The following is a 115,343-nucleotide window of genomic DNA, read 5'->3' as shown; positions in this document are numbered from 1 at the left end:
ATTCAGCAGCAGCGCAAACACGATCGGCACGATCAGCCCCAGTATGATTTTTCCGACCGCGATAACCAGCGTATTGACGAAAATTTGTTTCGCGTCCGGCAGCTGAAACATATACGTAAAATTGGTCAGCCCGGCCCATTTGGAGCCGAAAATGCCTTTGGCCGGGATGAATTTCTGAAAGGCCATCACGATGCCGAACATCGGGACGATGGAGAAAATGAACAGCAGCACCATGCCCGGCAGCAGCATGAAATGATACGTCATTTCATGAAAGGCTTTTCGTTTCTTCCGTATTCGTCCCGAAACCTGCCGCTCCGTCTTGAGACTTGCTTCCAGCGAAGACATGCTTATCACTTCCATTTATCCAGGATGTATTGACTTGGGCCGGTAAACGGCCCCTATGAACAACGCAGGGAGCCAAACCGAAGCCGGGCCCCCTGACGTTTGCGTACAAGCCTCGAAACCGCCTTACCTGCTGCTCATCTCTTCCACTTCCTGCGTGATCTCATCGCCGCCGGTCTTCTTCCAGGTCGACACAAATTGATCAAAAGCGTCGATGCCGGCCTGTCCCATGATGATCTTCAGCATCATTTCCTGCTCCATCTTCTGCAGGTTGGCCCATTTCAGCTTCATCGTTTCCGTCGTGCCGTAGAAGCCGGCCGGAATCACTTCGAGGTTCGGGTTGTTCGCCTCCCGCTGCCCCTCGATCCGGGACAGATATTCGCCGTACGTATTGGCGTCGATCGCAGTCCCCTTTTGCTTGAACTCCTGATACGCTTCGTAGGACACGACGCGGTCCTCCTGAATTCCGTCGGCGCTGCCTGCTTTGTCGGCCTTCATGATGTCGTCGTAATACCGCTTGAGCACGTCGTCATAGTCCACCTGCATCGGAATTTGTGTCGGCTCGTTGTTCCAGCGGCTGTGGTCGGTCAGCCCTTCGCTGGCATGCTCCTTCTTGTACTGGACGGCGTCGTCCGTCAGCGAGTACAGGAAGTCCGTCGTCAGGTTGATCGATTTCATAATCGCTTCAGGATGCGGGTAGCCTTTGCGCACAACGACAATGCCTCCGCCGACCGGGTCCTGCCGGATCGTTTTAAATTTACCGTTCTCATCTACAGGTGCGGATACCGCCACCCATTCGGCTTTCGGATCCTGCTTGATGGAGTCCTTGTAATTCGTGTATCCGATCCACCATGGGTTAAAGAGCATGCCAGCCTGGCCGTTGATGACCAGCGCTTCCTTCTCTTCGTCCGAGCGGACCGCAAACTGCTTGTCGATCAGCCCTTCCTTGTAATGCTGAGCCAAATCAGCGAGCGCCTCTTTCATTTCGGGCTGCACGGAGCCGTACACGACCTTGCCGTCTTTTTTGATCCACTGCCCCGGAAATGCATTATAAGCTGCAAAAATCGGCGAGAAATTCATCGCATCCTGATTCATCCCGAACCCGATCGTCTTGCCGGTTCCGGAGACGTCCTTCTCCACGAAGGCTTTGGCCAGGTTCCATACATCGTCCACCGATTGCGGCAGCTTGCCGCCGACCTTGTCCATCCAATCCTTACGGATCCACAGCAGCTGATGCTGGTTGCCGATATTCGTCATCGGCAGACCCATGATCTTGCCATCCACCTTCACTTGATCGAGCAGCAGATCCCCGTAAGAAGAGTAAATGTTTTTGACGCCCTCGGAGGCGGTTTTTTCATATACCTCAGTCATATCTTCAATGAGGTCATTGTCCACGAGCTGGTTGAAAATTGTGCGGCTGACCAGCATCACGTCCGGCAGCTCACCGGTCGTCATCGACAGGGACAGCTTCTGGTCCATATCGTCGGTCTCCCAGGCTACCTTGGCCTTCACGTTCACTTTGCTCTCGACGTAGCGGGTCGCCATGTTGTTTTCAATCGAATCGCCCTTCGGCAGATTGTTCGTATGGCTCGTATTGCGTCCGATGGTAAACTCCACCGGGGATTCATACTTGCTGTACGGCTCGTAGTCCTTTTCGCTGACAACCTTGTCCTCCGCTTTGCCGCTTCCGCCGCCGCATCCGCTGACGATAAGCGCCGTTATGCACGTGACGGCCAGCAGCGACGATATTTTTCGCTTGTTCATCCCTTTGAACCCCTCTCTTGTCGATTCCTTGTACAAGTAAAATTGTATGCGGTTGCAAAAAAATCGTATATATCACATTTTTCCGTTCTGTGTCACTTTTTTCATGAATGCCCCGCAGGCGGATTCGACACACAAAAAGAGCGCCCCGAAGGAACGCTCTTTGGCTCTGGCGGCAGCTGCCAGACGTTGAGCAATAATAGGAATACCCCGGTATATGCCAGCAGGCAGCACGACTGCCGGCTTCACACAGCCTCGACTATTATTGATGCTCAGCCTTGAACGGGATAGTCCACCACCACGACCTGCTCGATCAAGCCATCGAGCCTGCGGACAAATGTCTGATGCGCCGGATGCGGCCCATAGGCCTGCAGCGATTCGCGGTCCTTGAAAGTCACGCGAAGCCCGATGCTGAACCCGTGGATGTTTTCTGTCTCCTCCGTTTCATTGACGCCGGCCGTGAGGTCAACGATGCCGGGGATCTGATCTTTCAGCCCCCGCAGCAGTCCAAGCAGCTCCTGCTCCAGCTCCGGTTCAAGAATGCGGTTAAATTTAAATGAGACCAAATGTTCAAACATATGGTTTCTTCCTCCTCATGCGTTCTTTCCTTCTTTACCTTCTTTCCATACGGAAGCCGGCTCTTCCTTCTGCGCGCTAAAAAACAGGATCGCCTGCCGGCCAATGGCGCTTCGAAGCGGATACACGCCCCATTCGCTACCGCTGATCTCCGCCCTCTATGGACCGGCAGCCGCGCTCTCGACTAGCCCCTTCGGCGCCGTGTCCGCCGGCTCCGCAGGAAACGTCAGGGTGACCGTCGTGCCCATCCCGGGGGCGCTGTCGATGGCTAGGCCGTACGGCAGCCCGTAATACAGCCTCATCCGGTCGTTGACGTTCTTCACGCCGGTTCCCCCGTTCTCTGCCGACAGCAGCTTGGCGGCCTGGACAGGGGTCATACCGACGCCGTTATCCGTTACGCTCAGCGTCAGGATGCCCTCCTGCCGGCGCGACGCAATTACGATCCGCGGAGTTTCCTCAGCCTCCGGATAGGTGAATCCGTGCTTGATCGCGTTCTCCACGATCGGCTGCAGCACGAAGTGAATGATTTTCAAATCCGCCGTATCTTCATCCACTTGAAACTCCACGTCAAAATCCCCGTCATTCATGACGAGCTGCAGGTTCAGGTACGCCCGGATATGCTCGATTTCGTTCGCGACCGTCGCCATATCCCTGCCCCCGTTCAGGGTCGTCCTGTAGAACCTGGCCAGCGTCGATACCATGTACCCGGTTTCCAGGTCACGCTTCTTTTTGGCCCGCCAGTGTATAAAAGACAGCGTGTTGTACAGAAAGTGGGGATTGATCTGATTGATCAATCGCTGGTACTCGCTCTGCTGCCTGGCGATTTCCGCCTGGTACACCTGGTGAATCAGACTGTTGATGCGCCCCAGCATCCTGCCGATGCCGTTCGTCAGTTCCCCAAACTCATCCCGGGAAGAGCTCTGGATGACCACGTCCAGGTTGTTCTGCTCCACCTTGTCCACCTTGTTTTTGAGATGGATGATCCGCCTCGTGAAGTTGTTCGACACGATATAGATCAGGAAAAAGGCGACGAGCAGGCTTAAGGCGATAACGAGCAGGGTGATTTTGAAAAACGTCAGCGCGTTGACATACGCATTCGCATTGGACAGGTAATAATGGATCGTCCATCCGTTGCTCTTCAGCGGCCGGTCGAGCCGGGTCGCCCCTTGCGCGGGCGGGTCCGCCTTCTGTTCACGGAAGATCGGCTGGTGCTGCGGACCCTCGATCTGCACGGTAATATGATCCGACAGCTTGTCCATATCCGAGAAAATGCTGTCGTAATTGACCGAGATCACCATGTAGTTGCTGTCCTTCAAATTGCTGATCAGCTCCTGCACCAGGTAGACGTGACTGCCGTCCACCACCCAATGCCTGCCCCGGTACCCGTCGAACCACGGCTTTTGCTTCAAATCGCTGAGCGGCAAAATGTTGTCGCGGATGCCGAGCAAATCCCCGGACGTATAGAACGTAATGCCCTCGATATTGTCGTCCATCGTTTTCGTATTGGAGATGAGCGGATCCATAATATCCCGAAAATCGAGGAACATCTCGAAGTAGTTGCCCGCATAGTTCCGGGTGAACAATTTCGAAAAATCGCGGTTCAGCACGATAAATTCGCTCAGCGTGTTGTAGCGGTTGATTTTATAATCGAGAATGTTCGCCACTTGGTCCAGACTGGCCGCGGCTTCGCTCTTCAGCTCCTTCATTTGGATGCGATAGGATTGGATAAAAGCGAGTACGCCGAGCAGCAGAATGGGAATCAGCGCGATAAAAAGGTGGGACAGCAGCAGCTTGTTGCGGAACCGGATATCATTGAACCTGCTCTTGATCCAGTGAAGCATGGACATTCCCGCTCTCTCTATACTGTAATGGGCTCACACCGTAGTTGGTTTTGAACAGCCGGCAAAAATAAGAGGTGTTGTCGATGCCGACAAACGCCGCGATGTCGTTAATTTTCATATTGGAGTTCAGCAGCAGATGGCCTGCCTTGCGGAGGCGGAGGTCGGTCAAATATTTGGAAAAGTTCATCCCGGTTTCTTTCTTGAACAAAATGCTCAAGTATCCAGGGGACAGATACACCTCATTGGCCACCTCCGTCAATGACAGGTCGCGCTGAAAGTGATTCTTCACGAACTCCTTCACCTGGCGGATCACCTTCGATTCCTCCGATTCCACCTCCGGCTCGCCGGCATGGGGGCGAATATGCGTAATCTCCTCCATCACCTCCAAAAATTCCTCGGTCACAAGCGGCTTGAGCAGATAGTTGACGACGCCCAGCTTAATGGCAGTTTTCGCGTATTCGAATTCGTCGTACCCGCTGCAGATGACGATTTTGAGGTTGTCCTGCGTTTTTTTCGCCAGTCGGCCGAGCTCGAGGCCGCTCATCAGGGGCATTTTGACATCGGTAATCAGAATATCGATCGGGTGGCGGTTCAAAATGTTTTCGGCCGCGCGGCCATTCTCGGCTTCAAGTACGTGGAACGGAAACCGGTATTCCGATATCAAATCCTTGATGCCTTCTCGTTGAACATGCTCATCGTCTACTACAAGAACATTAAACATCGTACGGACTCGTCTCCTTATGAACTAATGATATGCAGGGATAGGACCTTAGGGGCAAGCGGCTGCTGCGCTTTAACGATGCAAACGGTGGAAGTGATTGATATATTAGGTATGTCTGCTTTTATTGCATTATATCATATGAAGTGAAAGTGCTTTCAATAAATTGTTGGCTGTTGGGAAGGGAGGCCCATCCGTAGGACGAAAAAAAGAACGCCGGCTTAATCGCCAGCGCCCGTAACCTGTGCATTCGGGACAATTTTTCCGAAATAGCTGCAGGTCACTTTTTCGAGAAATATCGCTTAAAATATCGCTTTATCGTTTAACGGCTCATCCACTTTCCGTTCGTGAAATCCGGAATCGCCACCGGATGACCGCCGAGCGCAATCGACTCCTCGGACAGAGCCGAGATGCTCATCCAGGCGGCCATATCGTACACATCAAGCGGCGTATCCGTGCCGTTCTTCACGCATTCGATAAACTCGGAGTAGACCAGCCAGTCCATGCCGCCGTGGCCACCCTTCACGCCTTCGCTGATGAATTTCTTCCAGATAGGATGCTCATACTGCTCACGGAAGGAGTCGGCGTTGCCCCATTGGTTTTTCCAGTCAAAGTGGTGCTCGTCATGCTGTCCATCGATGTAAATGGAATGGTTCTCCTCCACATACATCCCCTTCGTGCCCCGGACCGTAAACCCTCTGGAGTAGTAGCGGGGAAGCGTCGTGTCGAGCGTGATCGTGATCGTTTCGCCATGGGCGCACTTGATAACGGTGGTGACGATATCGCCCTGCATGAATTCGGTCTGGGCAAGCGCCGAATCGGCGCCTCTCTCCCGGACAACGTATTCATGCAAGCCTTTAGCCTTGGAGGACATGGAGACAAGGGATACCATCCGGTTGCCGTGGTTGATGCCCAGGATCTGAGCAATGGGTCCGAGCTCATGCGTCGGGTAGTTTTCACAGTTGCGGTGAATATAGTTGTTCAGGCGGTAATGCCGGTTTTCGATGCCGTAGGCAATTTCTTCGCGCAGATCGTGATGGTAGCCGCCGGCGCAGTGAACGATGTCGCCGAATACGCCCTGCTTGACCATGTTCAGCACCATCAGTTCTTCGCGTCCGTAGCAGCAGTTTTCCATAATCATGCAGGGTACGCCAGTGCGCTCGTACGTCTCGACCAGCTTCCAGCACTCCTGCACCGAATAGGCACCGCCCACTTCGCTGGCCACGTAGATTCCCGCTTCCATGCATGCCGTAGCAATATGAATATGGTCCGCCCAGGATGCGCCGATGACAACGGCGTCCAGCCCCGGCAGGGCCACAACTTCCTGATATTTGGTCGTTACCAGCGGTCTGGCGGTTCCTGTCTCTTGGACATATCCAGCCGCCTCCTCGCAGCGGTCTTCATACAGGTCGCAAACCGCGACAACCTCGACATCTTCCATATGCAGGATGATTCCTCTCAGCAGCCCCATGCCGCGTGCGCCGAGACCGATCATTCCAACACGCACCTTCTCCTTCACCCTCGATCACTCCTCCAAATATTTGGTTGTTTTGGCTGTGAATAATGCAGTCCATCTTTGGCTGTTTTATGGACTATACAAGCATAGTTCTCTATAAAAAGGGTTATTCCTTCTCCAAATTTTTCGTGTTTTTTGGATAACGAGCGTAAGGGAACCGGAAGACCTATTCCTCCCCCGGATCCGGCTTGGCCAGCCGCCCCATTATGTCTAAGAAGACTATATTGGGCCAAGTCCATAAAAAAAGACCAAAGCCATCGGTTCGGCTGTGGCCTTGGTCTCACAAGTTCATTTGTGGTTACTTCACTGCTGACGGTTCGGTCTTCTTCAGATAGGCGCGCCAGGTAATGCACCACTGCCGCGGATCGTCCAGGGACGATTCATCGTTGCGGTGAACTGTGCTGGCATGAGGAGCCGTCCGGACCATCTCGGGATTCGTGTACGCTTCATTTGAAACATGCTCCAGCACCTGGATGTACTCGTCAAGATCTTCCTTGGAGTACGATTCGGTCGGCTCGAGCGTAAACGGCTGCGGCACGATGTACGGATGATGGGACGTCCAGTAATGCAGGCCGAAGTCGCACATCCGCCGCGTAATATCTTCGGTCGTGACGCCGGTCTCGTCGGTCAGCTGCTTCCAGCTGTAGCGGACCTGCTCCAGGCGTCGGCCCTTGATGTACGGCGCGCTTGCCCCGCGGATCTGCAGGATTTTGTGGTACAGATAGTTATTGTTCAGCACAGCGGTCTGCGCCACATCCTTCAGTCCTTCCGCACCGAGGCTGAGAATCCACGCGTAGGCGCGGAGCACCGTCTGGGCGACGCCGTGGAAGCTGCGGACCTTGCCGATGCTGCTGCCGCCCTGCTCCCGCAGGACATAGCTCCCGTCCGCCGCCTGATCCACCAGCGGTCCCGGCAGAAACGGCTTCAGCGCATCGGTCACGCCGAGCGCGCCGGTGGCCGGTCCGCCGCACATATGCGGCGCGGCAAACGTCTTGTGCAGGTTGAAGAAGCACATGTCAAAGCCCGCTTCCTTCGCGCGGGTAATGCCGAGCAAGCCGTTGGCATTGGCCTGGTCGTAGTAGCAGACCCCGCCGGCGGCATGCACCACGTCCGTAAACTCGCGGATCCGGTGGTTATAAATGCCGGTGTCTTCCGGGTTCGCCACGACGAAGCCGGCGGTCCGTTCGGAGACCGCAGCTTTCAGTTTCTCCAGGTCCGGGAATCCGTCCTCGTCCGGATGAAGGGTGATGATTTTGTAGCCTTTGACGGCAGCGGTCGCCGCCTGGGACGGGTGGGAGAAGATCGTCGTGATGATCTCTTCGCGCTTCTCTCCCTCCCCGCGCGAGTCATGGTAAGCCCGCACGATGGAAGCCATGGCCAGCAGCGCCTGGGTGCCGCTGCTCGGCTGGAAGCTAAAGGCGTCCATGCCGGAAATCTCCCGCATCGCAAGGTCCAGGCTGTGGTAGATTTCCAGCATGCCCTGTACCGAGCTCACATCCTGGAGCGGATGGAGCTCGGTCATACGGGGGCTGCGGATCAGCATTTCGTTGATCCGCGGGATGTATTTCATCGTGCAGGTGCCCTGCCCGATTTCGACGTTCAAATCCGAGCCCAGCGTCTCCTGGGAGAGGCGCAGGTAATGGCGCAGCACCTTGGCCTGGCCGATCTCCGGCAGGGCAGGCGCCTGGCCGCGGCGCATGTTCGCCGGAATGGCGTCCTGCACGCCGCCGGCTTCCGCTGCAACGGCCGGTTCGGCCTGCGGCGGGATGACACCCCGCTCTCCCGCGCGGTGCAGTTCAAAGATGACCGGCTCATCCCATTTGGCTTGGTGGAACTGGCGGACCTTCCGGTCCCTGACAATCCGTTTCATGGCGTCTGCTCCTCTCCTGATGCTCCGGCCGCTGAAGCACCTGCGCCTACGATGGCGCGGACGGCTCCGGCCAGGCGGTCCAGGTCGGCCTGGGTATGAATTTCCGTGACGCAGTACAGGGCGCACTGCCCCCAATCGGGATAGCTTGCCGACAAATCCTTGCCGCCGAAAATCCCTTCGTCAAGCAGCCGGCGGTTGATGTCGGCCACAGTGCATCCCGTTCCGTTGAAGTCGACGACGAACTCCTTGAAGAACGGCGTTCCGCTGAAGCGCAGGGATACACCTGGAATGCCGGACAGCTGGAGGGCCGCATACTTCGCCTTCTGGACGATCGTACCGCCCACTTCCTGCATGCCGTTTGGTCCCATCAGAGCCAAGTAGACGCCGGCCGTAATGCCCCATAGGGCGGTCTGCGTGCCGACGGATTCTTTGCCCTTCTCCCGCAGCGCAAACGAAGTGCGCTCGTATGCAACGTCGCCGAAGCCGTACTCGCCCTCCACTTCCGTCGGAACGATGCCGAACAGCCGGGAAGGGTATTCCATGACGAATTTCTCTTCGTCGCGGGTTGCGATAAATCCGGCCTGTCCCCCGCCGTAGTTCATATGCATGCCGAGCGGCTGCAGGTCCCCGCAGACGATATCCGCGCCGTAACGGGCCGGCGGCTCCAGCACGCCGAGGGAGATCGGGTCCACGCCGACGATCGACAATGCCTGAGCGGCATGGGCGAGGCGGGAAATGTCCGCTCCCTGGTCTTCGATGATGCCGAGATACCCCGGATTCTCGAAATAGACGGCGGCGGTGTCCCCGTCCAGCTTGGATTCCAGATCGGCCAGGTCCATTTTTCCGGTGGCCGGGTCGATCTCCACCATGCGGATGTCCATGACCGGCGTGCAGTAATTACGGATGATGGCGACCTTATCCGGATCGACCGAGCGCGGAATAAGGGCCGTGCGTCGCCCGGTGATGCGGCCAGCCATGCGGATCGCCGTGGACGCGGCCTGCGCCCAGTCAAAGGTCGGAACGTTAACGACGTCCATATCCACCAGCTCGGCCAGCAGGCTCTGATACTCGAACAGCGCCTGGAAGCGGCCGTGATCCTCATAAGGCTCGCCGGCATAGGCCGTCACGAACTCGGAGCGCTGGTTAATTTCGTCACAGACCGCGGGGATAAAATGCTGCCAGCAGCCCGCCCCCAGAAAATTCAGGTAATCCGCACCGTGCTTGTTCTTGGCGAGTATGCCTTCGATATGCCGGCGCAGCTCATATTCGTTCATGGCCGGCGGGAGGTCCATCTCCCGCTTCAGCTTCAGGTGATCGGGAATGGCGTCATGCAGCTGGTCCATGGACATCAGTCCGATTTCCCGCAGCATGGCGTCCCGGACTTCCGGGACGGTATTCGGTATATAAGGATGGGCATACGTTCTGTGGTCTGCCACAGTTAACGCCTCCGTTCTGTATAGAATGAACTAAACAAATGAATGGGTTCTATATCGCTGAAAGAAAATCGATATGTGCTTCGTGTCAGGCGATCCCGCCGCCGTCGACGACGAGCACGCTGCCCGTGACCCAGGCGGACAGGTCGCTCGCGAGAAACAGCACCGCGTTCGCGATATCGCGCGGCGTGCCGAGCCTCTCGAGCGGGCGTCCCCCGGCAGAGGCGACGAGGAACGTCGCCTCGTCCTGCTGCAGCTGCTTGGCTTCGTCCCGAAGCAGCGGCGTATCCGTATCGCCGGGCGATACGCAGTTAACGCGGATGCCCGCCGGCCCGTGGTCGATCGCCATCGCCCGCGTCAGGTTTACGACGCCGGCCTTGGCGGCGCAGTAGGCAGCAGCGCGGTCCCCACCCTTAAGACCCCAGCCGGAGCCCGTATTGATAATGCTGCCTCCGCCGCACCGCTCCATCACCGGAATGACGTACTTCGAGAGGAGGTAGACGCCTTTGAGGGACACGTTGAGTACCAGGTCCCAATCCCGCTCCTCCAGCTCGGTCACGCTTTGGCGGCGGATGACGCCCGCATTGTTGAACAGAATGTGGATGCCTCCCAAATCGGCAGCAATTTCAGCCGCGGTCCGTTCGCAGTCCGCGGCCGAGGTGACGTCGCAGCGGCGGAAGGTGGCCAAGCCTCCTTCCGCCCGGATGCCTGCGGCCGCTGCCTCACCGGCCGCCTCATTGATATCGATCAGCACGGCGTGAGCGCCAAAGCCCGCCAGAAGCTCGGCGGTAGCCAGGCCGATGCCGGAAGCTCCCCCGGTCACGACCGCCACTTTCCCCGACAAGTTCAAAACGTCCTGTGTATTAAGCATCCTCGTTCTCCTCCTTAAGTGGGTATCGTGCGGCCTCCCCGGCCATCTGCCGGCTCAGCCGCTCCGGTGTTTGGTCCTCCGCCATATACGGCTGCAGCAGCATCCGGAACCGGAACGGTTCGGCCTTCACCGCATGCTCCGGCGCCTGCGCCGGACCGCAGCTGTTGCTGCCGAGCCCGTTCTGCCGGTAGTCCAGGTTCAGCGTAATAAAGTCGCGCGGCTTGAGCTCTGTCATGTGCTGCGCCTGCTCCAGATCCTGATCCGTGTACCGTCTTGCGCTGAACTCCAGTACGGGTGAGCCCGCCGCAAGCAGTCCCAGCCCCGTGCCGTCCGCCATCGAGACCCAGCGCACATCGGTGCGGTTGCCGTTCTCCTGCGGATATACGTACGGCGTAAACAGGCCGTCCACCGTGCTCCGGTACACGCCGATGCGGCCGGCTTCCTTGCTGTCCGAGTAGCTCTCCCCGGGACCGCGGCCGTACCAGGCCACCCGTTCACAATCCCCCGAGAGCTGCAGCTGCAGCCCGATCTTCGGCAGCATGGACGGCGGCGTGCCGATCGGCGATCCGGCAACGTCCATGATGATAAGCCCGTCCGCCGTCACCGTGTACGACGTCTCGCAGCGGAAGCCCCAGTCGTATACCGGCGGCGCGATCCGCGAGGACCAGGCCAGCCGGACCGTGTCCGCGCCAAGCCGCTCCCAGCGGAAATCGTCCACCCGCTCGGTCAGCCGGTCCAGGTGCGCCTTCCGCCAGTCCGCCAGCACATACATATCGTTGTCGATCGGAGCGCGCCAGAAGTTCAGCCGCGGTCCGCGCCGGATCAGCTCTTTGCCGTTCATCCGAAGCGAAGTGATGCCGGGTTCAAGGCTGCTCGCTTCCAAGTGGAGCCGGTCGCTTGCCAGAATCAGCGCATGCCCTCGTTCCTGAACGGATAGGTCCCGGCGCAGACTCGCATTCTCGGCGGACCGGGCTGCTTGGTGCCGTGACGCCTCTGCCGGAGCCACAGCCGGCAGTGCCAGCTGCGCCCAGGCGACTTCATGCCCCTGCTCCGCCCAGCTGCAGTCGGCCGCCAGCGTGAAGCCGACGTTCAGCCACCGCTCCGTCCCGGCTTCCAGACCGCTTTCAGGACGGTCCCAAGCAAAGGGGAGCGCAAGCTCCGCCGATTCCCCCGGCCCCACGGCCGGAAGGGTCAGCACACCGCTGCGCAGGGTACGGCCATCGGCTGTCACGCTGTAATCCGCCTGAAGATGTTCAAGCGTCATAAAGTCATACTTGTTCGTGATGCGGATGCGGCCTGCTTCCGCCCATTCCACACGAACCGGCTCAATGATTTTCTTGTATTCGATCAATCCAGGCGACGGCGTGCGGTCGGGGAAGACCAGGCCGTCGAGACAAAAATTTCCGTTGTTCGGCACGTCGCCGTAGTCGCCGCCGTAGGCGTAATCGTCACGCCCGTCGGCCGTGCGTCTGCGCAGGCCGTGATCGATCCATTCCCAGACGAAGCCCCCCTGCAGGCGGGGGAACTTCTCGAAGGTATCGAAATACGCCCGCAGCCCGCCGGGTCCATTGCCCATCGCATGGGCGAACTCGCACAGAATATGCGGCTTCGGATGGTCCGTCAGCTTCCCGAAGCCCTCCATCTTCTCCACGGAGGAATACATCGTGCTGACGATGTCGCATACCTCCGCTTCCCGGTCCTCTTCGTAATGTACGAGGCGCGTCGGATCGTTCGCCTTGCACCACTCGGACATGGCGCGGAAGTTGCAGCCGAAGCCCGACTCGTTGCCGAGCGACCAGAAGATGACGGAAGGATGGTTGTGGTCGCGCTCCACCATGCGCCGGACGCGGTCGACATAAGCTTCCGTCCAGGCGGGATCGTCGCTGAGGCGCGAAATATTCCCGAGCGGCTCAAACCCGTGCGTCTCCAGATCCGTCTCCTCCATCACGTACAGCCCGTATTCGTCACAAAGTTCATAGAACCGCGGATCGTTCGGATAATGGGCCGTTCTGACGGCGTTGATATTGTGGCGCTTCATCATCAGGATGTCTTCCCGCATCGTGGACAAGGTCACGGTTCGGCCGGTATCCGGGTGATGGTCGTGCCGATTGACTCCTTTGAGCAGGATCGCCCTGCCATTTACGAGGAATCTGCCGTCCTTCACTTCCACCTGCCGGAATCCCACCCGCTGCGCGATGATCTCGGTCTGATTGCCGCGCGCGTCCGTTACCATGATCAGTAAATGGTACAGTGCAGGATGTTCTGCGCTCCACAAAGCCGGATGAGCGACGGGCAGGCGGACATCCAAGGTACTGGAGCCGTTTGGCACCGATTCATTAGCAGAGGCAGCTTCCTGCCCCTTAGGGTCAAGCAGCCGCAGCGCGACGCCTCCGTCCGGTTCAACCCCTTCCAGGTTGAGCCGAACGTTCAGCACCCCCTGCTCAAACTTTGCGTCCAGCTCGGTAACCACCTTATAATCGGCGACGCGGATCGAGGCAGGCTCGGCGATCAGGTAGACGTCCCTGAAGATGCCGCTCAGCCACCACATGTCCTGGTCCTCCAGGTAACTGCCGTCCGACCATTGATACACGCGGACGGCCAGACGGTTGACCCCCGGCTGTAAATAAGGCGTAAGGTCAAACTCCGAAGTCAGCCGGCTTCCCTGGCTGTAGCCGACGAACGATCCGTTCAGCCACACATGAAAGGCGCTGTCCACGCCGTCAAATTTGACGGTGATCCGCCGCCCCTGCCAATAGGGCGGCAGCTCGAATTCCCGGATGTAACTGCCCGTTGGATTATCATTGGGTACCCGGGGCGGATCCACCGGAAACGGGTAGTCCAGGTCCGTATAATGCGGACTGCCGTACCCTTGCAGCTGCCAGTGTCCCGGCACCCGAATGTCCTTCCAGTCCCAGCCGGTCAGCGCTTCTTCCCGAAAATCGTCCGGCGCCAGTTCCGGCCTGGATGCATAATGAAATTTCCAAATGCCGTTCAGCGATTGAAACCAAGGCGAGCTTCCGCGGTCGCCGCTTAATGCCCTTTCGGCGTCCGCATATGGGATGAAATAGGCTCTGCCTTTCATCCGGTTTTTTTCCAGTACGGCGAAGTCGTCCCAATCCCGGGGTATGTTCGTGTTGTGCATGCTTTCCCTTCCTTTCTCTCTGGATGCGTCTCCTCACTTGATCGAGTGAAGCATCAACCTTTGATGCCGGTGCTCGCAATGCCTCCGACGATATAGCGCTGCGCGAAGAAAAAGATGGCGAGCGGCGGAATGGAAATCAGGCAGGTGATCGCCATAATGGACTGCATATCGACGCCGTACATGCCCTTGAACTGCGACAAGCCCAGCGTCAGCGTATATTTGGTCTGGTCGTTCAGAAAAATGAGCGGTCCGAGGTAATCGTTCCAGCAGTTCATCATCTGGAACACCGCCACCAGGATGAGCGACGGCCCCATCAAAGGCACGATCACCCGCATCAGCACGGTAAGCTTGCCGGCCCCGTCAATCGTTGCAGCTTCATCTAATTCCCGCGGTAATGTCATGATGAATTGGCGCAGCAAAAAGATAAAGTATGCAGAGCCGAACCAGGACGGAACGATCAGCGGCTTGAGCGTGTTGATCCACCCCAAATAATTGAACTCCATATACTGCGGGATCATCGTCACTTCCCACGGAATCATCATCGTGGCCAGCACGATCAGAAACAGCAGGTTCCGTCCCTTGAATTCGAACCGGGCGAAGCCGTAGGCCACAAGCGTACAGGATACCAGCTGGCCGAGGGTGGATAGTAACGTGACGATCAGCGTGTTTTTCAAAAACAGGTTAAAGGGCTGTATACTCCAGGCATCCGCAAAGTTGCTGAATCGGAAGACGGATGGAATCCATTTGGGCGGAAACAGGTACAGCTCCTGCGGAGACTTGAGCGCTGTCGTAATGGCCCAAAACAATGGCGCGATAAAGAGCAGGGACAAGAGGATCAGCGCAAGATAGCTCAGCGTCTTTTTCATCCTACCCTCCCTCCTTTCGCCGGCTTCGGCTTCTTCTGCGGTCCGCGCTTCATTTCGCCTTCGTAGAACACCCACGCTTCCGACGACTTGAACACCAGGAACGTCAGCGTCAGCACGATCAGGAACATGAACCAGGCGTTGGCGGCGGAGTAGCCCATTTTGAAATATTTGAATGCGTTCTCATACATGTACATCGCGTAAAAATACGTCGCCTTCATCGGTCCCCCGCCCGTCAGGAGCAGCGCCAGCGTCAACTGCTGGAACGCCGCGATAATCGACGTGATCAGGTTGAACAGAATCGTCGGGGTGATCATCGGAACCGTGACGCTGACAAACTGCCGAAGCTTGCCTGCGCCGTCGATGGAGGCCGATTCGTAGAGATCCTTCGGGATGCCTTTGAGCCCCGCCAGAAAAATGAGCATCATCGAGCCCTGTCCCCATAAACTCGCGACGACCATGGCGACCAGCGACCATTTGGTGTCGTTCAGCCAATCCGGCCCCTGAATCCCGAAGATCGACAGGAAGTAGTTCAGGATGCCGTAATCGCCGCTGTACACCCAGGACCAGATCATGGCCAGCGCCACACCCGAAATAACGGACGGGATGTAGAACGCCGTGCGGAAAATCGCGCTGCCCCGAACCTTCTGGTTGAGCAGCATCGCAAGCCCGAGGGCGACAATGATGTTCAGCGGCACGAACAGCACGGCGAATTTCAGCGTCACCATCAGCGATTTCCAGAACAGCGGATCGTCGGTAAACATTTCCACGTAGTTGCCAAGCCCGATAAACGTCACTTTGCCGACGATCGGCCAGTCAAAGAACGAAATGACGAGCGAAAACAGCAGCGGTCCCAGCGTGAAAACCAGAAAGCCGAATATCCACGGAAAAATGAAGAGGTAGGGGGCAGCCCCACCCCGTCTGCGTTTCTTCAAGGCCTTGAGGGCGGCTGACTGTTCCCGTGCCGGGTGGAGGTAGGTTTGAGCCATCTCAAAAACCTTCTTTCTTCAGGTATTATTTCATGTAGCGCTCGCTGTCCTTTACGGCCTGGTTCAGCACATCCTGGGCATTGCTGCCGTGCATGACCGATTCCACTGCGGCGGAGAGCTGCCGGTTTACCTCATTCCACTTCGGATTCAGCAGGAACGCCGGGGTGTTGTCCGAACGCTCCAGCATCGTATAGTACGGCTTGTAAAGCGGATCCTGGTCCTTTTTCAGCTCGGTCACAACGCTTTGACGCACCGGAAGGTCGGCAACCCGCATTTTGATTGACGCATCGGATACGTAGAACTTGATGAACTCCCAGGCCAGATCCTTCTGCTTGGAATCCTTCGCGATCGACAGCGCCGATTCAGCCAGTACGCCTTTGACCGGTTTGCCCGGGAAGGCCGGCATTTCAACTGTGCCTACATCGACCCCTGCCTGACGGAACGATTCCAGCGGCCAGATGCCACTTTCCCACATGGCGATTTTGCCTGCCTTGAAAATGTCGTCGCCGCTCTGCTGCCCCTTTCCGCCGGTCAGCACGGCCGAGCCATTTTTCACCATGTCACCGAACATCTGGATCGCCTCTGCGGTTTCCTTGCTGTTCATGTAGCCGTCGATCGTCTTGCCGTCAGGAGAAATGAACGAGCTCCCGTTGCTCCATACGAACCCCTGCAGGTCGTAAGTGTCGTTCTCCGCGCGGACGCCGAAGCCGTACTGCTTCTTGGATTTGTCCGTCAGCTTTCCGGCCATCTCCTGGAATTCGGGCCAAGTCCAGCCGTCCTTCGGATGCGGCACGCCCGCCTCATCAAACAGCTTCTTGTTGTAATACACCACCCGCGTCGTAAAGCCCGCCGGAATGCCGTACAGGGTACCGTCGATTTTGCCGTAATTGAACAGGCCCTTGTAGAAGTCATCAATATTTAAATCCTTGTCTTTGTCCGCATAGCTGTCCAGCGGCTCCAGCGACTGGTGGTAAGTCGGAAAATCCCACATATACATGACGTCGGGCGGATTGGCGGCGCCGAAGCCCGCGGCGAGCTTCTGATCAAAGCCGTCCGCGTATGCCTCCACCTGCACCTTCGTGCCCGGATGGCTCTCTTCGAACTTCTTGGCGATGTCCTGCTCAATTTTGAGCGCATCCCCCGTATCCCAGGTGGCAAAACGCAGCGTCTTCTCCGATCCGGAACCGCCGCCCTGGCCGGCCGTTTCGGCCTTGCCCCCGCTGCCGCCGCAGGCCGACAGTGACATCATCAACGCCGCTGCAAGAACGATAAGTGAAACCTGTTTTTTCATATTGTCAGCTCCTCTCGCGAATGAGGCATCTCATTTTTGAACCGCTTTCATCGTAACGCTTTTGAAAGCGGTTCAAAACGTGCGTTCATCGGCAATTTGGCGTCTTTTTGTTTGAACTTTCGGGCGGGGTGTCAAACTGTCCGGTCCGATTCGCCTTTTTGCACGGTCCGGAATTGGCTTGGAGTCTGACCCGTGCTGCGCTTGAACCATTTGCTGAAGTATTTGCTGTCGCCAAGCCCCGTCCGCTCGGCGATATCCTGCATCGTCAGGTCCGTATCCCGCAGCAGTCCCTGGGCCAGCCGGAGCTTCCGCTTGTATTGGAACGCGATAAAGCTGTCGCCGACCGTCTTTTTGAACAGGATGGAAAAATGGCTGCGGCTGAGCCCGACCTCTTCCGCCAGCTCGCTCGCCGACCAGTCGGAACCGGGCTGCTCATGAAGCAGCCGCACCGCCTTTTGGATCGGCTCGGGCCAATCTCCGCCGGATACGCCGTACGCCCGTTCCAGCTCGGCCTCTTTATGCAGGGAGCGGAACGCTTCCGCGATGCCGCCGCTGGTGCCCAAGGGGCCCTTGGCGGACCATTTCAGCAAGCTATGGCTGCCCTTGGCTTCGATCAGCAGGCTGTTGGCCGCCTCCTGCATCCCTTCCGGCACGATCCAATAGCAGGCGTCACCGCCGTAGGGGATGACCGCTTCATTTCCCGAGCTGTGTACGAGCTGCTTCGCTTTCAGCCATTCGGCCCACGGCATGCCGCAGCCCTCCGTCCGGACAAGGTACACATGCACGTCCTGGCCGCCAAAACGCCATGCCTCCGCGCGAAGCCGCTCCAGCTCGGCGGGAAATCTTCCGCTGCTGCCGCTGAGCCAGCCGAACAGGAGCGCCTCCAGCTTCTCCCCGTCCAGCGGTGCCGGGGACGGACGCCGCTGAAGCTCCCGCCGCAGCTTCTCCAGCAGCCCTTCCAGCTCTTCGTCCTCAAACGCGGTCTTCAGAAGGTAGCCCGAAGCCCCCAACTGGATTCCCTGCTGCGCGTATTCAAAATCCCGGTGGCAGCTGAGCAGGATAATTTTCGTCCGTTCCTCGGCCTCCTTGACCCTGCGCAGCAGCTCGATGCCGTCCATCTCCGGCATCACGATATCAGTAATGACGATGTCCGGGCGGTGCTCCTTGAAGGCTTCCCACGCCTTCGCCCCGTTGGGCGCGTCGGCCACGACCTCCATACCGAACCGCTCCCAGGGCACCGTCGATCTCAGACCTTTGCGAACGATGCTCTCGTCATCGGCAATCAGCACTTTCAGGTTGTTTGCGTTCTCCATCCGGATGCTCCTCCTTTTTGGGCCAGCGAATCAGTATCGATGTTCCCTCTCCTTTGATTGAACGTACCGTAAGTCCGTACCGCGGGCCGAAATGCAGCTTGAATTTCTGGTCCGCGTTTCTTACGCCGAGACCGCCGCGGCCGCGGGGCTCGGGATTCGGAGCCAGCAGCTGCGCAAGTTTCTCCTCGCTGATGCCGGCCCCGTTGTCTTTGAGTTCCAGCAGCAGTTCCTCCCCCTGCTCCCGGACGCGCAGCTCGATGACCCCGGCCCCGTCGGTAAAACCGTGGAAAAAGATGTTCTCAAACAGCGGCTGCAGCGTCATCCGCGGGATGACAAACCTTTTCAGATCTTCCTCGCAGTCCAGCTTATACTGGAATACGACTCCATAGCGGATCTCCTGGATTTTCAAAAAATGCCCGATCATCCGCAGCTCCCGCTCCAGCATGACGAGCTCCTGCGATATATCGAGGTTTCCTTCGAGCACCATCGTCAGGTGATACAGCATTCGGCGGATTTCCTCCGCCCCTTCCAGCCTGGCCTTCCACTGGATCGAGTTCAGCGTATTGAAGAGCAGATGCGGATTGATCTGATAATGAAACGCCTTCAGCTCCGCCTCCTTCTTGAGGCGCTCGCTTCGCTCCACTTCCTGGACGAGCGACTGCACGCCGCTGACCATCCGGTTGAAGCTGATATCCAGGCTCCCGAGTTCGTCCCGTCCTTCGACCGGAACCCGTGTGTCCAGTTTGCCGAAGCTGACCTTTTGCATCGATTCCTTCAGGGAACGGATGCGCCCCGTAAACCGGGACGTAAACAGATAGGCCAGCCCGAAAGCGAGCAGGCAGGACCAAACCGCCACGATGACCGTGTTCGACCGGATGACTCCCGATGACTGATAAAACGCCTTGGCAGGCAGCCTTGCCTCGATCTTCCAATGATTGACGGACAGCGTCTTGTCCCAGATGATATCGTTGTCCCTCGGCGTAAAGGATTCCGCACTTTCGTAGACGGTCCGGCCGTCCGGCGCCTGAATCGAAAGATGCGCCTTCGTGTCCTCCTCGAACTGACGGAACATACGCAGCAGCTCCCGGGCGTCCTCCTCAATCAGGATCGTGCTGCCGTCCTGGGCGCCGCCCGGGTTCCGGATCGGCACGGCCAGTCCGAGGACCGCCGGGCCGGCTTGCTCCGAGGCGGATATCGCATGGTTCTGCATGTAGAAGCCCAGCCAATAAGGGCCGCTATTCGAGACGGGCATGCTCTTCCAGGCCGGAATACCGGCGAGCTTGCCGACGTCGAGGTTATTTTCGCCGTAGTAATAACCGGATGGCGTAATAATATAAATCCCGGCCGTCTTGTCGTTAGCCAGCGACCTCAGGACGGATTCGAAGTCGTTCTTCTCCATAATTTCGCCGTAGGTGACCGGCGGATCGCTCCCGAGGTCCGCATGGGCGGGATCCAGCAAATACGAGTAGATCGTCTGGCTCGTCTGCTTCATGCGGACCAGCATGGAGTCCGACTGCTGCTGCAGCTGGGCCACCGCGTTCTCGCCGTAACGGCCGAACTGGGAATTGACCGTCCTGGCGGACTGGTAGTAAGAAAGCGCCCCAAGCGAGAGCAGCGGGATCAGCGTCACAATCAGAAAGCATACGAGCAGTTTGGTCCGGATGCTGCGGTAAGCTCCTGCCGGAAGCCAGCGCCGCAGCGGTCCGTGCCGGCGGATATTCATGGCGGATCCCCTCCTCTTCACGGTAGTCGTCTATCTGCATTCTAGCATGGACGGACAGGGGACGGAGCCCTTTCGCCGCGCAATTGTTACCGCTTACAAGAAATCCGTGGTCAAGCGCCTTGTTTGCGGAAGCCGGCACCTTTCAGAAACGGGAAAAGCACTTCCCCGGAGGACTTTTCCAAAAAGTCCCTTCCGAAGAAGTGCATGATCCCGCTATAGTTCCCCGTATTCATGTCCAAGGATCAAAAATACGCTCGATGTCCAGGTAAAAGCCCTGTCCCGCAGCCCTTCCCCCGTCAGCGCGTCGAAGTTCTCAGCCATGCCGCTCTTGTTCAGCATGCGGCAGAACCGCTGCGCCACCTCTCTGGCGAGCTCCGTGTCCCCTGCCGCGGCGGCGCCTTCCACGAGCAGCATGGTCGACGGCGCCCAGATCGGCCCGCGCCAGTATCCGTCAGGCTGGTAATACGGGCTGCGGACGCTTTCGGTCGCCCAGCCGTTGCCGGTGAGGAAACGGCCCTCCTCCCGCAGCCCCTGCAGCAGCGCGGTCCGTATCTCTTCCGGCAGCCGGTTACCGAGCAGGATCGGCACGAACAGCAGCAGGCTGTCGCCTTGCGAACGCTCATGCGTCCCTGACCGGCATGCCGTGAAGCGGCCGTCCTTCCAGAAATGGCTTAGCATGGCGTCCAGCGTATCCCCGGCAAGCCGGCTCCACCGCGCCGCTTCCTCCGTCTCCCCCAACAGCCCGGCAATCTCGGCCAGAAGCTCCGCCTGCAAAATCAGAAACGCCGACAGATCCGGGCTTTCCACCGGAATGCCGTTATTGAAAGCCGTGCTGTTGTCCCAGCCGGAATCGTTGCCGTGATTGTACTGGGGAATGCCGTCGCCGTCGCCGTCCCGGTACCGGAACCACCAATCCGTCCATTTGGACAGCGGCCCGTATACTTCCCGAAGCTGCGCTTCGCCGATCCAATCGGTCCGGCGCATCATCCAGCCGAGCGTCCAGCCGTGGATCGGCGGCTTGTTGCAGTTCCACAGCTCGTACTTGTCGTTGATAAAATCGGGAAGCAGCCCGCTCTCATCCTGCCGGTCGAAAAAGATCATGAACTGGTCCCACGCCAGCTTCGGATCGTGGCGCACTAGCGCCATGGCGTTAAAGCAGTGATCCCAGCTCCATATATTCGTCATCCAGTTCTTCGACATGTACATCGCTGGGCGCGTCAGGCAGCCTTCGGCCGGAACGTGGCACGACCACGTAATGTATGCCGCCAGTTCCCGCCCTTCCTGCCAGCGCGCCGGCACCGTAAGGCTGTGATCCAGCCAGGCCGCAAATTCGGCCTCGGCTTCCTTCACCGCCGCCTCAAAAGGCTCCCAGGCCGGCCGCGGCTTCCACACGGTGCGGAACTCTTCAATAGCGAATTCGGCCGTACCCGCGGCACCGTCGGGCCTGAACTCAGCCACGATGCGCGAGCTCTTGATCTTGTCCCATATCACTTCCATCTTCATGCAGCCAGCGAGACGGGTCAGCATAAACCGGCATTCGTGCGTAAAGCTGTTCACTTCCCAGCTGCCGGGCACCGCCTCGTAGGCATAATCGTAAGCCGCCGGCTGAAACGTCAGCCGGATGCCGCAGCCTCTGGTCTGGAAGCGCGCGGTGCGGCTGTCCGAAATGCACAGCTCTGCATAACTACCGCTGTCGAGGGCTGCTAGCTTCACGTAGGCGGGATTGGCTTCGGCCTTGAACGGCAAAAGCTCACCGGCGTCATCCAGCAGCTCGATGCGAAACGCTTCCCCGAACTTGTCGTCCCCGCCCCGGACGGTGCGCAGGTACAGCCCGGCCGGTCTATTTTTACCCTCAGGCAGCAGCGATACCGCCAAAAACGTCTCTCTGCGGCTGAAGGGTACTACGTTCAGGTCAAAATTCATGGCTGTTCTCCTTTTATCCAGGAATATAACGCTTTCATTGTAAACTGCGGCGCCTGGAAGGGAAACGGCCAGGTGTTTCCATGTACCTGCACATTTGTTGGGGACGGCTTTATTTTCCGGGCAATCGTGTCTTTTTGTCAGGTGGGAGGGGGTGCGATTGTTAGATTCGGCAATTTGCCTCCCTTATACGCCCCATTCCTTGCGGGCATCGGCGACTGGCTTGGGCGTCGTTTTGCCCCATGCATAATGCCCCTTCGGCTTGCGGCCCATCCATCTCTCATCGACCGGCTCCGATGCGAGCTGATAACGGGTATCTGAGCTGATCCGGTAGCGGTCCGTCATGTTGTTAAGCGAAGTATGCATCATGTACATGCCGAAAATAATGGCATCGCCCGCTTCGAAAGATGTCGTGGCCCATTGTCCCCCAAACGTATCGACGATCTCAACCGGGTCTTCGGAAAACCAGCCTGTCGCGACATTGTCCCGGTCCACATCCATTTCGCCGTACGTTTGCTTAATCTTGCTGAAATGCTGGGAACCCAGGCACATGGCCAACGTTCCGAGCTCAAGCGGCGTATCTCCGAAAGGGGTCCACATCGTATATACGTTTTTGGTGCCCCTCCCCATATACACGACGTCGTAATGCGCGCCGGTATTCCCGCCATGGGCTACGGCCCGCGGCCATTTATAGTCGTATGTCATCGATTTGCCGTCAAGCAGACGGTCAAAAAAATCCAGGACCGAAGGATGGTTCACCACATCCAAAAATCGGGGAAAGTCCGCCTGCAGTTCTTCCGCGCCGCCGCCCCACATCATGCTGCGGTTGTCTTGGGAAATGCGCCCTTCGTTCAGTGGAGCCCCCGGCTCCAATCTGCCCATGGTCTGGAGTTTACGTAAAAACTCCTCCCTTGCGGACAACACCCGCTCGCGGTCGTGAAATCCGCGGATCAGCAGGTATCCCTCCTCCGCCAGACGCATTCTCAGCGCTTCCGTGTCCTCCAATATATCGTTGCTGCTGCGCAGCTCTGTCAAATACCGGCTTCCCATCACAAGCTCCCTCGTTCCGATCATCACGTTCATGCCGCTCTCTCCTTTCAAGGTATCACCGCATTCCTGCCGGAAGCGGAAGATTCCCCCTCATCATAGCCCCTGCTTCAGGAGAAAGTCGTTAATCGAAACCCGCCACAATTTACGCAAAACCGGACCGGATGCCTCAATGATGGTCGCGGCGCTGCCTCGTTCTCCACTCCGACGGTGGACAACCTTCGGTCTTTTTGAACCACAGCGAAAACGAGTGCAGCTGGGCAAAGCCGATCTGCTCGGCTATGGCCTGCATATCCTTGTCCGTCGAGCTGAGCAGCCACTTGGCTTCTTCCAGGCGGCACATCTGCTGATACTGCTTGGGCGTCATGCCGTAGGCTTTGAAGAACCGTTTGCGGAAGCCTTCCTCCGACAGGCCGGCCATCTCCGCGAGGCTGCCAATGACGATAGGTTCTTGAAGATGCCGGCGAATATAATCGCCTGTATGCGATACCGTGAACGACTGCTGGTCCGGGTGGGAATGCTCGTTTAAAAACAGCAGCAGAATTTCGATCCAGGCCATATCATTTCGGACCGGCTCTTTCAGCGTATACGAACGGCTCCTCAGCCATTCCCGGAACAGCCGCTCGTAGCGGTCCTGGTCGAGGCGGGATAAGGCAATGAGGCGCGGTTTGCCAAGGACAACCAGCCGCTCGAACAGCTCACGTACATGCATCGGGAGTCCGTCAACGAGCACAACCCCGAACCGGATCGGGGTCATCGCATGGAAAGAATGAGCGGATAAGGACGGGATCAGCGCGACATGCCCTGCTTCGACCCGCCTTTCTTCCTGTTCATGAACAAAGCGCCCGCTTCCTTCCAACACGACGGTGATTTCCAAATCAGGATGGCTCCACTGCCGCTCGTCCTCCCAGTCCTTGTCGTGGGTTCCGATAAAACCTCTAATTTCAGGCAAAATCGCCTCATCCTCCTTGTCCGCAAGCTTGGGCCAAGCCAAGCGCTTGATGCTGTTATGTTCACTATACATCAATCGCGGAGAGGAGCTACAGTCCCAAGCCTTATTGCTTGTCCATTCTTTTTACGTATCTTAGATGCGGGACATGGTATAATCAGGAAAACCTATGTTTTAATGGTATATTGACGATGACGATAAAGGAGGACTGGAACATGGGATGGTCGGAACTGCGGGCGGTGCCCAATGATTACGATGAGGAAATCCATGCGGTCGATACGCAGCTGATTGAGCTGCTCAACCACCGGAAAGCCCTGACGAAAGGATGCCGGTGTTTTCCGCCTAAGGAAGTGATGAAGGAGTTTGAAGAGATTTTCGGCTTGAAGCCTCCCTATTTGAACTGGCTGTTTCATTCGATTAACGGAGGGTTTCATCGCCCACGCTCCGACGGTCCCGGCGAGCTGCAGGGCATCCTGCAGATTATGAAAACGACCGTGCAGGAAGGGTACCAATACAGGATCACCCATGCGATGCAGCATGAGCATGGCAGTATTGTACATATCGAAATCAAACAGCTGGAGAATGTGGATGAATTCACTGATTTCCGCCCTCTTCTTCAGCTCGATGTTACTAGCCAAGATAAGGAATACAGTGTAGGGCGCAACGGATCCCGCGGTGGTGGAGGGATCAGCTCTATGTCCTTTCTCGTCGAACCGCGCCTGCCGGAGCAGCTGGACACTGTGGACTTTGCGCTGATCCCGTTCGAAGAGCCTATGGATTTTAGCCGGAAGGAGATCTTTCTGGATCAGGAGGTTCAATTCGAGTAAGTCCCCGTGGATGAGTAAAAACAGAAAGAGTCAGATCCTTATGTACACCAAAGCAAAGAAGCAGGTAAGATGCCTGCTTCTTTGTCATGATCTGAACCTATGGCCGGTAGTACGGCGTCTGCTCATCCTGCGAAGATTCCACATCAACAAGGAAATGATGCAAGGTGCTCGATGATGGACCCAAACGCCTCCACTTCGGTGAAAAAGCGCTCCGTGTCCTCCCCACAAAATATCGCGGTTACCGACAGGCGGAAGATGACCGCCCGTAACAGCATTTCCCGGTAATGCCCTTCATTCGGCAGCAAGCCAAGATCTGAGAGCGGACATCCCTGCCAGGCGATGCCGTCGCAGATGAGAATCGCTTCAGCATACGCCTGCGGGGCAACTGTCGGGGAAAAGTCGATGATCAGCGGACCGAGGGTCTCATCGAACAGGATGTTCCCGGCCAGATCGCCGTGGATCAGCTGAACGGGATATTCCCCGCTTCTCTTGACCTTTCCGAGCAGGCCCGCCAGGAAATCCCTCACGGGGACAGGAAATCCTGCCGGGGGCCCTTCAATCTGCCACGCGATCCGGTGGCCCCGGGACCAAGGATGGTCCGGCTCCGAAAACCCCTCATAAGGAATGCTGGCCAGATCCCGGTGGAACAACCGGGCGACCTTAAGCTTTTGTTCCAAACATCCTTGTACTTCCGTGCCCGGCTCGAACCGGCTGCACGTCCATCCATCGCTGACAAAAGACCCGTTCCGTGCCGGAACCGGTCTGGATACCCGGTATCCGCGCGGCTGAAGACCGTGCATGATGCCAAGCACCCACTCGTCATGCTGTATATTTTCCGACGGTTTGAGAACCGCGTCTTGTGCCTTCACCGATGTATTTTGCCCGCCTTCGAGAGGAACCGCCTCCCCTTGAAGCCCGAACGAATCCAGAATTTCCCTAGACAAAAGCATGGCCTCTCACACCCCCCTTCACCCTTCTATCTTACTGTATGGCAGCGATGATTTTGACCGGATTTCGCCTCCGATGGCCGTTCCTACTCACCGCATTTCACCAGCCTTCTCCGATCCTGATCCCAACGCCACACAGGACGGTCACCGCTCAAATGAACGCCTCCGTACCACCGGTCTATGCTGCACCGTTCCAGGTAATCCTCCCCGCGTAAAACCCGGGTCCCCCATTCCGTGATCTGGACCTTGCTGTCCCGAAAAGACGGAGAAGGTCCCGCATAGCCGGGAAAGGCTTCCGCCCCCTCCAGCGTCAGCAGCGGACTTGGGCCCGGACACAGGCTGCGCAAAACATCCCAGTACTGCAGGTCACCCATGCCCAACCCGTGCAGCCGGTCACCGATCTGCCTGAACAGGTCCAGCGGCGAATGAATCCCTTCGTTCACCTTTTCCAAAGTCATCTGCTCCACGATCCCCAGTCCGTTATAAACGGAAGGATAACGGGACAGGTGCAGCTCAAACGCCTCCCGCACGAACGGAAGCGCCGAGGTATCCTCCTCCAATAGCTGCTGAAGCTTCATCGGATCAGGTGAGGTGTATGCCTCCCAGACCCTGCTCCCCAGCTTCAGCTCTTCCGCTCCGATATGATGCCACGTTCCGGACAACGTCTTCAGCTGGCTGGCCGTTAGCTGACCGAGTCCGCGGAACAAGCCGACTCCCGGATAATCTCCGATACAGAGCAGATTTAGCTTCGTCCCGCCAAGAGACTGCCGTCCAAACCAGTGCAGCAAATAAGACAGCATCGTTTGGTCAAACAGGTCATGCTCGAACCACAGGACGACTTCGTCATACTGCCGGAATCCGGCCAGTTTTTGCTCCTGCTCCTCGCAGTTCCGGATAAACTCCTCAGCCGGAATGCCCATGTCTTTCTCGAGGTATCGCGCGCGGACCGCGCGGCTCTCCGATTCCGCCGGCTCCAGAAACACCGGGCCTTCCGAATATACCTCGCGCCATACGAGGATATCCCCCTGAACGACTCCCTGCTTGAGCGTCTCGGCGACCGTATCGCCGTTAACAATATGCAGCATGCGTTTTCCTCCTTCGTGTAAATGCTTGAATACATGCGCGAAATCAGCGACCGGCAGCGTGCCCCTCAGCTTGCGGCGTGCGTCGAACAGCCGCTTTTTGAGCGTCGTCACCGGCGTTGCCGCATACTCCGAAATTTCCTGCAGACTATAGCCGTGAAAATAAAACAGCTGGACCGCCTCCCGCATGCCGGGCGATAAGGCCTGGACCGAATCGTGAAGCATCCGGTACAGCTCCTGCCGCACCACGACCTCTCCGATATCCGGCTGGTCGGGTGCAGTCACTTCCCCTTCCTCCAGCGCGGAAGTCTGCGGCTTTCTGCGAATCAAGCGATAGCACTGGCGATGCACAATCGTCCGCAGCCACCCCGGAAAGGCGTCCGCTTGCTGCAGCCGGCTAAGGTGGACGAATGCTTCCGCAAACGCCTCCTGCACCGCTTCCTCCGCCAAATCGTGATCCTGCAGCTTTCCGTATGCGGCCGTATGCGCCATCGCATAATACTGCCGGAAGAGACGGTTTAGCGCATCCCCGTCTCCCTGCCGGGCTTGTTCAATGATCTGCCGCACACCCACTCTCCTCCCTTTGATCTTGGTTTCAACCCTATAGTGCAATATCAGATCCGTAAGGTTACATGAGCCTCGGAATATTTTTTAAATATGCTGAGCCTGTTCAGACAAATCGGCTTAACGCGGCGTGACCACTGTTCTCGTATTTACATTATATCGATTAGATCGGCTGACCTCAGGTGGAAGTGAGCTCCCGCGCTCCATTCGCGTCACCGAATGCCCAGGCCAGGAATAGGCTGGTGTATACCATTCAACGATTGGAGCGAACCGCATGCCTCAATACGTACCGCCGGTCACCATCCATACCGTCACCTTTACGGCCCCCGGCACGGTGATCCACTATCCGCAGGTAACCGGGCTCGCCGACAAAACGGCCGAAAACAAAATCAACCATACGATCATCCGTACGATCCAGGACATGCAGCGCGCCCAGCAGGCGGTCCAGACGGGAAGCCAGCCGGAAACGACCGGAAATTTCGAGATCAAAACGAACGAGCGCAGCATTCTCAGTCTGGTGCTGAGCAACTACACCTATTCCACGCCGATGGCGCATGGATACACGATCGCCAAGGGATTGACCTTTTCCATGCAAACGGGGAATACCTACACCTTGTCCAGCCTGTTCAAACCGGGCTCCCCTTACCAAGCGGTCCTGACCGCTGCCGTCAAGAAGCAGGTCCAGGAGCGGAATCTTCCGGTACTGGATGCGGGGAGCATCACAGTCGCGCCTAACCAGGATTTCTACCTCGCCGACAAGGCGTTGGTGCTCTTTTACCCATTGTACGCGATCACACCCTATTATGTCGGTATTCCGATGTTCCCGATTTCGGTCTATGATCTGCAGGACATCGCCGCTGAAAACGGCCCGCTTACGATACTTGCCGCAGATGTCGTGTGAAGCAGCGCCCCAGGTGACAGGAGCTGAGCGGCCGGCCGTGATCCATTTTCGCAGCCTAAAGTCACCCGATATCTAAAGGTTGGATACACCGAAAATACAAAGAGCCGCTTCCGTATCGTCCGATAGACGAAGGAGCAGCTCTTTTACACGTAAGCCTGCGTTCATGGTCACTGTGATACATGTGGCACACAGCATACCTCTTACTTGACGCCGTTGTACACAAACGCTTTAATGATATGCTTTTGCGCCAGGAAAAAGGCGGCCAGAATCGGCGCGACCAAAATGACGTTGCCGGCCATCAGGATGTTCCAGGTGCCGCCGCCCTCGACCTCGCGGATTTTGGCGATGCCGATCGGCAGCGTTCGCGCCGTTTCGTTCGTCGTCATGACGAGCGGCCAGAAATAATCGTTCCAGTGCGCGATGAAGCTGAACAGGGCAAACGTCACAAGCACCGGTTTCACCATAGGCACCATGATGCGGACGATGATTTTCCATTCCTTGGCCTGATCCAGTCGGGAAGCCTCCACCAGCTCCTCAGGGATCTGCCGGAACGCCTGCCGGAGCAGGAAGATGCCGAACGCGCTGGACGCGAACGGGAGGATCAGCCCGAGATGGGTGTTCAGCAGCTTGAAGGCGCTCAGCTCCAAATATACCGGCAGAAAGATGAGCTGGGTCGGGATCATGAGCGTCACCATGACCAGGCTGAACAGAAAGCCGGAGCCGACAAACCGGTATCTGGCAAATGCGTACGCAGCCGGAATGATCGTCAGCATCTGCAGCAGCAAAATGCTGACCGAAATGACGGCGCTGTTCGTAATGTAATGCAGGAACGGCCCGGTTTGCCACGCGGAGGCGTAATTGCTCCATACCGGATTCCGGGGAATCCACTCCGGCGGGAAGATCATCGTCTCCGGCAGCGTTTTGAGGGAGGTCGAGAGCATCCAGACAAACGGCATGGCAAAGATGAGGACCAGCAGCAGCAGCGCCGCCACGTTCAGCGCCTTCAGCAGCAGGACGGCCGCGGAGCGCAGAAGGGCAGGTCTGCCCGGCGCTTCCAGCATGCGTCCTCCGGGAACGGCGACGGTATGCCCGTCAAAGGCACGGTTTGCGGGTTCCACGCGGTTTTCCCCCTTTTCTAAGATCATAGAAGCAGAAGTCGTTACCGGTTAACGGTAATGAACACGGCTGGACAGCAGCCGGAAATAGACGATAGTCAGGATGCCGACGATGAACAGCAGGATGACCCCGGCTGCCGAGGCATACCCGATTTTGAAGAAGCGGAAGCCGGCCTCGTAGATGTAATACACCAGCGTATTGGTCGAGTTGACCGGGCCGCCCTGCGTCATGATCGCGATCGTTTCGAACACCTGGAACGACCCGATCAAATTGATGATGACGAGGAAAAAGATCGTCGGCGACAGCATCGGCAGAATCAGCCGCGTGAACGTCGTCCACGGTCTGGATCGGTCCAGGGAAGCCGCCTCGTATATATCCTGCGGAATGCTCTGCAGCCCCGCGATAAACACGAGCGTGTTATAGCCGAGCCCTTTCCACACGGCCACGATCACCAGGGAGATCAGCGAGGTGCTCGGATGGGACAGCCATTCCAGCTTCCCGAAGCCGAACAGGCCGATCACCCAGTTCAAGAGCCCGTATTCGGGGTCCATCAGCCAGCTCCACAAGAGCGAAATCGATACGAGCGAGATGATATGGGGGCTGAAGATCGCCCCCTGTACCAGGCCGTAGAAGAAGCCGCTGCGGTTCAGCCAGATCGCCATGAACAGGGAGAGTCCGGTCGTCAGCGTAACCGTCAGCACCGTATAAAGGGTCGTGTTCGACAGCACCTGGCGGAAATCCGGCTCCGACAGCAGATCCACGAAGTTCTGGATGCCGACGAACGTTTTTGTCGGGCTGACGAAGTTCCAGTCGAACAGGCTTAAATACATCATGTAAAAAATCGGGTAGATAAAAAACATGGCAAAGACGATAATTGCCGGCGCGACCATGCTGTACGGGCGCAGCCGTTCCCAGACGGTCATGCTACACCCCTCCTGCTATCAGCTGCCGCGAGGAGGTCTCCTCGTTCGCCGCGCCCGCCGTCTGCACCCGGCTGCCGTTCAGGCTGAAATAATAGAGATGCCCGTGCGGTACGGCGATGCGCACGCGCTCCGCTGTCACCAGCGGCTTCAGAAACGTTTTGACAAAGAACGCTCCCGCCTTGGAACGGATCTGATAGATGTGCTCCGCCCCCAGGCTCTCCCGCGTCAAGATGTCTCCTTCGAGAACAAGCCCTTCCACCGGTCCGTCCGGATTGATCTGTGCATGCTCCGGCCGGAAGCCCACATGGTAGGCTCCGGACTCGGGCTGGACGCGCAGCCCCTTGATGTCGCCGACCTTCATGATGTTCATCGCCGGCGTGCCGATAAACTGGGCGGTGAACAGGTTGGCGGGCTGCTCATACAGCTTCATCGGCGAGTCCGCCTGCTGGACCGCCCCTTCGTTCATAACGACGATCTCGTCGCCCATGGACATGGCTTCGACCTGATCGTGCGTCACGTAGACGAAGGTCGTGCCAAGGCGTTCATGCAGCTGGATCAGCTCGGTCCGCATCTGGTTCCGCAGCTTCGCGTCCAGGTTGGACAGCGGTTCGTCAAGGATAAACACCTTCGGCTGCTTCACCATCGCCCGGGCGAGCGCCACGCGCTGGCGCTGGCCGCCGGAGAGATTCTGCGGCTTCTTGTCGAGGTAAGGCCCAAGTCCGACGATTTCCGAAATGTCGGCGATCAGGCGCCCCCGCTCCTTGCGGGAGACGCCGCGGTTCTTAAGGCCGAACTCGATATTGCCCCGGACCGTCATGGTCGGGTACAGCGCATAGTTTTGGAACACCATCGCCACGTCCCGCAGTCCGGGCGGCGTGTCGTTCACGCGCTGGCCGTCGATGAGAATATCTCCTGCGGTCTGTCTTTCCAGCCCGGCCACCATGCGCAGCGTCGTCGATTTGCCGCAGCCGGACGGACCGACCAGGACGGTAAACGAACCGTCCCGGATCGTCAGGTTAAGGTCCTGAATCACGGTTTCTTCCTTGTATTTCTTGCAAATGCCGATCAGCTCGATTTGGGCCATGCCGAATGCCTCCTTGTTTGGCGGGTCTGTTTCATTGCCTGACAGGCTCTAAGCTTACTTGCCAAGCAGCTTATCCGACTTGGCCGCGGCTTCGTCCAGCGCCTGCTGCGGCGTCGTCTTCGGATCGATAATCGCCTTCTGGATCGCATCGCGGACGATCTTGGCGACTTCCGGATATCCGTTCTCCATCGGGCGCGGTCTCGCGTATTTCAGCTGGTCGACGGCGACTTTATACTGCGGATACTGGGTAAAATGCTCCTTGAGCTCCTCGCTTTCCACCGCCGACGTGCGGGTCGGCAGGTATCCGACATGCTTATGCTGGTAAATCGTGTTTTCCTGGGAGGTCATCCATTTCATGAATTCCCATGCCGCCGCCTTCTCCTCGGCGCTGCTCTTCGACGTCATGACGAGCTGGCATCCGCCTGTCGGCACACCGTAATCCTTGTTGGCCGGCATGAAGGCCGTCTCCAGCTCAAAGCCGTTGCCCTTGGCGATTTCCAAGCTTTGCGATACGCCAGCGGTCGAGGCGAACTTAAACGCGGAAATTTGGTTCGCCCAATCCTTGTCCGCCGTATCCCCGGCTTCGTCGCCGACCGGCATTTTGATCAGGCCTTCGTTCACCAGCCGTTTCCAGAAGTCCACCGGCGCCACGCCGGCCGCGTTGTTGAAGGTTGCCTTTTTGCCGTCCTCGCTCAGCATCGTGCCGCCGCTTTGGGCCACCAGCGCCTCGTAGAACCAAATATCGACCGGCACCGTCATGCCGAGCTTGCCTTTCTCCTTGAGCACTTTGGAGTACTGCTCAAACTCATCCCACGTTTTGGGCCCGGATGGATCGAGACCGGCATCCTTCAGCATCGTCACGTTCTTGTACATAATCGGAGTACTGCGCATAAAAGGCAGCCCGTACAGCTTGTCGTCCACGTAGGCGTTCCCCATCAGTCCGGGGATAAAATCGTCCAGCTTCAGCTGGTCCTTGTCCTTCTCGGCGTATGAGGTCAGGTCTTCAAGCATGCCGGAATGGGCGAACACGCCCGTGGAGGCAATTTCCAGATCCGTGACCGCCGGGGCGTCCCCAGCCGCAAAAGCCGCCTGGACCTTCGCATGAAGATCATCGTAATTCCCCTGATGCTCGGCGACCACCTCGATCTTGTCTTGGGACTCATTGAACGTTTGGACCATATGCTGCTTGGCTTCCTCGATCTTGTCGCCGAAGGCGTACCAGTACTTGATGACGATTTTTTTATCCGGCTTGGCCGCTGCCGCTTCTGCTGTTTCGTTGCCGGCCGCCTTCTCGGCTCCGCCGCCGCATCCGGCCAGCATGCCCGTCATTACCGCGGACAGTGTAAGCAGTGCGATCTTTTTCTTGAACATCGATTGATTCCTCCACCCTTGAATTTGGTTTATGTTTGCTGTGGAACGACGGCTGCAGCCCAAAAATAAAGAAACCCGAATACCGCCGAGTGGGAACGCTGGCATAGCGCTCTCTCGACAGATCAGGTTTCTCCATAACTCCAACCGTTCTATTTACTTGTCGATTTCATCATAAGGGACAACTATTAACGCGGTTTATGCGGAATATTAACGGGACATCAAATGATCTTTCTTCTCCACAGCTCGGGACGGGATGCGGAAATGGCCGTCGCTCCCTGGTCCAGGCACTCCTGTGCGTGGCTGTGCTCATACAGCAGGCCGCCGGTAATGATCGGGACTTCCGTAAAGCTCTTCACCCTGCGGATCATGTCCGGAATGCGGGCAGGCATCAGCTCGATGATGTCCGGCTCGGCCTGGGACAGGCTCTTCGCGATGTTCTCCAGCCCTTCGCTGTCGACGAGAAAGAAACGCTGCACCGTGAGCAGCCCCATTTTTTTGGCGGTTTTGATGACGCTGGTTTTGGTCGAAATGATGCCGACCGGGCGGATGCTCTTGGCCAAATAGTCCAGGCCGTAATGGTCCGTGCTGAGCCCGCCGATTTTTTCCAAATGCATGAACACCGGCAGAGCGTGCTCCCGGAATACGTTCACATAGCCTTTGGCGACACCGATATGGCCCATCAGCAGGAAGACGCCGCTCAGCTCATCCCGATGCTTTAAGGCGATTTCAATGTGGCGGGGGTCTTTGATGGAGGCAATCCGTTTATGCTTGGCGAGACCTTTGAAAAAATGCTCCCGGGTCATAACGTCATTCATGCGTGTACAGCCTCCCTTTCACGAAGGTCGTGATTACTCTATATTCAGATTTGCGGCGCAATCGGCAGCGGAACGAGCAGAGCCCGGTCGTCCTCCATCCCTCTGGCATCCGGATTCGGGCTGAAATGCTTCATATGCTGGTGAAGGAGCGCCATGTGATCCGGCAGCGTCGGGTCCATCACTTCGACCGGTGTGATGCGGATCGCGTCCTCCGCGATATCGACGATCCGGAAGCCCGGCTGATCCAGGCAGGCCGACAACTGCACGAACGACCAGTCCTGCCGGTGCGCGATCGAGTCCATATGCGTATGGCCGTTGAAATAGATGCCGATGCCCTGCTTTTGGTTCAATATGCTCCACATGTCGATGATGGGATGAATCGAGCCCTTGTCCTTCTCTGAACCCGCCGTCGTATTGTATACGGGGTGATGGCCGAAGACGAGCAGCGGCTTGTCGCCCGACAGTCCGACCTGCTCCTCAAGCCAGCCGAGCTGCTCGGGATCGAGCCAGCCGCCCCAATCCTTAAAATCCATTTCCTTGGCCGTGTCGAGAAACACGAGCATCGCTTGATCTGTGTCGATGGCGTGGTACCTCTCCTGGCCCGTAATCTCCAGCACCTCGGCTCTGCGCTGCGCATACAAGTCATGATTGCCCAGCACGTGAATGAACGTCTTGTCCTGGCGGCGAAGCAGGTCGTACACTTCGCGAAGCTCGGAGGCCGTGCCGAAGTTGGTGAGATCCCCCAGCGAAATATACAGGTCCGCTTCCTGCTCCAAAAACTGCTCCAGCACCGTTTGATAGAATGCACGCCGTGCTTCCTTCAGCCCCGGTACCGACTCGTCGATTTCGTGGTAATGCAAATCACCCAACAGCGCCAATCTCATCATTTCTCTCCTCCCGGCTTGTTCGAATTGGATTTTTCCTCCTTCATCTTATCGATGGATTGTTTCCGATCCGTTAATTGGGAAGGCTGATTATGTAAAATTACGGTTAATTGATTGTGGTCACGCTTCCGTTGGAGGGGAGGGATTCATCCTGAGTGACCTGATGGATGATGTTTCCGCTGCGGTCATAGCCCGTAATTTCAAACTTCGTGCCCTGCGAAGCGTCCATAAACACGTAGAACAATTTGAAATTTTGCTCGACGGGAACGATCTGTGCCTGCTTTTCGTAGCCGGTGGGATCCTTGACCACAATGCGGCTGATGTCGGGATGCAGGGCGATGCCGTAATACATTGGAAAGGGAGAGCTGCCGAATTCCGTGCCCTCTGTCTCAGGCATGTACATGGCAAAAAAGCTCTCCTTCCGAGCCTCGGCGTCGGAAAGCCCGGGGTGATAGTTGGAGGCTCCGAAGCTTCCCCCATAGCCCCACCTCCAGCCTTTTTCGATTTTCTTTACATATTCTGCAACGATGGTATATCCTCCGCTGGGTGTCTTCCGCAGGAAAAAAGCCACCTCCCCGTCAGCAACAGGACGCTCATCGATCATATAGGACACGTATCCCTCGCCCCGGATCTTCTCAATCGCCTCCACCACCGTCGGGCTCCCTTCCGCTTTCCTGTCTTGAAGGCCGAACAACTTTCCCTCGAAAGCGTAAATAACGACCAGGATGATCGCAGCCAGCACCAGCAGCATAATCAGCCTGTTAGCCCACTGTCTGACCATGAATTCCCTCCTTTCAAACGTCCGTCCGCATACACGGCGGCGCCCAGCATCCCGGCCCTGTCCCCAAGCTCGGCCTGCACGATGCGGCAGACACCGGCGGACAGCTGCAGCGCATGGCGGGCTACCGTCTCGCGCACCGGGCGCAAGAGACGCTCCCCGGCCGCGGCCATGCCGCCGCCTACAATGATCATTTCGGGATTCAGCAAATTGATGGCGTTCGCTAATCCATACCCGAGAAGCTCTCCCGTCTCGTGCATCACTTCAATAGCGAGCGCATCCTGCCGGTCATAGGCATCTGAAATGAGCTGCGCCGTCATTTGCGAGTTATCGTTGCCCGTCCATTCCTGAATGACGCTCTTCCGTCCTTCCGCCAGCTTTTCCGCAAACGTTCGGACCATGCCCACCGCGGACACGTAGCGGCCTAGGCAGCCCGAGCTGCCGCAGCGGCACGGCCGCCCTTCCCTGTACATGTTCATGTGGCCGATCTCGCCTGCGCTCGAAGACGTGCCGTAGACAACTTTCCCTTGATAAATTATTCCCGAGCCCAGTCCGGTTCCCAAAGTAATGAGCATCAGGTTCCTGCAGCCCCTTCCGGCGCCAAACCGCCACTCCCCGTACATGTTGACGCGAACATCATTATCGATGAAAACCGGAAAAGCGAACTCCTCCCGCATCCGGTTTACGACGTGGATATTTTCCCATTCCGGAAAGTTGGGAGACAGAATCGACAGCCCTTCCCGCGGATCCAGGAGCCCCGGAATGCCCATCCCCATGCAGCTCACGTCCATCGGCCCGATCCCCGCTTCCTTCATCAGTTCATGAACGATCCGCTTCATCCGGTTCAGCACATGCTCCGGTCCCTTGTCCGCTTCGGTGGCGTCCATTCTTTCCGCGGCGATCCTCCAACCGGCATCCGCGTCAAATACCGCCGATTTGATCCGGGTTCCGCCGAGGTCCATGCCAATGACAAATTTGCTCATGCCTTCCTTTTCCTCCTCCGGAAATCCTTGGTCGCTGACATAAACCTATCATAAACGACTTCGGTCCGGATATGAATGGATCTATAGCATTCTTTTCCAGATTTCTCCTCAGCAGGTTGCTCTGTAATGGCATCAATCGCCGCGGTTCTGAATCTATCAGCACCTTCCGGACCGCCATATTCATAGGCATTAAATCGTAATCTTTACGTATAGATAAAATGGGAGAAAAATTCACGCTTGGTACAGGCCGTATCCCTGGGCCTGCTCTATATTCGACAACGAGGATAAAGGAGATGAATCGCACATGGTAACGCCCGTCATCATATTAAGTGGATTTTTGGGAAGCGGCAAAACGACGCTGCTGCTGTCCGTGCTCAAGGAGTGCTCGGCCCGGGGGCTGACCCCCGGCATCCTGATGAACGAGCTGGGCAAACGGGATGTGGATGGAACGATTCTGGAGGAACAAGCGGGGGTTCAGGTGCAGAAGCTGCTGGACGGATGCGTCTGCTGCAGCCGGAAAAGCGAGCTGCCGCAGGGTCTATCCACCCTGCTGGAGCGGTCGCCCGACGTCATCGTCATCGAGCTCACCGGCGTAGCAGATCCCGAAGAAATCCGCTGCACCCTTCTGGAGCCGGGGCTTGCCGGCCGGGTACGGCACCATTATACGGTGACGATGCTCGACGCGGAGAACGTGCTGGAGTTCAACAGCCGCTTCTCCGCCGACAAAGAGCTGGTCCGCACGCTGCGCAAGCAGATCGAAAGCGCCGATCTGGTCGCGGTCAACAAGCAGGACCTGGCCGCCCCGGGTACGATCGGCAAGATCGAAAGCATGATCCGTAAGCATAATCCCGAGGCTGCGATCGTATACACAGAATATAGCCGGATTGACCTGTCCAGCCTGCTGGAAGGGATTGACCGCCGCCAAGGGTCCAAGGCATCTGCTGTCTGGGCTGGTGCACAGACCACAGCGCAGGAGGCGCTGAGCAGCCAGGCGCAGCACAGGTTCCGTGAAGCTGTTGACCCCGCCGCTTCGCATGCTCACCACCTTGCCCATAACGGTCACGGTACGGGATCTACGGCCACTGCCCACGCGCATGAAGTGCATGGCGGCCACGGCGGGCATGAACATCATGACGAGGCGGTCTCTTTTTCCAAAGTCAGCACCGTCACGCTGACCTTTCCCCCGGCGGAGCAAAGTCCGGCTTCCCTGTCCAGGGAGCGGCTGGAGGCGTTCTTCCGTGAGTGCGGAGACGCGCTTCTTCGCGCCAAAGGGCATGTGGCGCTCGCCCGCCATGAACCGGTCCAGCTCGTCCAGTATGCCGGGACGCGCACGTTCTGGGAAACCTCCCGTTACCCAGGCGCACCGTATCTCGTCATGATCGGCCTGAATTTGAACGAGGCGCGGCTGAAGGAACGCTGGTCCGAACTGTTTCGTTAAGCTTCATTATTCCTGTGGAAGGAGCTGATCCCGCCATGACCACCCTCTCCCCTTTTAAAATCGTCCCGCTGCTTCTTCCCGCCGCCTTTCTGATCATCCTGCTCGTCCTGTGGCTGCCGGAGCGCATCGAGCTGCTGGATAACGTCTATATGGACACGTTCAAAACCAGCTTCGTCGGCATTCTGCTGGAGGCGCTGCCGTTCGTGCTGGCTGGGGCGCTGCTCTCATCGCTGCTGCAGGTGTTTGTGCCGGACGAGGTTCTGTCGCGCTGGATTCCGAAGAAGCCGGTTCCGGCCATCCTGTTCGCCTGTCTCCTCGGCGTGATCTTCCCGGTGTGCGAGTGCGGCATGATCCCGCTCGTCCGCCGGCTCATTCATAAGGGCATGCCCGTATATGTCGCAATCGTGTTCATTTTATCCGGACCGATCATCAATCCGGTCGTCTACGGAGCCACCTTCATGGCGTTCCGCAGCCATCCGGATCTCGCATACGCCCGGATGGGACTGGCCTTCGCCGTCGCTTTCCTGATCGGGCTCATCGTCTACGTTACGGTAAAAAAATCGCCGGTGAGATGGTCGATGGAGCGGGAAACCGGCGGGAATGCTCATCTCCATGCCGCACGTGGCGGCCGGCTGGCGTCGGTATTCGTCCATACGTCGGACGAGTTTTTCGACATGGGCAAATATTTGATCATCGGCTGCCTGCTGACGTCGGCCATTCAGACGTTTATGGTCCGGGAAAGCCTCTCCGCCATCGGCGGCCATCCGCTGGGCTCGTATCTGTTCATGATGGGGCTCGCCTTTGCGCTCTCCCTGTGCTCCACGTCGGACGCTTTTGTCGCTTCCACCTTCCTGCACACCTTTCCCGCCGGTTCGCTGATCGCGTTCATGGTGCTGGGCCCGATGCTGGATTTCAAAAACGCCATGATGCTGATGGCGCTGTTCAAAACCAAGTTCGCCCTCTATCTGTTCTTTCTGATCGCCGCCTGCGTCTTTGTCGGTTCGGTTCTGATTTCAGCCTGGTTGTAAACTTTTTGGCGGATGTATCATTCGATCTGGTGTGGACGCCCATGCCAGGAACACGCCCGCGCAAGATGCGAGAACCCAATACCTAATCCGACTGGAGGTAGAGCCAAGTGAACGACTCCCGCAGCATCCGGCTGCATTACCTGTTCCGGGCGGCCGTGCTGGCGGCTTTCGCCCTCTATATTCTGCACCTGATGCAGCAGGACGCGCTGCATTATTACGTCGCCCCCGCCCTGGCGAGATGGATCCGGCTGTGCCCGGTTCCGCTGGGCCTGATGGCGCTCAGCCTGGTGATCCAGGCACTGCTCGGACGCAGCCAGGTGCTGTGTAACTGCGATCACCGCCTGCCCGCCGGCTTCTTGAAAAGCACCGGCCTGTACGGCCTGTTCGTACTCCCGCTGCTGCTCGGGTTTCTGCTGCCGGATAAGGCCCTCGGCAGCATCGCCGCCGCCAAGAAGGGCATCTCCCTCTCCTATTCCGCGATGGAGCCAGAGAAGGCTATTCCCAGCGCATCCACGGTGCCGAACAAGTCAATTACCAGCGCCCCCACAAATCGGGATACGGCCGTCACCTTCGAGACCACCGATCCGTATGCCAAGGAATTCGCCGAGCTCGCCAAACTGCTGTACGCCCAGCCCGTCATCCCGGTCTACCCGGCGATTTACTCCGAGACGTTCGGGGCGATCGAGATGTTCAAGGAGCAGTTTGAAGGCAAGGAAATCGCCGTATCCGGCTTCGTTTACCGCGACCAGACAAGCGGAGCAAGCGGCCCCTTCGCGGTCAGCCGCTTTCTGGTGCAGTGCTGCACGGCGGACGCCACCCCTTTCGGCATTATGGTCGATCCCAAGCAGAAGCTGACCTTACCGGCCGATTCCTGGGTCAAGGTACAGGGCAAACTGAAGATCGTGTCCCAAGGGGGCAAGGATTTGATCGAGATCGAGGCTTCGCAAATCACGCCAATTGTCCAGCCCCAGACCCCTTACATCTATACGAGCGCTGACTCGGTCGCCGCCTGGAAAGAGCTGCAGAAGGACGCCGCCAAGGCAAAATAGCAGGAAATGACCGACAAAAAAACCAAGAAGACTCCGGAACGAGGCCGAGTCTTCTTGGTTTGGAGTTTGCGTAAGAGTATCTATTTCTGTCATCCATGCTTTCTGCAGGCGCTTGCGGCCTGCGTTCAGCGAAGCTTCGCAACCTCGTCGCGCCAGCGGTGCTGCGGCTGCCAGCCGAGCAGGCGCTTCGCCTTCTCGTTGCTGAGCAGGGTCTCATGCCCCGCCAGCGGCGCGCGGATGTCCGTCACGCCGGGATACCTGGCGGCCAGCAGTTCGCGGCTCGGAACCGCCATGCTGGAGTCGTCGGCGGCCACGTTAAGGGCCACCGCACCGAGCCCGTCCGCCTCGACGGCCAGCCGGATGGCCGAAGCAGCGTCGCGGGTGTCGATGTAGCTCCACAGAATGCGGTCCCGTTCTTCGGGCTTGTCGATGAATGAGGGAAAACGTTCATACCATTCCGGAGGGATGACATTCCCGAGGCGAATGGAGACGACCTGCATGCCGGTGCGCCGGTGGAACATGTCGGCGGTCAATTCATTGACCACCTTGGACAGTCCGTAGCTGTCCTCGGGCAGCTGCGGATGCGCCTCGTCCACGGGCACGTACTGCGGGCTTAAGGGACTGACTGCAAATACGATGCCGTAGGACGATTCGCTGGACGCGATCACTGTTTTGCGGATTCCGAGGCCTGCGGCGGCCTCCAGCACGTTGTACGTCGACATGACGTTGTTCCGGAATGTAACTTCCGGCGTGCGGATATGCGCCGCCGGGATCGCCGCCAAATGAACGACGGCATCAGCCCCGGCCAGCGCGCCATAGGTCTCTCCCAAATCTTCAAGATTCGCAATCAGCGTAGGGCAAAGGTTCTCGTCGGGACGCCGGAAGTCCACGTTCAGCACCTCATACCCCTGCTCGATAAAATGACGCACGACCCACTGTCCAAGCATGCCGCTTCCGCCTGTAATGACGACTTTGGCCACAAGTAACGCCTCCTCTTCGCTTCGGTTCAAACCTGGCCGAACCCTTGGCCGGTCCGATTATTTCAGAATGTCTTCGATCCGTTCCTGCACGTCTTCGCTCAGGACGATGCCCGAAGCCTTGGCATTCTCCGTCACCTGCTCCGGACGGCTTGCGCCGACCAGCGCGCTGGCCACGTTGTCTTTGCGCAGAATCCACGCAAGGGCCAGGTTGCCGACGGAAATGCCGAGCTCTTTGGCCACGCCTTCAAGCTGCTGCACTTTGGCAATCTTTTCTTCGGTGATGCCTTTGCGCATCCAATCGAGCTTCGCCGCGCGGCTGTCCTGCGGAATGTCGGAAGCCGACGTGTATTTGCCTGTCAGCAGGCCTTGGGCCAGCGGGGAGAACACCACTTGTCCGATCCCTACGCGTTCGCTGAGCGGCATGACTTCCTTCTCGATGTAGCGCTCGAACATGTTGTAAATCGGCTGGTTGACCACAATGCGGTCCAGCAGATAACGGTCGGCCACGCCGATCGCTTCGGCGATCTGCGATGCCTGCCATTCGCTCACGCCGACGTACAGCACTTTGCCCTGGCGAACCAGGTCGTCGATCGCGCGCAGCGTTTCTTCCAAAGGCGTCTCCGGATCATGGCGGTGGCAGTAGAAAATGTCCACATAGTCATGTCCAAGCCGCTTCAGGCTGGCATTCGCCTGCTCCGTAATATGCTTGCGCGACAAGCCGCGGTCATTCGGGCCTTCGCCCATCGGCCAGAACGCCTTGGTAGCCAGCACGTAGGATTCACGCGGATACGCTTTCAGCGCTTTGCCGACAAGCTCTTCCGCCGCGCCTTTTTCATAAACATTGGCCGTATCGAAAAAGTTGATGCCCAAATCGTAAGCCGTTTTGATCGAATTCACCGCATTTTCGCGTTCCACGTAACCGCCATATGTAAGCCAGCTGCCCAAGCTGATTTCGCTGACTTTAAGCCCGCTTCTTCCCAGTCTCCGGTATTTCATTCCATCTACCTCCTTGTTGTCCTGTTACCCTTTTCATTCTATAAAAGTTCATATATGATTTAAAGAAGTGAAATGTTTTTCACTTAATTATATCAAGGGTAGATACTATATAGAGTATAGTTATATACATATAAGGAGGAGAGTCTATGGAAACAGTCAAAAAAGCGAGCAGTTACGTTCCGAAAAACCCGACGCATATCGAATGCAACATTGAAAAAACACTGGATGTGCTGGGCGGAAAATGGGCCTTTCTCGTCATCCGCGAGCTGTTTTGCGGCACTCTTCGCTTTGGTGAACTGCAGCGCCGTATCCCCAGTGTAAGCCCCCGCGCCCTGACCAGTACGCTGCGCCATTTGGAGGAGCAGGGCGTGCTGGAGCGGGAAGTATTCCCTACCGTACCGGTGACGGTGGAATACTCGCTCACGCCTAAGGGACAGGACCTGCATGTCATCTGCCATGAAATGAAGCTGTGGGCGGCCCGCTGGACTTAAGCAGCTCACGATTCGGAAATGTCATCAAGAAAAAAGCTCAGGCACTAGGCCTGGGCTTTTTGGTGTTCCCGTAATATCGTAACCATGCAGAAGGCCTTGCGGACGAAGCCGATCACGCCAAACGCCGACAGCAGCGCCAGCCAAATCACGACGCTCGGCATCAGCAGGAAAATTTGCTCCCATTTCAGCACTCTCCCGCCGCCAACGAAGGTCAGGATCTGCGGCAGGCTGATGAAAATCGCAAGCGGGATCAAGGTGGCGAGCATCCGCAGCGAAGTCAGCCAAACGCGGCGCTGACGGGCCTTGTGTTCCCACCGCTTCCAGCGGAAAAAGAATCCCCGCACCCACAGCAGAACGGTCAGCAGCGTCAGCAGCGCGATCCCCGCTTCGATCATGCCTACGGAAATCGCTGACTTTGGCGGCTCCTCCCCACTCAAAATGTCGGCAATGCCTGAAGCAAAGGTGCCATAGTTAACCAGCGCATTCAAACCGCTGCCAAACAGGATGACGATCCCATAGCCGCTCTCCGGCATCAGCAGTTGATCCGCCTGATACGTCCACAAAATGCCGTTATGGCTTAACCTTGCACCGTCCACCGTCCATCCCATACCGTAACGGCTCTCCACACCGGCGGGAACCTCGCGCATTGCAGCGATTCCCTCCGGGCTGAGCAGACGTGTTCCCCCATAAGTCCCCCCGCCGAGCTGCAGCATCAGCCACCGTGCCATATCGTTTGCGGTCGAGATATTCCCTGCGGCTCCCTCCACGAACCAATCCGGTTCCTTCAAGGCGACCGGCTGGCCATAGAGCAGCATGTTGCCCGGTTCTTTAAAGGAACTGGTCAACGCGGCGTCCGTCGTACGGCCCATGTGCAGCGGAGCAAAGATGTGCTTTTGCAAATAGTCCGGAAAAGGCTCCTTGCTCACCGTCTCCACGATCAGCGCGAGCAGCTGATAATTGGTGTTATGGTAATGAAACGCCGTTCCCGGGTCGCTGGCGAGCTTGACCCCTTTCAACCGGGCGATCGATTCGCCGAGCGAAGCGGGCTGCGCCGAAAATGCCATTTCCGGAAACACGGTATCGGCCAGACCGCTCGTCTGGTTCAGCAGCTGCCGCACCGTGATCTCCTTCCCCCTCGGATCGTCCATCCGGAAGGACGGAAGAAGGTCCGCCGCCTTGTCTTCCAGGCGGATCTTCCCCGCTTCAACCAGCTGCATGACGGCCAGCGCCGTGATCGACTTGCTCAGGGAAGCGACCGGAAGCGGCGTGTCGGGCGTGACGGCTGCACCGCTTCCGGTTTGCCCGTACCCTTTTGAGTATACGACTTCGCCGTCGTGGACAATCGCGGCAGACAATCCGGGAATCCGGTTCTGATGCATGCGGGTCTCGATGAACCGGTCGATCTGATCCTCCCGGCCTGTCTCAAGCTTGGGAGCTGCTGACGCCAAGCTGGTATAGGCTCCTGAGAAGACGGCTGCCAGGAGCAGCACGAGTATCATTTTTCGGGATATGGAGGCTATGGACCTCCGCTTTTCTTTACTCTTCATCATGAATTGAATTCCTCCTCTTGTATCGTAAGCCCAGTATAGGAGCCAAAACGAAAGAGAAGTTAAAGACAATCCTTAAGAAAGAGTTAAGTTGAACACTACGAAGTTGCATGCTGGAATGCCACAAAAAAGAGGAGCAAGCGCAAAGCTTGATCCTCTCTTGATCTATCCACGCGAACGCAGGATAGGCTACCCGTTATTCGCAGCATAATCCGCATTCGCTTGTTCCAGCATGGTTTTCCAATCCTTAAAGTCGGTCTGCCGGGACACATGCCGATCCAGCAGCTCATCCGGTATTTTATTCAACTCTTCTTGGGTTTCCGCGTGAAAATTGCCATTTTCCAAAAATTCCTGAAAGCTGGCAAACGACGAATGCTTGCGCATAAACGAGCCGTTTAAAAGCTTGTCGAGGGCAATGCGGCCGGATTCTTCCTGCGCCGATTTTTGGCCTTTCAATTCCATCAGCAGATCGTCAAAGGACATGGATTTATTCTTTCTCAGAAGATCACTCCTAAATTGAATTTATGCTCAGTATAACATATCAGGTTTCATTCTATCTCATACCTTTAAAAATCGGGCGTTTCCCCACCCATCGATGCGGGTCCAGTTGACTAAATATTCCCAGCATGTTATGTTGTTTTTGAACTGACCAGTCAGATTAATCCCGTCCAACCGACGAATGAGATGGAAAGGACCAATACACCACCGTGAGCAAAGAAAAGATTCTGCACGCAGCCACCCGCGTCTTCTCCGAATACGGCTATCACCGGGCCAGCATGGATGAGATCGCCCAGCAGGCGCAGGTCGCCAAAGGCACCTTGTACTACAACTTTCCGGGAAAGTCCCAGCTCTTCAAAGCCGTGGTAAAAGCCGGATTCGAGGACATTATGGAGCGGACGAAAACCGACCTTAGCTCCGCGCTTCCGATCAAAGAGCAGATCCTTCGGGTTCTCCGCCACCATCTGGACTTGTTCCTCGACTCCCGCCATTTTGCCCATATCGTGTTCAACGAAATTTCCAACGGCATTGAGCCCGATGTGCTGGATGAACTGAAGCAGCTCCGTCGCGAGCATTTAAGCTTTTTGGCCGGCATTCTTAAAGAAGCCCAATGCGAGGGCGGCGTTATGCGCGACGTCGACGCGGACCTGGCTGCAGCCAGTACGATCGGCATGCTGGAAAGCACATGCAATTATTATTTGAGCCACCAGGAAGAGTACAGCCGCGAAGACCTGGAAAGCTTCGTATTCACGGTCGTCGCCGAAGGTCTGTTTAAGTCGCTTGATTAAGCAGGACCTTTTTTTGCCCACATCAAACTGACCAGTCAGTTCAAAAGATCGTAGCGTGTTAAACAGAAGACCTTTTTAGGAAGCAGAGAGACCGAGACACAGAACTTATTTAGGAAATCAACTCATCCAGAAAAAGATCAGCTCCAGCAGACAAACCTCGTTTACTTGTAGACAGACCTCATGGATCGGAAGTTCTCCAGCGCAATGATCGATAAGCCAGCTTTGCCCAAAATTTAGGTTGTTCTCATCTAAAAAAGAAAGCGACGGTGTTGCTTCATGGAATGGAATGCAAATGGACTGCTCCCTTTGGAATGGTATAAAAAGATGCGCCGGGATTCCCCCGTTGTCCAGTCCAACGACGGGCAAGTTTGGAACGTGTACGGATATGACGATGTAAAGACGGTATTTACGAATCACGATATTTTTTCCTCGTCGGCCTTCCCTGACTCCGAGGACCCGCTGGAGCACAGCATTCTGCGGCAGGATCCGCCCAAGCACCGGCAGCTGCGCCGGCTGGTGACCCAGGCGTTCACGCCGCGCGTCATCGAATCGCTGGCTCCCAAAATCCAGTCGATCACCACCTCGCTGTTGGACGAAGCGGAGAAAAAGGGGCGGATGGACGCCATCGCTGACTTTGCCAGCCCACTGCCGATCGTCGTCATCGCCGAGATGCTCGGCGTGTCGCTGGACCACCGCGAACAATTCAAAGCCTGGTCCGACGCCCTGGTCGGAGACAGCGGCGAAGATTTCTATCAGTGCCAGCGCGAGATGAGCGAATACTTCTCCGAAATTGCCGAGGACCGCAGACGCCATCCGCAGGACGATCTGGTCACCAAGCTGGTCGAGGCTCGAATCGACAATGAGCATCTGACGGACCTCGAGATCATCGGCTTCTGCATCCTGCTCCTCGTGGCTGGCAACGAAACGACGACCAACCTGATCTCCTCGGCGATGCTCGGCATCGACACCCTGCCGGATGTCCGTGCGCAGCTGCTTGCCGACCGCAGCCTCATTCCCGGCGCGCTGGAGGAAGTGTTCCGCTATTTCTCGCCGGTGCAGGTCATGTTCCGCCGCGTGAAGCAGGATACCGTCCTTGGCGGCCAGGAGATGAAAGTAGGTCAATTCGTCCATATCTGGATGGCGTCGGCAAACCATGACGAGAAGGTGTTCGAACGTCCGGAGGAATTTAATATCCACCGCAATCCGAACCCGCACCTGGGACTGGGCAGCGGCATCCATTACTGCCTCGGCTCCCAGCTTGCCCGCCTCGAGTCCAAAATCGCGATCGAAACGCTGCTTGCCCGTTTTCCCGAATACCGCCGCGACCGTTCCGCTGAGCTGGCGCGAATGGACAGCATGATGATGTTCGCGCTGAAGGAACTGCCGATTATTTTGACATAGATACATTGAGCTATAAAAAAAACAGAAAATCCTGCATCCCTGGAGAGGGTGCAGGATTTTTGTCGGCTGACGCAAAGGAAATCCACGGATCGGGAATCCGCAGCTATCGACTGAACTCCTGCTGCCCTTCGGCGCCGGGCTTCCGTTAATCGAATCCCCTGCCGCAATGGTCCGGATTACGATCGGTTTGTCGTTCAGCCACCCGGTTTCGTTTCTTCTCACCGCTTGGCTTCCATCCAGCTCACTTCCAAATGCCACGCATACTTGCCGCCGCCCTCCACGACAGCTGCTGCGGCATCCCGCTTCATGGCATGCGCCAAGTCGTCCAAGAAGCCCGTGGCCGGCTCCAATGCCAGATGATACTGCCCCTGGTAGCCGCCGTAATTCGCCCACACCGACAGGTAAGGCACCTTCTCCTTCGGAAAGGTAAAGGTGATTCCTTCCTGCTTGAGCGGATCATAAACGGAAGTCTTTCCTTCCGGCAGCTCACCCGTAAAATAAAATTTCTCGGCCGTCCGCTCTTCACGGCGTCCCGTGCGGTCCAGGCGGCATCCCGGTTGGTTCGAAAAGGGCTGCGGCCACGCCAGCAGATCCCCCCTTTTCCCAAGCCTGTCACGTTCCGAATAGGAGATTGCAATCCCGCTCAACCCTTCGGGCACGATGATCTGCATCCCTTCCTCGATCCGCAGCAGCGGATGGGCTGCCCACAGGAACGCAAACGGGAACGGGCTGAGATTGGTCACCTGATAGTCGATCCGGAGCCGGTCCTCTGCGGCAAAATAATACGTCTTCTCGAGCCGGTACGGCATCCTCACGCCGTGCACGCAGCATGATAGGTGATCTCCATGTCCCTCGGCCTTCCAGGGAATGGACCAGACCTCACCGTGATCCGGAAGCTCCGTCCCCTTCCAGGGATGCTCCGGATACCGGCATACGTTGATCGTCGGGAACATTTCATCCCATCCGCTTCCGTCGCTGTCCGCGAAGGAGCTGGCGTAGCCCCGGTTCCCCAGCGCTCCGCCTGCCGGTGCGAGCCATTCCCGGCCGGTCAGGCGGTTGCGGAGGGAGACCATTTTGCTGCCGAGCTCCGGCAGCAGGGTGACCTCCATGGCGGAGGTCCTTCCCGTCCAGGCGTTAAAGCCGTTGATTTGATGCGGTGTCCAGCTCATCTTTCGCCCCCTTTCCCCTCGGTCTGAGACGTCATATTCCTGTGCGGCATAATTCAAGATGCTGCGCAGCCCCCTGATGATGCGGCTCCAGCGCCAGCGCCTGCCGGAAATGCTCCTCGGCTTCCCGAAATCGGCCCAGACCCAGCTGCCCAAGTCCCATCATGTAATGGCAGTGGATTTCGTTGCGCTTGTGCAGATCGTCCTCAAACACGAGGAAGTCGGGAAGCGACACGGCGAAATAATCGATTTGCGGCCGGTCGAACAGATGCTTTTCCCCGTAGTCGACCAACTTGTTGAAGCGGCTCCGCGCTTCCGCTTCCCGCCCCAGCCTGCGCAGGGCCGCGCCCTGGTAGAAAATCATGTGCGGCGGCTGATCGTTGTAATACATGGCGCTGGACGGCTCCTTCAGCCCTTGCGACGCCTGCAGCAGCGCATTTTGCGCTTCCTCCTGCCGGCCGAGCAGGCCGTACGCCACGCCGAGGTAATAGTCGATGTTGTTCTCCTGAGCGCCTTCCAGCTTGCCCTCGCCGATGTTCAGCGGGTACTGCTTCGCGAGCAGCAGCTGCTCGGCGGCCTCCTCCACCCGGCCTTCGTTCAGCAGCCCTTTGGCGATTTCCACGCGGGCGGTCACGTATTGGGCCGGCACTTTGCCTTCCCCGCCTTCCCATGGATGGAAGCAGCGGGCGAGAATGAGGCTGAGCGCCTCCTCATGGCGGTTCAGCGTATTGTGCAGCGTTAAGTATTCGAGGTACAGGTCATCCCGAAGCTCTACCAGTTCGCGGTGTGCTTCCAGCGCCTGCAGCCGTTGTTCCGGCGAGCGGCCGATCTTTTTATACAGCTGGTCCAGCTCGTAGAAGACGCGCGCGTCCGCCGGGTTCAGCCGAAACGCCGTCTCCAGCGCTGCTTGCGCATCGTCCGGGCGGTTCAGCTTGTTGTAATAGGCGAGCGCCAAATTGCGGTAAGGCGTCGAAAAGCTGCCATCCAGCGCCACCGAAGCTTCCCAGCACGCGGCCGCCTCGGCATGGCGCTTTTTGTCATAGAGCAGGTTGCCCAAGTAATACCTTGCTTTGGCATCTCCCGGATGCAGAGCCGCCGCTTCTTGAAGCACGGCGTAATCGTGCAGCGTGTTCGGGAAGCAGTACGCCGGATCCGCCGCAGCAGCCTGCTCATCATAAGCGGCTGCCTGCTCATCCTGTCCGTTTTTCCGGCTCCAGCTCGCCTGGTAATAACGGACCATCGGGTAGACCCCCGGCTGTTCAGGCGCTGCGATGCGGCCCAGAACCTCAAGCGCGTCCGCGTATTGGCCGGCATCGGCGTAATCCTGAGCCAAAGCGATGTAATTGTGCGCATCGCCGCGCATGAGGCTAGCCAGGCCGTCCAGCGCTTCCTGCGCTTCAGCCGTCCGGCCGGTTTCGCGGTATACGGCGATCAGCTCGTTACGGGCCGCGAATTCCACCGGATCGATGCGGATCGTCTCCCGCACGAGCGTCTCGGCCTCTACGGCGCGGCCCAACCTCCGCAGGATGACGCTTTTCAGATGGCGGGCCTTGTAATGGCGGTACTGGACGTTCAGGGAACGGTCCACCAGCTCGAGCGCCTCGTCGTACTGCCCCTGCCCGCAGGCGATCTGCGCGAGGGCAAAGTATCCCGCCGCCTGCCATGCTCCCGTCCACACGCTCTTGTAGAAGGCGGCGTATGCCTCTTCAAGACGGCCCTGCCATTTGAGCGTCTGGCCGAGATGATAGAACGGCTCGCTGTCATACGGCCTGGCGTTGTGGCGCGTCAGCGTCTCGATCGCTTTTCGGAAATACACCTCGCTGTCCTCCAAGCATCCCCTCCGCAGCAGCAGCAGACCGTAAGCATTGTTCAGCCGGATGTCGCCGGGGTCCCGCTTCAAGCCCTCCAAATAATAAGCTTCCGGCTCACGGGTTGCGTGCCGGTACTGCTCCAGATGCAGTCCCGCCAAATACAGCGCTTCGGTGCTAGGCAGCTGCTCCGGCGCCTCGATGGCTTTGGCCGGATCGGGAACCTGCTCGATCATCTTCGGCATCGGCCGGTAGGAGACCAGCTCCCTTCCATCCACGTCCAGTACGATGACCCGCAGCTCCTCTTCCCGGACTTCGGCGCCAATGTTCACCTCCGCCTGGAACACATCGCTCGGCGACAGCTTCACGATTTTGTCCAGAACGATCTGTCCGGCGCTCTTCAGCAGCACGCGCGCTTGTTCAAACACCGAGGTGGCGTAGACCTGAACTAATGCCTGCCCGTCCGCCGTCTCCAGGTTTACGGCCGCGTCGATGGAGGCGTTTTTGACCAGACCGATCTTTTTATACGGCATAAAATACTGCTTGAAGCTCTTCTCCTCGTACGGCGCGAGCCAGCTGAAGTCCGGCTGGTTGTCGGTGTAGACGCCGGTCATGAGCTCGATGTAAGGACCGTCCTCGTCCGTCAGATTGCGGTCCCATGCCTGGCCGAACTCCCCGTGTCCCCAGGTCCACTGCTTTTTCCCTGGCGACACATACCTGTTCGCAACATGCAGCAGCCCTGCGCCGACGCCGTGGTCGTAACCGCCGACAAAATTATAGTCCGAGTGATAGGCCATGTAGGAGGTGGGAACGGGAATGTTGCTGTATTTGGAAATGTCCACGCCGGCGGAGTAGTCCATTTTATAATACGTGCCCGTGGCGATCGGAAACTTGGACACGTCGCGCTTGCCGTGGTCGAACACCGCATGCACGTCCGGCGGAAACACGGACTGCGTGTGGTCGTTGACCGCAACCGCCGGGTTGGCCCACCACAGAAATGTCTGCGGCGCCGCTGTCCGGTTGTACAGCTGGGCCTGAATTTCGAGGTAGGCCTTGCCTGGATGCAGGGTGAAGCCGGTCGTCACCTTGGTGCCGTACATGCGGTCGATTTCCCCGACCCATACCGTTGCGCTTCCATCCGGATTGCGTTCGATCGTATGCTCCACCTCGCCGAACGTGTTCGGGCGGTGATGCTGCGGCCAGTTGAACTCGATCCCGCCGGATATCCACGGTCCGGCCAGGCCCACCAGCGCCGGCTTGATCACCTGGTTATGATAGACAAAGTCGTACCCGTTCGTCTTGTCGACCGCCCGGTAAATCCGTCCACCGATCTCCGGCATGACCTGGATTTGCACGTACTCGTTTTCCAGGAAGACGATGCGGTACGATTTCTGAACTTTTTCGTCGTAAATTTTATCGATGACCGGCAGCGGGTAGACCCGTCCCGAGCTTCCCTGATACACACGCTTCTCCAAAAACATCGGGTTCGGATCGGGCTTACCTGCCTCGTAAGTCGGAATTTCCACCCGCTCTTCCCATACCTTTACTTCTTCAGGCGCTTTGGCCATGCTGACTCATCCTTTCTTTCGCTGGGACGCTTTTATAATTGCAATGGTGATGTCTGCATATCGGGAACCTTTCAAAACTCTATCCTCATCTTAAAAGGAAGCGGCCCCGCCCTCCATTCACGATCTCATGGGAATGATGGATTATATTATGATTTTTCAGTGTTGATAGAGCGTGTTGAGACGGAGGTTTCCATTGACAAAGTACACGGCCCAAACCATAGTAAATACTATGGAAAAAATACGAAAACCCGACGGATTCAAATCCGAGAAACTCATCGTCCTACCGGATCATATTCTGATTGAGGCGTCATCGCATCCGCTGGTCCGTTCCCTCTACGTGACCGATACCGGATACTTCCCGCGCGCGCTGCATCATTACCGGGAGCGGCCCGAAGGCAGCGAAGCGGTCATCGTCATATTTTGCATGGAAGGAGAAGGCTGGTACCGCTTGGGAAGCGGCCGGGCGCAGCCGGTCGGCCAGGGCCAGGCCATCGTGATTCCCGCGCGGACTCCCCACACCTATGGCTCGTCAGAGGAGCATCCGTGGAGCATTTACTGGTGGCATTTCAAGGGGGAGCAGACAGAGGCGTTTTTTGAGGGATTTGGTCTGGGACCCGGTCCAGGGCACGAGCCAGGTCACGGGCCAGGGCATGAGCCAGGACACGAATCAGGGCACGGGCCAGAGGCCGAGGAAGCCAGTACGCATGTTAGCGAGTCCGATGAATGGAATAATATCGGTGTGGGTGCACCGGGAGCCTCGGACAGCGGGGACATCACAGAGCCGCCTTCCCGTCCGGCTAAAACCGCCGCCGCATCCCTTCCCGTCACCCTGCCTCCGGACAAAGCGCGCCAGCTGACGGAGCTGTTCCAGGAAGGGTATGCGCTGCTGGAGCAGGGCTATACGCTGAACCATATCATTTATGTATCGCAGCTGGCGCATCACCTGGCGGCGATTTTGAGGCTGTGCCGGCTGCAGCCGCAGGATGGGATTTTCCGCCACAGCCAGCACGATATCACGCAAACGGTGCGGTATATGATGGACCGCCTGGAGGGCACCGTCACACTGAAGCAGCTTGCGGCTCAGGCGCGCGTGTCTGTTCCGCATTTTACCCAGCGCTTCAAGGAGGCGACCGGCTATTCGCCGATCGACTACTACCTGCGGCTGAAAATCCAGCTGGCCTGCAGGCACCTGGACCTCACCCAGCAAAGTGTGAAGGAAATCAGCCACCGGCTCGGATTTCAGGACCCCTACTACTTCTCGCGCCTGTTCAAAAAAATAATGGGCAAGTCTCCCTCGGAGTACCGGGGGACACGAAAGGGGTAAAGTGGGGGGCCAGGTGTCTTGTTGTCTCAAGTAACTCGGTTCAGCACTACGTCCTGCCCTATAAAAAAAACGCCCCCAGCAATTTCCCTGGGGGCGTCCTTACGTCCACTCGCTTCATTTTGTACGGCTGAATGGTCATCGCCTTTTAGCCCGGGACTGGCTCGCAAACTACCGCCGGTGAGTCCCATCTGCTGGGGCGGCCTACAACCTGCCGGCCAGCTACCGGCCACCAGCCACCACCCGCCTACTCCACCGCCGTCACCCGGTACAGCAGGCTGTCAAAATCACCCCGCAGCGGCAGCTCAATCCCGATGTTCATCAGCGCGCGTCCGCTCCAGCTGCCGGGCAGCCCCTCGATGGCGTACGTCCGGTCCGCCTGCAGCCCCTGCAGGCGCAGCCGCGGCAGCGGTTCGCCGAGGCGCTGCGAATGCAGGAAGGCGAACACGGCGCTGTCCGCACCGGCTTCATCGACGTACTGCACGGCGGTGACGCCCTTGTGCTGGAGATCGGCCAGCCGGTACTGGCGGCCGAACTGCACAAGCGGGCGGATCGCCTTGTACTGGCGGATGAATTCACCGGACTGCTCGATCAGCTCGTCGCTCCACTCGTTCAGGTTGGAGCCGATGCCGAGCGTGCCCATCATCGCGCTGTGGAACCGGTACTTCAGCGACACGTTCCGCTTGTTCATGCCTGTCGGCGACTCCGTCACCCAGCAGGTCATCATCCGGGGCGCATACGTGTACGAGAAGCCCTCCTGGATGCTTAAGCGGTCGAACGCGTCGGTGTTGTCGCTCGGCCAGGACTGGTCGGCATACCGGAAGATGCCGAGGTCGATCCGCGCGCCGCCGCCCGCGCACGTCTCGAATTCCACATGCGGGAACCGGCGCCGCAGCTCGGCCCAAATCTCGTACAGGCTGCGGACATGGCGGATCCACAGCTCCTTCTGCCGGTGCAGCGGATGATCCTTCATTCCCGGCTCGGTGACCGTGCGGTTCATATCCCACTTGATGAACTTGATGCGGTGATTCTGCAGCAGCTCGGTCATAAACTGAAGGATGTACGCCTTGACCTCCGGCTTCGAAATGTTCAGCAGCAGCTGGTTGCGCAGCTCCGTCCGCGGCCGCGTCTCAAAATGGTACACCCAGTCCGGGTGCGCCCGGTACAGGTCGCTGTCCGGATTGACCGCCTCCGGCTCGACCCAGATGCCGAACTCCATGCCAAGCTCGTGAACCTTGCCGATCAGCTCGCCCAAACCGTTCGGAAACTTCTCCTTATTCACGTACCAGTCGCCCAGTCCGGCCCGGTCGTGATTCCGCTGTCCGAACCAGCCGTCGTCGACGACAAACAGCTCGACGCCCATCCGCGCCGCCCGCTCGGCCAGAGCCATCTGGTCCGCGGCGTTCACATTGAAATACGTCGCCTCCCAGGAGTTATACAGCACCTTGCGCGGCTCAGAGCTTGGCAGCACGTACGCGTGCTGGTACTGATGCAGATTCCGGCTCATGCCGCCGAAGCCGCCGGCCGTGTACCCGCCGACAAACCACGGCGCATCGAACGACTCGCCGGCACCCAGCACCCACTCGCTGTCGAAATCGTTGATTCCCCCGGTCACACGGACATGGTTAAACACCGTTTTCTCCGCGGTAATTTTCCAGTTGCCGCTCCAGGCGAGCGCCCCGAACCAGACGCAGCCGTCCGTTTCCGTCGCCTGACCTTCATCGACGGCAAACCACGGGTTAGTGTGGCTGTCGGTAAAGCCTCTGCGCGACTCCAGCACCTTTTTCCCCTCGCTCAGCACGTTGCGGCGAAGCTGGAATTCGCCCGACCATTTCCCGGTGACATGCGTCAGCCGGTAATCCCGCAGGTCTGGCATGCTCCACGCAGCCGACTGGACGCTCTCAAGGACGATGTCCTCCCCGCCGGTATTGACGATGCGCGCGGAACGCTCAATCAGGTCATATTCCGGAATGACCCGGTACAGCAGATGGGCTTCCAGCGGGTAGACCCGGTCCTTCAACACAATGACCAGCGTCTGCCGGCCGTCCTCCTCGCGGATTTCATGACGCGCATAGCCGGCCGAAAGATCCCGGACGCCGTCCGGCATGCGCACCTTCAGGGAAGGCTCGTCATAGTTGACCCCGCCCCAAAAGCTGAACTCCTCGGCCTCCATATCCACTTCGGCGTCAAAGGAGCTGTGCGACCGCCCTCGCAGCAACGGCGCGCAGTCGTCGATCGTGACAGGCTCGCCCCAATACAGATGCTGCAGCCGGTCCCGTTCATTGATCCCGAACACGTAGGAGCTGCGCTTCGTATGAATCGCAAAGATCCGGCTTTTTTCCTCAAACTCAAACTGCATGTCTACATTTCCCATCGTCCCTCATCCTTTACCGTTTGAAAATGGATCGTTTCCCGCTAACTTCGGGCGTGCAAGCCATCACGGTCTGCGCCCCGGCAAAAAAAGGGAGGCCAAAGACAAAGGCCGTCTTCTCCTCCCCCGCTTGCGTTATTTAGACTCCGTCCACAGCTGCTGGCGCTTCTTATAGTTCTCGGTGTAGATTTTCTCCAGTTTGGAGAGGCCAGCCGCCTCGACTTCCTTCATCATTTGGTTGTACTGCTCGGTCACCTGCTCTTCGGTCGGAGCCAGGGCCATCTTCAGGAAATATTTGTTGATCGTATCGTTGACCTTCGTATCCATGATCGCTTCCGGCGTGCCACCCGCAGGTCCCAGGTTGTCGTACGGCGCGGTGTCAAAAGAGGTATCGGCCAGGTTTTTAATCGCCAGATCGGTCACCGGATCAGACTGGAAGCGGCCGATCAGGTCGTAAGGCGTGCCGTCGGATCCCGGTCCGTTCTTGATCATCCACGTCCATTTGCGGATGCCCGTTGTCCGGGATGCCTCATCCCAGTTTTTCTTGAACGCATCGAGCACTTCCGGACGCGGCACATGCTTGCCGTCCTTCATATCCCAGTCCTTGCCTTCCACGCCCCACATCAGGAGGTACTGTCCCTCCTCGCTGGCCAGGAAGTCCAGCAGCTTCATCGTGCGTTCCGGATCCTTGTTCGAGCGGGTGATCGCTACGCCGTCCCAGCCCAGGGAACTTTTCGGACCGTACGTCGTCTGGTCCGCGCTCACGCCCGGAGCCAGCACTTTATATTGATAGAACTGGCGCTCGTCGGCTTTGGCCGGATCAGACGCTTCCGATTTCAGCAGCGAGTTGGGGTTGCCCACGTTCCACAGCGCTTCGGCCGTGGCGAACACGTTGCCGCCCGCCAGCTTCTGCTCGAACTGCTTCGTTTTCATCGTCGCCCATTCCTTGTCGAGCAGTCCTTTGCGGTACAAGGAGTTCAGGAATTTCACCATCTCCAGGTAACGCGGATCGCGGATGTCCTTCTTCAGCTCTCCATTCGTTTCATAATACGGCATCATGCCGAACATGCCTTTGAAGGTGCCGGATACGCTGCCGATATTTTCACCGTTCAGCGTCATCGGGATCGATTCCTTGCCGTCGATCGTCGGATATTTCTCCTTGAACTTCACCAGGAGGTTCTCGAACTCTTCCGCCGTAAACGGCTCGCCGTTGTTCACTTTGTCCCCGACGCCGAGCTCCTTCATCATATCCATGCGCATCATAAAGCCGAAGACCGGATATTTCTCCAGACCGTACCAATTGGCAAAATAATAGTTTTTCCCGTCGTCGTTTTTCGTTTTGGCCAGGGTGTCGCCGTACATTTCTTTAATATGCGGACCGTACTTGTCGATCAGATCGTTCAGCGGGATAATCGCGCCCGATGAAATATATTTGTTCATGATGTCGCTGCCGCGGTCCAGCATGACGACGTCCGGCAGGTCGCCGCTCGCCAGCATCAGGTTCAGCTTCTCCACCGGGTTGCCGGTCGGCTGCTGAATTTCGACCGTGACGCCGGTCTTTTCCGTAATCGCTTTGGCCACCGGGTTGTTGAACGCATCCCCCGTATTTTTATCGAACCACGTTAGCGTGATCGGCGCATTGCTGTCCGCGGCCGCGCCTTTGTCATCGCCGGATGCCGCTTTCCCGCCGCCTCCGCCGCCGCAACCGGTAAGCGCTGTCATAACGAGGGCTGCCGCGAGAATCCCTTTGATCGTTTTCATTGCCTGAACCCCTTTCTGAAGTCGTCATATTCTTGTTCCCGAATACATGTCTAATTGTAAAAACGGGGAGTTCAATTAGCTATAACGCAATATTACAATTCATAATGGAAAACGTCTTTCATCGTTTCAAGGCGGCTTCTCATCCCGGTGCTTTTGCGGCAGACGGAGGCGGATCGAGCGGTATCCGGATCGTGACGGCGGTGCCGATGCCCGGTTTGCTGAACATGGACACCCCGTATTCCCCGCCATAAGTGAGCTTGATGCGGTCATCCACGTTTTTGATTCCGTATCCGGAAACTCCGGAAGGACTGTCGCTCTTCTGCATCGCCTGGTCCAGCTGCTCCGCCGTCATCCCGGCGCCGTCGTCAATAACCCGGAGCAGCATGTCATGCCCGTCCCGCTTCAGCTTGACGTTAATGTTAACACCCGACTCGTCCCACATCGCGTGGTTGATGCAGTTCTCGATAAAAGGCTGCAAAATCAGCTTGATCGTCGTCCGCTGGAACAGCTCTTCATCGAGGTCGTAGTGCATATGCAGCTTGTCCCGGAAGCGGATGTCCTGAATCGCCACGTAATTTTTGACGAGATTGATTTCCTGCTCCACCAGGATGATCCGTTTTCCCTTGTTCAGCGACACCCGGTAGTACTTGGCCAAATAGTTGACCATGCGGTAGACCTGCCCCGCCCCCTCTTTCAAGGCCAGCGAAGAGATCGACGACAGCGTGTTATACAGAAAATGCGGATTGATCTGCGCCTGCAGCGTATTCAGCTCCGATTCCTTCATGGCGATTTCCTTCACGTACACATCCTGAATCAGATTCTGGATCGTTGAGGCCATTTTATTGAAGGCAAAAGACAGCTGGCCGATCTCGTCATGCCCCATCGGTTTGATGGAGAGGCGGAAGTCGCCCCGTTCTACTTTGCGGATCTGCTGCAGCAGCACCTCGATCCGTTTGGTCAGCACCTTGGTGGTGAAATACAGCAGCAGAATGGCGATGCTTATCGTGATCGCGGAGAACCAGATGATTTTTCCCGTAGCCTTGTTCGTGTTGGACAGCAGCTCGTCATACGGCACGGTAATGACCGTACTCCAGCCGTTGCTCAGCTTGTTATAGGTGAAAAAGCGCTCCTGACCGTTCATTTTCAAGTCAAAATGACCCGATGTCCCGCTCAGCTCCTTCTGAATGGGATAGAGGTCGTACAGCAGGCTGGAAGCCAGGTTCTGATCCCCCGTGCTGATGATCCTTCCATTTTCGTCGATAATGTAGACGCTTTTGTTGTTGTTTTCCATCTTAATGAGGGAATACAGCTCGTTGTCGCTGATGTCCAGCGTTAAAATGCCGTAGGGATGCTGCAGGCTGAAATAACTCAGCGAACGGGCCAGCGTAAAATGCGCATCCGGCGCCGTGTAGTCATCCGTATGGGTATAAACGGTACTTCCGGCGGCCTTCAGCGCCTTTTCCTTGATTTCGGCGGGCAGCTCCTCCATATATTTCACGTACTGGCCGTCGGAGTACAGCGTTTTGTTGCCGGTAAAGATCGTGATGTTCTGAATGTTGGAATTCAGCGTCATCAGCGAGGGCAGCGTGCGGTTGATGTATTGAAAAGCGTCCAAATAATAAAACGCCTGCTCGTAATCCGTCGATAAATAATTGCGCAGCTGGGCATCCATGTACAAAATGTTCGACAGCTGGTTGTAATATTCCAGCCGTTTCTCCACGTTTGTGTTGATCTGGGCCAACGTCACATTGAGCGCGGTATAGGTCTGCTCCGTAATCGTGCTGCGAGTCGACGTATACGAATAATAGATCAGAATGGAGAACGGCAGAATAATGACGATCAGAAAGATGAGGAAAAATTTGTGCCGCAGGCGCGGGCGGGCAAGTCTGCCTGTCCGAGTGAACGGAATGCGTGCGGCGATTTTATCCCAGAAGGAGATGTTTTCGGTATTCATTCGGCGTGACTCCTTGGTTTTTCACGAATAAGGAAATAAAGTAGGACGTGCTCTCATAACCCACCATCTGGGCGATGTCCTGCACCTTCAGCGATTCGTCGGCAAGGTAGCTTTTGGCCTTGTCGAGGCGAATTTGGGTCAGGTAGTCATGAATCGTCATCCCCGTTTTCTCTTTAAAAATGGACCGAAGGTAGTTCGGCGACAGGTACACCTGGTCCGACAGGCTGTTAATCGTAATCGGCTGATGGAAGTTCTGGTCGATCATCGTCCGCACCTGGTGCACCAGCTTGGCGTTCTTGTCCGCAAACCGCTGCCGGACCGAATCCGCCGCCTGCTTGGCGTAGTCCATCACCAGCGCTTCAATCTCGTAAATGGTCTGACAGCCGTACACAGTATGATACAGCTCCGCACGCTTATGGCTTTCCGCAATCGGCTCGTGAATGTGCTCCAGCAGGTGCTCGATCCAGCCGATGGCCGCGCCGCACACCTCGTTTTTTACAACCCTCAGCGCCACCAGCTTGGCGATTTGCTCACTTAAAATCTCACCCGCCCGTTTCAGATCATGCCCGTCCAGCGCTTCGATCCATTCCTTCTCCGCAAGCGCGGGCACCTCCCCGCCCTTGGACTGCTGAACGTCCTCCGGCCCGATGACTTTTCCCTTTCCCGTGTAAAACAGCTCCGCTAATATGACCCGTGTTTGCCGGTACAGCACCTGAATTCCCGTCAACGTTTCCTCCTGCGGTGCCGTGGCGATCGTTACCGTAAAATGCAGCGATTGCCGGATACGCTCCAGTAGGTCGTTCCAACCATACTCACCCGGCTTGGCCGCAGCGTTCATAAATAGGCCCATCTCGCCTTCCTTGAACAGGACGATGTCGGCGTCTATTCGTTTCTCGGCAAGCCATTCCCCGATCAGCTCGGACACCTGGTCGCGTCCGTCTTCCACGGATACGCTTTGTGCCTCGGCGCTGATGCCGTCCAGCTGCAGCATGGCCAATGCGTACTTCTGACCCTCCGGGTGGCGCGATAGCCGGCGAAAGCTGGCGGCCAGATTTCCGGTGCGCTCCGCATCGGATTCATGGACCAGCTCCTTCAAAATATGAGAGCGGGTCACGCGGATCGAACGGTTCTTCATCCGCACTTCCTCGCATTGATGCTTTACTTTTTCGATAACGCTTACAATTTCACTGAGATCGAGCGGTTTTAGCAAATACCCGACGGCTCCCACGTTCAAGGCCGATTTGACGTAATCAAATTCGTCGTGCCCCGTCAGGAACACGAGCTGCATCCAGTCATAACGCTCCCGGATATGCCTCGCCAGGTCGAGGCCGTTCATCAGCGGCATCTGCACGTCGGTCAGCACGATGTCGGGCTGGATCGCCTCGATCTTCTCCACGGCATCCCGTCCATTGACGGCCGTGCCTGCGACATAGAGCCCCATTTCCTCCCAGCGAATATAGTCCCTCATCATCTCAAGCTCCAGCTCTTCGTCGTCTACCAGAAAAATGCTGTACATGGTCTACCCCTCCAGTCCCCTTTTGCTAACGTTTATATAGAAATGAACTAAAGAAAGTCCTTTTCTGACACGGAAATGCCCCGTGAATCAAGCGATAACGATAGAAAACTTTAGTTCATTCTATATTATAGTGGTTTCCCGTTACTTAACTAAGGGTCCTCACAAATGTAAGTCATTTTCAAGCATCTTTCGTTACAATGGCGTATCGACACTCATTTTTTGCGGGTTTTATAATTTGAGTTAACTTAAGATGCGAGGTGCCCCCTATGAAAACCGAACTGGCTTTACAGAAAAGATCGGAGCTACCGATCCCCCGGCGCAAGCTGTGGGTGACCGTCAAACAACAGAAGTATCTGTTCCTCATGATGCTGCCCGCGATCGTCTGGGCGCTCATCTTCGCTTATACGCCCATGGTGGGGCTGTACATGTCCTTTGTCAATTACCAGCCGACGCTGGGCGGCTTCTGGCATACGCTGTTTCACAGCGAATTTGTCGGATTCAAGTGGTTCCAGTACTTTTTCAACAACGGCGACTTTCTCATCGTCATGCGCAACACGCTGGCGTCGACTTTAATTACACTGCTGTTCTCATTTCCGATGCCGATCCTCATTGCCATCGCCATCAACGAAATCCGCAGTGTTCGCTTTAAAAAGACGGTGCAGACCGCATCGTATCTGCCATACTTTATTTCCTGGGTTATCGCGGCCAATATTATCGTGACGCTGCTGTCCTCGGACGGCGCAATCAACGGCATATTGAAGTTTCTGCATATTACGCGTGAGAGCGTTTTATTCCTGCAGCACGGCTCCTACTTCTGGTGGATCGTTGCGATCGGCAACACGTGGAAGGACATGGGCTACAACTCGATCATGTATCTGGCCGCCATCTCCTCCATTAACCAGGAGCTGTACGAAGCCGCCAAGGTTGATGGTGCAAGCCGCTTTAAACAGATCCGCTACATCACGCTGCCGCACCTGAAGCCAACGATCGTCATTTTGCTGATCCTTGCCCTCGGCGGCATTCTAAATGCCGGCTTTGACCAGCACTTCCTGCTCGGCAACGATTTGACGCGCGACTACTCCGATGTGCTGTCTACCTATTCGTTCCGCTACGGTATTCAGAACGGCATGTTCTCTTATGCCTCCGCCGTCGGTATGTTCAGCTCCGTCGTCGCTTTTATCATCGTCATCATCGTCAACGGCATCGCCAAGCGGCTCAACGGCCAGTCTTTATTCTAATCGACCCGGGAGGTTTACGATATGAAAAACAGCAAAACGGTCCCCGAACATCTGTTCGATGCCTCACTGTACGTCTTTTTGGCCATCATCTTCCTGGCGACGTTCTATCCGTTCTGGAACATCTTCGTCATTTCCCTGAACGACGCGACGGACACGTTAAAAGGAGGGCTGTATTTCTGGCCGCGCGTGCCGACCTTTGAAAGCTACATGACCATCTTCCGCAACCCGGAAATTTGGAGCGCCATCAAAATCACCGTGCTGCGGACGGTCGTCGGCACCGCCGTGTCCATCTTCTGCATCTCCATGCTGGCCTACGCACTCAGCAAACGGAACCTGATCGGCTGGAAGTATTTCTCCTTCTTCTTCGTGTTCACAATGTATTTCGGCGGCGGCCTGATTCCGACCTATATGGTCATCAAATCCGTCGGACTGATCGATTCGTTCTGGGTCTATATTTTCCCCGGCCTGATCGGCGTGTTTCTGATGATTCTCGTCCGGACCTTTATCGAGCAAATCCCCGGCGAGATCGAGGAATCGTCCAAAATCGACGGTGCGAACGACCTGCAAATCTTTTTTCGCATCATCATGCCGCTCTGCGTTCCCGTGCTGGCTACCATCGGCCTGTTTCTGGCCATCGGCCACTGGAACTCGTGGTACGATTCCTACGTGTACACCTACAAGCCTGAGCTGAAGACGCTGCAGGCCGTGCTGGTCAAGATCCTGAACCAGTTCCAGACGGCCAGCATGATGTCCGACGCCCAGCAGCTGGCCCAAAGCTCCAAGCGCATCCCGGTATCGAGCGAGAGCATCCGGATGGCGGTGACCATGGTCGCCACACTGCCGATCATTCTGGTATATCCGTTCGTGCAGCGGTATTTTGTGAAGGGAATCATGATGGGGGCGATCAAGAGCTGAGGAAGGACTGGGTGTGTGCGGGGATGGTAAAACCGAGTGTGGCATGTCAACGAAGCGTGTATTTGTGAGTGGCTTGGCAATGGCCAAGCTGCCTAGATGACTGGCGAAACCCAGACGTTTGGCGCGTGGAGTGAGTGGAGGAAACCCAGATGTTTGTGCGTGGGAGGGGCGGGATTGGGGTTTCAGCCGCTGTTGAGACCGGGTTCCTTCGAATTGATAAGGTGGTTGGAACCCGGTCTCAAAGGCGGCACGTAGACTTTCCACCCCAATTCCCGCCTCCTCTTGGAGCCACTTTTCCGTTGACTTCCACGTTTGTGAGGCCCTTCCCCATCTCTTGATGGGGAAGGAATAGGCTCGTTCCGGACGGCTTTGGCCGGGAACTCGCTTGAGAATGATCAGACATCAGCGCCTGGCCTTGGCCAGGCTGCTTTGTGTTTGGTACGGCGAACTTGGCTGGACTCGGAAACCACAGGTCCGGGGGATGATTGGCGAAACCCAGACGTTTGGCGCGTGGGAGGGGCCTCTTGAGTCTCCCTTACCTGTGACTTCCACGTTTGTGAGGCCCTTCTCCATCTCTTGATGGGGAAGGAATATGCTCGTTCCGGGCGGCTTTGGCCGTGAACTCGCTTGAGAATGATCAGACATCAGCGCCTGGCCTTTGGCCAGGCTGCTTTGATTTGCTTAAAGCCATTGTTTTATTGCATCCATGTATAGAGCAAAGTTGAAAGATATCATGTCATCTTGGATTCGCTCCCTTTAGTTTAATCACCAGCCGTTAGGCTTGCCACCTGGAACATGCGTATCATATCGATCACCTTCTCGATCATGCTTCCCCTGTTCATTCAACTACTCCGTCAGGCGCACCGCGCCACCGGAGTAGTTGAACTATCCGAACAAAGAGGAACGCACAGCGGCAAATCCTTGTTCGGATATCAGGGTATGATAGGCTGTGTAGGGGGCATGTTCAACCCCAGGGCCGGGATTTCGGAGTAGCCGAAATCAACCATTCTCTAAAAATAAGCCGACGACTGCAGGCTTCTCATATGGAGTGTTTCCCTGAAATAGATCTGACTCGATTGGTCGTTTCTTAGGTTGCCTTAGGCAACCTAATTTAAACCTAATTTAATAGAAACAAATTATCGCTTGATTTATGCCTCTCATTATTAATAGAATTGGGAGTAAAAGTAAATTTTTAAATCCGCAGCATACTTTACGCTATTGGTCAGAACGAAGGGGGATGAAGTATGAAACGACTCGTATACCTTGCGGCCGCCGTCCTCATCGTGGTCGGCTTGGGGATTTTCTACTTTTCACCAAAAAACTTTACGTTCAAAGAAGCTGTACTGGATAAGCTCGATACCAACCGTGTTGCGTCCATTGAAATCATCAAACGCGATCAGCAGGGTGAGCACACCAAAAATGTAACGAATTCGGAAGAAATCAATGAAATATTGAACTCACTTTCTGCGGCGAAATTAAAAAAGTCCGGATCATCAGACATTCAATTTACCGAATCCTACTGGATAACCCTGAAAACAAAGGACAAGGGAAGTGCTTACGGGCTGACTCTCTATGACAACGACTATATAAATACTTTCGAATACAACGCCGCCGTGCCTAAAAAAGCATCTAGGTCATACAAAATTACGAACGACTTCGATACTGCAGCTATTCGAAATGTATTTAAATAACTGTTGCTTGCAAGCCCGGTCCCATTGCGAAATGAAAAGCGTTTGCATCTTGGCCACCTTAATGAGGATCAAATCCGTCCTCCCTCAATGGACAATTTCATACTTTGTCTTACAAAAGAAGGACACGATACACTATACTCCCCTGCTGACGGATTGACTCGAAAAACTCAGTATCTAGTATCAAAACTAAATATTTTTACTATATATAGAATTCAACAGTTGGGAAAAGATATGCTCTTCTGTCCACCATTTAAAAGACAAAGTCTCAATTTGTTCACCATATGTAGACGGTCTAAAATAACTGTGAACTCACTTTATGACAGACCATTATGCCATCGCCTGTATAATCCAGATTTTTGGACTATCCGTTGACCACCCGACGGTCCGGTTATCAAACGGAATGTTACCGATATTTGCTTCAGGAAAATTCACCCAAGTTGAACAGCACGTTTTCCCGCCCTCCCCCAAATTGTGGTAAGATGTCAGTAATTATGGTATGGGCGGCATACCGCCTGTCATGATCCTTACAATTCCGTTCTAACGATGATGCACCCACCACTAAAAAGGAGGACAATCATCATGAAGAAGCTGCTTGACCACTTGTAACGTGAACTCGTCGTTCGCTGGAGCATCCGAATTCGTGGACCGCCTCTTGTAAGCATGACCCAACTCCAAATTAATATAAAAAAGGGAGGCTGTACCCGGGATGAGAAGCGAACGAGAAATGTTGGATTTGATTTTGAATGTAGCCAAAAGCGACGAGCGTATCCGGGCCGTTGGGATGAACGGCTCGCGCACGAATCCGAAAGCGCCGAAGGATGTTTTTCAGGATTACGATATTGTATATGTCGTGACTGATGTGGGGTCTTTTATCCAGGATCCCGACTGGGTTAACGTATTCGGCGACCGGATCGTCATGCAAAAACCGGAGGAGATGAAGCTCGTTCCTCCGGCTATGGACGGATTTTATCCGTATCTTATGCTGTTCACGGATGGCAATCGGATTGACCTGACCCTTTGCCCGATCGATAAAAAGGATGACTGGAACGGCGGTGACCGCTTGGCCGTGGTGCTGCTCGACAAAGACCAGAGCCTACCGCAGCTGGCGGAGCCTACGGATCAGGGGTATTGGGTACAGCAGCCGACCGCTAAATTATTTGCCGACTGCTGCAACGAGTTTTGGTGGGTCTCGCCCTACGTCGCCAAAGGCTTGTGGAGACTGGAGATCCTGTATGCGCTCGACCATTTGAACATCATCCGGGAGATGCTGGTCAAGATGCTCGAATGGCAGGCCGGCTTCCTTACCAGGTTCTCGGTGAGCACCGGCAAAAACGGGAAGTACTTAAAGGGATACATTCCCGAATCGAGCTGGGAACAGCTTTTGGCCACCTATCCAAAAGGCCAATACGAAGATGCTTGGAACGCGCTGTTTACTATGACCGACCTATTCCGCAGCACGGCGCAAGAAGTGGCGGCGAAATTCGGCTTTGCCTATCCCAATGAAGATGACCGCCGGGTGACGGCTTACCTGGAGCGTGTCCGAACACTGGAACCCGGGGCTGCTGAAATATTCCCGCCAGGTCGTGAACCAGGTAAAGAAGCGTAGGTGCAGCACATACTAACGTTTGCGACCTGCACCGAACGTCAATAACATCGAAAACCAGCCGGAACCCTGACGGGGGCCTGGCTGGTTTTTCTTTGGAAGGTGGTTTTACTGCTTTCGTGGCCCGGCTGTTTTTGTTACGAGTGTTACGACCAGAGCGAGACATGCTAAGCCCTATTTAATGGCTCAGGATTCGCAGCACCTGCAGCCGCGTTCCCAGACTCTCCATGTCTTTTCGTCCTGTGTTTCTGACCTCCACCTGCATTTCGGCCGGTTCGGAACCGCTGGCCAGCATGATGATCACGGGTCTGTAAGCCAGCTTGCACCAGTCGTCGAAAAGGTTCACCTCTTGAAAAGGGCCTCCGTTCACGGCGTATTCCAGAATGCCGGAGTCGGGGCCCATGAACAGGCAGAGTCCCGTTCCGCGGCCAGTCACGATATAACTGAGGCCTGCTCCTTCGTCTAGCGCCTCCAAGTGACCGTCATCGTAGCGCCAGTTCATGACCGGCTTGTGCTGAAGCCCGTTGTAGTCAAATCCTCTTTGGCTTAAAATGCTGTCCGCCCGGATCATCCGTCCGTACTCGTAATTCCCCGCCTCCAAAGGCGGGAGGGAAAGGACATCCCTCTCGTTGCTAGAGGGTTGCCCCTTCACGCTGGCTGTGTCCCTTGATCCCGTGTCCGATACTTCTGACTCGATCTCAGCTTTGATTTCCGGCTCGTTCCTGTTCTCAATCCTCGCCCCGCATCCTGAATTTAGCCCGGTTTCAGCTGTCGCATCCGCTCTTGTCTCAAAGAAAGGCTCCAGGAATTCCCGGGCAAAGCCGGCATACAGCGCGTGGCCCTCGTCATTCGGATGGACGCCATCCGGTGCGAGTTCCTTCCATGTCCAGCGCCCCTCCTCGATGCCCTGCTCAATGGCGGAGGCGTAGTTGACGGAAGGGATGCCGTAATAAGCAGCGACCTCCTCGTGTGCGGCGATGTTGAACGGGACGCCCGGTCCTAAATTTTTGTCCGCCGCGGTATAGACAAAGCAAAGGTCCGTCTGCGGCGAGCGCCGCTTGCAGCCGCGGACGATCCCCTCCATGCCGCGGATCGACTCGCTGCGGTCCGTCCCGTCGTTGACGCTGAATTCGACGAACAGAAGATCGACCGAGCCGTGCTCCAGGACATGCTCCTGCAGCCGGTGCGCGCCAAAGGTCGAGTCGGTGCCGCCGACGCCGGCGTTGATGCAGGCCATCCGGTCGGCGCCGTGCCGATCCTCGAGCCAGGCCTGCGTCAGGCCCCGCCAGCTGGTCTTATCCGCGTCCGAAGCTCCCGCTCCCTCTGTGATGGACCCGCCAAGAAAAGCAACGGTTACGGGCAGTCCCTTGCGTATCTTATCCTGAAATGCAGGTAGACCGCTCCGGGTATGGATGATGGGCTTGGGATACGCATGCGCATGAATCGGCTTAGAATGCGGCATGGTCCCCGGCCCCCTTTGCTTGTCGTTCTTGCCGTTCTTGCCGTTCTTGCCGTTCTTGCCAGTCCTGCCACTCCTGCCGTACTTTCCGGGGTTCGGAACTCTCGCCTTCCGTTTCCGCTGCCCCAAGTTCCATTTCCAGCCGATTGACAAGTTCGATGAGCTGCATCGGTTCGCTGATCGTATAAGCGGGCTGCTCGGACTCGTCTGCCGGCGTATGGGGGTACCTTGGCGTCCAGCTTTGAAAAACGCTGATGATGCCAAGGGCGTTCGCTCCCTTGATATCCCTGCTTAAATTGTTGCCGACCATGACGGTGCGGGCAAAATCCGCTTCGGACCCGTTCAGCGCGCCGATCGCCGCTTTAAACATCCGCGGGCTCGGCTTGGTGGCCTTGATCAGCTCGGAAATGATGAGCGCATCGAAATAATCGTGCAGGCGGTGCTGACTCAGCACGTTTTTGAAGGATTGTGCATCTCCGTCGGCCACGAGCGCAAGTGTAAAGCCTAGCGAATGCAGCGTCTTCACCATCTCCGCGGCCCCCGGAATCAGGTCGGCGCTAACCACGATTCCGTCTTTGTCACGAACCTCGGTAGACTCATCCACCAGCGTATCCCCACTGTCCAAAAAAACGATCAGTCTTTTCTTGTCAATGACGTCCATCTCCTTTATTCCTCGTTCTATTCGTCTGTCGGAGCCACCATGAAGTCGACCGAATTGTCGGCCATATTAACTCCGCTGCAGCGTTCCAGCTTAAAAAGTCCGTCGGGGTACAGCCCATTAATGAGCCCGCCCGGAGACAGCCCATCTTTACTGCCATCCTTCCCAACGAGCAAAATCTCGTTTCGGTAGAAGGCAAGCCCTTCCGTGCTTTGCGCCGACAGCAGCACGGCATGAGCCGTTCTGAACCGGTTGTCCTCGATCCGGATGTTGCGGTGGACCGGCACTTCCGGCACGTCCGGCACGGAAGGCTCATTCTCGGGAGCGATCCGGATCACGGGATGCTCCTCTCCGCCACAGTCGATAAATTGGTTGCCCGCAATGCGCACATCTGTGACAGCACCTGATTCGTACCAGGAATTCGCGTCGCCTGCAACCAGAACGGCACTCATGTTCATACGTTCAAACCTGTTGCCCTCTATGACCGTCTTCCGCGGCGACGATACCAATATACCCCGGGTCGGTATTCTGGCAAAATGGTTCCTTTCGATCACGACCTCCGGTGTCCACGTCACGTTCTCGATGACGTCATGCTCCCCTATCGATGCTGGGGCCGGCTGCTCCAATGTCAGAAGCAGCTCGCGGGGATCGAGCATCTTCACCGCGGCAATCCGCCCGAAAGCATAGGACGTAAGACTGCGCGCATCGACAAAAGCTATTTCGTCTCCTGAAAAGAAAGCGCGGAAACCATACGTTTGCGGATGCATGAATCGAACCCGCACTTGATCGGGCGCCGGTTGGCCGACGATGCAGAGGTACGTACCGTGAACGTTGATCGCATCGTCATGGGCTCCGGCAAACCGGCTGTCCGTGATCGAGACGCGGCCCCGGCAGCCTGAACAATGGATAAAATCGGCGAAGCCCGCCACCGTTCTCCCCGTCTCAGGGCGCGGCGTCACATCCAGATCGGCGAAGGTCAAATCCGCGCTAAACTGGCCGACGATGCCCAGCCCATGCATAAAATGAAGGCCCATGCCGATCAGACGGATCCTCTCGCATTCCAGGATCAGCACACCGACCTGGTCACGAATACCGTCTCTCATTTGTACGGTCATTCCAGGCGAAACATGCGGAGCGGCTTCCTCCCCAAAATGAAACCGCAGCCGCCGGCTGCCGATTTCCTCAATGCGTTCAGCCCGTGACGGCCAATCTTCCACACGCCAGGTGGTGTTTTGGGCCATGTCGCAGTGCTGTACCGGCCCTTCCCGGAACCTCCATCCTTCGCCGACCCAAGTGAGATGTCCGTCTACCAGTTCATAATGTGAATCCGGATGCACGCAAACGTCGAGATCATGATCTCCGCGCCGCTCCACGGTCATCTCGGTCACGGTCGGCACCGCATAGTCGAAGCGCAGGTTGCGGATTTCCATATCCGCGCAGCCGTCCAGCAGCAGCATCGTTTGCTTGCCGTGGATCACAAAAAGGGAACCGTTCCCCTCCAGCGTCAGCCGACGAAGCCCCTTCAGCAGCAGCGCGACCGTCTTCGTGACGTCCGGGTTTTCCTCCTCACTGGCCGTATTGGTAATATGATAAGCCGCCCTGACGGCATGCTCCGGATAAAAATGATATCTTCCAAGTGGGATATCCAATACGACAGGGCCATCATGCGAACCGGCTGCCTCGAGCGCAAGCCGCATGGCCGCCCCTGCATTGGCCTGTAAGTTCTCAGCGTCGCCAAAGTCCGCCAGTGATATCATTTTGACTAGGGCCGGGCCCGGATTTCCAGAATCAGTCATACCTTGCTCCTTTCGATGCATTGTCTGCTCCATCATTAAATTACAATCGCAGCCCATGTTGCAAGAATAAAGGAAAACGCGGAAGATGCCAGTCTGTTATAGAACCGGCATCCCGCATAGGAACCAACAGGCTTAGCCGCCGGTTCCTTGTTAAATCGTATTATTTTGCTAATTTATCATACGCCGTCTGCAAAATTTCCAGATAACGGTCCAGCTGCAGGTCCTTCAAGCCTTTCACATAAGCATCCCAATCTTTGTCCAAGTCTTTGTTGCCGGTCACGAACTGCAGTTCATTTTGCTCAATGTAATTTTTCAGGTTGGTCTGCAGCATGCTGGCTTCGTCGATTTCGGATGGATCGATCCAGACGGACCAAATCGGGAAAATTTCTTTAGGCTCATGTCCTTGGTACAGAAGCGTAGCGTTGTACAGTCTGCGCTCATAGCCGTCCGAAGCGTATATATCGGTGCCCTGTACCCAGGTGTCACGGTATTCTTTCGGCATGTAGAAATGCCCCATTCCGCTCCATCCGGCATTGTGCGGCTGCTCGCCTTCCTTCGTCGGAATCGTTTTGACCATCGGCTTGACGCCTTCACCCAGCGCTTTGTCTCCCGGCTCCGGATCCGTCCAATCGATGCCTTTCATACCGGTTCCGGCATTGGTCTGCCCTTCGGGCGTGAACATATAATCCACCATTTTGATTAATGCGATCTGCGCTTCTTTGCTTGCTTTATTCGTAATCACGAATTTGGCTCCGGAAGTTACGCCTCCGGCATCATGCGTGGCATACGAAATGCCGTTCGGACCGGTCAGCGGCGGCAGCGCGTTATAATGTGCGGAACGGGTGTTGCCTGGATCGATATTGATAAAGATGGCCGGATGCATGCCTGCTCCCGCACCGAGAATTTCGGCACCGGCATTTTCGCCGACTTTTTTGAAGGCCTCCGCATTTTGCGTAAATGCGCCCGGGTCGATCAGCCCTTCATCATAAAGGGACTTGACGTATTTCAATCCTTCCTTCCACTCCGGCGTAATGGCGGCGGACTGCACCTTTCCGCTGCTCATCGTCAAATAGTTCCGGTCGTCGTCATAGATAAAGCTGTTCATCAGATAAGGAATGATACGGACGCCGAAGTCCTCCGTCGAGCCGCTGAGCGGTACTTCGTCGGCTTTTCCGTTGCCGTTGGGATCCTTCGTTTTGAAAGCCTTCAGAACCTCTCTGAATTCCTCGGTGGTCTTCGGCTCTTGAAGATTGAGCTTTTTCAGCCATTCCGTATTGAGCCACATTTTGTTCGGATAGGAACAGTGGAAGCATTCGGTATAGGCCCCAAGCCCATAAATATTGCCGTCAGGGGCCGTGACAAGAGCTTTCATTTCAGGGCTCTCTTCCATCGCCTTCTTGATGTTGGGCCCGTACTGGTCGATCAGATCGTTCAGAGGAATCAGTACTCCTTGCTGCCCGTATTTCAGAACGTCAGCCTGGGAAAATTCGTCGATGTAGGCTGTAAGCAGATAAGCATCAGGGTAATCGCCGCTTGCCAGCGAAATCTGGCGTTTCTCCTTGGCCCCGTCGGAAGGGTTAATCTGCCATTTAAACTGAATGTTGAATTTGTCCTCGACGAATTTGGTAAACTTGTTCGTCGGAATGTCGATTCCCGACTCCTGAACAGCGAACACGCTGACCTGTACAGGCTTCGACGATCCTCCGTCGGCTGCGGTACCGCCTCCCTGTGCGTTGTCCGGGCTATCTGTCTTTTTGCCGGAGCAGCCGCTGATGACTACGAAGGTGGCCATCAGCAGGATAAACATTCGTATTAGGCTCTTTTTCAATCGAATCGCTCCCTTTTTAATAGTTCTGCAAGCTTCTTATGCCTTCCTCTTTTCAAAAAAGGGCACCACCTCCATTTGAAATGGAATAAGAATCAGGATGGCGTGCCGAAATCAGCACCTCAAGGTCATCCTTTGACCGACCCGACCAGCATCCCCTGCACGAAATAGCGCTGCACGAACGGGTAAATGACAAGCACCGGAAGGGTCGCCACCACGATCAGCGCATATTTTAACAGCTCGGCCAGCTGCTGCTTCTGCACCATCGCCATGGCGTCCATCGTTCCGCCCGAGCTGTTGTTCTGGATAATAATACTCCGAAGGACTAACTGCAGCGGGAACAGGTCCGCGCTTCTCAAATAAATCAACGCATCGAAATAGGCATTCCACTGCCCAACAGCGTACATCAGCACCAGAACGGCAATAATCGGCTTGGACAGCGGCAGCACGACGCTTCGGATAAAACGGATATCGCTGCAGCCGTCGATTTCGCTAGCCTCCAGCAGTTCTCCCGGAATCGAAGATTGAAAAAAGGAGCGGGCGATAATCACCTGCCATACCCAGATGGCGTTGGGAATCAGCAGCGCCCACCTGGTATCGATCAAGTGCAGGTCTTTAACGACCATATAAGTAGGAATTAGCCCGCCGCTGAAAATCATCGTAAAGGTGATGATCATCATGAATACGTTGCGCCCGAAGAGGGACCTCCGGGACAACGGGTAGGCAATCATGACGGTCAGCGTGACGCTGATCAGAGTGCCTGCCGCGGTATAAATAATCGAGTTTAAATAGCCCGTCATAATTTCCTGCCTGCTGAACAGCACACGGAAGCCCTCGAATGAAATATCGACCGGCCACAGCCATACCTTTCCGGAGGTGACCGCCGCCGGACTGCTGATGGAGCTGCTTAAAATATAGACGAGCGGATACAGAACCGCCAGGACGACCAAGATCAAAATGGTGTAGACGATGCCTAAAAACAGGCGGTCGCCCTTCGACTCCTTGATTGCTTTTCCTCCTGCGAGTTGAATGGTCATACCTTTGCTCCTTCCTTACCAAATGCTGTTGTTCGTCAGCCTCTTCGCCAATCCATTCACGGTCAGCAGCAGGATGAGGTTGATGACGGAATTGAACAGGCCGACGGCCGTAGCAAAGCTGTAGTTTGCGTTCAGCAATCCGATCCGGTACACATAGGTTGCGATAATTTCCGAATTTACCTGATTCAGCGGATTTTGCAGAAGATAAACTTTCTCAAATCCGATCGCCATGACGTTGCCGACATTAAGAATCAGAATAATGACGATGGTCGGAACGATGCCCGGCAAATCGACGTGCCAGATTTTCTGGAACCGTGAAGCGCCGTCCACCTTTGCCGCTTCGTACAAGGTCGGGTCGATGCCCGCCAGGGCCGCCAAATAGATGACCGCGCTGTAGCCGGCCGTCTGCCAAATGTCGGACCAGACATAGATGGAGCGGAACATGCCCGGGTCGCCCAGAAAATTCACGGATTCCAGCCCGAAATAATTCAGGACTACGTTGGCGAAGCCCAGCCTTGGGGACAGAAACAGCATGACGATCGACACCATGACCACCGTGGAAATAAAATAAGGGGCAAACGTGACCATCTGCACGAATTTCTTGAATCTCTTCCCGCGTAATTCGTTAATCATCAGCGCCAGGATAATCGGAATCGGAAACCCGGCAAGGATCAAGTAACCGCTTAGCAGCAGCGTGTTTTTGAGCAATGTCCAAAACAGCGGATTTTCGAAGAACAGTTCAAAATGCTTGAAACCTACCCATGGACTGCCCCAGATCCCCTTAATTACGTTATAATCCTTGAATGCAAGGACTGCGTTAAGCATCGGGTAGTACTTGAAAATAAGGAAAAATAACAGCGGAGGAATCACGAGCAGATAGAGCTGCCAATGCCTCTTCATGCTTTTACCGGCGATCTGCCAGTAACTGACCTTGCGCGCATTGCTTTCGCGCTTCATCGGAATTGCGGCTTGCTTGTTCAGAATAATAATCCCCCCTATGCCATCAGCGTGGATGCGTGATGAAATGACAGCGTTTTCTTTCTTGCTTGAGCATAGGGGATACCATGGACACTTGAACAGGTACACTTCCGTCGTTTTGCATCCAATTTCCCCTTTTTTAAGGGTCCATCGCTCTAAGCGATGTACATATTTCCGCTTCGGCTTCCGCGCGCACAAAAGCCGCATCGTCCTCCAACGGATTCTGCGGCTTTCAAGAGTAGGTGCTATTCGTCCAGCGTCTGCCTGTACACGCTCGGCGTCACGCCAATTAATCGCTTGAACGCCCGGCGGAAAGAATGGGAGCTGTTGTACCCCACCCGGGCGGCGATATCGTCGACCGTGTGACTGCTCTCTTTGAGCAATTCAGCAGCTTTCTCCATGCGCACCTTAATCAGATGGTCCGAGTAATTAACCCCGGTCACTTCTTTAAATAACTGAGAAATGTATTTTTCCGGCCGTTCCACATATTCGGCCACCCGGTACAGGGTCAGATCGGGATTGGCGTACATTTCCTCCGTGTACTGGTACATCCGCTGCACCAGTTTGGCATGAGAGTCCTTTTTCTTGTTGGCGATATAACCGCACAATGTGGCGGTAATGCCTTTGATCTCCGCCTGAACGGAATCCAGCGGCTCGGCGGAGCCGATGTCAATGACCCTCCGCTTCACGGCTTCCAGCATGTTCGACTCCTGGAAGACCTTCTGATCGAGCAGCTTGAGAAAGGTTCCTTTGATCTCGCCGACGAGCTGATGCTTCATCTCGACGGACAACTCGCGCCTTGCGATATTTTGCTCGAAAATACCGTCGATGATCTTGCCAGCCTCCTCTTCTTCCCCGGCCCGGATCGTACTTGCGAGGCGCTGCTCCGCGTCGAGCGGGTAATAATACGTCGTGTTTTCGATGCGCGCTTCATGATTCCACAGCATGCCCTTGGCGTTCACAAACACGGCATACTCCAGCGCCTGCTTGGCCTGCTCGAACGATTGGCTCACATCCATCAGCGTCTCAAAAGCCTCGCCGAAACCAGCCTGGATGGAAACCTTGTATTCCTGGAACACGTGCTGGATCAGTTCTTCCATTAAAGCGGTGATCCGCCCCTCTTCCTCCTGCCCCGGCTCCCGGTCCTCGTTACAGAAAAACAAAACGACAAGCTTATCGGATCCGAGGTCGGTTATCGGCAGCGGACCTGCGATTTCCAGCAGCGCTTGTTTCATGAGGAGGCGGGTGGCGCTGAGCTCATTCAAAATTTCCACGCTGTCCATACCCGAGTATCCGTTAATGCAGAGAATGCCTGCATAACCGCTCTCTTTTTCGAGCGAAATGTTGGCCTGTTTGGCCGCCGCCACGATGACATCATGCGATTCGAATTCGCCTGCAATGAGGCGCTTAATGAAAGCGTCGCGGACCAGCGGAAGCTGAAGGGTCAGCTCGCCTTCGAGCTGTTTGTTTGTCTTGATCATATTGGCGATATTGCCGCTAAGAAAATCGTACGCATTCCTTTTCTCCAGCTCGTCCCGGCCGAACTGTTCTTTGATAATGCCGATCATGCTTTGGATCGGAACGCTGTGACGACGCGCCAGCAGCAGCCCGACCAGCAGGCCGATCAGCATCGTCCCTCCAGTAAGGATAAAGGTTGCGCGCTTGATCTTGTTGGCGTTCTCCATGAGGGTGGTCCGCGGAATACCGGCCTGGTACACCCATCCGTTCTTGTCCGAACGGGTTGTAATGACCAGGTCATCCTTATAAAATTGGCTCGTTTTATTGGCATCAAAAGCCGGGTCATCCTTCAATTTGTCCACATACGACGGAACGCTCCCTTGGAGCGCAAGCGTATTTCCTTGACTGTCATAGATATGCACCCATCCGCCAAATCCTTTGGTCAGACCTGACAGCAAACCGGTAATGGTTTTTTCGTCGATTACGACCACCACGCTCGCCGGCGAGGAATCGTTGAAGCTGTCGAGCGGCAAGGACTGCATAAACGTAATGACAGAAGTACCCATTCCCCTCTCCGTATAGGCAGTCAACGGTTTGATTTCGCTGCGGTGGGTTTTTAACAGCACTTGGGTTTTCCATTCGTCAAACGACATATCGTCATAATGAAAATATTCATAATAATGCTCCGGCCGGAAAGTGGAGCCTGAAGTCAGGATCAAATCGTAATTGGCCAAATAAATGAAATAGTTTTGAAGAAAATCGTTGGTTTGCCCAAAGGTCAGCACGTTCCGCATCGCCTTCCACAAACCGTACACATCCTGCACTTGATGGCGGTCGTTCATCAGCATATTCACTTCCTGGCTGATGGCGATTTGCCGGGTCATGCCTTCCACCTCCGCCATCCGGTGCTCCAGCAGCTCCTGGCTCTTTTCCAGCTGAATCAAGCTGTTATCGATCGAGATGGACTGTGTAACGGATATCGAGGTGAGGTAAGAAATGTAACCGCCCACACAGGGGATCAGAAGAATGACGATATAAGAAATCAGAAAATTTCGAAAAACGCTGGAACGTTTCAGCATGATATCCCCCTTGTTTTGATAGCGCTATCATTTTGTGGGTTGAAAGATGTATGGCCTGCTCATGCAGCGTACATTCCATAATAAAGCCTTGATCGCAAATTTGTATAGGTACACTCCAGCCAAAAGGTACATTTTTCCCTGTTTTGCGGTTAGAATGCAGGCTCACCGGGACTGAGGAGGCCGTAAATCATGATTTGTTGATATAGAAAAGGCAACCGCAGCCCGTACGGCTGCAGTTGCCCTTATGCCTAAAGTTCACCGAAGCTCAGCGCGGCTCAGCTTGTTCGTCCGGCAGCCGTATTCGCGGCGAGCGCACCGTCCAGCGTATGCACCTCGCCGGCGGTTAAATTCAGCGCCACACTCCGATCCCCGCAGTATACCTGAACGGTTCCGCCCGACAAGGCCTGTATCCGGGTCTGGACAAGCTTGCCATGCTTCCATGTCAAGTCCACTTCCATGTTTCCTTTGGCCCGAAGCCCCCGAACTTCCCCGTCCGGCCAGCCGTCCGGCAGCGCTGGCAGCAGATGAATTTCTCCCGCATGGCTCTGCAGCAGCATCTCTGCGATCGCGGCCGTCCCGCCGAAGTTGCCGTCGATCACGAAGATGTTCGTTTCGGCCCCGGCGATCCCCGACTTGGAATAGGTCAGCATATTGTCCAGACACAGCTCGCCGATCAAATGGGCGATATGATGCTCGGCCCGGCTGGCGTCATGCAATCTGGCGAAGAAGAGGCCGAATAAGGCGGCGGTAAATTCCACGTCCTCAAGGTCGATGCGCTCCATGCGGTTTTGCAGCGTTACCCGCGACGCCTCCGCCAATGCCGGCGTATGATGCGGCGTGATCTGGCTGCCGGGATACAAGGCAAACAGATGGGCCAAATGGCGGTGCTCCGGCTGCGCTTCGCCGTAATCCTTCAGCCACTCCTGCAGCTGGCCGCGCCGGCCGACCTGCAATGGAGGCAGCAGTGAGATGGCGTGCTCCCACTTCCACTGCAGCTCGGCATCCACGTCCAGTTTCCGGGCTGCATTCAGACAGAAAGTGAAGAGGTCCCGCACCAATACCTGGTCCATCGTTGGGCCCATGGAGAGCTGCTGTGCTCCTTCATCCGGAGACCTGGGATAGAAGCTGTTCTCCGGCGAGTTGGAAGGACCGGTCACCAGCCAGCCGAATTCCGGATGCACGGTCATGTAGTCCAGGAAAAAGGCCGCGGCTGCTTTGAGCACAGGGTACGCCTCTTCGGCCAGGAACTTGTCGTCCATGCCGTATTCGTAGTGCTCCATCATATGGGTCGCGAGCCAGAGGCCGCCCGTCACGTTCAGGCCCCACGACGTCTCCCATCCGGGCGAACAGAAGCCCCAGACGTTGGAGAACACGTGGGCCACCCAGCCTTCTGCGTCGTAATACTGCCGCGCGGCCGACCGGCCGGCCTGGGCCAGCTCCCGGACGTAGCGCATCAGCGGCTCGTGGGAATCGCCAAGATTGGCAATTTCCGCCGGAAAATAGTTCATCTGCGTGTTAATGTCCAGATGATAGTCGCAGCTCCAGCCCATCCGGCACGCTTCGCCGTCATTCCAGATGCCCTGCAGGTGCAGCGGCAGCGGCGAGTCTTCGCGCGATCCGGCGATCATCAGATAGCGGCCGTACTGGAAGAAGAGCGCGAACAGCGCCGGATCATCCGTATGGCCCGCCCGGAACCGGCGCATCCGCTCATCGGTCGGCAGGCCGGCCGCCGCTGACGTGCCGAGATCCAGCCGCACCCGCTCCAGCAGCGGCCGGTAATCGGCGGCATGGTCCGCCTTGAGCCGGTCATAGCCTTTGCCCAGCGCCCGCTCCAGCTGGCGGAAGCCCGCTTCCTTCCATGCATCGTCCTGCTGGCGGTAATCCGTGTGCACAGCGGTGTACACCCACACCTCTTCCGCCCGCTCCACCCGGATCGTTCCCGATGAGGCAAGCACGCTGCCGCCGCGGGCCTGGACGCGTACCGCTCCGCTGCAGGACACCCCGCACGTTCCGTCGCTGTGCACGGTTTCGACCGCTTTGCCGGCGAAGGCCAGCATGTCCGGCTCCCGGGCTTCGCTGCCGAATTCCTCCGTGCGGCCCTCGAGCCGGAGCGTGAACGTTAGCCCCACCGGGTCCTCGGTCCACAACCGGGACACCATCAGATCGTCCGCATGGGAAATGAACGTCTCCCGTTCAAACCGGTATCCGTTCATTGTACCGGCGGAGCGTGCCTCCGCCTGCTGCAAATCCAGCTCCCTGCGCATTTTCGCTTCCCCTTCCGAGGCTGCCGCAGGCCACTCCAGGATGATGTCGCACAGGCTCAAATTCGTGCCGAAGTTGCGCTTGGGCGGCTGCAAATGCTCCTTCGCCAGCTTGTCGCCAGCGGCATAATCGCCTGCAAAAAAGCGCTCACGCATCCGCTTCAGATCCTGCTTCGTATTGGAGCGGCCGTGGCAGGGCTCCTCTTGTCCCGACCAATATGTAACCTCGGTCAGGCTCCAAATCTCCTTGTGCGGAGCCGATATAATCACGCCGCCTATTCTGCCGTTTCCGAGCGGCAGCCCCTGTGCCCAGCCTGCCGCAGGGCCCTCGTACCAAAGCTTCAAGTCATTCATCCGATATCCTCCACCAAAATTTATTTGCGAATTCATCCGCTTTCCTTACTGAATTCTATTCCGGAACCGTTGATTTTATCGTATCATTTTGATGTGTAATCCGTCTTTGTTAACGCATCCATTGATTTATCAATTCATCCGCCAATCTATCGTTTTGAATCAGCAAACATACACTTTCTAAATGCGGGGGAGACATGATATGAACAAAGCATTATCCGAGATAACTCCATTCGTAGGCGACTCTATGAGTTATCTGTACGACGGCAGCAGCAACGAGCATCTGCGCGCAGGCAGCGTGTATGCCCTTCACTTGTTTAATGAAGGCCCTGGAGAAATGGAGGTCGAAGGGGTCAAATATCCGATCGAGCGGGGAACGCTCATTTTTTTGCGTCCGGGCCAGCCGCATGCTTTTCACATCCGCCCGTCCCATCCGCTGCCTTCGTATAATCTGTATTTCGATTTATGGGATGACGCCAACCCGCTCTCTCCGAGCCGGTCTTTCATCCATGCGCCCGAGCCTTTCGTTTTTGACCGATTGTCTATCGAACTGCCCTGCGATGAACTGGACCGGCTTCCGAGCGTCTTCTCCCTGCGCGCCCATCCCCATTTGTATGATGGAATCGCCATGATTGCCAGGATGTACAGCGAATCCAAGTTTTACCGCAGCGAAACGGTGAACAGCTTTCTGTACGGCTGGATGCTGTCCTGGCACAACGCCGTGAACGTGCAGCATCCGAGCGATTACCGCATCGTCCGCCTGCTGGAGTATTTGAACAGCCGTCCGGAGCATGGACAGTCGGTTGAAGCCTGGTCCCGGTTCTGCGGTCTGAAACGCACCTATTTCCATGAACTGTTTTTGCGCGAAACGGGGATGACCCCGAAGGCCTACCATCATCAGCTCGTGATGAAGCGGGCGGCCCATATGCTGGTCGAAACCGACCTGAGCATTACGGCGATTGCGGAAAAGCTGGGGTACCTGTCCATCCACCCGTTTTCCCGGCACTTCAGCAGCTTTCACGGCACGACTCCCAGCCAGTACCGGCTGAATCCGCTGCACCGGATATGAGTCCGGGGAAGGAATAAAAAAATCGCGCATCCGCTGGTCAGCCGGAATACGCGATTGGGTTGGTCATGCTTGCTCTGATAGATGCTGCTTAAAAATTAAAATTATCCGGGTCCCCGCCGGTCCGTTGGTTCCGGTTCAAACCGTCGATCTGCTGCATTTCTTCCGCCGTCAATTCGAAGTCGAACACATCGGCGTTTTCGATGATCCGGTGCTCCTTGACCGATTTCGGAATCGTCACGATCTCGTGCTGAAGATCCCAGCGGATGATGACCTGCGCGGTGGATTTACCGTATTTGGCGCCGATGCCTGCCAGCACTTCATTGTCCAGCAGCTGGCCCGCAGCCAGCGGCGACCAGGCTTCGATCTGAATGCCCTGCGATTTGCAGTAGCTGCGCAGTTCCGTTTGGGAGAGCAGCGGATGCAGCTCCACCTGATTGACGGCCGGTTTCACCTCGGCATCCTGCATCAGATCCTCCAAATGATGAACGTGGAAGTTGGACACGCCGATCGTACGGACCCTGCCGTCCTTTTGCAGCTTTTCCAGCGCAAGCCATGTATCCTTATACTTGCCTTTGACCGGCCAGTGAATCAAGTACAGATCCACATAGTCCAGGCCCAGCTTGCTTATACTTTGTTCAAACGCCTTCAGGGTAGAGTCATAACCTTGATCCGAATTCCAAACTTTGGTGGTAATGAACAGCTCCTCACGCGGAACGCCGGATTCCCGGACCGCCTTGCCGACACCTTCTTCGTTACCGTACAGCGCAGCCGTGTCAATACTGCGGTAGCCGTGCGCAATGGCCGCTTTCACAGCGCCAACGACCTCATCGCCTTCCTGTGCCTTGTAGACGCCCAGCCCGAGCCATGGCATGGCATACCCGCTGGACAAGGTTGTGGTGGACTGCAGATTGTTCATGAGTAAGACGCCTCCTTCGAATCAGGTAAATGTCGTGGATGACTGAAAACCACCCATCCTGTCCCAAGATAAACCAGCCTATGGGCAAAGTCAAATTCAAGGACTAATTTGGTACAGCTTGGATTCGGCGCTTTTCAGCGTAACGTCCAGCGTTGCACCTGCCGTTACCTTTTCCCCGGTCCACAAGTCGGTCACTTGCACGGAAGCCCCCGCTTGGACAGGAATGCCGGCACGCTTCAGGTCGATCTGACGCTGCTCCGGATTTTGCGTGTAATTGAACACGGCCAAGTAATACGTGCCTTGGTCTTCAAGCACAAACAGGTCCGCCGCTTTCGTTCCGGTATTTCCTTCCACCGGCTTAAAGGCTTTGCCCTTCACCGCCAGCGCGTTCACTTCCGGATTGGTGAGCAACCTCTCCATGTACTGGCGTGCCGCCGGGTCATTCACATCGTCGGAGTTCAGGAAGACCGTACCCGAAATGGCCGCAGCATTGACACGGGTCTGCGCTCCTTCATACGAGCCGCCCTTCACCAGCGTCATATAGTCCGGGTCGGTGTAATGATAAATCGTCCCGTTCTGCCACCAGCCGTAAGTCAAGTTGTTCAGCTGGTATTCCGTGCTGCCCAGGCTGCCGTCCACGTCGCAGGAAATGCGGCGGCTGTGCGCATATTGGCTCGGGAACAGCGGAGCGATCGATTCGCTGATGAACATCGTGCCGCCAATGGCCTGATCCAGGTAAGCCATTCCCTGATTGTACGCCTGAATGCCGGTTTGCACGTTCGAATCGTAATGCCGGCCCTCCAAAGAGCCATGGGACAGGAAGTCTACCTTAATATACTCAAAACCTTCCTTTTTGAAACGGTTCATATAGTAGTCGATCCGGGCTTTCACGGCCGGATGGGTCGGGTCCACGGCATAAGCGCCGTCCAGCTTCGGCAGAACGTTGCCGGATGCATCCCTCAGCACGATATCCCCGTACTTGTATTTGCCGTCTGTCCCTTCGACCGCCTGGTCCATGTTGTCCCCCCAATAAACGAACGGGGAGTAGTAGATGCCTGCCTTCTGGCCGTTGCCGTGAATCAGCTTCACGAGATCGGTCAGCTGCTGGTCGGTCATGTTGTCCCAATACGAATCGAGGTTAATATACACGTTCCCGTTGTTCTCGAATGAGTTGTTCTGCAGATGCTCCTTCACATAGTTGGAGACGGCTGCCGCGTTATCGTAGCTGAGATGATCGGCATAAGCGCCCCAGCTGTTCCAGCCGACCGGTACGCCTTCAGGGATGTTCTGGCCAAAAGCAAGCGGCGGCGCAATCGCGGCGTTCACCTGGCCGTAACCCTCCATGCCTTTGCGGTAGTCGTCGTACAAACCGATAAACACCTTCGGCGAAGTCACGCTCTTTCCGGACACGCTTCCGTGCGGCAGGCTGTCATGCGTGGAAGCCTGGGAAGTAAAGCCCCCGTACACGCGCAGCTCGTTCAGCTTATTGTCGGTGCCGCTCCAGTGGATTCCCGTTTTCCATGTGTCATGCGTAACGGAACCGACCACCAGACCTTTTCGGCTTGTATTGTCATAAATGGCTGTTAGTTCGGAACTGACATAGTTATCCGTATTTAACCGGGTATTGATACTTTTCGCCTGATACCGGGACCAGCTGTCGTTATCAAAAGGCGTCACGAGCACCCGGTTGTCGCCGTAGCTGCCGATATCAACGCCGCCCCGGGCCTCCACAGCCAGCGGCGCAATTTGGTTGGTCGTCAGAGCGGTTGCTTGGGAAGCCGTCACTTCCGTCAACAAGTACGGTCCATTGTTATAAATGTAAAAGACCTGGCTCAGATCCGGCAGTCCTTTTTGCTCGCTGCGGACCGTAACCTTGATGCCTTCCCCCGTGGCGTCACGGAAGGGAGTCACACCGTCCTTGGCTTTAAACGTATGCTTGCCGTAATCCTTGCTCGCCACGGTTTTGTCGAGCTGGATTTCGCTATAGGCACCCTTGATCACCGGCTTCTGGTTCCAGTTGTACTGGGACAGGCCTGTTGAAGTGTTGTACAGCAGCTCATACGACGGATTGGCCACACTAAATCCGCGCTGATACTCGGTCAGCGTAATGGGGCCGTACTTCGTGACATGGAGCTGTTTGCCCAGTTCGCCAATGCTGCCGTCATGGTCCGGCACGCCGTCGCCGGCCGATGCCAGCCGCAGCTCGATCAGGTCGATATCCGGCGAGTATCCGCCGCCGTCGTCGAAGAGGATCGTATTGCTGCCCTGCTTCAAGTCGATCTGGATATCGTAGGTGCCGACCGTATTCCAGTCCACCGTTTTAGGAAAGTTGAAATTTTCCCCTTCCGCCCCGTTGACCGAAATGACGGCGGCGCGGGGGTCGCCGGAAATGTAGTGCACCGTCATCGTATAGACGCCGGTCTGATCCGCGGTGACGCCGTTAAACTGCAGGGTGGAGCCGCCGTACAGGTTGCCGGCTTTTTTGCCGCCCGAGCAGGTTCCGCAGTCCGCAGGACCCGCATTGCCCGTAAACGTGTTGGCGCCAGCTTCCGCCTCGTACGAAACAGCTGCTGCATCGGCACCCGTTCGAGCAGCCGTTTCAGAAGTTGCGGCCAAGGAAGCCCCGGGCCAGGACAAGGCAAGCAGCCCCGCCCATACCATTAGCAATATTTTCGGAATAAACCGGGTTCGTGTACTCATCAGCAATCCTCAATCCTCCTTGAAATTTGAATTAGGGTTGGATGCATAACTTCAAAATGGTGGACGCCGCCGGTTCAAGGCTTAAGCGGACTTCCCCGCTGGCCTCGCTCTCGGTCCCTTCCCACAAGTCGGTTACGCGGTAAGTTGCGAGCGGTTCGAGTCCTAGGCGGTCCAGAGCGACTGTCTTGTTCGCCGCCTGTTTGCCGTCGAAGTTGAACACAGCCAGGTAGACCGTCCCCTCCTCGTCCGGATCAGCCAGCATAAAAGCGTCCGCCGCACGGCCGCCCAGGGTGCTTTCCACCGGAACGAATGTTGTGCCCTTCCGCGCAAGCTCCATGATGCTGCCGTTCCGGAGCCAAGCCTTGGCGCGGGAGGCTGCTTCTTCCTGCCTGAAATCGTCTCCGAGCAGCAGCACCGTCCCCGCGATCACGGATGCTGTCAGCCGGGTCCGCCCCTCATGGCGGGTGGTGGCCTCCTGGTTGAAGCTCTTGTACAGCACCGAGTGATCGGGATCGTTGAACCTGTACAGCGTATCGTTCATCCACCAGCCATAAGTAAGCGAATTAACCAGATACTCCGTATCCCCGATCATGCCGAACACGTCGCAGGAAATTCTCCGGCTGTGCGCAAAGGCATACGGGAACAGCGGAGCGATCGACAGGTTGATGAAGATCGGCTTTCCGGCGGCTTCCGGAGACAGCTTTTTCGCCAAATAAGACAGACCGTAATGATAGGCAGCAATGCCTGTGGTGATTTCAGGGCGGTAATGCTGTCCCTCCAGCGCACCGTGCGCCATAAAATCGAGCTTAATGTACTCGAAGCCCTCCCGGATCAATTTGTCCGTAAACCAATCGATGCGCTTCAGCGCCCCCGGATGGGTCGGATCGATCGCCAGCCCGCCGGCGATGTCCGGCAGGATTTCGCCTTCGGCGTCCCGCAGCAAAATGTCGCTGTACGTGAACTCGCCATCCGTTCCCTCCACGGGCTTGTCGAATTGGGACGGACTGCCCCAGAAGGCAAACGGTGTCCAGTACGTCCCCGGCTTATGGCCGTTTTGCCGCACCCGGTTCAGCGCATCCTCCATCTCTTCATCCGTTAGGCGGTCCCAGAAAGCGTCGAAGTTGATGTAGAGCGTGTCGTTATTTTGAAAACCATCCGCCTGGACTTCCCGCTTCAAAAAATCGCTCGTTGATGTGTACAGATCGTAATCCAGTGTACTCATCGCGGCAGACCAGCTGTTCCAGCCAACAGGGACCCCGCCTTCCCACGGAAGCGCCGGCGACAGAGTAGCATTAGCCCTTCCGTAAGCCTCCAGGCCACGGCGGTAATCGTCGTACCCGCCGACGAATACGACCGGCGAAGCCACGCGCGTCCCATGGACGTATCCATGCGGCTGAAAATCCCGGGTCATTTCCCCGGCCGCGCCGGCGTACAGCTCCAGCTCATCCAGTGTTCCCGGCTGTTCGCCCTGGATTTTGATGCCGGTTTTCCAGACGTCATGACTCAGTGAACCGGCAACGATCCCTTGCCGGCTGTGCGGCCGGAACAAGGCCGTAACCTCGTAGCTCTCGGTGCGCAGCGGCGGCGTCTGTGTCTCATAGCGCACCCACTTGTCGTTGTCGTAGGGAACGCGGAGCACCGTAAGCTCGTCTGCCTTGTCCGCGGCCGGCCCAAAAGACAGCTGTCCGGACCGGAGCACCGTCATCCGGTTCAGACGGATGCGCGTCTTATAGACAGCCACCAGCTGCGTCAGGTAAAACGGCGCACCTTCGTAAATCCAGAAATGCTGCTCCAGTGTCGGGAGCATAACGGATTCATGCATCAGCGTTAAGTGAACGCCGGTCCCGAAGGCATCCTCGATGCTCTCTGGCTCCCCATTCATGCTGTGGCGTTCATAGCTGCCCGTATGGTATTCACGCCCGTTCCACCGGATGGCGCTGCGGATTTCTTTCCAGTCCCACAGCGTGCCGCCGGCAGCGCTGTAATGGCCCTGTTCCAGGTCGATCTCCAGCGTCACCCGATCCGTGGATACGCGGATCAGGGAGCCGGTTTGCCGGACCTGGATCGCGTCCGTTTGGCTGTTTGTGATCATTCGCCTCATTTTCCTCCTGTCTCTGCAAGTCTCTGGCTGCACGGGCAAAAGTCAGGAATGCTTGGCATCCGCTTCCGCCCCAGCCGTATGACTTCATTATAGAAAGCGCTTTATCGGCTTGCTATAGAGCGATCTACCGATTGATAGCGGGAATTAACGCTTCTGGATGATGGGCGGGCTGTTAAAATGCGGCATGTAGTGATGCTGGCGCTTCGATGGGCGCTCCGTGTACGAAACATTCCTCCGATCGCTGTTGCCCCCGAATTTTCGCGGATCATATAGAAGGGTAAAATTCGGGGACAAAGGCGACCGCTCCGCTTCTCCGGAATTGTTTCGTCCCCTCCGCTGCGTTGTGCTGGGAAGGCATACGGTGCGGGGCTAAACGATCGAAATACCTGGATCTGATATCGCAAACCCAACAGACATTGGCAACGCGCCCTCAGTATATATCGCCGCCAAGGCACAACGACACCCGTCCCTAAGTCGGTTTTAGACAACAAAAAAAGCAGACGCATCCGTCTGCTTTTCGGTCCTTACCACCTTCATCTATACAAGCTTACATGCCTAGCCTTCCTCAGAACCACTTCCTCATAAGGACGAAATTCTACTCAGGACCACTTTCCTTCCCTACGCATCCACCGGCTCGAGCTCCAGACTCCATGAAATCACGCGCTGCATCAGCTGGATGAACCCTTCGTTCAGCAATCCCTCAGGCAGATGAGCCGGCGTCACGCAGGCTACCCGTCCCTCGCCGTAAGGATGCAGCCAGCCGGCAATGGACTCGCCGTCCCGCGAAGAAGACCGCAGGAACACCTCGGTCTCCTGCTCGGAGCAGGCGACAAAGTAATGTTCATCCTTGAACCGGAACGTACCGTCCAGCTCGCCCAAGGCAGATCCGTCGACCGATGTATAGGTCACCTCACTGTGCTCCTTCGGGTGTGACAAAAAATACCCCCGCAGCATGTTCACATACGCGCCATCCTCGGGATAAGACGCCAGCCCGGAATGCCATGCGAGCCAGGCACCTCCGCCACTCACGTATGCTTCGATCTGCCGGCCGATGTCCTCGGTCATCCAGGCTGCCTCCGGGTCGCTTTGCGGCTCCAGACGGTTCTCCGCAAATAAAATAACGAGGTCCGGCTTCTGCCCAAGCTGCCCGGCGGCGAGATCGGAAACTTCCTTGTACAGCAGCCCAGTTTGTCCATTCATCAAGAAGGGCTCAACCAAAACTTGTTCAAGTGACTTTTTCGCCGGCTCGGCTTCATGATAAAAGTCGCCGACAACCGCCCAAATCGTTTTCATGTGGCTTCCTCCTTATTGTCGAAAGCAATACGGTGGTCCAAAGATCGCAACCATTAAAAGGGCATCGCTTCCCCGCGATGGTTCACCATCCAGGCATTCGGATCGGGGATGACGGTTCGTTCCACAATGCGCAGCAAGCCCTGCGCGGTATCCGCCGGGTCGCCCGGCGCTTGGTCGCCGCCCATCGGAGTCCTGATCCAGCCGGGATGTACAGCATAGATCGCAAAGTTTTGAGGGGTCAGTTCCTTGCGGAGCTGGGCGGTAAAGTAGTTCAGCCCGCTTTTGGATATCGCGTAAGGATAATCCCCGCCGTAGGCCCCGGCAAAGCATCCGGCCTCCGAGCTGATGTTGATGATGCACGGCTGGGCGCTCCTGCGCAGCAGCGGAAGCAAATGCTTCACGGCCTTCATCGGCCCGTACAGGTTCGCCAGCATGGACCGTTCCATATCGGAAAATCCAGCTCCTCCAGCTTATGCTCGCGGCCGATCAGCACGCCTGCGTTGTTAATCAAGGCATCGAGCACATCCGTATGCTCCAGCACGGCTGACTTGGCGTTTTTCACGCTCACTTCGTCAGTGACATCCATTGCGATCAGCGCGAGCCGGTCTGGATGGACTGCACGCAGCGCACGAAGCGGCTCGGTATGCCGCTCCATATCCCGCACGCCTGCAAACACGGTATGCCCAAGCGCAAGCGCCGCTTTGACCGTTTCAAAGCCAAGCCCCCGGGCCGATCCCGTAATCAAAATGTTCATAGCTTCAGCACCTCACCTGGTTATCGGATTAATCGTTTTCCAGCAGCTCGATCAGAACTTTCAGCTCGTTGCTGCTGTCGATGTATGCGTAGCGCCCACCAGTGTATTCGCCTTTTTGAATCAGCGGCATGTGACGGCCTTCCAGAACGGCGATCTTGTCCTTCATTCCTTGAATTCCAAACGCGATATGATGCACGCCTTCACCATGCTCATCCAAAAATTCGCGCCAGGTCGACGGATGCTCATCCGGCTCGATCAGCTCGATCTGCAGCTGCCCGCAGTCAAAAAAGGCCAGCTTCGCGCGCGCCTCCGAAGGCTGCCCGTTAAACTCCGTCTGGGCGACATCCACGGTGTCCGTCCAGGACCATTTCGGTCGCTCCACCTCCAAAAAATCCGCATAGCTCTGCGAAACGGTATCGATGTCTTTCACGACAATCCCGATTTGTGTAACCAGCTTGGTTCCTAATGCGCCTGCCGCCATATAAAAATCCTCCTTAACAGTGCTGAATTGGAAAAGCTTTTTTACTACGAACCCTAAGCAGCCAATAGATTCCCTCTTCTGTTCCAGCCAAACACTTAATCCGACGCACATTTCATCCTTACTGTTTAAATTAGACTTTCCGGCACGAGTCCCGGATGACCAGCTTCGCGGTCCCCACGTATTTTTTGAACATCTGTGTCTCGTCCTCAATGGTCTCGATGACCTGCCGCGTCAGCATGTCGATCATTTCTGAAAAGTTCACGCGTATCGTGGTTAGCGCCGGCTGAATGCGCGAGCTCAAGAGATGATCGTCAAACCCCATCAGGGAGATGTCATCGGGTACCCGCAATCCGGCCTCGTTCAAGGCCCGAAGCACCCCGAATGCCACGCTGTCGTTGCAGGCGAAGATGGCCGTCGGCAGGTCTGGGATGCTCTGAAGCCAGCGCGCGGTCGACTGGTATCCGCTTCGTTCGGAGAAATCCGATGGCAGGACCCAGTCCGGGTTCACCTTTAGGCCGTGAGCCGCCATTGCATCCTGAAAAGCTTCCATTCTCTCGGGACCCGAGCAGCGAAGCGGATCGCCCGCAATAAACGCAATGTTCCGGTGCCCCAGGCCTACCAGGTAATCGACTCCCTGCTTCATGCCCAGCTTGTTGTCAAAATTGCAGATCACCCGATTCGGTTCCAGCCGCCCCTCCAGATGCTGGTCCACGATTCCCGCCACAAATCCTTTGGCAACGAGCTCCTCGATAAACGGTTCATGATTCGCCGCGCCGATAAATATGCCGCCGTCAATCCGCCGCTGATAAAAAGTATCTTTCACCTTGCGGACGGCTTCCATATCCCCTGTGCTCCGGATAATGTGGGTCAAGACGTAGTAGCCGCGGCTGGATGCGCTCTCGATCACATCGCTGATCAGCGCGTGGGTCAGCGTGTCGTGAATCGCCTCCGGCGAAATCAGGAACAGACCAATGGTAAGCGTTTTCATACCAGTCATAATGCGTGCCGAGAAATTGGGAGAATAGCCGTATCTCTCGATAACCTGCATGACCTTCTCCCGCGTAGCCTGCGGCACGTTTGGGTAATTGTTGATCACCCGGCTGACGGTGCTTCGCGAGACGCCTGCAATTCTGGCGATTTCGATGCTATTGATGTCGTTTTTCCTCATCCTGCACACTCCAAATTCATTAACACGTGTTCACAAAAGGCGGCACAGCTGCGGTATTCTCGAGCTCCGCTTCACCATGTTTGTATGTACGATCGCGAATCCGACATTCGCCATCCAAAAAATAACGCCTTTGGGCATAAACACGTGTTTATGAGTTCAATCTATCCCCTCTTCCACATGTTGTCAATACATTTTCGAGGAGGCGGAGGGGCATGCGTTAATCGTGCTTGCTATTTGGACCGTATGGGAAAAAGAGTTGAAGTATGCTCGTAACAATCTCTCAGTTTTTGTTGCCATAAAAAAAGGCCAGAACCGGTTGATACCACCGGACTGGCTGGCTTTCTATCAAAAAAAAATTATACTTCGGCCATCGCGTTTCTCCAGCCACCGGACGCGGTAATGTCCAGTGCCCCTTCTGCGGCGTACGCCTCGCAGACAAAACCCGGGACGCTCCGCCCGTCCGCTAGCTCCACCCGACCGATCCCGAGCGGCGCGGGAATCGAGGCTGTAAACCTGCCGAAAGACTCCACCGGCATATCCCACAGCTCCACCGCGATCGGCGCCCCGCCTAGAGGCGTCCGTACCAGCCCAGGCTTCGGCGGATCGGTCTCCAGTTTGTACAGTCGGTACACCGGGGCGGTTTGCGCCTCTTCCGCAAATACTGCGCCGAGCCCCGTCATCTGCGGCTCCAGCGGCATGCCGCGCATATGCAGTCCGCAGACGGCGACACGGATGGTGTCCTGCACCCGCAACAGGAAGCGCGCGGCCTCGATCAGGTTCGCTTCTTCTTCAGGAAGCGCAAACAGCGTCACGCCGAAAGGGAGCTCCGGTCCCGCCTGCCCGGCCGGAACCGCCAGCGCGCTGAGATCCAGCAGGTTGCAGTGGTTCGTGTAGAGGCCCATCTTGCTGTTCGTTCCGATGGGATCCGCGCCGACCTGCTCCCTTGTCCACGTGCCGCCGCAGGTCGGCAGCACCAGCACGGCTTGCCGCAGCCAGGAACGGACCGCCCTGCGAATATCAGCCAAACGATGCTGGGCGCGGAAGAGGGCTGCCGCCGTATGCTCGGCCTGGGCCCCCGACCGCAGAATCGTTTCCGTCACCGGAAACGACGACCCGGGATGCGCCTCGATGAAGCCGGCGAGCGCGCTCCAGCGCTCGGACACGAGCGGCCCCTCGTACAGCAGGGCCGCTGCTTCCTGCAGCAGGGACACATCCACCTGCTGCACGCGGACCCCGGACCGGGCGATCGTCTCCTCCGCCCGCTCCCAGGCCGCCTCGTATTCGGTCGCGAACGGGCCGAAAAACTCGGGGCGGCCCTGCGGGAGCAGCCACGTCTTCGGCTGCTCGCCGCGGTGCAGCGGACGGTCCGTGGAATACGGATCGTCCGCGCACCACCCGCGTGCGGCCGCATCCACGGCGGCCGCGTCGTCCACGTGACGGGCGAACACCGTCACGCAGTCGATGCTGCGGCAGGCGGGAACGACGCCAGCCGCAGGCCAGGCGCCGACGGCCGGCTTGTAGCCGACCAGGCCGTTCAGCGCCGCGGGCACCCGGCCCGAGCCGGCCGTATCGGTGCCGAGGGCGAACGCAGCCTGCCCGCGGGCGACGCTGACGGCCGAGCCGGAGCTCGAGCCGCCGCTGATCAGCTCCGGACGGAGCGCATTATGCGTCTCGCCGTAGGGGCTGCGCGTGCCGACAAGGCCGGTGGCGAACTGGTCCAAGTTCGTCTTGCCCACTGGAATCGCACCGGCGCGGATGAGCCGCTCCACCACCGGCGCGTGCCGTTCCGGCACATACGCATAGTCGGGGCAAGCCGCGGTGACCGGCCAGCCGGCCACGTCGATGTTGTCTTTCACCGCAAACGGGATGCCCCATAACGGACAGACCGCCGGATCCAGCCCCTTCAGCCCTTCGAGATAAGGAGCAATTCGTTCCTCCTCCGGCGGCATGATCCAAATATTCATCCCGCTGTCCCGTTCCACACGCCCGATAATGGCCGCGATCACCTCTTGCGGCGTAAAGCTGCCGCTCCGATAACCCTGCTGGAGGGCATGGATACTCAGTTCAAAAGGAACCCCCTGGATGCTCATGACGCCGCCTCCTTTTCCACCGGAACGATCGCTGCGATGCAGTCGCCTGCCCGCACCTGATCGCCGGACGCCACAAAGACGGAGGCAATGATGCCATCGAACGGGGCAGGCTGGGAAAACTCCATTTTCATACTTTCTTCTATTATAATAGTCTCGCCCTTGCGGACCTCCTGGCCCGGCTCTACGAGCACCTTCCAGACGCTGCCCGACATCGAGCTGTTCACGCCGAGGCTTCCTTCCGGGAGCGCCCCCTGCTCTTGGGTCGCGGCTGCCTCCGGTTCGGATACATGCTCCGCGATGCCAAGCTCCTTCCAATACGCCCGCTCCTGCTGAAACGCAGCCTGCTGCGATGTCCGGAATGCCGCCGATTCCTCCTGGATCGTGCCCAGCCAGGCCAGATACTCGCCGAGATTAAACGTCGTTTCTTCGACCTCTACCGTAAACTCTCCGCGCGGAAAGTCCTCCCGCATTCGCAGCAGTTCCTCCTCCGACACCGGATAGAAGCGGATCTGGTCAAAAAAGCGCAGCAGCCACGGCTTCCCCTGCTCAAAGTTCGCCGTCCGGCGGAATTTGTTCCACATCTGTACCGTGCGCCCCACGAACTGGTAGCCCCCTGGGCCTTCCATGCCGTATACGCACAGGTAGGCTCCGCCGATGCCGACGGCATTCTCCGGCGTCCAGGTGCGGGCCGGATTGTATTTGGTCGTCACCAGCCGATGGCGGGGGTCCAGCGGAACCGCAACCGGCGCTCCCAGGTATACATCCCCGAGCCCCATGACCAAATAGGAGGCGTTAAAAACGATTTCCGCCACCTCCTCGATCGAGCCCAGCCCGTTCATGCGGCGGATAAACTCCAGGTTGCTCGGGCACCAAGGCGCATCCGGACGCACGTTTTGCTGGTAGCGCTCGATCGCCAGCCTTGTGGCCGGATCGTCCCATGATAAAGGCAGCTTGACGATCCTGGAAGGGACCTCGATGGAATCGAGCGGCGGCAGCGTCCGGTCGATCTCCATCACCTTCGCCGCCGCTTCCTTCACGGACATACGGGCCGCATCTACATGAATTTGCAGGGAACGGATGCCCGGCGTCATTTCGATATACGGGATGCTTCCGCTGTCCGTAACCGCCTGCATCAGGACATAGACCTGGAAGCGGTACAGCAGGTCGAGTTCACGTTCTCCGTATTCCACCAAAATATTTTCGTCCCCGGAGCAGCGCACCGCAATCGGAAAGCGCCGCCCTTCTTCCTCGTATGCGAGCAGCGGCATATAGTCGCCGCAGGATGTATGTGGAAGCTCGGGCAGCTTCGGCACAGACGCTCCACCGGAGAGCTCACGCAGAAATACCTCCTGGGCTGCTCTCAGCTCTTCGGCTTCCTCTACAGTAATCAGCCGGAAACGGACCTGATCGCCCGGGCGGAGCTGCCCGATTTTCCAGAGCTCCGCCGTCGCGGTCGTGACCGGGCAGACGAACCCGCCGAGACTCGGCCCGTCCGGTCCGAGCAGAATCGGCATGTCGCCCGTCAGGTCCAGGGCGCCGACGGCATAGGCGTTGTCGTGAATGTTCGAAGGATGCAGCCCGGCGTCGCCTCCGTCCTCCCGGGCCCACAGCGGCGCAGGGCCGATCAGGCGAACGCCGGTGCGCGAGCTGTTGAAATGCACCTCCCACCCCGTGGAGGTTAGCTGGTCCAAATACGCAGGAAGCAGGTATTCGGCGGTACAATGCGGTCCGGGAATGACCCCGAGGGTCCATTCCCGCGTCAGCGCCGGCAGCGATGCCGGTGCGAGGAAGCTCAGAGGCTCGGACTGACGGTCCGGCGATTCGCTGCGGACCCGGAGCACCGCCCCCGGCCGCAGCGCGCTGCCGGTATGGCCGCCGAAGCCGCCGAGCGTAAACGTCGACGCGCTGCCCAGCGTCAGCGGCATATCCAAGCCGCCGGCGACGAGCAGGTAAGCGCGCATCCCGACGGCGGCTTCGCCCAGGGTCAGCACCGAGCCGGCGGACGCCGTCACCGGTGTATACGCTGGCACCGGTTCGCCATCCAGCTCCGCCTGCATATCGGCCCCGGTCAGGCAGAACCGCATGGCGCCGCGGAAGCGGTAGCTTCCTCCGCGCAGCGTCATTTCCAGGCCCGGCGCTTCCTCCGGATTGCCGAGCAGCCGGTTGCCGATGGCAAAGGCCAACCGGTCCATCGGCCCTGACGGAGGTACGCCGATATCCCAGTACCCCGTTCGGCCCGGAAGGTCCTGTACGGTGGTTTGAACGCCGCCGTCCAGCACTTCGATCGCCGGCTCGACCGGCTCAAAACCGGCCAGCATGTTCGTATAGACCCGCCCTTCGCGAAACGCTTCGGTATCCAGAAAAGCTTCGATATAAGACTGGTTTGTCGTCACACCGTACACGCGCAGCGCCTGCAGCGCCTCGATCATCCGGGAGACAGCTTCCTGCCGCGTCTTGGCGTGGACAATAATTTTGGCCAGCATCGGGTCATAGAGCGTGGTCACTTCGAGGCCAGGCTGAATCCACGTCTCGATCCTTGCGCGTTCGGGCCAGACCACCGCGTCGATCCGGCCGTCCGCCGGACGGAAAGCATTGACGCAGTCCTCCGCGTACAGACGCACCTGCAGGCTGTGCCCCTCCGGTTCACGCACCCGCTGTGCCAGCCCCGGCAAATCGCCGGCCGCCTCCCGGACCATCCATTCCACGAGGTCGATGCCGAGCACCTCCTCCGTGACGCCGTGCTCCACCTGCAGCCGGGTGTTCACCTCCAGGAAGTAGTACTTCTCCTCCTGCGGATCGTACAAAAACTCGACCGTGCCGGCGCTGCGGTAACCTGCGGCTGCAGCAAGACGCCTGGCGCTTTCATGCATTTCCCGGCGCACCGGTTCCGCCAGCAGCGGCGCCGGCGTCTCTTCGATGATCTTCTGGTTCCGGCGCTGCACGGAACAGTCGCGCTCGCCCAGAGCGACCGCTTCGCCATCGCCGTTGCCGAAGATCTGCACCTCAACGTGGCGCGCCCGCTCAATATACTTCTCCAGAAAAACGCCCCCGTCATTGAAATTCGCCGCCGCCAGCCGGGTCACGGATTCGAATGCATCCCGCAGCGCCGCTTCGTCGCCGCAAATACGCATCCCAATGCCTCCGCCGCCGGCCGTGCTCTTGAGCATGACGGGGTAACCGATCGCTTCAGCCTGCCCGGCGGCTTCGTCCACCGACGAAATAAGCCCTGTGCCCGGCAGCAGCGGCACCCCCGCCTGCTCAGCCATCGAGCGCGCGGTATGCTTCAGGCCGAACAGCTCGATATGCCCGGGGGACGGCCCGATAAACGTGATGCCGTGCTCCGCGCAGGCTCTGGCGAATCCGGCGTTTTCGCTTAAGAAGCCGTATCCGGGATGCACCGCGTCCGCCCCGGTGTCCAGAGCCGTGCGCAGGATCAGCTCGGCATTCACGTAGCTCTCCTTTGCTGGGCCATCCCCGATGAGCACGGCTTCGTCGGCCTGCTCCACGTGCAGGCTGTCCCGGTCCGCTTTCGTGTACACGGCCACCGACGCAATGCCCATCGCGCGCAGCGTCCGGATAATCCGTACCGCGATCGTTCCACGGTTGGCGATCAGCACCTTTTTAAACATCGCCTTCGCCCCCTTCCGCATTCCAGACCAGCACCTGCGCCGGCGTCGGGTTATAGGCATTGCAAGGATTGTTCAGCTGCGGGCAGTTGCTGATCAGGACGGTAACCGGCGCCAGCGCCGTCAGCTCGACGTAACGTCCCGGTCCGGATACGCCGTCCGCAAAGGTGAGCTCCCCTTCCGGCGTCACCGGCACATTCATGAAAAAATTGACGTTCGGGGCCAAATCCCGCTTCGTGAATTCATCCCGGCCCGCCAGCATCAGCATGAAGGTGTCCCGGCAGTTATGCATCGGGAGCGTGTCGTGGGAATACCGCACCGTATTGCTCTGGGCCGAGCAGGCACCGCCAAGCGTGTCATGCCGGCCGCAGGTGTCGGCTGTAATCTGCAGCAGCTCCCGGCCCGATTCGGCAACGAGCACCGAGCCTGTGGTCAGATAAATGTTGTTTTGGCGGGTAATCGTACGGACCGCACTGTAATGATCGCCCGGATCTTCCTTGGAATAAAACAGGGTGTCCACCGCCTGATTGCCCTCCACATCGACGATGCGCAGCACCTGCCCGGGGAACAGGTCATAAATCCAGCCCTCTCCTGCAGCTATGATGTGGTTGTACACGGCATCCGCCGCGTTTCGTTCGCTTGCCACCGCTTGAAATGTGCTCATTTTCAATTCGCCCCTTTCATGAGTGCATAGGCATTCCATGTGTTTTCAAAAGCTCGCCGGTTCTCACCGCAGTGGTTCACGCACAGATCGTCTTCCGTCATTGGCGCGGCATCCGTAATACGGATCTCCACCGCTGCCCCCGGATACACCGCCGAGGGGTTGAGTGGATGCGGCGTGTTCGACACGACCAGCAGCACATCCATTTCCGTCCGGAGGGTGACTGAGCGCCCATCAGTTGGCTGGGGAACATACCTCATCGTCCCGTCCAGCTCACACACCACTTTCGAAAAGAAATTCACCGGCGCGCTCAAATCCCGCGGCGTCAGGTTATGGCGGTACAGCTCCACCGTCAGGTTTTCCTCGCCGCTTCGCAGCCAGGCGTTGCGCTCCTGCTGGTACGAAGTCGGACCATACTTGCCGTCCGTTCCCTTACGGGTCGTGTATCCGCCAAGGGGATCATGCCAGCCGGCAGTATCTTCAATGATGGATGCGAGGACGCGGCCCTGATCGCTCATCAGCACGTGACCGGCCGTATAAAAAGCGGTATGCTGCGCCTTGAGCGAATCCGGCATGTTGTACCTCTCCGACGGATACGCCGCATGATACAGCAGCGCAGACACATTCGCTGAATCGCCCGCGGCCGTCAAGGTGACCGACTTGCCTTTGCCGACATAGGCGGACCATTTGCCGCCGGGACCCATCGTTATCGAAAAGCTTGCTGTCATTTTCATTCCTCCTATGGAGCAGGCCTGCTGCTGGCCGGACATAAACGCCAGTGAGCCCCAAACCTGCCAATTAAAAATAAAAAAAAGCCCAGGAGAAACATCAAAGCGTGCTTTGATAGATTCTCCCGGGCTTTTTTCCCGCCGTGTACACCAGGCTGCCCCGGTGCGCCTTCTCTCGGACCAGCCAGCCGCTGACTTTCATCGACCCGGAACCCTAGAAGACATTTCGTATGCGGTTGTTTATGTTAAGAATACTAACATTATTTCTTGGCGGTATGCAATAAAAACTTACAAAAAAATTTATGAAAATGCGGATATTTAGCTGTAAAAGGCGGTTAATGTGAGGTTATAGGCCATAAAGGAACATATGTTTGTATGAAAACTCAGAAAAAAGACTTGATTTTTCGGAAATAGCCTGCAAAAATGTGAGATGTCATGACATATCAAATCGCCGTCAGTTGCTTTATCCCTTTGGAGGAGGAATGTCATATGTCAAATAACATAACATTAAAAAGAGATTTATCCTTGTCCCATGTCGTGACCATGGGCCTGGCCTGGATGTCGCCCATGATCTTTTTCACCAGCTTCGGCGTGCTTCACGAGGGTTCGGGAGGCATGCTCCTGGCCGCTTACATGCTGGCGTTTGTAGCCATCGTCTTCACGGCGGCAAGCTACGGGCAAATGGCGAAGGCTTTCCCCGTCTCGGGTTCGGCGTACACCTACGTGACCAAAGCGATGAACCCGTTTCTCGGCTTTGTGGTGGGCTGGGCCGTCCTGCTCGACTATTTATTTTCGTGCATTATCGCCGTGCTCATGTTCGGAATTAATTTGAACGCGCAGTTCCCGTCCGTACCCTCGGCGGTCTGGATCATCCTCCTGACGGCTGTCGTCATGGCGATCAATATCATTGGTATCAAAACGTCGGCCAATGTCAGCAAAATCTTCGTCCTGATGCAAATTTTGTTTATCGCCGGCTTCTGTGCGCTCCTGGTATACAAAGCGCTGCAAGGCGGGATTACCGCGGGACTCGACCCGTTTGCCGCAGGAAAAGGAATCTCGTTCTCTTCCATTCTGGCCGGAGCCTCGCTGGTCTGCTTCTCCTTCCTCGGATTTGACTCCATTACGACGATGGCCGAAGAAACGAAAGACCCGAAGAAGACGATCCCCCGTGCCATTATGGTCATTGTCATCCTGGCCGGGCTGATGTATTTTGCCACCGCTTATTTAATCCAGCAAATGTACCCTTCCTTTTCGTTTGCGAGCGCCGACTCCGCCGGCTTTGAGCTGATGCAGTCCATCGGAGGCAGCGTGCTGGCCTCGGTGTTTACGTTCGTCATCATTTTCTCCATTCTGTCCCAGGGCATGTCCTCCATGACAACCGTCACCCGGCTGCTGTTCGTCATGGGAAGAACCTCTCTCTTGCCCAAAACATTCGCTTCCATCCATCCCAAGTTCCGTACGCCCGTGTTCAATATCGTGCTGGCCAGCGTTATTTCTTTGTCCGCCCTGTTCATCAGCCTCGAAACGGCGATCAAATTCGTGAATTTCGGCGCGCTGACGGCGTTCCTGTTCGTAAACCTGTCGGTGATTTTCCACTACATCGTCCGCGAAAAGGGCCGCACTCCCAAAGACCTCATTTTCCGTCTTTTGTGCCCGCTACTCGGTGCCGGCTTCGTGCTGTACCTCGTCACCCTTCTGGACGTTTCCTCACTGCTGCTTGGCGGCGGCTGGCTCATATTCGGACTGCTGTTCTATGCGCTGCGTCGGGCCAAACCGGCGGTACATGAAGCACCGGGTGCGGAAATGGAGAGCGCGGTTTAAGGGAAAATGACTGCTCGCCATCCTGCCGTTTACACAAGAGGCGGATATTTCGAAAAAAAAAGAAAAAGGACACGGCCCGCCTGAACCGCTCAGCGCTGCCGTTGTCCTTTTTTTACTAAAGCATGGAACTATCCCAAATCCAACATATCGTCCGCAATGATTCCGTTTTGCACATACCGGACCAGCTTGCCGGCTTCATTCGAAGCCCGGTTGAACCCTTCCGGCGTCAACCACCAGTTGTCCTCCCGGGTCGACGCATCCTCTGCGGCACACATCGAGTATTCGATCCAGGAGGGCATGTACGTCTTTAAGGTCAAGTACGCCCGCCGCATATGGTATGCGGAAGTAACAATTAGAATCCGGCGGATACATTGCAGCGAAATGGCCCGGTCCAGGACCAGCAGCGAGGCGAGCACGTTCTCCTTCGTATGCCGCGACTCCTGCTCCACCACAATTTGTCCGGCAGGGACCCCCAGTTCCACCGCCCTTTCCTTCATCATCAGCGCTTCGGGCAGAGGCTGCCCTTTCCAGATCGTACCTCCCGAAAAAAGAATCATCGGTGCCCGGCCATCCTTGTATAATTGAACCGCTGCGGGAACGCGGTACTTTGCGCCCTTGTTGCTTCCGAACACGAAAATGCAGTCGCCTGGCCGACCGTCGTCGGAAATTCCCTTGTACAGCAGTGCGGTAATTTGCTCGTGCGATAATTGGCCGGGATTGCATTCTGAAATCATCATCTCCGGCACCCCCGTTTTCCTATGGATTTCTTAGCAAATCTTGCAATAAATGATAGAACCACTTCAATTGTATGAAGCAACAACTGAAATGGTTCTCAATTACACCGTATATGATGACGATGCCCAGGCATCGCCGCGCTGATCAAGGGAAATATCGGAGTAGCGGGATTCGAACCCACGGCCTCACCCACCCCAAGGGTGCGCGCTACCAGACTGCGCCATACCCCGATATATGAACCGCATAACGCGGTAAATCAACCGCATAACGACGCGGCTTCAAACGTTCAATGTGCTTAGTCCATGGAAATGGTTGCATTTTCCATCACCGTATTTAACGCTATTATAGCGTATTCGCGCGCACACCCGCAATACTTTAGGCGGGCATACCTGGGGATTCTTAACGATTATTTTCCGAAAATCAAAGGGGATTAAGGGGAAGCTGATTCAGATTGAAAATATAAGAATGGTTCCGTATACTGATCGTCGAGGGCATCAGGCAATCGGTGCCGGGCTGCTGGCGCGCATTAACGAAAATTCCGCTATGAGGCGGTTGGTCTGACCGATTTCGCCGCGTGAAGAAGCAGTTTAGCTGAAGCTCATGACATTACTCTAGTAAAGGATGGGTTAGGGCCATGAAGATAGGGTCGATCGTCATTAATTGTTATGAATTTGATCGGATGGTGGCATTTTGGAAATCCGCACTCGGTTATGTGCCCCGGGAACCCGGGACCGACGACTGGGTAGTACTATGTGATCCTAAAGGAAGCGGACCCAATTTATCCTTCCAAGCGCGGGAAAAGCCGGCAGAGAGAAGAAGTTGGTTTCACCTTGACCTCTATACTGATAACCAGCATGAAGAGGTTGAACGATTATTGACATTGGGAGCAAGCCGCTACCCTTGGCGATATCCCAGCCATGCTGATTATGTTGTTCTTGAAGATCCGGATGGCAACCTATTTTGTGTAGTTCAGCACAGTGAAAAGAAGTACTAGCGCAAACATGGCTAAAGCTGCTCGCATACCGTTTTACGGGATTGGTAATTTTCTATAATATACTGCCGCCAACCGATAACGTGAAGGCTGCCCGCAAATCTTCGTTATGAGCCACAGCAAAGAACCGCAGCAGGCGGTTCTTAAAGAGACGTATGCTATTTCAAGGTTTGACCCGCGTTATTTGGGAAAGAATGTCATCATTTCTTATGCACGCATTTGAGCCGATGCCTGCCCTAGTTCAGCCTTTTCCCGATTGCCCAGCAGCGAGGAAATTTCGTCCACGGTATAGTATCCGGCGAACCGTTTTTTCCTTACCGCCTTCGTCAGCCAGCTGAAAAAATCCCACACCGGGTCGTCGACCCATCTTCCGCCATGGTTGATCAGAACGGGCGTATACGAGATTTTTAACGCACAAGCCCCCTGCCATTCGAAAAAGAAAATGTTCTCCGTATTTTTTTTCTGCAGTAAAAAGGAGTAGCAGCCCTCCTGAAGAAGATATTTGTCCTGGTTGTGAAAGAAAACCGGTCCTTCCGCCGTCGCCACGATCCCAATCAAGTCGCCGTTGTGATGAACGTAAAAACCCCGGGTGTATTCGATGTTCATATCAGGTGTGAGCCGAACTTCCTGAAGCGAGTAGGGTTCGACTCCCCGGTGTCTGGTTTGCGCTGCGTCCTGAAAATGACTAATGATTTTCATGATTACACATAACCTCCCTCTTCGTACAACGCTTCAATGAGTATACCGCTTGATTCTATACCAATTCTGAACATTGCAGGGCATCCCTACCCTTTATCCCCATAAAAAACATGCCGGGGGAAGACTTGGCCACCCTTGATTTCAAGCAGTCCAAACGAATACAGCTTCTCCCTGCGCTTGTCCGTAGGAGAACCGGGGTTAAACATCAGCACGCCGTCGTCCATCTGCAGGTAAGGCTGGTGGGAATGGCCGAACAGGATGCAGGAAACTGGCTCGCCCTCAAAGGCCTTCCTGGCCTTCTGCGGAGTGGTTATTCTTGATGAATAAGGCTCATGTCCGTGAACAAGCCCGATCTGTACCCCTTCAAAGGAGAGTATCTTTTTTTCGCCAAAACGCTCAATGATCTCGTACCCGTCATTATTTCCGGCAATGCCGTCCACAGGAGCTAATTTCGACAGCTGATCGTACACCTCCAGGGTCATCCAATCGCCCAAATGAAGAATATGGTCAACCTCCCGGAATGCTTCCGTCAGCTTTGCGGGGAGCTTTACTCTGCCTTCTCTTAAATGCGTATCCGAAACAACACCGATGATCATGGTCGTTCCTCCTTTTCTCAATTTGATCACTTTTCCGCAGATCACATTTCACATGAAAATTGCATTTTTCCAGTTACTCCATCTATACCCTGCCTGGCCGATCATCATAAGTACACTTGTGCAGCTATTTTCCCCTGGTCCAACTATTATAGCAACGCCACTGTCTGTGGTCCCGCGCAAAAAAACTGCCCCGCGGCTTCCATATGGACAGTTCAACGTCCAAAAGGTGCCGAGAGGCAGTCTAGGAACAGCCTTTGTGAAGGCAATCATGGTACTAACTTGGCCACGCTTAACTTCGTCCAAACGAACCTGAAGCAGTGACCGCCGTGCCGCCAATTAATACTTGATCAAGTCGGCACGCAGCGGCGTGAAGCAGTCCAGCAGCGCGCTGGCTTCCAGCGCCTTCGCCCCATGCCTGGCGCCCATCGGAATGACGATGTGCTCGCCCTGCGCGATGACCGTCTTCTTGCCTTCGATCGTGAACTCGACGCGCCCCCGCAGGCAGTAGGACATCTGCTCATGCGGGTGGGCATGCTCATATCCTTCTGCACCGGCTTCAAAATGTACTTCCATCATCATCAGCGACGCCCCCGGCTGCAAAATTTTTCGCTTTACGCCGGGCTCCGCGTCCTCCCAAACTCCGATATTGCTCACGATTGTTCCACCTCCTTATGCTTCTCATTTCATAGACTAAAACGCCTTCGCGATTTCGATCTTCTGCGTTTGCCCGTTGTCCGTCAAATACAAATTATAACTGAATCCTTGATCGTCCATAAAATAAGAAATGTATTTGCCGCCCTCATTTAGCCGCTTTGGCACGAGCAGCGTAGCGATCCGGTGCGAGGACGCAGCCTTCGTCTCCGCCGACAGATGCCAGTGGGTATCCAGCCCCGCGATTTCTTCTGGATCCACGCCCTCGAATCCGCTCGTCTGCGTCAGCTCGAGCTCGCCGGACGTGCTGAAGATGAAGCGCCCCTCCATCAGGGCTTTCTTGCCGTTCACGTGGAAGGACTGTCCCTTCAGTTCCATCTCGTACAGCGTGTGGAAGAGCCACTGCACCCGTCCCGACTGCTCCAGATCGATCGAATCGACAATGACGAAGTAGCTGTTTTGTACAAAATAAATCTCGCGCTTATACTGCTTCAAATACGGTACATGCTCCCGGTAAGCAGAAGTTGGATTCAAACGGGTATAGGATACGCCCTTGTCATGCCAGGCGTCCTCGACCTCCCCTTTGGCCGCCAGGCTCAGCGCCTTGTTCATACCGGCGAACTGCCCCTGCCCGTCGATGAGGACGGCGTTTTTGGACTTGGTCTGCCTGCGCCAATTCAAATGCATCGAGCTGTTAAACGCGACATAATACCCGCTCTCAATGGCCAGGGGCTCCCCGTAAGCGTGCAGCAGGAACGCGCCCTGATCGCCGTGGCTGTGGCTGACCGAGCCGTACCGGCTGCTCTTGGCGATGAGGGAAATCTGCTCCGCAGGATCGTGCAGGCGGTGATGCATCGCCACCCAGCCGATGTCGCGGAACCATTTGACGGGCTCGATGCCGGAAGGCTCTACCGGTTCAGCCTGCGGATAATTGTGCCGGTACACGAGGTCATCGAAGGCAAAATCCCACCAGCCGTAGTTGTAAAACATGCGGTCGGCCTCCGGATTCGCGTCCTTCAGCTGGTCGAAGTACCATTGGTACCATCCGTTTCCGGTCACGCCGGCAAACTCGCGCATGTTGTAGCCGACCTTTTTGATGATGTCGTCCCCGAGCGTCGAGTTGTCGCCAAAGGCCGTGCGCGTCGACGTGGTGGGACTGTAGCAGTAGAGGGGAAAATCGCCTGTACGCTGAAAAAAAGGTCGCCGGAACACGTCGAGCTCCGAAAAGTTTTTGAGCAGGTTCAGGCCTTCCGTCAGGTAAGCCATGCCCGTCGTCCAGTAGTGGGGCCCTTCGGCCCAGCCGCCGTCCTTACCTCCCCATGGAGAGAACAGTGTGTAATAGTACTCCACCGTGTAGTCCAGCCATTCCCTGGCCTCCGGCTCCTCGTCGAACAAGGCGATGCAGCAGGGCACGAGCACCGAAGATAAGGAGCGGACAGCGTGGCTGTCATAAGGGACATGATGGATCTTCGAGCGCTGGATCACATGGTACGCCACCTGCCGGGTCCGGGCGAGCAGCGGCTCCCGCACCGCTTCCCGCTCATCCTCCGTCAGCTCGCCGTGGAGCCAGTCGTAACCCCAGGCCAGCGCCGTGGCGATCCGAAATGCCGCTTCGTCGTTATAGTCACGGCTGGTCGGGCCGTCCGGGTCCCAGGACGCGGCGTGCAGCAGCCAGGCTTTCGCCTTCGCGAGCAGCTCGGCGTCCTGCAGCACGGCACCGGCAACGCTCAAATGCCGGATGGCGTACAGTACCTCCTGGCAGGCCAAATAGCTTCCGCGCCACAGCGCCGCCGTCCGGCGGTTGTCCGGATAGGGCTGCGGCTCCTCTATCAGCTCCCGGGTCAGCCAAGACTTGACCGATTGCTCGAAGAAGGCCTTCCATCCGCTGCTAGCCGCATCCTCCCTTACTGTGCCGCGGTACGCTTCCAGCTCATCCGGCTGCAGCCACAGCCGGGGATGACCGGTGCGTACCCGGCTGTAGCGCTCGCTCCGTGATGGAAGCCCCGTCTCCGGCAGTCCCTCCGGCACCTGAAATTCTCTTACGGTGCTCCATTCGGACTGCTGTGCCTCCGGCCCTTCCCCTTCGAGCAGCGCGTACCGCCAATAATACGTTCCCGGCCCCAAGGCCTCGGAAGGCGTAAAGAAATTGTAGGGGACCGGCCCGTAGGTTCGGGTCGTATCCCCGGTAAAATCCGGCACTGACGACACCTCCAGCACGTACCGGTCATCTTCCAGCTTCGCCGGGATCCAGGTAAACCTCGGCGGGTTCTCGATCAGCTCCGTTTGCCCCGAAGGCGCATACTGCACCGTTAAATCGCCGCTTTGCGGCTGATACAATCCGTTTGCCGTTGCCATTGTCCGTATCCCTCCAGTTTGGGTGACGCTGTAGTAAGCTTATCGTCCTGATCCTTATATTGCCGTACCCTTATATCACGTTACTTGAGGGCACGTTACTTGTGAGTCATCTTTGTTCATCATTCGTATCATTTCAGCTTAGCTGTCCATTTCCGTTCGAAATATTTCCAGGGCAATGTCCTTTGGCCGTTACTGCCTTTAGTCGAAACCCTTACCGCATGAACAAGCCGCCGTTCACTTCAATGGTCTCGCCCGTAAGATAGCGGGACAGGTCCGAAGCCAGATACAGCACCGTATCGGCAACATCCTGCGGCGTTCCTTCCCGCCCAAGCGGGATTTTGGACACCGTGGCGGCCCGGCCCTCATCCGAGGTGAAGGTCGCATGAAAGGCCGTCCGGCCGATAAAGCCCGGCGAAACGCAGTTGACCCGGATGCCCTGCGGTGCTACTTCCTTAGCCAGTCCTTTGGAGAAGGAAATGACCGCCGCTTTGCTGGCCGCATACACCGATGCCCCCGGCCCGCCGCCGTCATGGGCGGCGACCGAAGTCATGTTGATGATGGACCCGCCACCGCGGGCTGTCATGCCCGGTATGACCAGCTTGCTCAAAAACACGCAGGATTTGAAATTGACATCCATGACATGCGTATAATGCGCCTCGGTCATTTCGGCATTCGGTACCCGCTTCACCAGGTGGCCCGCATTGTTCACCAAAATGTCCACCGGGCCGCCCAGCTCCCGCTCTACCGTGTCCAGCATCGCCGTCAGTTCCTCGATGCGGGTGACGTCCGCCTGAACGACGGCAGCCCTGCCGCCCGACGCGGCAATTTCCGCCGCAAGGGCTTCCGCCTCCTCCCGGCCCCGGTTATAATGAACCGCCACCGCGGCTCCCGCGGCCGCGAGCGACCTGGCCGCTTCGCGGCCGATGCCTGAGCTGGCGCCGGTCACCAGCGCCATTTTCCCCTGTAAATCGATCTTCATCCCACGTTCTCCTCCTCATACATGCAAGTGATGCTGCCGTCGAACGGCAGCGACATCCGAATCGTCGTTCCGTGATGCAAAGCGCTGTCAATCGTCAATCCGTAGGCTTCTCCATAGACCATCTGAATCCGCCGGTGAACGTTCATAAGGCCCAACCCGCCTTTGTGGTACAGGGAGCCCGAATCGGACTCCGCGAGCCGGTTCAGCTCCAGCTTTTGGCGCAGCGAATGAAGCTTCTCCTCCGTCATGCCGGCGCCGTTATCCTGCACGGTCAGCCGGAACCCTCCTTCGCGGACCTCCGCGCCGATCCGGATCCGGTGATGATCCTGAATCCCGTCGGGGAACGCATGCTGGAACATGTTTTCGATCAGCGGCTGCAGAGTCAGCCGAACCATCTTGTGCAGCAGCAGATCCGGAGGAACATCAACGTCCAGCTCAAACTGCCGCTGGGTCCGGTACTGCAGGATCGTCATGTAATTCAGCACATGCTTCAGCTCGTCGACGACCGTAATCTCCGACAGGTTCGTCTGAATCGCATACCTCAGCATGGCCGCCATCGCTTCGACCATTTCCATGATTTCTTCGGAATCCTGGACGACGGCGTAGCATTTGATGGTCTCGAGCGTGTTGTACAGAAAATGCGGATTGATCTGCAGCTGCAGCGCCTGGAATTCGGCCTTATGCTGCTCCAGCGCGATTTTCTGCAGATTCAGCTCCGTCTTGTGCGATCGGATTTCCGCCTCATAGACGCGCTCGATCATCTCCGACAGCCGCGTCAGCATCAAATTGTAGCTCGAGATCAGAAAACCGAACTCATCCTGGCGCTGCTCCTCGCCCTCAATCGTCTTCCACTCGCCTTTTTCCATCATGCGCATATTGCGGACGAGCTTCTTGAGCGGCTGCACGAGAGACCGGCCGAACCGGCCCGCAATCCACATCGCGACAATTAACGTGATGAAGCCGGCAATGACCGTCGTATAGCGGATGTTCATGATCGGTTTGCGAAGCTCCTTCACCGGGACCGAAATGACCATCTGCCAATCGGCCGCGCTGAGCCGCTGCGACACATACATCCGCTTTTCCCCGTTGACGACGGCCGTGAAGGGGGCCTTCCCGCTGAGCAGATTTTTCTTGACTTCATCGTCCATGAACTCCGGGATGACGGCGTCCTCCGGCTTGTCAACGAAATTGCCCTTGCTGTCCACGATGAAGGAGTAGCCTTTGTCCCCCAGGTCCATTTGTCCCCACAGCTTGGATATTTCCCTGGTGTTAAGCTTCATGCCGAGGATGCCCCGCGGCTGGTGCGACAGAAGCCCGCGTACGCGGCGGATGAACGTAATGTACTGCTCTTCCCCCGGATCCACTGTTGCCGAATTGATGATCGCGCCGAGGCCGTCCGTCGGAATATTTTGCTCGATTAAACGATAATACGATTTATAATCCTTGACCTCATCCTGGATGATGTCCTTCGTCGTGATCGCCTTGCCGTCCTGATTAATGACGTAAATCAGTTCGATCTGCGGATAAATGATAAAAGCCGAATCGAACACCTTGCTCTGAATCCGCCGCGACAGCTCATAATACTGAAAACTGTTGTCCGGATCCATCTCCATGAACTTTAGAACGTCCGGGTCAGACAGGATGATTTTGCTGGCATTGTCGAACGTCTGGAGGTACAAGTCCGTATGATATGCGGCGTGAGTGATCATTTGGGACAGGTAGCGTTCCAGCTGGCGGTCCAGAAGTTTGGACGACTGCACGTAAGTGATGGTGCCGACCACCGATAAGGAAATGACGATTAATACCATGAAGTAGCCGAAAATGCGGTGGGAGATGCTTCTGCGGAACATGTCAGATCCCCAGCCGCTGCCGGTATTCCGAAGGTGAGATGCCTTCGTATTTCTTGAAGGTTTTCGTGAAGTTGGAATGGTCGGCATATCCAACCGCGTATGAAATGTCGGTGATCCGGTGCGATTCCTCGCCGAGCATCCGCTTGGCGTATTCCATGCGCCGCTTCGTGCGGTACTGGACGAAAGTCTCTCCCGTCGCCTGCTTGAACATGACGCTGAAGTAGTTCGGATGAAGCCCCAGCTGATCCGCCACTTCCTCCAGCGACACCTCGCTGGCCAAATTGCGCTCGATGTAATGCTTGGCTTCCTCGATCGGGTCTTTCCATTTCCCTTTCCGCTTCCGGTACAGGCGGTCCAGCGTCTGGCCGATCCGCTCGGCGAACCGTCCGAAGGCCTCCTCCCCGGTGGAGTCCGGGCTGAGCTCCAGGCTGTCGTCCAGTTCGATGTTCATCTCCCTGGCTCTCAGCTTCTTAACGAGCAGGCCGTGAAATTCCTCCAGCATTTCGGCCTTTTGCCGCTCCTGAAGCTGAAAAGCGGAAGTCTCCTGCCGCCACTCCTCCAGCAGCTCCTGAACCTGGCTGCGATTCATATAGTAGATAGCCTGGTCAAACCGCTCCAGCCACGCATCCATTTTGGCGACGGAAAGGTAGGCGGAGGCCGGCTTCTGCTTCTCGGCCCGCTGCACCAGGCGCCGCAGCGTATCTGCAAGCTCCCGTTTGGCCACCGGCTTCAGCAGATATTCCCTGACGCCGAAGGCCATACAGGCCTGGGCATATGAGAAATCGCCATAACCGGATACAACCACCGTCTGCACCGGGTACTCCTGCTTGGCGATGGCCTCGCACAGGGCCAGGCCGTCCATGACCGGCATCCGGATATCCGTAAACACGAAATCGGGGAGCTCCTCCCCGATCGCCTGCAGCGCCTCGCGCCCGTTGGCGGCGAGCCGGATGGATGAAATCCGGATCCCGGACTGCTGAATGAATACGCTTAGTCCTTTCAGAATCATAGGTTCATCGTCAACGAGTAAAATCCGATACATCCTCAAGAGCTCCTTTCGATTTCGTATTCAGGATTCATTTCTGGGCGGCGGGAACCGGTGCGGGTCGCCGCCCCAATATCTCTAGCAGGTGAACAACCGCCAATTCCTACTTCCGCGGCAGGAAGATGCCCTCTTTTTTCTGGTAGCGTTCATTGGCTTCTTTCAGTACGGCGCTGCCTCCCTTGGACTTCCATTCCTCGATCACCTTCGGCCAATTTTCGATCGGCTCCTGGCCGTATACCATTTTGACCATGTGGGTCACGAGCACAGGCGGCGGCGTATCTGAAAGCGGGGTGATGTCCGGGTTCTTTTTAAGCGCTTCCAATCTGGGGTCGAATTCGATGCCGTCACGGCCTTCGTTCGCCAGAATGTTATCGAACACGCCCATCAGCTTGCGCCCGTCTTCCGTCAGGCTGAGCGATCCCTTGTTGTACGTCGTGTCCTGCACGAGCCACAGGAAGGATTGGCGGTAGCGCTCCTCGTCAACCGCTTTGGAGTCGGCCGGCTGCTTATAGTTAATTTTGTCCCCGTCCATCGTGTACGTTTCGCCTTCGACACCAAAGGTAAAAAACTTCTCGGCTTCATCCGAAACCATCCAGTCGAGGAATTGGATGATTTTCTCCGGATGTTCGTATTTGGCATTAATGAAATAAGAACGGTTTACGTCACCATACAAATAATATCCGCCCTTGCCGTCCGGTCCTGTCGGGGAGGGGATCACCTCGAGCTTCGCGTCCGCAACCGTATCCTGCAGCTGGGTCTGCCATTGGAGCAGCTCGTTGGCGTTCATCGACCAGATGCCGGCTTTTCCGGACAGGATTGTGTTCTTGAACGTCGTTGGGTTGATCGTGGCAAATTCCTTGTTGATCAGCCCTTCGTCATACATCGTCTTGTAGGTGGACAGCGCTTTCATCATATTGTCTGCATCGAAAAATTTGGGCTGCACCTGGCCGTCCACTTCCTCAAACTGGCTTAAATACGGGAAAACATCGTACGCTCCGAAGACCGTATCCGCATATTTGAAGTCCTGACGGCCCATGTAGGGATTTTCGACGCCCATCTTTTTAAAAGCGCGCAGCACTTCCATAAAATCGTCGATCGTCTTCGGCACCGGCAGGCCTGCTTTGTCCAACAGATCCTTGCGGATCCAGGTCGCGCGGCGGGAAGGGTTGCCGAGCCACTCCGGAATACCATAGATTTTACCTTCATAGGTCATGCGATTCCAGGCTTCTTTCGGGATTTTTTGCAGCAGGTTCTGCCCGTACTTCTGCAGCAGGTCGTCCAGCGGCATAAAGACCCCGGCCTCCACCGACCCCGCCATCTCTTTCCCGGTGACTCCGCCCTGGCCCTGTACCACGTCCGGAATGTCGCCCGTCGCAAACATTTGCGCCATCTTCTGGTCGTATTCGCTGTGCGGAACCAAGCGGATGCCCATGTCGGTGTTCGTCAGCTCCTCCAGCTTCTTCACCCACTTATCCGCGTTGATATCCGGTGATTTTTCCACATGGCCGAAATTCAGCGTCCGCAGCGAAATCGAAAACTTGGTGACCCCGTTGTCCTCCGTGCTCGTCCCCGCATCCTTGCCGCTGGCGGATGAATCATTGTCCTTGCCGCCGCACCCGGCGAGCAGAGATGCCGTCATTACGGTGGCCAGCATCAGGCTTACCCATTTTTTCATCGTATCCCCTCTTTCCGCTTTGATTGCTCTTGTGTATGCTCTTTGTTGGATTTGGCAAGTTGATTGTATCGTTAACGTTTGCCCGACCGTGAGGTGGCAACTTCAGTTCGGGTAGTTCATTTTTAAGATTTGACCGCGCCAAGTGTAAGCCCTTTCACAAAATGCTTCTGCAGGAACGGATACAGCAAAATGATCGGCAGCGTCGCGATGACAATGGTCGCCATCTTGATTCCCTCCGGGGAGGTAAACGCCAGCTCGCTGAACTGCGAGGCGCCGGGGTCGATGCTGAGATCGTCGGTCTCGAACATCTTTTTCAGCAGCACCTGCAGCGGCCACCACTTCGGCTGATCGATGTAATACAGCGCGTTCATATAGGCGTTCCAATGTCCTACCGCGTAAAAAATACCGAGCGAGGCCATCACCGGCTTGGAGAGCGGCACCACCATCTTCATCAGGATACGTACCTCCCCGCAGCCGTCGATGCGGGCGGAATCGATGACCTCTGCGGGCAGCTGCTTGAAGAACGAATGCATCACAAAAAAGTTAAACGCGCTGATCGCGCCGGGCAAAATCATGGCCCAAGGGGTATTCATCAGATGCAGATTTTTCATCAGCAAAAAGTTCGGAATCAGCGGCGCGCTGAAAATCATCGTGATCAGCACCATCAGCATGATCAGCTTGCGCCCGACATACTCCTCGCGGGACACCGGGTAAGCCAGCGTTGCCGTCGCCACCAGGTTGATCAATGTTCCGGCCACCGTGATGAAGACGGATACCGCGAACGCGCGCCATATTGACGCGTCACTGAACACGTACCGGTAGTTAATCGTCGTGGCGTCCACCGGCCAGAACGTTACCTTGCCCGACGTGACCGCTTCCGACGAGCTGAAGGACTGGGCGATGACGTTCAGAAACGGCAGGAACATGGCGAGCCCGAGCAGGCACATAAACAGGATGTTGAACCCGTTGAATAGTTGATAGCTCTTAGACATCATTCGGTGCAACCGTCGTTCCTCCCTTCTAGTACAGGCCTTCGCCCGTCGTTTTCTTGCTGAGCAGGTTGCCGATCAGGACCAGCACCAGCCCCACCACCGATTTGAACAAGCCGACCGCCGTCGTATAGCTGTACTGCTGCGACAGGAGGCCGGAGCGGTAGATGTACGTGTCGAGAATCTCCCCGTTTTCCATATTGAGCGCGTTCAGGAACACCCACACCCGCTCAAAGCCGAAGTCGAGAAACTTGCCGATGTGCAGCAGGAACAAAATCATGATCGTTGGCAGCAGCGCCGGCAGCGTGATCCGGAGCGTCTGCTTCCACCGGTTCGCCCCGTCGATCTCGGCCGCTTCGTACAGATCGGGATTGATTCCCGCCAGGGCGGCCAGGTACAGGATCGTGCCGTATCCCATGTCCCGCCAAATGCCCGAGCCGACCAGCACGCTGCGGATGTAGGCGTTGTCGCCGAGGAAGTACACCGGCTCAATGCCGAACAGTCCGAGCAGCTGGTTCAAGATGCCCGTGGACGGGGACAAAATGGCCACGGACATGCCGGCGATGACGACCCAGGACAGAAAGTGCGGCATGTACACCACGGTTTGGATGACCCTTTTGAACACGACCAGCCTCAGCTCGTTGAGCAGCAGGGCCAGAATGATCGGGGCCGGAAACGCAATAATCAAATCGTAGAGCCCGATGAGCAGCGTATTTTTCAAAATCCGCAAAAAGTCGTAATGCTGGAACATCATCGTAAAGTTGGCGAAGCCCACCCACTCGCTGCCCGTGAAGCCCTTAAAAATGTTGTAATCCTGAAACGCGATGATCGAGCCGCCCAGCGGAATGTACTTAAAGATGAGAAAGTACACGATCCCGGGAAGGGAAATCACGTACAGCGCCTTGTACTTCCACATGAGGTGGATCAGTCCGCCGCCCCTTCCCGGCCTTCGGACCACGCTTGAGGGCGTCAGCTCGGCCGCTTCCGTTTTGATCGTCGACATATCGGTCCTCCTTTTACGCACGTCGTATGGCTGTGCTTATTTTTCATAGTAATGGCCGAGGGGTGGGGGATGCTTGGCATGAACAGGGGTGGGCTGGTTATTTTTTAAGGTTGGGGGCGTTGATTGATAAAAAGGACAGAAGCCCTTATGCCGCATCTGTGATGGCATCGTCGAGTCGATTCGAAGAAGCCGTAACGAAACCCATACTTCAGCACTCGGGGGAGGGACGCATTTGGGGTTCCAGCCGCTGTTGAAGCCGTGTTCCTTGATTAAGACAAGGAGGTTGGAACACGGCTTCAAAGGCAGCACGTAAACTTTCCACCCCATATGCTTTCCCTCTTTGGAGTTCAGGTGGTGGGGACTGCTGCCTCTGAGTTAGCTTGCGGAGACTGGCCTTGTCTCCTTACTTTAGCTGCTTGGCCAATTAGTTTTTCCTACGGTTACTGCCGTCAGCACTACTCACCCGCTCGTGACCTTATAAAATCCCCAGCTTGTGGGGGGATGCAAAAAAAGAGGCGTGTCTCCTTACGGCACGCCTCTTTCTGGTTGGCTGCTGGGCGCCTCGAAGAAGTCGTAACGAAACCCAAACTTCAGCGCTCGGGGAGGGACGCATTTGGGGCTCCAGCCGCTGTTGAAGCCGTGTTCCTTGATGAGATAAGGAGGTGGGAACACGGCTTCAAAGGCGGCACATAAACTTTCCACCCCATATGCTTTCCCTCTTTGGAGTTCAGATGGTGGGGACTGCTACATCTGAGATAGCTTGCGGAGACTGGCCTTGTCTCCTTACTTTAGCTGTTTGGCCAGGTTTTTTCCTACGGTTACTGCCGTCAGCACTACTCACCCGCTCGCGACCTTATAAAATCCCCAGCTTGTGGGGAGGAAGCAAAAAAGAGGCGTGTCTCCTTACGGCACGCCTCTTTTGGTTAACTAGCTGATTCGAAGGAGCAGCAGCGAAACCCATACTTCAGCGCTCGGGGGGTGAGCCTTCTATCACCGGAACTGCTGAGCAATACCAGCCATAAATTCCTCCTCCGGCACCCTGCTGCGCAAATCCAGCAGGAACTCGGCGTCCGGACCGGCGATATACCGGAACCGGGGAGAAGGATCGACCGCCGCCTCGTAGATCGTCTTTGCGATGTGCTCTGGTGTGGATGACTGGGTTTCGAAGCTCTCCAGCTGCTTTTTCATAACGGTGCCGGTATAGGCTGCGTACGCCTCCAGCGAATCGTCCTTCAGCACATCCAGCGAACGTCCGGTAAAATCCGTCGCCACGTTGCCCGGCTCCACGAGCTTCACCCGGATGTTGAGCTCAGCCAGCTCATAGTAGAGCGATTCGGAGAATCCTTCCACCGCCCACTTGCTCGCATGATACAGCGACAGCAGCGGGAAAGCCACCCTGCCGCCGACTGATGAAACGTTGATCACCGTTCCGCCGCCCTGGGTCCGGAAATGAGGAAGAAGCGCACGGGTCGTCTGCATCACGCCATGGACGTTGACATCAAACTGTTTGCGCACCTGGGCGTCCGTCGCCGCTTCAAAAGCGCCGAATGCCGCATAACCCGCGTTGTTCAGCAGGACATCGATCCGCCCAAACCGGTCCATCCCCTCTGCTACCGCCGCCTCGATGGAATCCTTCCGCTCCACGTCCAAGCGGGTCACCAGCACCCGCTCCAAGGACCGAAGTCCGGTTTCCTGTTCCGGCGAACGCATCGTCGCAATGACATTCCACCCCTGCTGATGAAAAAACTGTGACGCCGCTTTTCCAATACCTGATGAAGCACCCGTAATCAAAATCGATTTCATGCCAATTCCTCCTCGTTTCTCATTTACAAGGAGATTATAGCGCGTAGAATGAACTATGTAAACTGATATTAACCATTTTAGTTAAGTTTATATAAATCATTTATATCGTTTGTATCCGCAGCAGACTAAGACGAGCACGGATGCGGGACGGACAAAGGTGATTTAAGGATTTAGGAAGCAAATGGGGAGTCGCCGCAAAGGGAGCCTAAGAACTTCCGTTAGCGTATTACCTAGGAATGAGATTTAGTGTTTTCCCTCCGAATGAAGGATATGGTGCAGACAACAAAAAGAGGCCAACGCGGCCTCTTCTTGCTCATTTACCGGACGGCACTTGGGGTGGCACCGCCTGGTTTTTTTCTTTTTCCATACCTTTGTAATGATCGATTTTATCGTCAATACTTCGCAAATGATCCCGGAGCACCCGCATTTGCTCATGAATGTGCGCCTGGTGGGCCTCCAGCATTTCCCGCCTTTCCGTTATCGTGGAATCGCCTTCGCTCCGCAGGTCCGAAAACCGCTTCATCTCGCTGATCGGCATTCCCGTTCCCCTTAACCGCATCAAAAATTCAACCCATAACAAATCTGACTCCCGGTACAGGCGGTAGCCGTGTTCATCCCGGGGTACCCCTTCCAACAAGCCAATCCGCTCGTAGTAACGCAGCGTATGCACAGACAGACCGGTTTTTTGGGAAAGCTGCTGAATCGTGTATTGGTTCTCCATGGCTGCATTATATCACTAAATCCCCTGCACAGCGGGCCCTTTGCTTCGATCTGCTTTAATCCATTGCGTCTCCCTGGAATGGTAAAGTTCCATTCAAAAAAAGTCTTGCTTTAGAGCGCGCTCAAAGCTGTAGCATATAACTCACGAAGCGGTTAAAACATCATTTCAGGAGGTCATAAACAATGACAAACGAACGTTACGAACGCGGATGGGAAAAGCTGCTGGAAGTCGATGGCGACGGCGGGCAGCGTGTTATAGACTCGCTCAGCGATATCGCCCCGGACCTAGGGAAATACGTCATCGAATTTGCCTTTGGCGACATTTATTCACGGGAGGGGCTGGACCTGAGGCAGCGCGAACTGATTACGATCGCTTCCCTGACGACGCAAGGGGGATGTGAAGCGCAGCTGAACGTGCACATCAACGCCGGGCTGAATGTCGGGCTGACCGCAGGCGAAATTGTGGAAGCCATCATCCAATGCGCGCCGTACACCGGCTTTCCCCGGGTGCTGAACGCGGTATTCGAGGCAAAACGGATTTTTAAAGAACGCCATTTAATATAATGGGCTAAGGGGCGGCGGATGAGCCGCCTTTTTTTGATCTGCTATATAGAATGAACTAAAGAAATGAATGTTATAAGGCCATATTGGGCCGTTATAACAGGAAGTTCAATGGAAAACTTTAGTTCAATCTATCTAGCTGATAGAACTTTAGCTTTTTCCGTTCTTATCGCCACAATAGACAGATATCGTTGCAAGCACATCTCTACATTCATATGTTAGGTCAGGAAGGTGGTGGTATGTATGGCTAAGTACAAAAGCAGCTCGATCAGCGATAAATGGAAGAAAACGAATTGGTTATTAGAGCAGGGCGATTTACGGAAACATGTCCCCCACACGGAACCTTTTGATAGAAAAAACCTGTTCTCCATGCTCTCCAAATATTCAACCGTTTACTTCAAACCAACGCATGGTTCCGGCGGGGCGGGCATCATTCGGATCAATAAAAAAAACAATGGATACCAAACCCAATTCAAGAAAGAGAAATCCTTCTTTTCAACAGCTGACGAGCTATATCATATGCTTTCCCGCTTTTCTAACAAAAGGCCGTATTTGTTACAGAAGGGGATCCAATTAGCTAAAACGAACGGAAAGCTGTTCGATATTCGCGTGATGGTGCAGAAAACGAAAAAAGGAGAGTGGATCAGTACGGCCGTCTTCGCAAAGATCGGGAGTCCTGGAAAGATTGCAACGAACTATAACCAGGGCGGAAGCCTCGGTTTATTTCAGCCAACGCTGACAGGCGCGGGATTTCATTCGGCCTCCATTCAAAGTACGGAAGAAGCGCTGAAGCAGTTAGGAGTTTCGGTAGCG

At 56.5% G+C, this 115,343-nt stretch carries 89 protein-coding genes, 1 tRNA gene and 1 riboswitch (2 of these 91 cut by a window edge); of the genes, 18 read left to right on the top strand and 72 right to left on the bottom strand.

The window, feature by feature from the left end; all coding sequences use genetic code 11:
- From IAE55_RS13665 to IAE55_RS13580, 18 genes are all read right to left on the bottom strand, one after another.
- Nucleotides 1-264: the 5' end (the start) of an ABC transporter permease gene (locus IAE55_RS13665; protein ID WP_234489544.1), read on the bottom strand. Its footprint begins 606 nt before the window's first position; the window shows 264 of its 870 coding nt (coding positions 1-264); its start codon is at nucleotides 262-264; its stop codon lies off the left edge, out of view.
- Nucleotides 265-468: 204 nt separating this feature from the next.
- The gene (locus IAE55_RS13660) at nucleotides 469-2,106 is read right to left on the bottom strand and encodes an extracellular solute-binding protein (RefSeq protein ID WP_145163999.1); all 1,638 of its coding nucleotides are present in this window, start codon (nucleotides 2,104-2,106) and stop codon (nucleotides 469-471) included.
- A 269-nt stretch (nucleotides 2,107-2,375) separates the two neighbouring features.
- Entirely contained in the window at nucleotides 2,376-2,681 is a 306-nt protein-coding gene (locus tag IAE55_RS13655) for a Dabb family protein (protein ID WP_105441927.1), read from the bottom strand.
- A gap of 156 nt (nucleotides 2,682-2,837) precedes the next feature.
- Complete coding sequence (locus IAE55_RS13650) at nucleotides 2,838-4,520, bottom strand: sensor histidine kinase (RefSeq protein WP_200632890.1); 1,683 nt, start codon at nucleotides 4,518-4,520, stop codon at nucleotides 2,838-2,840.
- Entirely contained in the window at nucleotides 4,489-5,241 is a 753-nt protein-coding gene (locus IAE55_RS13645; RefSeq protein WP_200632888.1) for a response regulator transcription factor, read from the bottom strand. The genes IAE55_RS13650 and IAE55_RS13645 overlap by 32 nt, the downstream gene beginning before the upstream one ends.
- 319 nt (nucleotides 5,242-5,560) lie before the next feature.
- Nucleotides 5,561-6,757 (bottom strand): Gfo/Idh/MocA family protein, encoded by a 1,197-nt coding sequence (locus IAE55_RS13640; RefSeq protein ID WP_325168636.1) that lies wholly within the window; start codon nucleotides 6,755-6,757, stop codon nucleotides 5,561-5,563.
- 295 nt (nucleotides 6,758-7,052) lie between these two features.
- On the bottom strand, nucleotides 7,053-8,624 hold the full coding sequence (gcvPB, locus tag IAE55_RS13635) for an aminomethyl-transferring glycine dehydrogenase subunit GcvPB (RefSeq protein ID WP_200632886.1): 1,572 nt from the start codon (nucleotides 8,622-8,624) through the stop codon (nucleotides 7,053-7,055).
- A complete protein-coding gene (gene gcvPA, locus IAE55_RS13630) occupies nucleotides 8,621-10,060 on the bottom strand; it encodes an aminomethyl-transferring glycine dehydrogenase subunit GcvPA (RefSeq protein ID WP_200632884.1) in 1,440 nt (479 codons plus the stop codon). Before gcvPA ends, gcvPB begins: the two co-directional genes overlap by 4 nt.
- Nucleotides 10,061-10,145: 85 nt before the next feature.
- Nucleotides 10,146-10,928 carry an SDR family NAD(P)-dependent oxidoreductase gene (locus tag IAE55_RS13625; RefSeq protein WP_200632882.1) on the bottom strand — a complete coding sequence of 261 codons (783 nt, stop codon included), beginning with the start codon at nucleotides 10,926-10,928 and terminating at the stop codon, nucleotides 10,146-10,148.
- Complete coding sequence (locus IAE55_RS13620) at nucleotides 10,921-14,070, bottom strand: glycoside hydrolase family 2 TIM barrel-domain containing protein (RefSeq protein WP_200632880.1); 3,150 nt, start codon at nucleotides 14,068-14,070, stop codon at nucleotides 10,921-10,923. Before IAE55_RS13620 ends, IAE55_RS13625 begins: the two co-directional genes overlap by 8 nt.
- A gap of 53 nt (nucleotides 14,071-14,123) precedes the next feature.
- A complete protein-coding gene (locus tag IAE55_RS13615; protein ID WP_200632878.1) occupies nucleotides 14,124-14,936 on the bottom strand; it encodes a carbohydrate ABC transporter permease in 813 nt (270 codons plus the stop codon).
- Nucleotides 14,933-15,922: a carbohydrate ABC transporter permease gene (locus tag IAE55_RS13610; protein WP_145164011.1), complete on the bottom strand. Its 990-nt coding sequence runs from the start codon at nucleotides 15,920-15,922 to the stop codon at nucleotides 14,933-14,935. Before IAE55_RS13610 ends, IAE55_RS13615 begins: the two co-directional genes overlap by 4 nt.
- A gap of 25 nt (nucleotides 15,923-15,947) precedes the next feature.
- Nucleotides 15,948-17,213, bottom strand: coding sequence for an ABC transporter substrate-binding protein (locus IAE55_RS13605; protein WP_105441931.1), 1,266 nt, complete (start codon nucleotides 17,211-17,213; stop codon nucleotides 15,948-15,950).
- Between the two features lie 131 nt (nucleotides 17,214-17,344).
- Entirely contained in the window at nucleotides 17,345-18,526 is a 1,182-nt protein-coding gene (locus tag IAE55_RS13600) for a response regulator transcription factor (protein WP_200632876.1), read from the bottom strand.
- Nucleotides 18,486-20,249 carry a cache domain-containing sensor histidine kinase gene (locus IAE55_RS13595; protein ID WP_200632874.1) on the bottom strand — a complete coding sequence of 588 codons (1,764 nt, stop codon included), beginning with the start codon at nucleotides 20,247-20,249 and terminating at the stop codon, nucleotides 18,486-18,488. Before IAE55_RS13595 ends, IAE55_RS13600 begins: the two co-directional genes overlap by 41 nt.
- A gap of 213 nt (nucleotides 20,250-20,462) precedes the next feature.
- Nucleotides 20,463-22,172, bottom strand: a complete 1,710-nt coding sequence (locus tag IAE55_RS13590; protein WP_200632872.1) for an amylo-alpha-1,6-glucosidase — start codon at nucleotides 22,170-22,172, stop codon at nucleotides 20,463-20,465.
- 183 nt (nucleotides 22,173-22,355) lie between these two features.
- Nucleotides 22,356-23,252: a phytanoyl-CoA dioxygenase family protein gene (locus IAE55_RS13585; protein WP_200632870.1), complete on the bottom strand. Its 897-nt coding sequence runs from the start codon at nucleotides 23,250-23,252 to the stop codon at nucleotides 22,356-22,358.
- A gap of 133 nt (nucleotides 23,253-23,385) precedes the next feature.
- Nucleotides 23,386-24,168, bottom strand: a complete 783-nt coding sequence (locus IAE55_RS13580) for an AraC family transcriptional regulator (RefSeq protein ID WP_234489518.1) — start codon at nucleotides 24,166-24,168, stop codon at nucleotides 23,386-23,388.
- A 212-nt stretch (nucleotides 24,169-24,380) separates the two neighbouring features.
- Between IAE55_RS13580 and IAE55_RS13575 the strand changes: the two genes are divergently transcribed.
- Nucleotides 24,381-24,992, top strand: coding sequence for a hypothetical protein (locus tag IAE55_RS13575; RefSeq protein ID WP_200632863.1), 612 nt, complete (start codon nucleotides 24,381-24,383; stop codon nucleotides 24,990-24,992).
- A gap of 143 nt (nucleotides 24,993-25,135) precedes the next feature.
- Here IAE55_RS13575 and IAE55_RS13570 read toward each other — a convergent pair whose 3' ends face one another.
- Nucleotides 25,136-25,942 (bottom strand): hypothetical protein, encoded by an 807-nt coding sequence (locus tag IAE55_RS13570; RefSeq protein ID WP_200632861.1) that lies wholly within the window; start codon nucleotides 25,940-25,942, stop codon nucleotides 25,136-25,138.
- A gap of 83 nt (nucleotides 25,943-26,025) precedes the next feature.
- Entirely contained in the window at nucleotides 26,026-27,588 is a 1,563-nt protein-coding gene (locus IAE55_RS13565) for a sigma-70 family RNA polymerase sigma factor (protein ID WP_200632859.1), read from the bottom strand.
- A 271-nt stretch (nucleotides 27,589-27,859) separates the two neighbouring features.
- Between IAE55_RS13565 and IAE55_RS13560 the strand changes: the two genes are divergently transcribed.
- On the top strand, nucleotides 27,860-28,486 hold the full coding sequence (locus tag IAE55_RS13560; protein ID WP_145948304.1) for a DUF3298 and DUF4163 domain-containing protein: 627 nt from the start codon (nucleotides 27,860-27,862) through the stop codon (nucleotides 28,484-28,486).
- A 200-nt stretch (nucleotides 28,487-28,686) separates the two neighbouring features.
- Here the strand turns inward: IAE55_RS13560 and IAE55_RS13555 are convergent, their stop codons facing one another.
- The 8 genes from IAE55_RS13555 to IAE55_RS13520 form a co-directional block, all read right to left on the bottom strand.
- Complete coding sequence (locus IAE55_RS13555) at nucleotides 28,687-29,547, bottom strand: carbohydrate ABC transporter permease (protein WP_105442000.1); 861 nt, start codon at nucleotides 29,545-29,547, stop codon at nucleotides 28,687-28,689.
- 105 nt (nucleotides 29,548-29,652) lie between these two features.
- The gene (locus IAE55_RS13550; protein ID WP_076175638.1) at nucleotides 29,653-30,525 is read right to left on the bottom strand and encodes a carbohydrate ABC transporter permease; all 873 of its coding nucleotides are present in this window, start codon (nucleotides 30,523-30,525) and stop codon (nucleotides 29,653-29,655) included.
- A 1-nt stretch (nucleotide 30,526) separates the two neighbouring features.
- Nucleotides 30,527-31,609 (bottom strand): ABC transporter ATP-binding protein, encoded by a 1,083-nt coding sequence (locus IAE55_RS13545; protein WP_200632857.1) that lies wholly within the window; start codon nucleotides 31,607-31,609, stop codon nucleotides 30,527-30,529.
- A 54-nt stretch (nucleotides 31,610-31,663) separates the two neighbouring features.
- Entirely contained in the window at nucleotides 31,664-32,980 is a 1,317-nt protein-coding gene (locus tag IAE55_RS13540) for an ABC transporter substrate-binding protein (protein ID WP_200632855.1), read from the bottom strand.
- A gap of 218 nt (nucleotides 32,981-33,198) precedes the next feature.
- A complete protein-coding gene (locus IAE55_RS13535; protein WP_234489516.1) occupies nucleotides 33,199-33,795 on the bottom strand; it encodes a glycerol-3-phosphate responsive antiterminator in 597 nt (198 codons plus the stop codon).
- A gap of 44 nt (nucleotides 33,796-33,839) precedes the next feature.
- Complete coding sequence (locus IAE55_RS13530; protein ID WP_234489515.1) at nucleotides 33,840-34,682, bottom strand: metallophosphoesterase family protein; 843 nt, start codon at nucleotides 34,680-34,682, stop codon at nucleotides 33,840-33,842.
- 103 nt (nucleotides 34,683-34,785) lie between these two features.
- Nucleotides 34,786-35,460: a hypothetical protein gene (locus tag IAE55_RS13525; RefSeq protein ID WP_200632853.1), complete on the bottom strand. Its 675-nt coding sequence runs from the start codon at nucleotides 35,458-35,460 to the stop codon at nucleotides 34,786-34,788.
- Nucleotides 35,433-36,440, bottom strand: a complete 1,008-nt coding sequence (locus tag IAE55_RS13520) for an ROK family protein (RefSeq protein WP_200632851.1) — start codon at nucleotides 36,438-36,440, stop codon at nucleotides 35,433-35,435. The genes IAE55_RS13525 and IAE55_RS13520 overlap by 28 nt, the downstream gene beginning before the upstream one ends.
- Before the next feature lie 304 nt (nucleotides 36,441-36,744).
- On the opposite strand from IAE55_RS13520, the gene IAE55_RS13515 reads away from it, so the two are divergent.
- The 3 genes from IAE55_RS13515 (at nucleotide 36,745) to IAE55_RS13505 (ending at nucleotide 39,955) form a co-directional block, all read left to right on the top strand.
- A complete protein-coding gene (locus tag IAE55_RS13515) occupies nucleotides 36,745-37,878 on the top strand; it encodes a CobW family GTP-binding protein (RefSeq protein WP_200632849.1) in 1,134 nt (377 codons plus the stop codon).
- Nucleotides 37,879-37,913: 35 nt separating this feature from the next.
- A complete protein-coding gene (locus IAE55_RS13510) occupies nucleotides 37,914-38,906 on the top strand; it encodes a permease (protein WP_183585383.1) in 993 nt (330 codons plus the stop codon).
- A 107-nt stretch (nucleotides 38,907-39,013) separates the two neighbouring features.
- Nucleotides 39,014-39,955 (top strand): TIGR03943 family putative permease subunit, encoded by a 942-nt coding sequence (locus IAE55_RS13505; RefSeq protein ID WP_200632847.1) that lies wholly within the window; start codon nucleotides 39,014-39,016, stop codon nucleotides 39,953-39,955.
- A 125-nt stretch (nucleotides 39,956-40,080) separates the two neighbouring features.
- Here IAE55_RS13505 and IAE55_RS13500 read toward each other — a convergent pair whose 3' ends face one another.
- Nucleotides 40,081-40,935 (bottom strand): NAD-dependent epimerase/dehydratase family protein, encoded by an 855-nt coding sequence (locus IAE55_RS13500; RefSeq protein ID WP_200632846.1) that lies wholly within the window; start codon nucleotides 40,933-40,935, stop codon nucleotides 40,081-40,083.
- Between the two features lie 57 nt (nucleotides 40,936-40,992).
- The gene (locus tag IAE55_RS13495) at nucleotides 40,993-41,931 is read right to left on the bottom strand and encodes an aldo/keto reductase family protein (RefSeq protein WP_089548652.1); all 939 of its coding nucleotides are present in this window, start codon (nucleotides 41,929-41,931) and stop codon (nucleotides 40,993-40,995) included.
- 146 nt (nucleotides 41,932-42,077) lie between these two features.
- Here IAE55_RS13495 and IAE55_RS13490 point away from each other — a divergent pair, with 146 nt between their 5' ends.
- Complete coding sequence (locus IAE55_RS13490; RefSeq protein WP_145164046.1) at nucleotides 42,078-42,422, top strand: winged helix-turn-helix transcriptional regulator; 345 nt, start codon at nucleotides 42,078-42,080, stop codon at nucleotides 42,420-42,422.
- Nucleotides 42,423-42,466: 44 nt separating this feature from the next.
- Here IAE55_RS13490 and IAE55_RS13485 read toward each other — a convergent pair whose 3' ends face one another.
- Both IAE55_RS13485 and IAE55_RS13480 read right to left on the bottom strand, forming a co-directional pair.
- Nucleotides 42,467-43,972, bottom strand: coding sequence for a serine hydrolase domain-containing protein (locus IAE55_RS13485; RefSeq protein ID WP_200632844.1), 1,506 nt, complete (start codon nucleotides 43,970-43,972; stop codon nucleotides 42,467-42,469).
- Nucleotides 43,973-44,158: 186 nt separating this feature from the next.
- Nucleotides 44,159-44,452, bottom strand: a complete 294-nt coding sequence (locus tag IAE55_RS13480) for a hypothetical protein (RefSeq protein ID WP_105441945.1) — start codon at nucleotides 44,450-44,452, stop codon at nucleotides 44,159-44,161.
- A 224-nt stretch (nucleotides 44,453-44,676) separates the two neighbouring features.
- On the opposite strand from IAE55_RS13480, the gene IAE55_RS13475 reads away from it, so the two are divergent.
- Entirely contained in the window at nucleotides 44,677-45,255 is a 579-nt protein-coding gene (locus IAE55_RS13475) for a TetR/AcrR family transcriptional regulator (protein ID WP_105441946.1), read from the top strand.
- 276 nt (nucleotides 45,256-45,531) lie between these two features.
- Nucleotides 45,532-46,656, top strand: a complete 1,125-nt coding sequence (locus IAE55_RS13470; protein ID WP_105441947.1) for a cytochrome P450 — start codon at nucleotides 45,532-45,534, stop codon at nucleotides 46,654-46,656.
- A 218-nt stretch (nucleotides 46,657-46,874) separates the two neighbouring features.
- Here the strand turns inward: IAE55_RS13470 and IAE55_RS13465 are convergent, their stop codons facing one another.
- Both IAE55_RS13465 and IAE55_RS13460 read right to left on the bottom strand, forming a co-directional pair.
- Nucleotides 46,875-47,825, bottom strand: a complete 951-nt coding sequence (locus IAE55_RS13465; protein WP_200632841.1) for a hypothetical protein — start codon at nucleotides 47,823-47,825, stop codon at nucleotides 46,875-46,877.
- A 31-nt stretch (nucleotides 47,826-47,856) separates the two neighbouring features.
- On the bottom strand, nucleotides 47,857-51,198 hold the full coding sequence (locus IAE55_RS13460; RefSeq protein ID WP_200632839.1) for a DUF5107 domain-containing protein: 3,342 nt from the start codon (nucleotides 51,196-51,198) through the stop codon (nucleotides 47,857-47,859).
- Nucleotides 51,199-51,391: 193 nt separating this feature from the next.
- Between IAE55_RS13460 and IAE55_RS13450 the strand changes: the two genes are divergently transcribed.
- Nucleotides 51,392-52,522, top strand: coding sequence for a helix-turn-helix domain-containing protein (locus IAE55_RS13450; RefSeq protein ID WP_442793333.1), 1,131 nt, complete (start codon nucleotides 51,392-51,394; stop codon nucleotides 52,520-52,522).
- A gap of 244 nt (nucleotides 52,523-52,766) precedes the next feature.
- Here IAE55_RS13450 and IAE55_RS13445 read toward each other — a convergent pair whose 3' ends face one another.
- The 4 genes from IAE55_RS13445 to IAE55_RS13430 all read right to left on the bottom strand — a co-directional run bounded on the left by IAE55_RS13445 (nucleotide 52,767) and on the right by IAE55_RS13430 (nucleotide 60,121).
- The gene (locus IAE55_RS13445) at nucleotides 52,767-54,893 is read right to left on the bottom strand and encodes an alpha-galactosidase (RefSeq protein WP_442793332.1); all 2,127 of its coding nucleotides are present in this window, start codon (nucleotides 54,891-54,893) and stop codon (nucleotides 52,767-52,769) included.
- Between the two features lie 132 nt (nucleotides 54,894-55,025).
- Nucleotides 55,026-56,651, bottom strand: a complete 1,626-nt coding sequence (locus IAE55_RS13440; RefSeq protein ID WP_145164054.1) for an ABC transporter substrate-binding protein — start codon at nucleotides 56,649-56,651, stop codon at nucleotides 55,026-55,028.
- Between the two features lie 139 nt (nucleotides 56,652-56,790).
- The gene (locus IAE55_RS13435; RefSeq protein ID WP_145164056.1) at nucleotides 56,791-58,605 is read right to left on the bottom strand and encodes a cache domain-containing sensor histidine kinase; all 1,815 of its coding nucleotides are present in this window, start codon (nucleotides 58,603-58,605) and stop codon (nucleotides 56,791-56,793) included.
- The gene (locus IAE55_RS13430; RefSeq protein WP_200632837.1) at nucleotides 58,574-60,121 is read right to left on the bottom strand and encodes a response regulator; all 1,548 of its coding nucleotides are present in this window, start codon (nucleotides 60,119-60,121) and stop codon (nucleotides 58,574-58,576) included. Before IAE55_RS13430 ends, IAE55_RS13435 begins: the two co-directional genes overlap by 32 nt.
- Nucleotides 60,122-60,387: 266 nt before the next feature.
- Between IAE55_RS13430 and IAE55_RS13425 the strand changes: the two genes are divergently transcribed.
- The 4 genes from IAE55_RS13425 (at nucleotide 60,388) to IAE55_RS13410 (ending at nucleotide 65,571) form a co-directional block, all read left to right on the top strand.
- Nucleotides 60,388-61,359 carry an ABC transporter permease gene (locus IAE55_RS13425; protein ID WP_105441951.1) on the top strand — a complete coding sequence of 324 codons (972 nt, stop codon included), beginning with the start codon at nucleotides 60,388-60,390 and terminating at the stop codon, nucleotides 61,357-61,359.
- A 21-nt stretch (nucleotides 61,360-61,380) separates the two neighbouring features.
- On the top strand, nucleotides 61,381-62,274 hold the full coding sequence (locus tag IAE55_RS13420; RefSeq protein ID WP_076175584.1) for a carbohydrate ABC transporter permease: 894 nt from the start codon (nucleotides 61,381-61,383) through the stop codon (nucleotides 62,272-62,274).
- Between the two features lie 1,244 nt (nucleotides 62,275-63,518).
- Entirely contained in the window at nucleotides 63,519-63,965 is a 447-nt protein-coding gene (locus IAE55_RS13415) for a DUF5301 domain-containing protein (protein ID WP_200632835.1), read from the top strand.
- Nucleotides 63,966-64,671: 706 nt separating this feature from the next.
- Entirely contained in the window at nucleotides 64,672-65,571 is a 900-nt protein-coding gene (locus IAE55_RS13410; RefSeq protein ID WP_200632834.1) for an aminoglycoside 6-adenylyltransferase, read from the top strand.
- A gap of 175 nt (nucleotides 65,572-65,746) precedes the next feature.
- Here the strand turns inward: IAE55_RS13410 and IAE55_RS13405 are convergent, their stop codons facing one another.
- The 8 genes from IAE55_RS13405 to IAE55_RS13370 form a co-directional block, all read right to left on the bottom strand.
- Nucleotides 65,747-67,030: an SGNH/GDSL hydrolase family protein gene (locus IAE55_RS13405; protein WP_200632832.1), complete on the bottom strand. Its 1,284-nt coding sequence runs from the start codon at nucleotides 67,028-67,030 to the stop codon at nucleotides 65,747-65,749.
- Nucleotides 67,017-67,688, bottom strand: coding sequence for an HAD family hydrolase (locus IAE55_RS13400; RefSeq protein WP_200632830.1), 672 nt, complete (start codon nucleotides 67,686-67,688; stop codon nucleotides 67,017-67,019). The genes IAE55_RS13405 and IAE55_RS13400 overlap by 14 nt, the downstream gene beginning before the upstream one ends.
- Nucleotides 67,689-67,705: 17 nt before the next feature.
- Complete coding sequence (locus IAE55_RS13395) at nucleotides 67,706-69,481, bottom strand: alpha-1,3-galactosidase-related protein (protein ID WP_200632828.1); 1,776 nt, start codon at nucleotides 69,479-69,481, stop codon at nucleotides 67,706-67,708.
- A 160-nt stretch (nucleotides 69,482-69,641) separates the two neighbouring features.
- Nucleotides 69,642-71,309: an extracellular solute-binding protein gene (locus IAE55_RS13390; protein WP_234489514.1), complete on the bottom strand. Its 1,668-nt coding sequence runs from the start codon at nucleotides 71,307-71,309 to the stop codon at nucleotides 69,642-69,644.
- Nucleotides 71,310-71,434: 125 nt separating this feature from the next.
- A complete protein-coding gene (locus tag IAE55_RS13385) occupies nucleotides 71,435-72,343 on the bottom strand; it encodes a carbohydrate ABC transporter permease (protein WP_145948326.1) in 909 nt (302 codons plus the stop codon).
- Between the two features lie 15 nt (nucleotides 72,344-72,358).
- Complete coding sequence (locus IAE55_RS13380; RefSeq protein WP_234489513.1) at nucleotides 72,359-73,300, bottom strand: ABC transporter permease; 942 nt, start codon at nucleotides 73,298-73,300, stop codon at nucleotides 72,359-72,361.
- 266 nt (nucleotides 73,301-73,566) lie between these two features.
- Nucleotides 73,567-75,858, bottom strand: coding sequence for a helix-turn-helix domain-containing protein (locus IAE55_RS13375; RefSeq protein ID WP_200632827.1), 2,292 nt, complete (start codon nucleotides 75,856-75,858; stop codon nucleotides 73,567-73,569).
- Between the two features lie 275 nt (nucleotides 75,859-76,133).
- The gene (locus tag IAE55_RS13370) at nucleotides 76,134-78,473 is read right to left on the bottom strand and encodes a glycoside hydrolase family 95 protein (protein ID WP_200632825.1); all 2,340 of its coding nucleotides are present in this window, start codon (nucleotides 78,471-78,473) and stop codon (nucleotides 76,134-76,136) included.
- Between the two features lie 199 nt (nucleotides 78,474-78,672).
- Between IAE55_RS13370 and IAE55_RS13365 the strand changes: the two genes are divergently transcribed.
- Nucleotides 78,673-79,539 (top strand): helix-turn-helix domain-containing protein, encoded by an 867-nt coding sequence (locus IAE55_RS13365; RefSeq protein ID WP_200632823.1) that lies wholly within the window; start codon nucleotides 78,673-78,675, stop codon nucleotides 79,537-79,539.
- Nucleotides 79,540-79,627: 88 nt separating this feature from the next.
- On the opposite strand, the gene IAE55_RS13360 is transcribed toward IAE55_RS13365, so the two are convergent.
- From IAE55_RS13360 to IAE55_RS13310, 12 genes are all read right to left on the bottom strand, one after another.
- Complete coding sequence (locus IAE55_RS13360; RefSeq protein ID WP_200632821.1) at nucleotides 79,628-80,455, bottom strand: aldo/keto reductase; 828 nt, start codon at nucleotides 80,453-80,455, stop codon at nucleotides 79,628-79,630.
- Between the two features lie 96 nt (nucleotides 80,456-80,551).
- Nucleotides 80,552-83,155, bottom strand: a complete 2,604-nt coding sequence (locus IAE55_RS13355; protein ID WP_200632819.1) for a carbohydrate-binding protein — start codon at nucleotides 83,153-83,155, stop codon at nucleotides 80,552-80,554.
- A gap of 31 nt (nucleotides 83,156-83,186) precedes the next feature.
- The gene (locus IAE55_RS13350; protein ID WP_200632817.1) at nucleotides 83,187-85,247 is read right to left on the bottom strand and encodes an alpha-galactosidase; all 2,061 of its coding nucleotides are present in this window, start codon (nucleotides 85,245-85,247) and stop codon (nucleotides 83,187-83,189) included.
- 627 nt (nucleotides 85,248-85,874) lie between these two features.
- Entirely contained in the window at nucleotides 85,875-86,549 is a 675-nt protein-coding gene (locus IAE55_RS13345; RefSeq protein WP_200632815.1) for a ThuA domain-containing protein, read from the bottom strand.
- A 53-nt stretch (nucleotides 86,550-86,602) separates the two neighbouring features.
- The gene (locus IAE55_RS34265) at nucleotides 86,603-86,995 is read right to left on the bottom strand and encodes an SDR family NAD(P)-dependent oxidoreductase (RefSeq protein ID WP_325168635.1); all 393 of its coding nucleotides are present in this window, start codon (nucleotides 86,993-86,995) and stop codon (nucleotides 86,603-86,605) included.
- Nucleotides 86,956-87,303: an SDR family NAD(P)-dependent oxidoreductase gene (locus IAE55_RS34260; protein ID WP_325168634.1), complete on the bottom strand. Its 348-nt coding sequence runs from the start codon at nucleotides 87,301-87,303 to the stop codon at nucleotides 86,956-86,958. The genes IAE55_RS34265 and IAE55_RS34260 overlap by 40 nt, the downstream gene beginning before the upstream one ends.
- Nucleotides 87,304-87,331: 28 nt before the next feature.
- Complete coding sequence (locus IAE55_RS13335; protein ID WP_200632813.1) at nucleotides 87,332-87,784, bottom strand: VOC family protein; 453 nt, start codon at nucleotides 87,782-87,784, stop codon at nucleotides 87,332-87,334.
- Nucleotides 87,785-87,914: 130 nt separating this feature from the next.
- A complete protein-coding gene (locus IAE55_RS13330; protein ID WP_200632811.1) occupies nucleotides 87,915-88,952 on the bottom strand; it encodes a LacI family DNA-binding transcriptional regulator in 1,038 nt (345 codons plus the stop codon).
- A 356-nt stretch (nucleotides 88,953-89,308) separates the two neighbouring features.
- A complete protein-coding gene (locus IAE55_RS13325; protein ID WP_200632963.1) occupies nucleotides 89,309-91,042 on the bottom strand; it encodes an allophanate hydrolase in 1,734 nt (577 codons plus the stop codon).
- Nucleotides 91,039-94,671 carry an urea carboxylase gene (uca, locus tag IAE55_RS13320; protein ID WP_200632809.1) on the bottom strand — a complete coding sequence of 1,211 codons (3,633 nt, stop codon included), beginning with the start codon at nucleotides 94,669-94,671 and terminating at the stop codon, nucleotides 91,039-91,041. The genes IAE55_RS13325 and uca overlap by 4 nt, the downstream gene beginning before the upstream one ends.
- Complete coding sequence (locus IAE55_RS13315; RefSeq protein WP_145028891.1) at nucleotides 94,664-95,332, bottom strand: urea amidolyase associated protein UAAP2; 669 nt, start codon at nucleotides 95,330-95,332, stop codon at nucleotides 94,664-94,666. The genes uca and IAE55_RS13315 overlap by 8 nt, the downstream gene beginning before the upstream one ends.
- A gap of 2 nt (nucleotides 95,333-95,334) precedes the next feature.
- Nucleotides 95,335-96,057 carry an urea amidolyase associated protein UAAP1 gene (locus IAE55_RS13310; protein ID WP_200632807.1) on the bottom strand — a complete coding sequence of 241 codons (723 nt, stop codon included), beginning with the start codon at nucleotides 96,055-96,057 and terminating at the stop codon, nucleotides 95,335-95,337.
- 120 nt (nucleotides 96,058-96,177) lie between these two features.
- A riboswitch (guanidine-I (ykkC/yxkD leader) is annotated at nucleotides 96,178-96,286 on the bottom strand.
- Between the two features lie 260 nt (nucleotides 96,287-96,546).
- On the opposite strand from IAE55_RS13310, the gene IAE55_RS13305 reads away from it, so the two are divergent.
- Nucleotides 96,547-97,878 (top strand): APC family permease, encoded by a 1,332-nt coding sequence (locus IAE55_RS13305; protein ID WP_200632805.1) that lies wholly within the window; start codon nucleotides 96,547-96,549, stop codon nucleotides 97,876-97,878.
- Nucleotides 97,879-98,006: 128 nt separating this feature from the next.
- On the opposite strand, the gene IAE55_RS13300 is transcribed toward IAE55_RS13305, so the two are convergent.
- Both IAE55_RS13300 and IAE55_RS13295 read right to left on the bottom strand, forming a co-directional pair.
- Nucleotides 98,007-98,615: a YdcF family protein gene (locus IAE55_RS13300; protein ID WP_152398923.1), complete on the bottom strand. Its 609-nt coding sequence runs from the start codon at nucleotides 98,613-98,615 to the stop codon at nucleotides 98,007-98,009.
- Between the two features lie 154 nt (nucleotides 98,616-98,769).
- Nucleotides 98,770-98,843: transfer RNA gene (locus tag IAE55_RS13295), tRNA-Pro, on the bottom strand.
- Nucleotides 98,844-99,247: 404 nt separating this feature from the next.
- Between IAE55_RS13295 and IAE55_RS13290 the strand changes: the two genes are divergently transcribed.
- The gene (locus IAE55_RS13290) at nucleotides 99,248-99,607 is read left to right on the top strand and encodes a VOC family protein (RefSeq protein WP_200632803.1); all 360 of its coding nucleotides are present in this window, start codon (nucleotides 99,248-99,250) and stop codon (nucleotides 99,605-99,607) included.
- 204 nt (nucleotides 99,608-99,811) lie between these two features.
- Here IAE55_RS13290 and IAE55_RS13285 read toward each other — a convergent pair whose 3' ends face one another.
- From IAE55_RS13285 to IAE55_RS13230, 12 genes are all read right to left on the bottom strand, one after another.
- The gene (locus IAE55_RS13285; protein WP_200632801.1) at nucleotides 99,812-100,303 is read right to left on the bottom strand and encodes a hypothetical protein; all 492 of its coding nucleotides are present in this window, start codon (nucleotides 100,301-100,303) and stop codon (nucleotides 99,812-99,814) included.
- 86 nt (nucleotides 100,304-100,389) lie between these two features.
- Nucleotides 100,390-100,899 (bottom strand): metallophosphoesterase family protein, encoded by a 510-nt coding sequence (locus IAE55_RS13280; protein WP_200632799.1) that lies wholly within the window; start codon nucleotides 100,897-100,899, stop codon nucleotides 100,390-100,392.
- A gap of 336 nt (nucleotides 100,900-101,235) precedes the next feature.
- Complete coding sequence (locus IAE55_RS13275) at nucleotides 101,236-101,553, bottom strand: cupin domain-containing protein (protein WP_076175515.1); 318 nt, start codon at nucleotides 101,551-101,553, stop codon at nucleotides 101,236-101,238.
- Nucleotides 101,554-101,589: 36 nt separating this feature from the next.
- A complete protein-coding gene (locus tag IAE55_RS13270) occupies nucleotides 101,590-103,905 on the bottom strand; it encodes a DUF4962 domain-containing protein (RefSeq protein ID WP_200632797.1) in 2,316 nt (771 codons plus the stop codon).
- Nucleotides 103,906-104,116: 211 nt separating this feature from the next.
- Nucleotides 104,117-104,884, bottom strand: a complete 768-nt coding sequence (locus tag IAE55_RS13265) for an SDR family NAD(P)-dependent oxidoreductase (RefSeq protein ID WP_145164106.1) — start codon at nucleotides 104,882-104,884, stop codon at nucleotides 104,117-104,119.
- Nucleotides 104,881-106,734, bottom strand: coding sequence for a sensor histidine kinase (locus tag IAE55_RS13260; RefSeq protein WP_186382096.1), 1,854 nt, complete (start codon nucleotides 106,732-106,734; stop codon nucleotides 104,881-104,883). Before IAE55_RS13260 ends, IAE55_RS13265 begins: the two co-directional genes overlap by 4 nt.
- A gap of 1 nt (nucleotide 106,735) precedes the next feature.
- Entirely contained in the window at nucleotides 106,736-107,776 is a 1,041-nt protein-coding gene (locus IAE55_RS13255) for a response regulator transcription factor (protein WP_105441989.1), read from the bottom strand.
- A gap of 106 nt (nucleotides 107,777-107,882) precedes the next feature.
- Nucleotides 107,883-109,454 (bottom strand): extracellular solute-binding protein, encoded by a 1,572-nt coding sequence (locus IAE55_RS13250; protein WP_200632795.1) that lies wholly within the window; start codon nucleotides 109,452-109,454, stop codon nucleotides 107,883-107,885.
- A gap of 122 nt (nucleotides 109,455-109,576) precedes the next feature.
- On the bottom strand, nucleotides 109,577-110,449 hold the full coding sequence (locus IAE55_RS13245; RefSeq protein WP_200632961.1) for a carbohydrate ABC transporter permease: 873 nt from the start codon (nucleotides 110,447-110,449) through the stop codon (nucleotides 109,577-109,579).
- Between the two features lie 25 nt (nucleotides 110,450-110,474).
- Nucleotides 110,475-111,446 carry an ABC transporter permease gene (locus tag IAE55_RS13240; protein WP_200632794.1) on the bottom strand — a complete coding sequence of 324 codons (972 nt, stop codon included), beginning with the start codon at nucleotides 111,444-111,446 and terminating at the stop codon, nucleotides 110,475-110,477.
- Nucleotides 111,447-112,436: 990 nt separating this feature from the next.
- Nucleotides 112,437-113,249, bottom strand: coding sequence for an SDR family oxidoreductase (locus tag IAE55_RS13235; RefSeq protein ID WP_200632792.1), 813 nt, complete (start codon nucleotides 113,247-113,249; stop codon nucleotides 112,437-112,439).
- A gap of 313 nt (nucleotides 113,250-113,562) precedes the next feature.
- The gene (locus tag IAE55_RS13230) at nucleotides 113,563-113,970 is read right to left on the bottom strand and encodes a MerR family transcriptional regulator (protein WP_200632790.1); all 408 of its coding nucleotides are present in this window, start codon (nucleotides 113,968-113,970) and stop codon (nucleotides 113,563-113,565) included.
- Nucleotides 113,971-114,152: 182 nt separating this feature from the next.
- On the opposite strand from IAE55_RS13230, the gene IAE55_RS13225 reads away from it, so the two are divergent.
- Nucleotides 114,153-114,533: a carboxymuconolactone decarboxylase family protein gene (locus IAE55_RS13225; protein WP_105441993.1), complete on the top strand. Its 381-nt coding sequence runs from the start codon at nucleotides 114,153-114,155 to the stop codon at nucleotides 114,531-114,533.
- Nucleotides 114,534-114,773: 240 nt separating this feature from the next.
- Nucleotides 114,774-115,343 carry the 5' portion of a YheC/YheD family protein gene (locus tag IAE55_RS13220; RefSeq protein ID WP_200632788.1) on the top strand. The gene runs 189 nt beyond the window's last position, so the window shows 570 of its 759 coding nt (coding positions 1-570); it begins with the start codon at nucleotides 114,774-114,776; its stop codon lies beyond the right edge, outside the window.

It is taken from the genome of Paenibacillus sp. S28 (assembly GCF_016624415.1).
Taxonomy (GTDB): Bacteria; Bacillota; Bacilli; order Paenibacillales; family Paenibacillaceae; genus Paenibacillus_AQ; species Paenibacillus_AQ favisporus.
The sequence above is the reverse complement of the archived record's forward strand: the minus strand, read 5'-3'. Positions and strand labels throughout refer to the sequence as shown.

Excerpts from the sequence above, each read along its gene's own strand:
- IAE55_RS13660 (WP_145163999.1), bottom strand. The coding sequence starts at position 2,106 with ATGAACAAGCGAAAAATATCGTCGCTGCTGGCCGTCACGTGCATAACG.
- IAE55_RS13655 (WP_105441927.1), bottom strand. The coding sequence starts at position 2,681 with ATGTTTGAACATTTGGTCTCATTTAAATTTAACCGCATTCTTGAACCG.
- IAE55_RS13650 (WP_200632890.1), bottom strand. The coding sequence starts at position 4,520 with ATGCTTCACTGGATCAAGAGCAGGTTCAATGATATCCGGTTCCGCAAC.
- IAE55_RS13645 (WP_200632888.1), bottom strand. The coding sequence starts at position 5,241 with ATGTTTAATGTTCTTGTAGTAGACGATGAGCATGTTCAACGAGAAGGC.
- gcvPB (WP_200632886.1), bottom strand. The coding sequence starts at position 8,624 with ATGAAACGGATTGTCAGGGACCGGAAGGTCCGCCAGTTCCACCAAGCC.
- IAE55_RS13625 (WP_200632882.1), bottom strand. The coding sequence starts at position 10,928 with ATGCTTAATACACAGGACGTTTTGAACTTGTCGGGGAAAGTGGCGGTC.
- IAE55_RS13620 (WP_200632880.1), bottom strand. The coding sequence starts at position 14,070 with ATGCACAACACGAACATACCCCGGGATTGGGACGACTTCGCCGTACTG.
- IAE55_RS13615 (WP_200632878.1), bottom strand. The coding sequence starts at position 14,936 with ATGAAAAAGACGCTGAGCTATCTTGCGCTGATCCTCTTGTCCCTGCTC.
- IAE55_RS13610 (WP_145164011.1), bottom strand. The coding sequence starts at position 15,922 with ATGGCTCAAACCTACCTCCACCCGGCACGGGAACAGTCAGCCGCCCTC.
- IAE55_RS13605 (WP_105441931.1), bottom strand. The coding sequence starts at position 17,213 with ATGAAAAAACAGGTTTCACTTATCGTTCTTGCAGCGGCGTTGATGATG.
- IAE55_RS13600 (WP_200632876.1), bottom strand. The coding sequence starts at position 18,526 with ATGGAGAACGCAAACAACCTGAAAGTGCTGATTGCCGATGACGAGAGC.
- IAE55_RS13595 (WP_200632874.1), bottom strand. The coding sequence starts at position 20,249 with ATGAATATCCGCCGGCACGGACCGCTGCGGCGCTGGCTTCCGGCAGGA.
- IAE55_RS13590 (WP_200632872.1), bottom strand. The coding sequence starts at position 22,172 with ATGAATTTTGACCTGAACGTAGTACCCTTCAGCCGCAGAGAGACGTTT.
- IAE55_RS13585 (WP_200632870.1), bottom strand. The coding sequence starts at position 23,252 with ATGAACGTGATGATCGGAACGAGGGAGCTTGTGATGGGAAGCCGGTAT.
- IAE55_RS13575 (WP_200632863.1), top strand. The coding sequence starts at position 24,381 with ATGGGATGGTCGGAACTGCGGGCGGTGCCCAATGATTACGATGAGGAA.
- IAE55_RS13570 (WP_200632861.1), bottom strand. The coding sequence starts at position 25,942 with ATGCTTTTGTCTAGGGAAATTCTGGATTCGTTCGGGCTTCAAGGGGAG.
- IAE55_RS13560 (WP_145948304.1), top strand. The coding sequence starts at position 27,860 with ATGCCTCAATACGTACCGCCGGTCACCATCCATACCGTCACCTTTACG.
- IAE55_RS13555 (WP_105442000.1), bottom strand. The coding sequence starts at position 29,547 with ATGCTGGAAGCGCCGGGCAGACCTGCCCTTCTGCGCTCCGCGGCCGTC.
- IAE55_RS13550 (WP_076175638.1), bottom strand. The coding sequence starts at position 30,525 with ATGACCGTCTGGGAACGGCTGCGCCCGTACAGCATGGTCGCGCCGGCA.
- IAE55_RS13545 (WP_200632857.1), bottom strand. The coding sequence starts at position 31,609 with ATGGCCCAAATCGAGCTGATCGGCATTTGCAAGAAATACAAGGAAGAA.
- IAE55_RS13540 (WP_200632855.1), bottom strand. The coding sequence starts at position 32,980 with ATGTTCAAGAAAAAGATCGCACTGCTTACACTGTCCGCGGTAATGACG.
- IAE55_RS13535 (WP_234489516.1), bottom strand. The coding sequence starts at position 33,795 with ATGAATGACGTTATGACCCGGGAGCATTTTTTCAAAGGTCTCGCCAAG.
- IAE55_RS13530 (WP_234489515.1), bottom strand. The coding sequence starts at position 34,682 with ATGATGAGATTGGCGCTGTTGGGTGATTTGCATTACCACGAAATCGAC.
- IAE55_RS13525 (WP_200632853.1), bottom strand. The coding sequence starts at position 35,460 with ATGGTCAGACAGTGGGCTAACAGGCTGATTATGCTGCTGGTGCTGGCT.
- IAE55_RS13520 (WP_200632851.1), bottom strand. The coding sequence starts at position 36,440 with ATGAGCAAATTTGTCATTGGCATGGACCTCGGCGGAACCCGGATCAAA.
- IAE55_RS13515 (WP_200632849.1), top strand. The coding sequence starts at position 36,745 with ATGGTAACGCCCGTCATCATATTAAGTGGATTTTTGGGAAGCGGCAAA.
- IAE55_RS13510 (WP_183585383.1), top strand. The coding sequence starts at position 37,914 with ATGACCACCCTCTCCCCTTTTAAAATCGTCCCGCTGCTTCTTCCCGCC.
- IAE55_RS13495 (WP_089548652.1), bottom strand. The coding sequence starts at position 41,931 with ATGAAATACCGGAGACTGGGAAGAAGCGGGCTTAAAGTCAGCGAAATC.
- IAE55_RS13490 (WP_145164046.1), top strand. The coding sequence starts at position 42,078 with ATGGAAACAGTCAAAAAAGCGAGCAGTTACGTTCCGAAAAACCCGACG.
- IAE55_RS13485 (WP_200632844.1), bottom strand. The coding sequence starts at position 43,972 with ATGATGAAGAGTAAAGAAAAGCGGAGGTCCATAGCCTCCATATCCCGA.
- IAE55_RS13480 (WP_105441945.1), bottom strand. The coding sequence starts at position 44,452 with ATGTCCTTTGACGATCTGCTGATGGAATTGAAAGGCCAAAAATCGGCG.
- IAE55_RS13470 (WP_105441947.1), top strand. The coding sequence starts at position 45,532 with ATGGAATGGAATGCAAATGGACTGCTCCCTTTGGAATGGTATAAAAAG.
- IAE55_RS13465 (WP_200632841.1), bottom strand. The coding sequence starts at position 47,825 with ATGAGCTGGACACCGCATCAAATCAACGGCTTTAACGCCTGGACGGGA.
- IAE55_RS13460 (WP_200632839.1), bottom strand. The coding sequence starts at position 51,198 with ATGGCCAAAGCGCCTGAAGAAGTAAAGGTATGGGAAGAGCGGGTGGAA.
- IAE55_RS13445 (WP_442793332.1), bottom strand. The coding sequence starts at position 54,893 with ATGGGAAATGTAGACATGCAGTTTGAGTTTGAGGAAAAAAGCCGGATC.
- IAE55_RS13440 (WP_145164054.1), bottom strand. The coding sequence starts at position 56,651 with ATGAAAACGATCAAAGGGATTCTCGCGGCAGCCCTCGTTATGACAGCG.
- IAE55_RS13435 (WP_145164056.1), bottom strand. The coding sequence starts at position 58,605 with ATGAATACCGAAAACATCTCCTTCTGGGATAAAATCGCCGCACGCATT.
- IAE55_RS13430 (WP_200632837.1), bottom strand. The coding sequence starts at position 60,121 with ATGTACAGCATTTTTCTGGTAGACGACGAAGAGCTGGAGCTTGAGATG.
- IAE55_RS13425 (WP_105441951.1), top strand. The coding sequence starts at position 60,388 with ATGAAAACCGAACTGGCTTTACAGAAAAGATCGGAGCTACCGATCCCC.
- IAE55_RS13420 (WP_076175584.1), top strand. The coding sequence starts at position 61,381 with ATGAAAAACAGCAAAACGGTCCCCGAACATCTGTTCGATGCCTCACTG.
- IAE55_RS13415 (WP_200632835.1), top strand. The coding sequence starts at position 63,519 with ATGAAACGACTCGTATACCTTGCGGCCGCCGTCCTCATCGTGGTCGGC.
- IAE55_RS13410 (WP_200632834.1), top strand. The coding sequence starts at position 64,672 with ATGAGAAGCGAACGAGAAATGTTGGATTTGATTTTGAATGTAGCCAAA.
- IAE55_RS13405 (WP_200632832.1), bottom strand. The coding sequence starts at position 67,030 with ATGCCGCATTCTAAGCCGATTCATGCGCATGCGTATCCCAAGCCCATC.
- IAE55_RS13400 (WP_200632830.1), bottom strand. The coding sequence starts at position 67,688 with ATGGACGTCATTGACAAGAAAAGACTGATCGTTTTTTTGGACAGTGGG.
- IAE55_RS13395 (WP_200632828.1), bottom strand. The coding sequence starts at position 69,481 with ATGACTGATTCTGGAAATCCGGGCCCGGCCCTAGTCAAAATGATATCA.
- IAE55_RS13385 (WP_145948326.1), bottom strand. The coding sequence starts at position 72,343 with ATGACCATTCAACTCGCAGGAGGAAAAGCAATCAAGGAGTCGAAGGGC.
- IAE55_RS13380 (WP_234489513.1), bottom strand. The coding sequence starts at position 73,300 with ATGAAGCGCGAAAGCAATGCGCGCAAGGTCAGTTACTGGCAGATCGCC.
- IAE55_RS13375 (WP_200632827.1), bottom strand. The coding sequence starts at position 75,858 with ATGCTGAAACGTTCCAGCGTTTTTCGAAATTTTCTGATTTCTTATATC.
- IAE55_RS13370 (WP_200632825.1), bottom strand. The coding sequence starts at position 78,473 with ATGAATGACTTGAAGCTTTGGTACGAGGGCCCTGCGGCAGGCTGGGCA.
- IAE55_RS13365 (WP_200632823.1), top strand. The coding sequence starts at position 78,673 with ATGAACAAAGCATTATCCGAGATAACTCCATTCGTAGGCGACTCTATG.
- IAE55_RS13360 (WP_200632821.1), bottom strand. The coding sequence starts at position 80,455 with ATGAACAATCTGCAGTCCACCACAACCTTGTCCAGCGGGTATGCCATG.
- IAE55_RS13355 (WP_200632819.1), bottom strand. The coding sequence starts at position 83,155 with ATGAGTACACGAACCCGGTTTATTCCGAAAATATTGCTAATGGTATGG.
- IAE55_RS13350 (WP_200632817.1), bottom strand. The coding sequence starts at position 85,247 with ATGATCACAAACAGCCAAACGGACGCGATCCAGGTCCGGCAAACCGGC.
- IAE55_RS13345 (WP_200632815.1), bottom strand. The coding sequence starts at position 86,549 with ATGAAAACGATTTGGGCGGTTGTCGGCGACTTTTATCATGAAGCCGAG.
- IAE55_RS34265 (WP_325168635.1), bottom strand. The coding sequence starts at position 86,995 with ATGGAACGGTCCATGCTGGCGAACCTGTACGGGCCGATGAAGGCCGTG.
- IAE55_RS34260 (WP_325168634.1), bottom strand. The coding sequence starts at position 87,303 with ATGAACATTTTGATTACGGGATCGGCCCGGGGGCTTGGCTTTGAAACG.
- IAE55_RS13335 (WP_200632813.1), bottom strand. The coding sequence starts at position 87,784 with ATGGCGGCAGGCGCATTAGGAACCAAGCTGGTTACACAAATCGGGATT.
- IAE55_RS13330 (WP_200632811.1), bottom strand. The coding sequence starts at position 88,952 with ATGAGGAAAAACGACATCAATAGCATCGAAATCGCCAGAATTGCAGGC.
- IAE55_RS13325 (WP_200632963.1), bottom strand. The coding sequence starts at position 91,042 with ATGAGCATCCAGGGGGTTCCTTTTGAACTGAGTATCCATGCCCTCCAG.
- uca (WP_200632809.1), bottom strand. The coding sequence starts at position 94,671 with ATGTTTAAAAAGGTGCTGATCGCCAACCGTGGAACGATCGCGGTACGG.
- IAE55_RS13315 (WP_145028891.1), bottom strand. The coding sequence starts at position 95,332 with ATGAGCACATTTCAAGCGGTGGCAAGCGAACGAAACGCGGCGGATGCC.
- IAE55_RS13310 (WP_200632807.1), bottom strand. The coding sequence starts at position 96,057 with ATGACAGCAAGCTTTTCGATAACGATGGGTCCCGGCGGCAAATGGTCC.
- IAE55_RS13305 (WP_200632805.1), top strand. The coding sequence starts at position 96,547 with ATGTCAAATAACATAACATTAAAAAGAGATTTATCCTTGTCCCATGTC.
- IAE55_RS13300 (WP_152398923.1), bottom strand. The coding sequence starts at position 98,615 with ATGATGATTTCAGAATGCAATCCCGGCCAATTATCGCACGAGCAAATT.
- IAE55_RS13290 (WP_200632803.1), top strand. The coding sequence starts at position 99,248 with ATGAAGATAGGGTCGATCGTCATTAATTGTTATGAATTTGATCGGATG.
- IAE55_RS13285 (WP_200632801.1), bottom strand. The coding sequence starts at position 100,303 with ATGAAAATCATTAGTCATTTTCAGGACGCAGCGCAAACCAGACACCGG.
- IAE55_RS13280 (WP_200632799.1), bottom strand. The coding sequence starts at position 100,899 with ATGATCATCGGTGTTGTTTCGGATACGCATTTAAGAGAAGGCAGAGTA.
- IAE55_RS13270 (WP_200632797.1), bottom strand. The coding sequence starts at position 103,905 with ATGGCAACGGCAAACGGATTGTATCAGCCGCAAAGCGGCGATTTAACG.
- IAE55_RS13265 (WP_145164106.1), bottom strand. The coding sequence starts at position 104,884 with ATGAAGATCGATTTACAGGGGAAAATGGCGCTGGTGACCGGCGCCAGC.
- IAE55_RS13260 (WP_186382096.1), bottom strand. The coding sequence starts at position 106,734 with ATGTTCCGCAGAAGCATCTCCCACCGCATTTTCGGCTACTTCATGGTA.
- IAE55_RS13255 (WP_105441989.1), bottom strand. The coding sequence starts at position 107,776 with ATGTATCGGATTTTACTCGTTGACGATGAACCTATGATTCTGAAAGGA.
- IAE55_RS13250 (WP_200632795.1), bottom strand. The coding sequence starts at position 109,454 with ATGAAAAAATGGGTAAGCCTGATGCTGGCCACCGTAATGACGGCATCT.
- IAE55_RS13245 (WP_200632961.1), bottom strand. The coding sequence starts at position 110,449 with ATGATGTCTAAGAGCTATCAACTATTCAACGGGTTCAACATCCTGTTT.
- IAE55_RS13240 (WP_200632794.1), bottom strand. The coding sequence starts at position 111,446 with ATGTCGACGATCAAAACGGAAGCGGCCGAGCTGACGCCCTCAAGCGTG.
- IAE55_RS13235 (WP_200632792.1), bottom strand. The coding sequence starts at position 113,249 with ATGAAATCGATTTTGATTACGGGTGCTTCATCAGGTATTGGAAAAGCG.
- IAE55_RS13230 (WP_200632790.1), bottom strand. The coding sequence starts at position 113,970 with ATGGAGAACCAATACACGATTCAGCAGCTTTCCCAAAAAACCGGTCTG.
- IAE55_RS13225 (WP_105441993.1), top strand. The coding sequence starts at position 114,153 with ATGACAAACGAACGTTACGAACGCGGATGGGAAAAGCTGCTGGAAGTC.